At 53.1% G+C, this 115343-nt stretch carries 107 protein-coding genes and 1 riboswitch (1 of these 108 running past the window's edge); of the genes, 56 read left to right on the forward strand and 51 right to left on the reverse strand.

Going from position 1 to position 115343, the window contains the following annotated elements; genetic code table 11:
* Window positions 1-359: 359 nt before the first annotated feature.
* A complete protein-coding gene (murI, locus tag F3J37_RS20485) occupies window positions 360-1211 on the reverse strand; it encodes a glutamate racemase (protein ID WP_058960101.1) in 852 nt (283 codons plus the stop codon).
* Window positions 1156-3027: a TonB-dependent vitamin B12 receptor BtuB gene (gene btuB / locus F3J37_RS20490; protein ID WP_166935406.1), complete on the reverse strand. Its 1872-nt coding sequence runs from the start codon at window positions 3025-3027 to the stop codon at window positions 1156-1158. The genes murI and btuB overlap by 56 nt, the downstream gene beginning before the upstream one ends.
* A gap of 70 nt (window positions 3028-3097) precedes the next feature.
* Window positions 3098-3277, reverse strand: a riboswitch (cobalamin riboswitch).
* A gap of 112 nt (window positions 3278-3389) precedes the next feature.
* Here btuB and trmA point away from each other — a divergent pair.
* On the forward strand, window positions 3390-4493 hold the full coding sequence (gene trmA, locus F3J37_RS20495) for a tRNA (uridine(54)-C5)-methyltransferase TrmA (RefSeq protein ID WP_166935408.1): 1104 nt from the start codon (window positions 3390-3392) through the stop codon (window positions 4491-4493).
* Between the two features lie 36 nt (window positions 4494-4529).
* Here trmA and F3J37_RS20500 read toward each other — a convergent pair whose 3' ends face one another.
* Window positions 4530-4886 carry a YijD family membrane protein gene (locus F3J37_RS20500; RefSeq protein WP_034823705.1) on the reverse strand — a complete coding sequence of 119 codons (357 nt, stop codon included), beginning with the start codon at window positions 4884-4886 and terminating at the stop codon, window positions 4530-4532.
* Window positions 4887-4904: 18 nt separating this feature from the next.
* Window positions 4905-5549 carry an HTH-type transcriptional repressor FabR gene (gene fabR / locus F3J37_RS20505; RefSeq protein ID WP_034823706.1) on the reverse strand — a complete coding sequence of 215 codons (645 nt, stop codon included), beginning with the start codon at window positions 5547-5549 and terminating at the stop codon, window positions 4905-4907.
* Between the two features lie 194 nt (window positions 5550-5743).
* On the opposite strand from fabR, the gene sthA reads away from it, so the two are divergent.
* Window positions 5744-7144 (forward strand): Si-specific NAD(P)(+) transhydrogenase, encoded by a 1401-nt coding sequence (sthA, locus tag F3J37_RS20510; RefSeq protein ID WP_021506825.1) that lies wholly within the window; start codon window positions 5744-5746, stop codon window positions 7142-7144.
* On the opposite strand, the gene oxyR is transcribed toward sthA, so the two are convergent.
* The 5 genes from oxyR to argC all read right to left on the reverse strand — a co-directional run bounded on the left by oxyR (window position 7127) and on the right by argC (window position 12785).
* Window positions 7127-8044 carry a DNA-binding transcriptional regulator OxyR gene (gene oxyR / locus F3J37_RS20515; RefSeq protein WP_034823715.1) on the reverse strand — a complete coding sequence of 306 codons (918 nt, stop codon included), beginning with the start codon at window positions 8042-8044 and terminating at the stop codon, window positions 7127-7129. The genes sthA and oxyR overlap by 18 nt on opposite strands.
* Before the next feature lie 264 nt (window positions 8045-8308).
* Window positions 8309-9682 (reverse strand): argininosuccinate lyase, encoded by a 1374-nt coding sequence (gene argH, locus F3J37_RS20520; protein ID WP_058960104.1) that lies wholly within the window; start codon window positions 9680-9682, stop codon window positions 8309-8311.
* 76 nt (window positions 9683-9758) lie between these two features.
* Window positions 9759-10976 carry an argininosuccinate synthase gene (locus tag F3J37_RS20525; protein ID WP_166935410.1) on the reverse strand — a complete coding sequence of 406 codons (1218 nt, stop codon included), beginning with the start codon at window positions 10974-10976 and terminating at the stop codon, window positions 9759-9761.
* 15 nt (window positions 10977-10991) lie between these two features.
* Window positions 10992-11765 (reverse strand): acetylglutamate kinase, encoded by a 774-nt coding sequence (gene argB, locus F3J37_RS20530; RefSeq protein ID WP_058960105.1) that lies wholly within the window; start codon window positions 11763-11765, stop codon window positions 10992-10994.
* Between the two features lie 15 nt (window positions 11766-11780).
* On the reverse strand, window positions 11781-12785 hold the full coding sequence (gene argC, locus F3J37_RS20535; RefSeq protein ID WP_034823925.1) for an N-acetyl-gamma-glutamyl-phosphate reductase: 1005 nt from the start codon (window positions 12783-12785) through the stop codon (window positions 11781-11783).
* 169 nt (window positions 12786-12954) lie between these two features.
* Here argC and argE point away from each other — a divergent pair, with 169 nt between their 5' ends.
* Together argE and ppc are read left to right on the forward strand one after the other, a co-directional pair.
* Entirely contained in the window at window positions 12955-14103 is a 1149-nt protein-coding gene (gene argE / locus F3J37_RS20540) for an acetylornithine deacetylase (RefSeq protein ID WP_045815696.1), read from the forward strand.
* 246 nt (window positions 14104-14349) lie between these two features.
* On the forward strand, window positions 14350-17001 hold the full coding sequence (gene ppc, locus F3J37_RS20545) for a phosphoenolpyruvate carboxylase (protein WP_045833619.1): 2652 nt from the start codon (window positions 14350-14352) through the stop codon (window positions 16999-17001).
* Between the two features lie 231 nt (window positions 17002-17232).
* Here ppc and metF read toward each other — a convergent pair whose 3' ends face one another.
* The 3 genes from metF to metB all read right to left on the reverse strand — a co-directional run bounded on the left by metF (window position 17233) and on the right by metB (window position 21941).
* On the reverse strand, window positions 17233-18129 hold the full coding sequence (gene metF, locus F3J37_RS20550; RefSeq protein WP_166935412.1) for a methylenetetrahydrofolate reductase: 897 nt from the start codon (window positions 18127-18129) through the stop codon (window positions 17233-17235).
* A 216-nt stretch (window positions 18130-18345) separates the two neighbouring features.
* A complete protein-coding gene (locus tag F3J37_RS20555; protein WP_166935414.1) occupies window positions 18346-20778 on the reverse strand; it encodes a bifunctional aspartate kinase/homoserine dehydrogenase II in 2433 nt (810 codons plus the stop codon).
* 2 nt (window positions 20779-20780) lie between these two features.
* Window positions 20781-21941: a cystathionine gamma-synthase gene (gene metB, locus F3J37_RS20560; RefSeq protein ID WP_045815698.1), complete on the reverse strand. Its 1161-nt coding sequence runs from the start codon at window positions 21939-21941 to the stop codon at window positions 20781-20783.
* Window positions 21942-22218: 277 nt separating this feature from the next.
* On the opposite strand from metB, the gene metJ reads away from it, so the two are divergent.
* Window positions 22219-22536 (forward strand): met regulon transcriptional regulator MetJ, encoded by a 318-nt coding sequence (gene metJ / locus F3J37_RS20565; RefSeq protein ID WP_034823729.1) that lies wholly within the window; start codon window positions 22219-22221, stop codon window positions 22534-22536.
* Between the two features lie 76 nt (window positions 22537-22612).
* Here the strand turns inward: metJ and rpmE are convergent, their stop codons facing one another.
* A complete protein-coding gene (rpmE, locus tag F3J37_RS20570; RefSeq protein WP_021506837.1) occupies window positions 22613-22828 on the reverse strand; it encodes a 50S ribosomal protein L31 in 216 nt (71 codons plus the stop codon).
* A 355-nt stretch (window positions 22829-23183) separates the two neighbouring features.
* Between rpmE and priA the strand changes: the two genes are divergently transcribed.
* The 6 genes from priA to rraA all read left to right on the forward strand — a co-directional run bounded on the left by priA (window position 23184) and on the right by rraA (window position 30374).
* Entirely contained in the window at window positions 23184-25382 is a 2199-nt protein-coding gene (gene priA / locus F3J37_RS20575) for a primosomal protein N' (RefSeq protein WP_166935416.1), read from the forward strand.
* Between the two features lie 167 nt (window positions 25383-25549).
* Entirely contained in the window at window positions 25550-26593 is a 1044-nt protein-coding gene (gene cytR / locus F3J37_RS20580; protein WP_034823733.1) for a DNA-binding transcriptional regulator CytR, read from the forward strand.
* A 166-nt stretch (window positions 26594-26759) separates the two neighbouring features.
* Window positions 26760-27650, forward strand: a complete 891-nt coding sequence (gene ftsN / locus F3J37_RS20585; protein WP_166935418.1) for a cell division protein FtsN — start codon at window positions 26760-26762, stop codon at window positions 27648-27650.
* Between the two features lie 205 nt (window positions 27651-27855).
* The gene (gene hslV, locus F3J37_RS20590; RefSeq protein ID WP_071845580.1) at window positions 27856-28392 is read left to right on the forward strand and encodes an ATP-dependent protease subunit HslV; all 537 of its coding nucleotides are present in this window, start codon (window positions 27856-27858) and stop codon (window positions 28390-28392) included.
* Window positions 28393-28397: 5 nt separating this feature from the next.
* Window positions 28398-29735, forward strand: a complete 1338-nt coding sequence (gene hslU, locus F3J37_RS20595) for an ATP-dependent protease ATPase subunit HslU (RefSeq protein WP_166935420.1) — start codon at window positions 28398-28400, stop codon at window positions 29733-29735.
* A 153-nt stretch (window positions 29736-29888) separates the two neighbouring features.
* Entirely contained in the window at window positions 29889-30374 is a 486-nt protein-coding gene (rraA, locus tag F3J37_RS20600) for a ribonuclease E activity regulator RraA (protein WP_034823742.1), read from the forward strand.
* A 53-nt stretch (window positions 30375-30427) separates the two neighbouring features.
* On the opposite strand, the gene zapB is transcribed toward rraA, so the two are convergent.
* Complete coding sequence (gene zapB / locus F3J37_RS20605; protein ID WP_034823745.1) at window positions 30428-30667, reverse strand: cell division protein ZapB; 240 nt, start codon at window positions 30665-30667, stop codon at window positions 30428-30430.
* A gap of 421 nt (window positions 30668-31088) precedes the next feature.
* Here zapB and F3J37_RS20610 point away from each other — a divergent pair, with 421 nt between their 5' ends.
* The 3 genes from F3J37_RS20610 to glpX all read left to right on the forward strand — a co-directional run bounded on the left by F3J37_RS20610 (window position 31089) and on the right by glpX (window position 34585).
* Complete coding sequence (locus F3J37_RS20610) at window positions 31089-31937, forward strand: MIP/aquaporin family protein (RefSeq protein ID WP_034823747.1); 849 nt, start codon at window positions 31089-31091, stop codon at window positions 31935-31937.
* Between the two features lie 29 nt (window positions 31938-31966).
* Entirely contained in the window at window positions 31967-33478 is a 1512-nt protein-coding gene (glpK, locus tag F3J37_RS20615; protein ID WP_058960112.1) for a glycerol kinase GlpK, read from the forward strand.
* A 96-nt stretch (window positions 33479-33574) separates the two neighbouring features.
* Entirely contained in the window at window positions 33575-34585 is a 1011-nt protein-coding gene (gene glpX, locus F3J37_RS20620) for a class II fructose-bisphosphatase (protein ID WP_166935422.1), read from the forward strand.
* Here the strand turns inward: glpX and emrD are convergent.
* Window positions 34575-35771: a multidrug efflux MFS transporter EmrD gene (gene emrD, locus F3J37_RS20625; protein ID WP_034823753.1), complete on the reverse strand. Its 1197-nt coding sequence runs from the start codon at window positions 35769-35771 to the stop codon at window positions 34575-34577. The genes glpX and emrD overlap by 11 nt on opposite strands.
* Window positions 35772-36061: 290 nt before the next feature.
* On the opposite strand from emrD, the gene fpr reads away from it, so the two are divergent.
* The 3 genes from fpr to tpiA all read left to right on the forward strand — a co-directional run bounded on the left by fpr (window position 36062) and on the right by tpiA (window position 38393).
* Window positions 36062-36808, forward strand: coding sequence for a ferredoxin--NADP(+) reductase (fpr, locus tag F3J37_RS20630; protein WP_160868991.1), 747 nt, complete (start codon window positions 36062-36064; stop codon window positions 36806-36808).
* Between the two features lie 106 nt (window positions 36809-36914).
* Entirely contained in the window at window positions 36915-37505 is a 591-nt protein-coding gene (locus F3J37_RS20635) for a YiiQ family protein (RefSeq protein ID WP_034823757.1), read from the forward strand.
* A 120-nt stretch (window positions 37506-37625) separates the two neighbouring features.
* Window positions 37626-38393, forward strand: a complete 768-nt coding sequence (gene tpiA / locus F3J37_RS20640) for a triose-phosphate isomerase (protein WP_166935424.1) — start codon at window positions 37626-37628, stop codon at window positions 38391-38393.
* 163 nt (window positions 38394-38556) lie between these two features.
* Here tpiA and F3J37_RS20645 read toward each other — a convergent pair whose 3' ends face one another.
* From F3J37_RS20645 to cpxP, 5 genes are all read right to left on the reverse strand, one after another.
* Entirely contained in the window at window positions 38557-39315 is a 759-nt protein-coding gene (locus F3J37_RS20645; RefSeq protein WP_166935426.1) for a CDP-diacylglycerol diphosphatase, read from the reverse strand.
* Window positions 39316-39445: 130 nt separating this feature from the next.
* On the reverse strand, window positions 39446-40435 hold the full coding sequence (locus F3J37_RS20650) for a sulfate ABC transporter substrate-binding protein (protein ID WP_034823765.1): 990 nt from the start codon (window positions 40433-40435) through the stop codon (window positions 39446-39448).
* Between the two features lie 147 nt (window positions 40436-40582).
* Window positions 40583-41545: a 6-phosphofructokinase gene (gene pfkA / locus F3J37_RS20655; protein ID WP_034823768.1), complete on the reverse strand. Its 963-nt coding sequence runs from the start codon at window positions 41543-41545 to the stop codon at window positions 40583-40585.
* Window positions 41546-41752: 207 nt separating this feature from the next.
* Window positions 41753-42655 (reverse strand): CDF family cation-efflux transporter FieF, encoded by a 903-nt coding sequence (fieF, locus tag F3J37_RS20660; protein ID WP_034823770.1) that lies wholly within the window; start codon window positions 42653-42655, stop codon window positions 41753-41755.
* A gap of 200 nt (window positions 42656-42855) precedes the next feature.
* The gene (cpxP, locus tag F3J37_RS20665) at window positions 42856-43368 is read right to left on the reverse strand and encodes a cell-envelope stress modulator CpxP (RefSeq protein WP_034823772.1); all 513 of its coding nucleotides are present in this window, start codon (window positions 43366-43368) and stop codon (window positions 42856-42858) included.
* A 150-nt stretch (window positions 43369-43518) separates the two neighbouring features.
* Here cpxP and cpxR point away from each other — a divergent pair, with 150 nt between their 5' ends.
* The 3 genes from cpxR to trmL are packed head-to-tail and all read left to right on the forward strand — an operon-like array spanning window position 43519 to window position 46099.
* Window positions 43519-44217: an envelope stress response regulator transcription factor CpxR gene (cpxR, locus tag F3J37_RS20670; protein ID WP_034823774.1), complete on the forward strand. Its 699-nt coding sequence runs from the start codon at window positions 43519-43521 to the stop codon at window positions 44215-44217.
* The gene (cpxA, locus tag F3J37_RS20675; protein ID WP_034823776.1) at window positions 44214-45590 is read left to right on the forward strand and encodes an envelope stress sensor histidine kinase CpxA; all 1377 of its coding nucleotides are present in this window, start codon (window positions 44214-44216) and stop codon (window positions 45588-45590) included. The genes cpxR and cpxA overlap by 4 nt, the downstream gene beginning before the upstream one ends.
* Window positions 45591-45625: 35 nt before the next feature.
* Window positions 45626-46099, forward strand: a complete 474-nt coding sequence (gene trmL, locus F3J37_RS20680) for a tRNA (uridine(34)/cytosine(34)/5-carboxymethylaminomethyluridine(34)-2'-O)-methyltransferase TrmL (RefSeq protein ID WP_058960119.1) — start codon at window positions 45626-45628, stop codon at window positions 46097-46099.
* Here the strand turns inward: trmL and cysE are convergent.
* From cysE to F3J37_RS20705, 5 genes are all read right to left on the reverse strand, one after another.
* Window positions 46096-46911: a serine O-acetyltransferase gene (gene cysE / locus F3J37_RS20685; RefSeq protein ID WP_034823780.1), complete on the reverse strand. Its 816-nt coding sequence runs from the start codon at window positions 46909-46911 to the stop codon at window positions 46096-46098. The genes trmL and cysE overlap by 4 nt on opposite strands.
* Before the next feature lie 67 nt (window positions 46912-46978).
* Window positions 46979-47998 (reverse strand): NAD(P)H-dependent glycerol-3-phosphate dehydrogenase, encoded by a 1020-nt coding sequence (gpsA, locus tag F3J37_RS20690; RefSeq protein WP_166935427.1) that lies wholly within the window; start codon window positions 47996-47998, stop codon window positions 46979-46981.
* Complete coding sequence (gene secB / locus F3J37_RS20695) at window positions 47998-48462, reverse strand: protein-export chaperone SecB (RefSeq protein WP_034823785.1); 465 nt, start codon at window positions 48460-48462, stop codon at window positions 47998-48000. The genes gpsA and secB overlap by 1 nt, the downstream gene beginning before the upstream one ends.
* Window positions 48463-48501: 39 nt before the next feature.
* Window positions 48502-48756, reverse strand: a complete 255-nt coding sequence (gene grxC / locus F3J37_RS20700; protein WP_007885328.1) for a glutaredoxin 3 — start codon at window positions 48754-48756, stop codon at window positions 48502-48504.
* A gap of 17 nt (window positions 48757-48773) precedes the next feature.
* Window positions 48774-49205, reverse strand: coding sequence for a rhodanese-like domain-containing protein (locus tag F3J37_RS20705; protein ID WP_034823789.1), 432 nt, complete (start codon window positions 49203-49205; stop codon window positions 48774-48776).
* Between the two features lie 249 nt (window positions 49206-49454).
* On the opposite strand from F3J37_RS20705, the gene envC reads away from it, so the two are divergent.
* The 3 genes from envC to F3J37_RS20720 all read left to right on the forward strand — a co-directional run bounded on the left by envC (window position 49455) and on the right by F3J37_RS20720 (window position 52864).
* Entirely contained in the window at window positions 49455-50756 is a 1302-nt protein-coding gene (envC, locus tag F3J37_RS20710; protein WP_166935429.1) for a murein hydrolase activator EnvC, read from the forward strand.
* A 3-nt stretch (window positions 50757-50759) separates the two neighbouring features.
* The gene (locus F3J37_RS20715; RefSeq protein WP_166935487.1) at window positions 50760-51659 is read left to right on the forward strand and encodes a divergent polysaccharide deacetylase family protein; all 900 of its coding nucleotides are present in this window, start codon (window positions 50760-50762) and stop codon (window positions 51657-51659) included.
* Window positions 51660-51784: 125 nt separating this feature from the next.
* On the forward strand, window positions 51785-52864 hold the full coding sequence (locus F3J37_RS20720) for a glycosyltransferase family 9 protein (protein ID WP_166935431.1): 1080 nt from the start codon (window positions 51785-51787) through the stop codon (window positions 52862-52864).
* A 44-nt stretch (window positions 52865-52908) separates the two neighbouring features.
* Here the strand turns inward: F3J37_RS20720 and F3J37_RS20725 are convergent, their stop codons facing one another.
* From F3J37_RS20725 to rfaD, 5 genes are read right to left on the reverse strand one after another with little or no spacing between them, the layout of a single operon-like run.
* On the reverse strand, window positions 52909-54066 hold the full coding sequence (locus F3J37_RS20725; RefSeq protein WP_034823795.1) for an O-antigen ligase family protein: 1158 nt from the start codon (window positions 54064-54066) through the stop codon (window positions 52909-52911).
* A complete protein-coding gene (locus F3J37_RS20730; protein ID WP_166935433.1) occupies window positions 54044-54952 on the reverse strand; it encodes a WaaZ-like lipopolysaccharide core biosynthesis protein in 909 nt (302 codons plus the stop codon). Before F3J37_RS20730 ends, F3J37_RS20725 begins: the two co-directional genes overlap by 23 nt.
* Window positions 54953-55915 (reverse strand): lipopolysaccharide heptosyltransferase RfaC, encoded by a 963-nt coding sequence (rfaC, locus tag F3J37_RS20735; RefSeq protein ID WP_166935435.1) that lies wholly within the window; start codon window positions 55913-55915, stop codon window positions 54953-54955. It lies immediately after the preceding gene.
* 2 nt (window positions 55916-55917) lie between these two features.
* The gene (rfaF, locus tag F3J37_RS20740; protein WP_166935436.1) at window positions 55918-56961 is read right to left on the reverse strand and encodes an ADP-heptose--LPS heptosyltransferase RfaF; all 1044 of its coding nucleotides are present in this window, start codon (window positions 56959-56961) and stop codon (window positions 55918-55920) included.
* 17 nt (window positions 56962-56978) lie between these two features.
* Complete coding sequence (rfaD, locus tag F3J37_RS20745) at window positions 56979-57911, reverse strand: ADP-glyceromanno-heptose 6-epimerase (RefSeq protein WP_166935438.1); 933 nt, start codon at window positions 57909-57911, stop codon at window positions 56979-56981.
* Window positions 57912-58142: 231 nt separating this feature from the next.
* Between rfaD and F3J37_RS20750 the strand changes: the two genes are divergently transcribed.
* Together F3J37_RS20750 and tdh are read left to right on the forward strand one after the other, a co-directional pair.
* Window positions 58143-59351, forward strand: a complete 1209-nt coding sequence (locus F3J37_RS20750) for a glycine C-acetyltransferase (RefSeq protein WP_166935440.1) — start codon at window positions 58143-58145, stop codon at window positions 59349-59351.
* Window positions 59348-60376 (forward strand): L-threonine 3-dehydrogenase, encoded by a 1029-nt coding sequence (tdh, locus tag F3J37_RS20755; RefSeq protein ID WP_038644056.1) that lies wholly within the window; start codon window positions 59348-59350, stop codon window positions 60374-60376. The genes F3J37_RS20750 and tdh overlap by 4 nt, the downstream gene beginning before the upstream one ends.
* A gap of 35 nt (window positions 60377-60411) precedes the next feature.
* On the opposite strand, the gene F3J37_RS20760 is transcribed toward tdh, so the two are convergent.
* Window positions 60412-61494 (reverse strand): glycosyltransferase, encoded by a 1083-nt coding sequence (locus F3J37_RS20760; RefSeq protein ID WP_166935489.1) that lies wholly within the window; start codon window positions 61492-61494, stop codon window positions 60412-60414.
* Window positions 61495-61680: 186 nt separating this feature from the next.
* On the opposite strand from F3J37_RS20760, the gene F3J37_RS20765 reads away from it, so the two are divergent.
* From F3J37_RS20765 to coaD, 7 genes are all read left to right on the forward strand, one after another.
* On the forward strand, window positions 61681-62640 hold the full coding sequence (locus tag F3J37_RS20765; RefSeq protein ID WP_166935442.1) for a polysaccharide deacetylase family protein: 960 nt from the start codon (window positions 61681-61683) through the stop codon (window positions 62638-62640).
* Window positions 62641-62747: 107 nt separating this feature from the next.
* On the forward strand, window positions 62748-63740 hold the full coding sequence (locus tag F3J37_RS20770; protein WP_166935444.1) for a glycosyltransferase: 993 nt from the start codon (window positions 62748-62750) through the stop codon (window positions 63738-63740).
* A gap of 73 nt (window positions 63741-63813) precedes the next feature.
* A complete protein-coding gene (gene rfaQ, locus F3J37_RS20775; protein ID WP_166935446.1) occupies window positions 63814-64890 on the forward strand; it encodes a putative lipopolysaccharide heptosyltransferase III in 1077 nt (358 codons plus the stop codon).
* Window positions 64883-66016 carry a glycosyltransferase family 4 protein gene (locus F3J37_RS20780; protein WP_166935448.1) on the forward strand — a complete coding sequence of 378 codons (1134 nt, stop codon included), beginning with the start codon at window positions 64883-64885 and terminating at the stop codon, window positions 66014-66016. Before rfaQ ends, F3J37_RS20780 begins: the two co-directional genes overlap by 8 nt.
* Before the next feature lie 85 nt (window positions 66017-66101).
* Window positions 66102-67376 (forward strand): lipid IV(A) 3-deoxy-D-manno-octulosonic acid transferase, encoded by a 1275-nt coding sequence (gene waaA, locus F3J37_RS20785; protein WP_166935450.1) that lies wholly within the window; start codon window positions 66102-66104, stop codon window positions 67374-67376.
* Between the two features lie 3 nt (window positions 67377-67379).
* The gene (locus tag F3J37_RS20790; protein ID WP_166935451.1) at window positions 67380-68156 is read left to right on the forward strand and encodes a glycosyltransferase family 2 protein; all 777 of its coding nucleotides are present in this window, start codon (window positions 67380-67382) and stop codon (window positions 68154-68156) included.
* Window positions 68153-68638, forward strand: coding sequence for a pantetheine-phosphate adenylyltransferase (coaD, locus tag F3J37_RS20795; protein ID WP_097119655.1), 486 nt, complete (start codon window positions 68153-68155; stop codon window positions 68636-68638). The genes F3J37_RS20790 and coaD overlap by 4 nt, the downstream gene beginning before the upstream one ends.
* On the opposite strand, the gene mutM is transcribed toward coaD, so the two are convergent.
* The 4 genes from mutM to radC all read right to left on the reverse strand — a co-directional run bounded on the left by mutM (window position 68639) and on the right by radC (window position 70841).
* Complete coding sequence (gene mutM / locus F3J37_RS20800) at window positions 68639-69448, reverse strand: bifunctional DNA-formamidopyrimidine glycosylase/DNA-(apurinic or apyrimidinic site) lyase (protein WP_034823825.1); 810 nt, start codon at window positions 69446-69448, stop codon at window positions 68639-68641.
* 70 nt (window positions 69449-69518) lie between these two features.
* Window positions 69519-69686, reverse strand: a complete 168-nt coding sequence (gene rpmG, locus F3J37_RS20805) for a 50S ribosomal protein L33 (protein WP_001051798.1) — start codon at window positions 69684-69686, stop codon at window positions 69519-69521.
* An 18-nt stretch (window positions 69687-69704) separates the two neighbouring features.
* Complete coding sequence (rpmB, locus tag F3J37_RS20810; RefSeq protein WP_007885297.1) at window positions 69705-69941, reverse strand: 50S ribosomal protein L28; 237 nt, start codon at window positions 69939-69941, stop codon at window positions 69705-69707.
* A gap of 243 nt (window positions 69942-70184) precedes the next feature.
* Window positions 70185-70841, reverse strand: a complete 657-nt coding sequence (gene radC, locus F3J37_RS20815) for a RadC family protein (RefSeq protein ID WP_160834194.1) — start codon at window positions 70839-70841, stop codon at window positions 70185-70187.
* A 189-nt stretch (window positions 70842-71030) separates the two neighbouring features.
* Between radC and coaBC the strand changes: the two genes are divergently transcribed.
* From coaBC to slmA, 3 genes are all read left to right on the forward strand, one after another.
* Complete coding sequence (coaBC, locus tag F3J37_RS20820) at window positions 71031-72251, forward strand: bifunctional phosphopantothenoylcysteine decarboxylase/phosphopantothenate--cysteine ligase CoaBC (RefSeq protein WP_166935453.1); 1221 nt, start codon at window positions 71031-71033, stop codon at window positions 72249-72251.
* On the forward strand, window positions 72229-72687 hold the full coding sequence (gene dut, locus F3J37_RS20825) for a dUTP diphosphatase (protein ID WP_034823835.1): 459 nt from the start codon (window positions 72229-72231) through the stop codon (window positions 72685-72687). Before coaBC ends, dut begins: the two co-directional genes overlap by 23 nt.
* Before the next feature lie 115 nt (window positions 72688-72802).
* Window positions 72803-73399: a nucleoid occlusion factor SlmA gene (gene slmA, locus F3J37_RS20830; protein WP_097119650.1), complete on the forward strand. Its 597-nt coding sequence runs from the start codon at window positions 72803-72805 to the stop codon at window positions 73397-73399.
* A gap of 95 nt (window positions 73400-73494) precedes the next feature.
* Here slmA and pyrE read toward each other — a convergent pair whose 3' ends face one another.
* Window positions 73495-74136, reverse strand: a complete 642-nt coding sequence (pyrE, locus tag F3J37_RS20835) for an orotate phosphoribosyltransferase (protein WP_034823839.1) — start codon at window positions 74134-74136, stop codon at window positions 73495-73497.
* Window positions 74137-74185: 49 nt separating this feature from the next.
* Entirely contained in the window at window positions 74186-74902 is a 717-nt protein-coding gene (gene rph, locus F3J37_RS20840) for a ribonuclease PH (protein ID WP_034823841.1), read from the reverse strand.
* Between the two features lie 146 nt (window positions 74903-75048).
* On the opposite strand from rph, the gene F3J37_RS20845 reads away from it, so the two are divergent.
* Window positions 75049-76233: a NupC/NupG family nucleoside CNT transporter gene (locus F3J37_RS20845; RefSeq protein WP_166935455.1), complete on the forward strand. Its 1185-nt coding sequence runs from the start codon at window positions 75049-75051 to the stop codon at window positions 76231-76233.
* A gap of 67 nt (window positions 76234-76300) precedes the next feature.
* Here F3J37_RS20845 and F3J37_RS20850 read toward each other — a convergent pair whose 3' ends face one another.
* The gene (locus tag F3J37_RS20850) at window positions 76301-76744 is read right to left on the reverse strand and encodes a DUF3574 domain-containing protein (protein WP_038649786.1); all 444 of its coding nucleotides are present in this window, start codon (window positions 76742-76744) and stop codon (window positions 76301-76303) included.
* Window positions 76745-76918: 174 nt separating this feature from the next.
* Between F3J37_RS20850 and F3J37_RS20855 the strand changes: the two genes are divergently transcribed.
* The 8 genes from F3J37_RS20855 to F3J37_RS20890 all read left to right on the forward strand — a co-directional run bounded on the left by F3J37_RS20855 (window position 76919) and on the right by F3J37_RS20890 (window position 84917).
* Window positions 76919-77782: a YicC/YloC family endoribonuclease gene (locus tag F3J37_RS20855; RefSeq protein WP_166935457.1), complete on the forward strand. Its 864-nt coding sequence runs from the start codon at window positions 76919-76921 to the stop codon at window positions 77780-77782.
* A 425-nt stretch (window positions 77783-78207) separates the two neighbouring features.
* Window positions 78208-79131 (forward strand): kdo(2)-lipid IV(A) palmitoleoyltransferase, encoded by a 924-nt coding sequence (lpxP, locus tag F3J37_RS20860; protein ID WP_166935459.1) that lies wholly within the window; start codon window positions 78208-78210, stop codon window positions 79129-79131.
* A gap of 139 nt (window positions 79132-79270) precedes the next feature.
* The gene (locus tag F3J37_RS20865) at window positions 79271-80725 is read left to right on the forward strand and encodes an efflux transporter outer membrane subunit (protein ID WP_166935461.1); all 1455 of its coding nucleotides are present in this window, start codon (window positions 79271-79273) and stop codon (window positions 80723-80725) included.
* A gap of 72 nt (window positions 80726-80797) precedes the next feature.
* Window positions 80798-81940, forward strand: a complete 1143-nt coding sequence (locus F3J37_RS20870) for an alanine racemase (protein ID WP_370662136.1) — start codon at window positions 80798-80800, stop codon at window positions 81938-81940.
* 218 nt (window positions 81941-82158) lie between these two features.
* Window positions 82159-82554 (forward strand): polyketide cyclase, encoded by a 396-nt coding sequence (locus F3J37_RS20875; protein WP_097119647.1) that lies wholly within the window; start codon window positions 82159-82161, stop codon window positions 82552-82554.
* 436 nt (window positions 82555-82990) lie between these two features.
* Entirely contained in the window at window positions 82991-83257 is a 267-nt protein-coding gene (locus F3J37_RS20880) for a hypothetical protein (RefSeq protein WP_034823852.1), read from the forward strand.
* 74 nt (window positions 83258-83331) lie between these two features.
* Entirely contained in the window at window positions 83332-83976 is a 645-nt protein-coding gene (locus F3J37_RS20885) for an oligosaccharide flippase family protein (RefSeq protein WP_166935465.1), read from the forward strand.
* A 323-nt stretch (window positions 83977-84299) separates the two neighbouring features.
* Window positions 84300-84917, forward strand: a complete 618-nt coding sequence (locus F3J37_RS20890) for a trimeric intracellular cation channel family protein (RefSeq protein WP_034823853.1) — start codon at window positions 84300-84302, stop codon at window positions 84915-84917.
* Here the strand turns inward: F3J37_RS20890 and ligB are convergent.
* Window positions 84914-86599, reverse strand: a complete 1686-nt coding sequence (gene ligB / locus F3J37_RS20895; RefSeq protein WP_166935467.1) for an NAD-dependent DNA ligase LigB — start codon at window positions 86597-86599, stop codon at window positions 84914-84916. The two genes, F3J37_RS20890 and ligB, sit on opposite strands and share 4 nt — an antisense overlap.
* A gap of 239 nt (window positions 86600-86838) precedes the next feature.
* On the opposite strand from ligB, the gene gmk reads away from it, so the two are divergent.
* Genes gmk through recG form a run of 5 tightly spaced genes read left to right on the forward strand, consistent with a single transcriptional unit; the run spans window position 86839 to window position 92698 of the window.
* Window positions 86839-87462: a guanylate kinase gene (gene gmk / locus F3J37_RS20900; protein WP_034823854.1), complete on the forward strand. Its 624-nt coding sequence runs from the start codon at window positions 86839-86841 to the stop codon at window positions 87460-87462.
* Between the two features lie 57 nt (window positions 87463-87519).
* Complete coding sequence (gene rpoZ / locus F3J37_RS20905) at window positions 87520-87795, forward strand: DNA-directed RNA polymerase subunit omega (RefSeq protein WP_034823855.1); 276 nt, start codon at window positions 87520-87522, stop codon at window positions 87793-87795.
* A gap of 20 nt (window positions 87796-87815) precedes the next feature.
* Entirely contained in the window at window positions 87816-89924 is a 2109-nt protein-coding gene (gene spoT, locus F3J37_RS20910; protein ID WP_034823856.1) for a bifunctional GTP diphosphokinase/guanosine-3',5'-bis pyrophosphate 3'-pyrophosphohydrolase, read from the forward strand.
* A gap of 3 nt (window positions 89925-89927) precedes the next feature.
* On the forward strand, window positions 89928-90623 hold the full coding sequence (trmH, locus tag F3J37_RS20915; protein WP_034823857.1) for a tRNA (guanosine(18)-2'-O)-methyltransferase TrmH: 696 nt from the start codon (window positions 89928-89930) through the stop codon (window positions 90621-90623).
* Complete coding sequence (gene recG / locus F3J37_RS20920) at window positions 90620-92698, forward strand: ATP-dependent DNA helicase RecG (RefSeq protein ID WP_166935468.1); 2079 nt, start codon at window positions 90620-90622, stop codon at window positions 92696-92698. The genes trmH and recG overlap by 4 nt, the downstream gene beginning before the upstream one ends.
* Before the next feature lie 47 nt (window positions 92699-92745).
* On the opposite strand, the gene F3J37_RS20925 is transcribed toward recG, so the two are convergent.
* A complete protein-coding gene (locus tag F3J37_RS20925; protein WP_160834200.1) occupies window positions 92746-93222 on the reverse strand; it encodes a MarR family winged helix-turn-helix transcriptional regulator in 477 nt (158 codons plus the stop codon).
* Between the two features lie 70 nt (window positions 93223-93292).
* On the opposite strand from F3J37_RS20925, the gene F3J37_RS20930 reads away from it, so the two are divergent.
* The 3 genes from F3J37_RS20930 to F3J37_RS20940 all read left to right on the forward strand — a co-directional run bounded on the left by F3J37_RS20930 (window position 93293) and on the right by F3J37_RS20940 (window position 97499).
* Window positions 93293-94228, forward strand: coding sequence for a quinone oxidoreductase family protein (locus F3J37_RS20930; RefSeq protein WP_166935470.1), 936 nt, complete (start codon window positions 93293-93295; stop codon window positions 94226-94228).
* A 92-nt stretch (window positions 94229-94320) separates the two neighbouring features.
* Window positions 94321-95697: a nucleobase:cation symporter-2 family protein gene (locus F3J37_RS20935; protein ID WP_166935472.1), complete on the forward strand. Its 1377-nt coding sequence runs from the start codon at window positions 94321-94323 to the stop codon at window positions 95695-95697.
* A 122-nt stretch (window positions 95698-95819) separates the two neighbouring features.
* The gene (locus tag F3J37_RS20940; protein WP_166935474.1) at window positions 95820-97499 is read left to right on the forward strand and encodes an AsmA family protein; all 1680 of its coding nucleotides are present in this window, start codon (window positions 95820-95822) and stop codon (window positions 97497-97499) included.
* 130 nt (window positions 97500-97629) lie between these two features.
* On the opposite strand, the gene fabY is transcribed toward F3J37_RS20940, so the two are convergent.
* From fabY to typA, 5 genes are all read right to left on the reverse strand, one after another.
* Window positions 97630-98577 (reverse strand): fatty acid biosynthesis protein FabY, encoded by a 948-nt coding sequence (gene fabY / locus F3J37_RS20945; protein ID WP_058960147.1) that lies wholly within the window; start codon window positions 98575-98577, stop codon window positions 97630-97632.
* Window positions 98578-98636: 59 nt separating this feature from the next.
* Window positions 98637-99074, reverse strand: coding sequence for a D-aminoacyl-tRNA deacylase (dtd, locus tag F3J37_RS20950; RefSeq protein WP_166935476.1), 438 nt, complete (start codon window positions 99072-99074; stop codon window positions 98637-98639).
* Complete coding sequence (locus F3J37_RS20955; RefSeq protein ID WP_166935478.1) at window positions 99071-99943, reverse strand: virulence factor BrkB family protein; 873 nt, start codon at window positions 99941-99943, stop codon at window positions 99071-99073. The genes dtd and F3J37_RS20955 overlap by 4 nt, the downstream gene beginning before the upstream one ends.
* Entirely contained in the window at window positions 99944-100540 is a 597-nt protein-coding gene (gene yihX, locus F3J37_RS20960) for a glucose-1-phosphatase (protein ID WP_038644008.1), read from the reverse strand. It abuts the gene before it with no gap.
* A gap of 183 nt (window positions 100541-100723) precedes the next feature.
* On the reverse strand, window positions 100724-102544 hold the full coding sequence (gene typA, locus F3J37_RS20965; protein WP_166935480.1) for a ribosome-dependent GTPase TypA: 1821 nt from the start codon (window positions 102542-102544) through the stop codon (window positions 100724-100726).
* Between the two features lie 440 nt (window positions 102545-102984).
* On the opposite strand from typA, the gene glnA reads away from it, so the two are divergent.
* The 3 genes from glnA (at window position 102985) to glnG (ending at window position 107047) form a co-directional block, all read left to right on the forward strand.
* Window positions 102985-104394, forward strand: a complete 1410-nt coding sequence (gene glnA, locus F3J37_RS20970; RefSeq protein ID WP_097119640.1) for a glutamate--ammonia ligase — start codon at window positions 102985-102987, stop codon at window positions 104392-104394.
* A gap of 186 nt (window positions 104395-104580) precedes the next feature.
* On the forward strand, window positions 104581-105630 hold the full coding sequence (gene glnL / locus F3J37_RS20975; RefSeq protein WP_034823903.1) for a nitrogen regulation protein NR(II): 1050 nt from the start codon (window positions 104581-104583) through the stop codon (window positions 105628-105630).
* 7 nt (window positions 105631-105637) lie between these two features.
* On the forward strand, window positions 105638-107047 hold the full coding sequence (gene glnG, locus F3J37_RS20980; protein WP_034823905.1) for a nitrogen regulation protein NR(I): 1410 nt from the start codon (window positions 105638-105640) through the stop codon (window positions 107045-107047).
* A gap of 35 nt (window positions 107048-107082) precedes the next feature.
* Here the strand turns inward: glnG and hemN are convergent, their stop codons facing one another.
* Both hemN and yihI read right to left on the reverse strand, forming a co-directional pair.
* Window positions 107083-108456 (reverse strand): oxygen-independent coproporphyrinogen III oxidase, encoded by a 1374-nt coding sequence (gene hemN, locus F3J37_RS20985; RefSeq protein ID WP_166935481.1) that lies wholly within the window; start codon window positions 108454-108456, stop codon window positions 107083-107085.
* 235 nt (window positions 108457-108691) lie between these two features.
* Window positions 108692-109213, reverse strand: a complete 522-nt coding sequence (yihI, locus tag F3J37_RS20990; protein WP_034823909.1) for a Der GTPase-activating protein YihI — start codon at window positions 109211-109213, stop codon at window positions 108692-108694.
* A gap of 550 nt (window positions 109214-109763) precedes the next feature.
* Between yihI and yihA the strand changes: the two genes are divergently transcribed.
* A complete protein-coding gene (gene yihA, locus F3J37_RS20995; protein ID WP_058960150.1) occupies window positions 109764-110402 on the forward strand; it encodes a ribosome biogenesis GTP-binding protein YihA/YsxC in 639 nt (212 codons plus the stop codon).
* Between the two features lie 85 nt (window positions 110403-110487).
* Here yihA and spfP read toward each other — a convergent pair whose 3' ends face one another.
* The 4 genes from spfP to F3J37_RS21010 form a co-directional block, all read right to left on the reverse strand.
* Entirely contained in the window at window positions 110488-110535 is a 48-nt protein-coding gene (gene spfP / locus F3J37_RS28635; RefSeq protein ID WP_071892919.1) for a small protein SpfP, read from the reverse strand.
* Between the two features lie 274 nt (window positions 110536-110809).
* Window positions 110810-113599 (reverse strand): DNA polymerase I, encoded by a 2790-nt coding sequence (gene polA / locus F3J37_RS21000; protein ID WP_166935483.1) that lies wholly within the window; start codon window positions 113597-113599, stop codon window positions 110810-110812.
* Between the two features lie 367 nt (window positions 113600-113966).
* The gene (dsbA, locus tag F3J37_RS21005) at window positions 113967-114596 is read right to left on the reverse strand and encodes a thiol:disulfide interchange protein DsbA (protein WP_034823914.1); all 630 of its coding nucleotides are present in this window, start codon (window positions 114594-114596) and stop codon (window positions 113967-113969) included.
* A 26-nt stretch (window positions 114597-114622) separates the two neighbouring features.
* Window positions 114623-115343: the 3' portion of a serine/threonine protein kinase gene (locus F3J37_RS21010; protein ID WP_038643999.1), read on the reverse strand. Its footprint extends 266 nt past the window's final position; 721 of the gene's 987 nt are visible here — the last part of the coding sequence; its start codon lies beyond the right edge, outside the window; it ends in the stop codon at window positions 114623-114625.

Raw genomic sequence — 115343 nt, forward strand, 5'->3', positions numbered from 1 at the left:
TCTGTAAAACGTCATAATGAATTTCATTATGTGTTCACTCGTGAGACTTGATATTTTTTACGTCCGGAGACGCTGATATCAATCCTGCGAGTGCCCACACAGATTGTCTGATAAATTGTTAAAGAGCAGTGCCGCGACTTCTCAAGCGGCGCGGGATGCGTATATTACGCTTTCCGCATTCTCAGTCAAGCATTTATTTTTGCTTTTCTGAAGGTTGCCTTGAAGACCACCTCCTGAACACTTCGCTTCGTAAGCCGTTGTTCCGTGTCAGTGGAGGCGCAGTATAGGGATTTCTTTTTGGCTGACAAGCGCTAAATGCAAATTAAATTCTGAGTGCTGTTTTTTTCGTCGAAACCCCACTAAATCGCCAGTTTTTCCAGCAATGGAAAGCCATAACGCCGTAAAACCGGTGATAATTGCACCGCCTCCTCATCCATGAGCGTGCAGAACGCCATATTTTGACCAGAAGAAACGGCGTGCGGCGCTTCATGTTCTAATAACCATACTGTGCGGCGTGCAATGGCTGCACCGGAATCCACTAACCGCGTGCCTTCAGGCAGTACCATTTGCAGCTCGTCACGCAATAGAGGAAAGTGCGTACATCCCAGGACGACAGTGTCAGGTGGCTCTTTCATGCGAAGCCAGGGTTGCACAGCATGGCGCACATCAGAGAGTTCCACCCCTTCACCATGCAGTTTCGCTTCCGCCAGCTCTACCAGTTCAGCAGAACCCAACATTTCGATTTTGCACTCGCGCGCAAACTGCGCCACCAGCTCATGAGTATAAGGACGTTTTACCGTGCCGCGCGTTGCCAGTAATCCCACGACACCATTACGCGTGAGACGCGCAGCAGGTTTAATCGCCGGCACAACACCGACAACAGGAAACTCGAATCGCTCACGCAGTGCAGGTAAAGAAACGGTGCTAGCCGAGTTACAGGCAATGATGACTAATGCCAGCGGGAAGCGTTTTGTAATCGCCTCAACCACAGCAACCACACGCTCGACAATAAAGTCTTCGGTTTTTTCACCGTAAGGGAAACCTTCATTATCGAAGGCATATAAATAGTGAAGATCCGGCAATAACTGCCGGACCTCATCATAGACGGAGAGCCCACCGACGCCGGAGTCAAACACCAGCACGGTGGGACGCAGATCAGAAGCTGTAGCTGGCGCTGAGGTAATACTCCGTTCCTGGAGTTGGATAGCCATACACTGTCTCGTAGTCTTTATCGAACAGGTTGGCAATTCTACCACGAACGGTGAGTTGTGATGTGACCGGATACGAGACTGCGAGATCCCACAAGCTCACACCGCCCAATTTCACGCGCTGCGGCGTGTAAGAGTGGTTGTAATCGTTATCGTAACGATCGCCAAGATAGTGATAGGTCACAGACCAGTCAAAATCGTAGATTGTCCAGTCGAGTTGGTATTTCACCTGCTGCTTAGCACGGCGTACTAGCTGCTGATTAGTTTCTGCATCACGCGCATCAACATAATCGTATGAGATTCGATGGCTGAGCGGGCCAGTATCGAAGGATGCTGTTGCTTCCACCCCTTTGATGCGTGCTTTATCGATGTTGTAATAAACATACGTGCTTGGGTCGCTATCAATCAGATTGTCGATATCATTGCGGTAGCCGGATACACGCCAGTTTACCGGGCCCGTCAGCCCCTCAAAGCCCCCTTCCCACTGCTTGCTCTTTTCAGGCTTCAGATCCGGGTTACCATACGTCTGGCTGTAAAGCTGTCCTAAATTCGGCGATTTGAATGCCGTACCGTAAGAAGCGAAAACACGGTAGCCGTCAACAAACTCCCACGCGGCACTGCTCTGCCAGGTGTTATGCCAGCCAAACGCATCATTGTCGTCGCCACGTACTGCCCCTTCCAGCGTTACGCTACCGAATTGCTGCTGCGCAGTGGCATAAATACCGGTATTACGCTGCTCCTGTCCTTCAATGGTGGAGTTAGTACCCGGTTCCGAGGTCTGTTTCTGCCAGTCCACGCCACCACTAATGGCACCGTGCCCGACCTGAACAGTATTGCCCCACTGCAGGTTGTACTGCTGCACATCATTTAATGAGGCAGTCGCATCATACCTACCGAGTTGCGGGCTGTAGTTGTAATCTTTGGTGTGGCTGTAGCTGGCGATTAACTGGGATGAGTAGATACCCTGATTGAAGCGCAGACCGGTATCCCAGGTTTGGCTGTAAAGCTGGCGAGTATCGACAAAGGTGTTCGGCTCTACATAAGTAGGGTAACCATCGTAAGCCGTTCGGTTGTCGAAACCATAGCCACGCACGAAGCCGCTGAATTCATCGTTAAATTGATGCTCCAACGATCCATACAAGGTTTTGCTCATAAAGCCGTCACGGTCTTTCTGCGCGGGATCGCCGTAAACGTCAGGCAAGTTGGCCACCACGTCGTAACCCTTGGTGTAGGTATAATTACCCGCCATGGTGAGTTTGGTGGCATCGCCCAGCATTTGCTGCGTGGAACCATCATAACTTTGGTAGCCATTGGAACCGACACCCGCCGTCAACGTGGTACCTGCTTTATCGCGGCCGGTAATAATGTTCACCACCCCACCAATCGCATCCGAACCATAAACCGCTGAACGCGCGCCACGGATATATTCGATGCGCTGCACCAGTGACAACGGAATCTGGCTTAAATCAGACGAACCAGAAATACCCGCCTGATTGAGGCGAACGCCGTCAATTAATATCAGCACATGGCTGGAGTTAGTACCACGGATAAACATCGAGCTGGATTGACCAAGGCCACCATTCTGCGCGATATCCACGCCCGGTAAACGGCGCATCACATCCGTCAGGCTTTTCGCCTGCCAGCGATCGATCTCTTCACGGGTGACTACCGTTGTCGGTGCCAGCACCGATGAAACCGGTTGAGCGAAGCGGTTGGCGGTAACGATTTGGGTATCATCATCCTGAGCGTAGCCATATGCAGCCCAGAGTGAAAGCGCCGTTGCACTGAAGGCACACAGCGTAGTGTTGCTTTTATTCATTGTTGTAAGCATCCAAAAGACGAAGCAGGATGCCGCAGGCCTGCAACCGATAGCACGCGATGGTTGCAGTGATTGCGACGACACACCGGCAGGTCTTCGGGCTGAGAATCATAAATGGTGAAAAACTTCCCATCCCACAGGACAGTGTTTATCGATCGATCACCATGACATTCTTTTACCGCTGCGCGTCAGCTCCAGATTCACACTGGATTCCCTTTTAACTCAAGGAGGCCGGCAGTCGCAGTCTACGGTTAAGAAGGTCGGGAATCCAGACTGCCAGCCATCATCTTCTCACAGAACTGGACATCAGCAGGTGAATGCCTACAATCGCCCGGCAAGCTAGCTTATTACCAGGATTAAAGATGACACCCGAACAGCTCCCGATTGAACAATACGACGCGCAACTGGCGGAAAAAGTCAGCCGTTTACAGGCGATGATGGTGCCCTTTGCCGCGCCTGACGTGGAGGTGTTCCGCTCACCGGTCAGCCACTATCGTATGCGCGCCGAATTCCGCATCTGGCATGATGGCGACGATCTGTACCACATCATCTTTGATCAAGAGACCAAGCAGCGCATCCGTGTGGATCAATTCCCTGCTGCCAGCACGTTGATCAACCAGTTGATGCCAAAATTGATCGATGCGATCCGTGATAACAAAGCGCTGCGTTTCAAGCTGTTCCAAATCGATTACCTGTCGACGATGAGCAATCAGATTGTGATTTCGCTGTTGTATCACCGCAAGCTGGAAGCGGACTGGACGGAAGCCGCCACCGCGCTGCGCGACGCACTGCGTGCTGAAGGCATTGATGTACAGCTGATTGGTCGCGCGACCAAAACCAAAATCTGCCTTGATCGCGATTACGTCGATGAATGCCTGCCCGTAGCGGGCAAAGAGATGATTTATCGTCAGGTGGAGAACAGCTTCACCCAGCCTAATGCGGCGATGAATATTCAGATGCTGGAATGGGCGCTGGATGTCACTCAGGGCTCACGTGGTGATTTGCTGGAGCTGTACTGCGGCAACGGCAACTTCTCATTGGCGCTGGCGCGAAACTTCCATCGCGTACTGGCAACCGAGATCGCGAAACCTTCGGTGGCGTCGGCGCAGTACAATATTGCCGCCAACCATATCGATAACGTGCAGATTATCCGCATGGCGGCGGAAGAGTTTACCCAGGCGATGAATGGCGTGCGCAGCTTTAATCGTTTGGAAGACATCGACCTGAAGAGCTATCAGTGCGAGACCATCTTTGTCGATCCGCCACGTAGTGGATTAGATGAGGAAACGGTGAAGATGGTGCAGGCGTATCCGCGCATCCTGTATATCTCCTGCAACCCGCAAACCCTGTGCGACAATCTTGCCACGCTGAGTGAAACGCATGACGTGTCGCGGCTGGCGCTGTTCGACCAGTTCCCGTACACCCATCATATGGAATGCGGTGTCTGGCTCACGCGTAAAGCCTAAAACAAAACGGGAACCCTGCGGTTCCCGTTGTTGTATTTAGCTTTTGTTCCTGGCGCGGCGGAAGCGCGTGGCAATCCAGAACACCAGCGCCACCATCAAAATGGTCGGGATGAAGTTGGAACCGATATCCGGATATTCAGCACGCACCAGCGCGCTATAAACCAGAATACCCAACAGGAAAAACGCCGCGGCCAGTGAAGGCATGCCATCGGGCATATTGCGGTTAAGATAACGCTGATGCAGACACCAGGCTGCGAGGCCAAGGGCGATCAGCGGGAATATCGAAAAAGGCACAAACGTACTGAACAGCACCGAAAAGGAGCCGTTGATCGCTAAACCGGTGATAAAAGCCAGTAACAGGGTTCCTTTATCGCGTGGGTTTTGCTCAATCATTTCATTATCCTTATCACATTACTCTTCGGGTTTTTCCAGGGTCACCGCCAGACGTTCCTGCTCCCGGCGATACCAGTAATAAGCGCCTTTGGCGATCATGCGCAATTGCAGCACCAGGCGATCTTCCAGCTTGCGACGCTGTTCGATATCCACATCCAGCGCTTCCGCACCGGCACTGAACACGATGGTCACCATGGCTTCGGCTTGCGCTTCGGTAAAGCTGCGCGGCATCCGATTTTCCAGCTCAAGGTAATCCGCGAGCTCAGCAATAAAGTGCTGAATTTCTCGCGCAACTGCGGCACGGAACGCGGCCGATGTTCCGGAGCGCTCGCGTAGTAAGAGACGAAAAGCGTTGGGATTGTTCCCGATAAATTCCATAAATGTGGAAACGGAGGTCTTAATGATGCTGCCGCCCTTGGCAATGCGCTGACGTGCCTGGCGCATCAACTGGCGTAACATCAGGCCACTTTCGTCGACCATGGTCAAACCCAGTTCATCCACATCTTTAAAGTGACGATAAAACGAGGTAGGTGCAATCCCGGCTTCACGCGCAACTTCACGCAAACTCAGGCTGGCAAAACTCCTTTCTGCACTTAACTGACTGAAGGCTGCTTCAATCAGCGTACGTCTTGTACGTTCTTTCTGTTGCGCCCTGACGCCCATTTTCCCGGCCTTTTAAGTGATCTGGAAGGCACTATAACAAACTTTTCAGCGTACAGTGGCGCAAAGTTTGTGACCGCCTGTGTACCTCACGCTTTGTCAAAACTGGGGATTTTTCGCTGTTAGAATTCAGAAGTGCGCGGTGAGATGTTAGAATCTCGTTGTAAAAATGTGATAGAAAAATAGGACGTACTGGTATGCAAAAGTCTTACGATTACGATGCCATTGTGATTGGCTCAGGTCCAGGCGGCGAAGGTGCGGCAATGGGCCTGGTGAAGCAGGGAGCGCGCATTGCAGTGATCGAACGCTACCATAATATCGGCGGCGGTTGTACTCACTGGGGGACCATCCCCTCCAAAGCTTTACGTCACGCTGTCAGCCGTATTATCGAGTTCAATCAAAACCCTCTTTATAGCGATCACACCCGACTCCTGCGCTCCTCATTTGCTGACATTCTGAATCACACCGAAAACGTTATCAGTCAGCAAACGGCAATGCGTCAGGGATTTTATGAGCGCAACCGTTGTGAGCTTTATCAGGGCGATGCCCATTTTGTTGATGCCAACACCATCGAAGTTGAACAGCCCGATGGCACCCGCGAACGCTTAACCGCAGAAAAATTCGTGATTGCGTGCGGTTCACGTCCTTACCATCCTGCAGACGTCGACTTTACGCACCCACGCATTTACGACTCCGACTCCATCCTCAATCTGCATCATGAACCTGGCCATGTGATCATCTACGGTGCCGGTGTGATTGGTTGCGAATACGCATCTATTTTCCGTGGCCTGAACGTCAAGGTGGATTTGATTAACACCCGTGATCGTTTGCTGGCATTCCTCGATCAGGAAATGTCAGATTCGCTCTCCTATCACTTCTGGAACAGCGGCGTGGTGATTCGTCACAACGAAGAGTTCGAGAAGATTGAAGGTGTGAGTGATGGCGTGATCATGCACCTGAAGTCGGGCAAGAAAGTGAAAGCGGATTGCCTGCTGTATGCCAACGGCCGTACCGGTAACACCGATTCACTGGCGCTGGAAAATGTCGGGCTGGAAGCCGATGGTCGTGGCCTGTTGAAAGTGAACAGCATGTATCAGACTGCGCAGCCGCACATCTATGCAGTGGGCGACGTGATTGGTTATCCGAGTCTGGCTTCAGCCGCCTACGATCAGGGCCGTATTGCGGCACAGGCGATCATTAAAGGTGAAGCCACAGCTCATTTGATCGAAGATATTCCCACCGGGATTTATACCATTCCGGAGATCAGCTCAGTGGGTAAAACCGAACAGCAGCTGACTGCGATGAAAGTGCCTTACGAAGTGGGTCGTGCGCAGTTCAAACATCTGGCGCGTGCGCAGATTGTGGGGATGCACGTGGGTAGCCTGAAGATTCTGTTCCATCGTGAAACCAAAGAGATTTTAGGTATTCACTGCTTTGGCGAACGTGCGGCAGAAATTATTCACATCGGGCAAGCCATTATGGAGCAGAAGAACGGCGGCAACACGATCGAGTACTTCGTGAATACCACCTTCAACTATCCGACCATGGCCGAGGCCTATCGTGTCGCGGCGCTAAACGGCTTAAACCGCCTGTTTTAACGACGTGTCCAGATAACCCTGCATGTGGGTTTTGATTGCTTCTGCCAGCTGCTCATAGCGGCTGCGCAGAGGTGATCCTGGGCGATAAACCAAAGCAATCGTGCGCTGCGGAACCGGCTTATAGCAAGGCAGATAGCACACGCCATCACGCACTCGCTCATTCGGCACCGCCAGCGAAGGCAGCAAAGTAATGCCGCTTCCTGCCGCGACCATGTTGCGTAGCGTTTCCAGGCTGGTTGCGCGGAAATGGGTATCTTCATCCGCACCGGCTTCAAAGCAGAAGCCCATGGCTTGATCGCGCAAGCAGTGGCCATCTTCCAGCATCAGCAGCTTTTCACCCGCCAGATCAGACATCGGCACACGATCGCGATCGTGCCACGGATGATCCTTGTAGATCGCCAGCTTCATCGGCTCATCAAACAGCGGCACCTCAATAAAGGCTTCGCTCTCTTTCACCAGCGCCAGAATCGCGCAATCCAGTTTGCCACTGTCGAGTTGTGCCAGCAGTTGCTGCGTTTGCGCTTCGTGCAGGTACATTTCGAGTTTAGGGAAGGTTTGATGCAGCATGGGAATGATCTGCGGCAGCAAATACGGGCCAGTGGTTGGAATCAGACCAATATGCAGCGGTCCGGACATCGCTTCACCCTGTTGGCTCGCCATCTCCTTCAGCACTTTGACTTCGCGCAGCACAGTTCGCGCCTGATCCACCAGCAACAGTCCAGCCTGGGTAAATAACACCTTACGGCTGGTACGCTCCAGCAGCATCACACCGAGCTCATCTTCCAGCTTACGAATCTGACCGCTCAAGGTAGGTTGGCTGACATGACACGCATCAGCTGCACGCCGGAAATGGCGATGCTCCGCAAGCGAAACCAGATACTCCAGATCACGAATGTTCATTGATTTCCTCCAAACCACGATAGCCCGTGGCGATAGATAGAATAGCAATGAACGATTAGCCCTATCAAGCGATGAACAGGAATAATACCGGCCATAGCAAGCAATGTTGAAAAAGACGCTGAGATGACGTCGAGCATCACCTGCAATCAGCGGTAAAAATCAAAGTGTTGGCCGGGAGTGCCAGCCCTTGATGATGTGCCTATAACAATATGTATTTCTGAAGCTAGAGGTTGGCGGGCTACCGAAAAGGAGCCCGCTCTTTTTTTAGCCTAAACGCTTTTTCGCTTCAGCGATGGCAAATGCGACTTGCTGAGGCGACACCCCGCCCTGTGCATTACGCTTGTCGAGGCAGGATTGCAGCGACAGGATCGGATAAACGTCATCCTCAATCACCGCACTGAACTGCTTCAATTGCGCCAGGCTTAATGCTTCCAGCGCCACGCCCTGCTTGATCGCTTCAACCACGGTTTCACCAACAATGTGGTGCGCTTCACGGAACGGTACACCTTTGGCCACCAGATAATCCGCCAGTTCGGTGGAGTTGGCGTAACCCTGCTCGGCCGCTTCCTGACAACGTGGACGTTTCACCTGAATGCCATCCAGCACCAGTACCGACATATGCAGACAATCAACCCAGGTATCGAGCGCATCGAACAGGCCTTCTTTGTCTTCCTGCATGTCTTTGTTGTACGCCAGCGGCAAGCCTTTCAGCGTCATCATCATGCCGGTCAGTGCGCCCTGAACACGGCCACATTTGCCGCGAATCAGTTCTAATGCATCCGGGTTTTTCTTCTGTGGCATCAATGAAGAACCTGATGTCACTTTGTCAGACAGCTCAAGGAAGCCCGCTTCGCCAGTGTTGAAGAAAATCAGGTCCTCTGCGAAACGTGAAAGGTGAATCATGCCGATTGAGGCATCCGACAGCAGCTCCAGCACGTGGTCACGATCAGACACGGTATCAAGGCTGTTACGGGTAGCAGAGGCAAAGCCTAACCAGCCCGCCAGCTGCTGGCGATCGATTTCATATGCGGTGCCGGCCAGTGCGCCACAGCCCAGCGGGCTCACGTCTAGGCGCTTCAGCGTATCCTGCAGACGGCTTTCATCACGCGCCAGCATTTCTACATAGGCAAGGCACCAGTGCGCAAAGGTCACCGGCTGCGCACGCTGCAGGTGCGTATAGCCTGGCATCACCGCGTCCTGATTAGCTTCAGCGGTGGCAACGAGGGCTGATTGCAGTTCACGCGTGGCGTCCAGCAGCACTGCGACCTGCTCTTTGCACCACAGTTTCAGATCGGTGGCCACCTGGTCGTTACGGCTACGGCCAGTGTGCAGTTTTTTGCCCAGTGCGCCGACTTTGTCGATCAGCTTGCCTTCTACCCAGCTATGGATATCTTCGGCATCGCTTTGCAGAATCTGCTCTGGATTGGCGCGTACTTCTGCCAGCAGTTCATTCAGTGCGCCTTCCAGCTGCTGCTGCTCATCGCTGCTCAGCACATTCACGGTAACCAGCGCTTTAGACCACGCTACCGAACCGGTGATGTCCTGCTCCGCCAGACGATAGTCAAAACGCAGTGAATCGTTGAACTGTTTAAACCGTTGGTCTGCTGCCTGCGAAAAACGTCCGCCCCAAAGTGCCATCTGCTTTACTCCTGAATGCTGTTATAGAAAGGGCGGCCCGAAGCCGCCCTTGCAAAATGTGTTATCTGCCGCGGTATTACTTCTTCTGCTCGTTCAGTGCACGAATGCGTGAAGAGAGAGAGAACAGACGGATGAAGCCGCCCGCGTGGCTGTGGTCGTAAACTTCGTCTTCGCCGAAGGTCGCGAACTCTTCCGAGTACAGGCTGTTCGCCGAGGTTTTCTGAATCGCAGTAGCGTGACCTTTGTACAGCTGCAGTACCACTTCGCCGTTCACTTCTTCTGCCAGTGATTCGGCAGCGGCCTGGATGGATTTACGCAGCGGCGCAAACCAGCGACCGTCGTAAACCACGTAAGACATTTCATGGCCCAGCTGCTCACGCCATTTGAAGCTATCACGATCCAGTACCAGCTGCTCAACCGCACGCAGCGCGTTGACCATGATGGTGCCGCCAGGCGTTTCGTAGCAGCCACGAGATTTGATGCCGACCAGGCGGTTTTCCACGATGTCGATACGACCCACACCGTGTTTCGCGCCCAGCACGTTCAGTTTTTCCAGACACTGGAACGGGCTCAGCTTCTCGCCGTTTACCGCCACCACACGACCTTTCTCAACGGTCACGGTGACGTTCTCTGGCTGATCTGGCGCTTCCAGTGGATCAACGGTCCACACCCAGCAATCTTTGTTCGGTGCGTTGGCTGGGCTTTCCAGCACGCCGCCTTCGGTAGAGATGTGCCATGCGTTCTCATCACGGCTGTAGATTTTTTCCAGCGACGCGGTAGTCGGGATGTTGCGCTCTTTCAGGTAATCCAACAGTGCTTCACGTGAACGCAGATCCCACTCACGCCATGGCGCAACCACTTTCAGCTGTGGAGCCAGTGCGGTGTAGGTGGTTTCAAAACGCACCTGATCGTTGCCTTTACCGGTCGCACCGTGGCACAGCGCGTCTGCACCGACTTTCAGCGCCAGCTCAACCTGCGCTTTGGCGATGATTGGACGTGCCATTGAGGTGCCCAGCAGGTAAGTGCCTTCGTACAAAGCACCGGTTTGCAGCACGGGATACACGTATTCGCTGATGAATTCTTCACGCAGGTCAGCAACGTGGCACTCAGAAGCACCAGACTGCAGCGCCTTCTTCTCTACGCCTTCCAAATCGGCTGGGTCCTGACCAATGTTGGCCACGAATGCCACCACTTCACAGTCACCGTAGTTCTCTTTCAACCATGGAATGATGGCTGAAGTATCAAGACCGCCGGAGTAGGCCAGAACGATTTTTTTGATGTTTTGCGAGCTCATATCTTAAATCCTTGATTATGCGAGAATCCGGGTGCCAATCGACACGCCGTTGAAAAGGGTTGGCAACTGTTCAGCATGGCGCCAGCTGGCGATATCAACCGGACGACCTAGAGTACGTGCGGCATCGAGTGCCGCGTTCACTTTAACGATCATGCCATCAGTAATAATGCCCTGATCGATCAGCTGCTGTGCTTTATCGGCCGTCATCTCTTCGATACGTTGACCTTTGCCATCGAGAATACCGCTGACATCTGAAAGCAGGACTAAATCAGCACCAATGGTCGCTGCCAGCGCGGTCGCTGCCTGGTCAGCGTTGACGTTCATCAGATCGCCGCCGTCAGTAATACCGATGGAGCTGATCACCGGCATATAGCCCGCGCTCAGTAAGGTATTCACCAGCGCTGGATTACCTGGCGTCGCGTTGCCCACATGGCCAAGTTCCTCGTCGAACTGCGCCACGTTTACCAGGCCCGCATCACCGAGGCATAAGCCAACGGCACCAATGCCATATTTCTTCGCCCAGGCCAGCAAGGTCTTGTTCGCTGTACCCGCCAGGGCACCAGTAATAATGTCAATCTGATCGGCTGGCGTCACGCGCAAACCGTTCTTCTTTTTCACTGGCAGAGCGAGCTTCTTCATCAGCTCGTCAACCAGGCAGCCGCCGCCGTGCACAATGATCAGCGGACGCTGATGTTCATTGCGGTAGGCCAGCAGCGCATCAAACAAGCGGGCCAGCGCTTCTTCGCTATCCAGCAGTACGCCACCCAGCTTAATAATCAATGGATTCATTGCAGTTTCCGTCCGTTAAATCAGAGACAATGTTTCAGGGTAGCCGAAACGAATGTTTAAGCATTGAACCGCCTGCGAAGAGGCACCTTTCAGCAGGTTATCTTCGGCCGCCACCACAATCAGGTGCTCGCCCTGCATGGCAAAGCCAATATCGCAGAACGGCAAGCCGACCACGGCTTTCAGTGCCGGGACACCTTTGTCATACACACGCACCAGCGGTTTGTCGTGGTAAGCCTTGTGGAAGGCATCCGCCACGTCTTGCTGCGTCACGCCCGCTTTCAGGCGACAGGTGGTGGTCGAAAGAATACCGCGCGGGAAGCTACCCAGATGCGGGGTGAAAATCACAGGCGTACCGAGATGCGCCACGATTTCAGGATGATGACGATGATTGAACAAGCCATACGGCTGCAGGCTCACTTCACAGAAGCTGGTGCCGACGTTGGCTTTACGCCCTGCGCCGCTCACACCACTGGTGGCATTGATCACCGGCCATTGTGCATCGTTAAGCAAACCGGCTTCGACCAGCGGCTTCAATGACAATTGTGCAGCCGTTGGGTAGCAACCCGGCACAGCAACCAACTGTGCATCTTTGATTTTGTCATGCTGCCATTCGGCCAGGCCGTAAACGGCTTTATCCAGCCAATCCTGATGTTGATGGCTGAAACCATAATATTGAGTATAGAAAGCATCGTCGTTGACACGGAACGCACCGGAAAGGTCAAACACCACACAGCCTGCTTTGAGGAATTCGGGTGCCAGATCGTGGCTGACTTCATGCGCGGTCGCGAGGAACACCACATCGACTTTGTCTGCCCACTCGGAAGCCTCACTCAGCGGCTGCAGCGGCAAATCGACAATGCCTTTCAGCTGCGGATGCAGATCGGAGAGTAATTTTCCGGCGTCCGGGCTTTGCGCTGAAACCGCCAAAGCGGTTATGTTCATATGCGGATGGCGATTCAGGTAAGTGGCAAGCTCTACGCCAGCATAACCACTGGCACCAACGATCAGCGTATTCAACATCAGGCTGTAACCCTTTTTACAGTCACTCATTCCGGGTCGCGGCTTTGCCCCGTTGCCCACGATGCCGTTTGCAGATGATTTTACGCTTCACTTGCAAACGACGTTATTGTATTTTTATTCACTATTAATGCATGAATATTGATACATCCTAACCCAAGGACCGTCAACAGTGAAGACAAAATTACCACCTTTTATCGAACTCTACCGCCAGCTGATTGCCACACCATCGATCAGCGCCACTGACAGCGCGCTGGATCAGAGCAATGAAACTTTAATCAATTTGCTGGCGGGCTGGTTCCGCGATTTAGGCTTCAGTGTTGAAGTCCAGCCAGTCCCGGGTACGCGTCATAAATTCAATATGCTGGCACGCAGCGGTTTGGGTGCTGGCGGCCTGCTGCTGGCAGGCCATACCGATACCGTTCCGTATGATGATGGCCGCTGGACGCGCGATCCTTTCACCCTGACCGAGCACGACAACAAGCTATACGGTTTAGGTACGGCGGATATGAAAGGCTTCTTTGCTTTTATTCTGGATGCGCTGCGTGACGTTGACGTGACCAAACTGAGCAAGCCACTGTACATCCTCGCCACCGCCGATGAAGAGACCACCATGGCCGGTGCGAAGTACTTTTCCGAATCCACCCAGTTGCGTCCGGATTGCGCCATCATTGGTGAGCCGACCTCACTAAAGCCAGTGCGCGCGCACAAAGGTCATCTGTCGAACGTGATTCGTATTCAGGGTCAGTCAGGCCACTCCAGCGATCCTTCACGCGGTGTGAACGCCATTGAGCTGATGCATGAATCCATTACCCAGCTGATGCAACTGCGCAATACCCTGAAAAATCGCTATAACCACGATGGATTTGCGATTCCTTACCCGACCATGAACTTTGGTCACATTCACGGTGGCGATGCCGCGAACCGTATCTGCGCCTGCTGCGAATTGCACATGGATATTCGTCCGCTGCCGGGCTTAACTCTGAGCGATTTGGATGGCTTGCTGAATGAAGCATTGGCGCCAGTGAGCGAACGCTGGCCGGGGCGCTTAACGGTAGGTGAACTGCACCCGCCGATTCCTGGCTACGAATGTCCGGCCGATCATGAGCTGGTGAAAGTGGTAGAGAAACTGCTGGGTGTGCCGACTGAAGTGGTGAACTATTGCACCGAAGCGCCTTTTATCCAGCAATTGTGTCCAACGCTGGTTTTAGGTCCAGGATCGATCAATCAGGCGCACCAGCCAGATGAATTTATCGATACCGCATTTATTAAGCCAACTCATGCGCTTATCACGCAGGTTGTTCAGCATTTTTGTCACTGATTAACAATAGATGGGGCAATTCACTGTTAAAACAGTAAATTGCCCGGTCATTGTTCGGGATTTGATAATAAGAATAACTTATCTCGCTTCCCCCCAAGTTAATTCTATGAATTTCCGGTAGTTAGCAGCGAATTATCGTCAATTTAAGTCAATTGACGAACAGGAAGAACCGTGGCTAGATAAAAGACGATGTTATGCCCGTTGGGTGTAAGGGTACTTTCAAGACGATAAGGGTGTCAGGGTCAAATGAACGAACAATATTCCGCAATGCGAAGTAATGTCAGTATGCTCGGCAAACTGCTCGGGGATACGATAAAGGATGCACTGGGAGAGAACATCCTCGATCGGGTGGAAACCATCCGCAAACTCTCTAAGTCCTCCCGCGCAGGCAATGACACCGATCGTAAGGAACTGCTGAACACGCTGCAAAACCTGTCTAATGACGAGTTACTACCTGTTGCACGCGCGTTTAGCCAGTTCCTCAACCTGACCAACGTGGCAGAGCAGTATCAGACCATCTCCCGCAGCGGCGATGGCGCGAATAATCCGGAAATCCTGAAGAAGACCTTTGAGCGTCTGAAGCAGCAAAACGACATCAGCGAAAGTTCGATTCGCCAGGCGATCGAAGAACTGTCGCTGGAGCTGGTGCTGACCGCTCACCCAACGGAGATCACCCGACGTACGCTGATCCACATGCTGGGCGAAGTGAATAGCTGCCTGCAGCAACTCGACCACAGCGATCTCTCCGATTACGAGCGCACGCAAGTCATGCGTCGCCTGCGTCAGTTGGTCGCACAAGCCTGGCATACCGATGAAATCCGTAAGTATCGTCCAACACCGATTGATGAAGCCAAATGGGGCTTTGCCGTGGTCGAAAATAGCCTGTGGCAAGGCGTACCGGCATTCCTGCGCGAGCTGAACGAGCAGGTTGAAGAGACCTTTGGTATTAAGTTGCCCGTCGATTTCGTGCCGATTAAATTCACCTCGTGGATGGGCGGCGATCGCGACGGTAACCCGAACGTCACCGCACCTATCACACGCCATGCGATGCAGTTGAGCCGCTGGAAAGCCGCCGATCTGTTCCTGCGCGACGTGGGCGTGCTGATTTCTGAACTGTCGATGTCCGAATGCAGCGATGAAGTACGCGAGTTGTGCGGCGATCCAGAAGCGCTGGAACCGTACCGCATGATTCTGAAGCGCATCCGTGGCCAGCTGATGACCACGCAAGCTTATTTAGGCCGTCGTTTGAAAGGCGAGCGCCTGCCGCGCCCTGCCGATCTACTGGTCTCGAACGATCAACTGTGGCAACCGCTGTTCGCCATCTATCAATCTCTGCAACAGTGCGGCATGGGCATCATCGCCAATGGCCAGTTGCTGGATACGCTGCGCCGCGTGAAGTGCTTTGGCGTGCCGCTGGTGCGTATTGATATCCGCCAGGAGAGCACCCGTCACACCGAAGCGATTGCCGAAGTGACGCGCTATCTGGGGCTGGGTGACTACGAAAGCTGGTCAGAAGCCGACAAACAGGCGTTCCTGATCCGTGAACTGAACTCCAAACGTCCGCTGCTGCCGCATCAATGGGAGCCGGGCGACAACACCCGCGAAGTGCTGGATACCTGTAAAGTGGTGGCTGAAGCGCCGCAAGGTTCCATCGCCTCTTACGTGATTTCGATGGCGAAAACGCCGTCGGACGTGCTGGCGGTGCACTTGCTGTTAAAAGAAGCCGGTATTCCTTACGCGATGCCGGTAGCGCCACTGTTCGAAACCCTCGACGATTTGAACAACGCCAATGACGTCATGACGCAGTTGCTGAATATCGATTGGTATCGCGGTTTCATCAACGGCAAACAGATGGTGATGATTGGTTATTCCGATTCGGCGAAAGATGCCGGCGTGATGGCCGCCAGCTGGGCGCAGTACGAAGCACAGGATGCGTTGATCAAGACCTGTGAGAAAGCCGGCATCACGCTGACGCTGTTCCACGGACGCGGCGGTTCCATCGGCCGTGGCGGCGCACCGGCACACGCAGCACTGCTGTCGCAACCGCCGGGCAGCCTGAAAGGCGGCCTGCGTGTGACCGAACAAGGCGAGATGATTCGCTTCAAATATGGTTTGCCAGAAGTCACCATCGCCAGCCTGTCGCTGTATACCGGTGCGATTCTGGAAGCCAACCTGATGCCACCGCCCGAGCCTAAGCGCGAGTGGAAAGAGATCATGAACGGTTTGTCAGCCCATTCCTGCGCCATGTATCGCGGCTATGTGCGTGAAAACCCGGACTTCGTACCGTATTTCCGTTCGGCCACGCCAGAGCAAGAGCTGGGTAAACTGCCACTCGGTTCACGTCCGGCGAAGCGTCGTCCTACCGGCGGCGTGGAATCACTGCGTGCGATTCCGTGGATCTTCGCCTGGACGCAGAACCGTTTGATGCTGCCAGCCTGGCTCGGTGCCGGTGCGGCGCTGCAGAAGGCGATGGACGAAGGTCATCAGGATCAGCTGGAAGCGATGTGTAGCCAATGGCCGTTCTTCGCCACCCGTCTGGGCATGCTGGAGATGGTGTTCTCGAAAGCTGACCTGTGGCTGGCGGAGTATTACGATCAGCGTCTGGTTGATAAATCACTGTGGCCGCTGGGTCTGCAGTTGCGCGATCAGCTGGCTGCGGATATCAAAGCCGTGTTGACCATCGCCAACGATGCGCATTTGATGGCTGACCAGCCATGGATCGCCGAGTCTATCGCGCTGCGTAACGTTTACACCGATCCGCTCAACGTGTTGCAGGCTGAACTGCTGCATCGTGCACGTGCGCAGGAAGAGCGTGGTGATGAGCCGGATGCGCGTGTTGAACAAGCGCTGATGGTGACGATTGCGGGTGTGGCAGCGGGTATGCGTAATACCGGCTAATTGCGGTATGCGCTAATCATGAAGGGGCCAATGTGCCCCTTTTTTAATGGGCGGTGCGCGTCGCGGGAAGAAGCGGCAATTACGTAAAGCCGCTGTCTCGTCCCTGATCGCTCGGCGTGCGCCATCCATGGCGCCCAACGCTTTACTCCATTTGCCGCCTCTTCCCGCTGGGTAACATGGTGCCAATGAAAAGAGGGCACATTGGCCCCCTCATAATTCTATTTAATAAAATCAGTTCGTTAAGGTCGGACGCACACCCAGCGTGTGACAGATGGCGTAACTCAATTCTGCGCGGTTCAGCGTGTAGAAGTGGAAATCCTTCACCCCTTCGCGTGACAGGATTTTCACCATGTCCATGGCGATATTGGCGCCGACCATTTTGCGGGTTTCTGGATCGTCATCCAGTCCGGCAAACATCGCGTTCATCCAGCCCGGCACGCGCACGTTGGTCATGGTGGCAAAGCGCTGCAGCTGCTTAAAGTTCGATACCGGCAAAATGCCCGGCACAATTTCGACATCAATGCCTGCGGCGACACAGCGATCGCGAAAACGCAGGTAACTCTCAACATCAAAGAAGAATTGCGTGATGGCGCGATTGGCACCGTTATCGACTTTACGCTTCAGGTTAATCAAATCTGCCTGTGCACTTTTCGCTTCGGGATGCACTTCTGGATAAGCCGCCACGGAGATATCAAAATCGCCCACTTCTTTTAGTAATGCGACCAAATCAGCACCGTACATCTCAGGCTTGCCGCTGCCCGGAGGCAAATCGCCGCGCAGGGCCACGATGTGACGGATACCGTTATCCCAGTAATCGCGCGCGATGGTGCGTAACTCATCACGCGTGGCATCAATGCAGGTCAGATGAGGAGCCGCTTCCAGGCCGGTGCGCTCTTTAATGCCTTTAATGATGCTGTGCGTACGGTCGCGTTCGCCAGAGTTCGCACCGTAGGTGACAGAGAGGAATTTCGGTTTCAGGATGCTCAGTCGATCAATCGAACTCCACAAGGTTTCTTCCATTTCACTGGTGCGAGGCGGGAAAAATTCAAAAGAGACATTAATTTGCCCGTTCAGCTCAGCCAGGCTTTGGTTCAACGCTTCGCGCTGATTGGCGTGAAAGAAACTCATCCAGATTACCTCGTCGTCACATATCGATTAACTTGCGGCCTGCGAACATCCATACGTTTAGACGTCCAGATGCACAAAATGAACCATTAGCGCGTTAGCGTCAACTTAAAATTAATGTACAGGCGTGACAAATATTCAATCAAGTTGAAAGAGTTTCATGTTCGCGGAGAGGGTGAAAAGCGCAGACGGCGGGCACCGTCTGCGTTGCAAGGCAGACTACAGCAGTTGTGCGAGGCGATTGATATCCGATTGTAACGCACCAGCTGTCACATCACGGCCGGCGCCCGGCCCGCGGATCACCAGCGGATTATCACGATACCAGCGGCTTTCGATGGCAAACACGTTATCGCACGGCAGCAGTGAAGCCAGCGGGTGTTCCGGACGCACCGCTTCCACCCCCACACGGGCCTTTCCGTTGGCATCGAAACGTGCCACATAGCGCAGCACCAGGCCCATCTCCTGCGCCGCTTCAAAGCGTTGCAGCATTTGGTCATTCAACTCGTCGGCATTCTCGAAGAAGTGGTCAATCGATTCTTCTTCGCAATCCGACGGCACCAGCGATTCAACACGCACCTGATCCGGCTCGATGTCATAACCGGCTTCACGCGCCAGGATGACCAGCTTGCGCATCACATCCTGCCCCGACAGATCTACGCGCGGATCGGGTTCGGTGAGACCTTGCTGCCAGGCCTGATCCACCAGCTCACTGAACGGCACGGTGCCATCAAATTGCAGGAACAGCCAGGACAGCGTGCCGGAGAAAATACCACTGATGGCCAGAATGCTGTCGCCGCTTTCGCGCAGATCGCGCACCGTATGGTTCACCGGTAATCCTGCGCCTACCGTGGCGTTATATAGCCAGTGACGACCGGTTTTGGCGAACGCATCACGAATCTGCCGCCAACTCTGGCTGCTGGATGCGCCTGCGACTTTGTTCGCGCTAATGACATGGAAACCGTGGCTGGCAAAATCAAGATATTGCTGTGCCAGCGGTGCGCTGGCGGTGACGTCCAGCACCACTAAATCATCGAACGGATGGGCGCGCATCCACAGGAACAGCGACTCTTCATCGCGTTCTTCGGCTTCGTCATCAAAAAAGGCGAGCGCACGGCTGGCTTCCAGACCTTCGTAGCTCAGCAAACTACGACTGCTATCCGCCACGCCTGCCAGCACATACTCAAAGCCGGTACGCGCCGATAAGCCTTCCTGCTCGCGGGCAAACAACTCCAGCCAGCGTGAGCCGATATTGCCTTTACCAAACAGCATCAGACCGATGCGCTTTTCCGCGCGGAACAATGATTGGTGCAGCCCCTGAATCAGGTGCTGCGTCGGTCCTACGCGCAGTACGGCAACAATACTGATGTGATCTTCTGACTGCCAGACAAACTCAACCGGCTGGTCTTTGATCTGTTGCCAGAAACGATGGCTATGGAGCGGGTTACGCGTCACGCCTGCGCCGACCAACGCCACCAACGCTAAGCCATCGCGCAGTTGCAGATGACCCGGCAGCGCAGCGTCCTGCAACAAATTGAATGCGCTGTTCACCACTTCGGAGGTGTAGCAGAGTTGCAGCAAACGGCGATCGGGATGGACACCCATCGCCAGCGGACGCAGTTGCGCACGCTTCAGCAGCAGATCGATCTCTTTCTGCTGCGTTTTGAAATCGTGGTTTTCTGGGATGTGAATCTCTACCAGGCACACATCGTCGTGGCTGGTGACAATACGCGCGCCGGTACCGGAAGCCAGTACGCGCTCAATGCGCGTTGAGCCCTGCTCAGGTTGATAGCTGCAACGCAACTGCAGATCGATATCGCTATTCGACACGGGCTGCAGCGTACGTGTATGCAATACCGGTGCGGCCAGACGCGCCAGCTCGCTGGCCTCATCTAAGCGCAGTAAAGGCAGCAAGCAGGCGTCGGACACTTTACGCGGATCGGCGCTATAGACACCGGCCACATCGCTCCAGATGGTGACACGGTTTACGCCTGCCAGCGCACCGATCTGCGTGGCTGAGTAGTCCGAACCATTGCGACCCAGTAACACCGTTTCGCCGGCGTCGCTGCGGCTGATAAAGCCGGTTACCACCAAACGCTTATGAGGATGCTGAGCCAGCAGCGCCTGTAGCAATGGCCAGGACTTGCCTTCATCGACCTGTGGCTGCGCAGCACGTTCGGCACGCAGAAAGTCACGCGCGTCCAGCCATGCAGACTCGATATCACGCTGGCTCAGCACTGCCGCCATCAAGCGTGCCGACCAGATTTCACCGTGCCCCACCACTTCGGCATACACCGCATCGGTGATAGCGCCGTCAAGCAGTGCCGCCAGACGTTCTAAATCGCGAATAAAGGCAGCGGTCAGCGTTTCAGCAAATTCAACAGGCAACAGCGCAGCGATCAGTTCGCCGTGAAAACGGCGTAAAGCTTGTTGCACCTGATGGGCAGATAAGCGATCGCTCTGGCTCAGTTTAAGCCAGCTAATCAGCTGGTTGGTGGTGCTGCCTGCGGCAGAGACCACCATTAAATCGCCTGGCTGGCTGTAATCCGCCATGATGCTGGCGACACGTTGATAACAACGTGCATCCGCCAGGCTACTGCCACCAAATTTATGCAACTGCTTGTTCGGCGTTCCCGCGCCTGCTGAACTTGTCATGCTTACTCCTCGGCTGCGATCCGGAATGCATTATCCAGATCGGCGATTAAATCTTCGTGATCTTCAATTCCGACAGAAATACGCAGTAGCGTTTCTGAAATACCCGCTGCCGCGCGCGCTTCCGCAGACATGCCGGCATGCGTCATAGTCGCAGTATGCGAAATCAGGCTCTCCACGCCACCCAGGGATTCCGCCAGCGTGAATAACTGCAGCGCTTTCAGGAAGCGGCGCAGACGCGCTTCATCAGCGTCAAGTTCAAAGCTGAGCATCGCACCAAAGCCACGTTGTTGACGCACCGCGTACTCATGTCCGGCATTTTCCGGCAGAGACGGATGATACAGTTTTTTCACCAGCGGTTGTTGCTTCAGGTAATCAACAATCGCCAGCGCATTACGCTGCGCTGCCGCCATACGCGGCGCCAGCGTGCGCAGACCGCGCAACAGCAGGTAGCTATCAAACGCTGCGCCGGTTACACCAATATTATTCGCCCACCAGGCAAGATCCGTGGCCATCGCCGGATCTTTAGAAATCACCGCTCCGGCCACCACATCCGAGTGACCATTCAGGTATTTGGTGCAAGAGTGGATAACCAGATCGGCTCCCAGCGCCAGCGGATTTTGCAATGCCGGACTCAGGAAGGTGTTATCCACTACACTGATCGCACCCGCTGCACGCGCCGCCTGGCAAATGCCGGCGATATCTACCACGCGCAGCAGCGGATTGCTTGGGCTCTCCACCAACACGAGTTTGGGTTTCTCGGCCAGCGCGGCTGCCAGCGCGGCTTTGTCACCCTGATCGACAAATTTCACGCGATAAGCACCGCGTTTGCTCAGGCTGTCGAACAGGCGATAGCTGCCGCCGTAGCAGTCATGTGGGGCAACCAGCAGATCGCCCGGCTTCAGGAACACGGTGGTCACCAGATGAATCGCTGACATCCCGGTATTGGTTAATACCGCGCCCGCACCGCCTTCCAGTTCTGCCAGCGCGCGTTGTACCACATCACGCGTGGGGTTACCGCGACGTGAGTAGTCATGTGCACGCGGTTCATTAAAGTCGAGGAAGTTGTAGGTGCTGGAGAGGTGAATCGGTGGGACAACGCAGCCATATTGCTCGTCATCATTCAAACCGCTGCGTACTGCGATGGTTGCCTGTTTACGCGTCATGGTGCTTACTGTTCCTGAAGTGTAATAAGAAGTGGCAACAGGATAACATTCAGCGCATAGACGTCAATACATCTGGACATCTAAATGTCTTTGCGTATAGATTGAGCAAATCATCAATACCCGCTAAAATTACGCGTCATCGCCTGGTGTTCAGCGCGCTTTCCTGTGAAAAGCGATGCGTAAGCATAAAACCGGCAGTTTAAGCGGTCAGGCATCGAAAAATCGGGCATAATCAACGGATTTCCCCATATTCAACTTTTATTGATTAAGGTAACCCATGGCTGAATGGAACGGCGAATATATCAGCCCTTACGCTGAACACGGCAAGAAGAGCGAGCAGGTTAAGAAGATTACAGTTTCTATCCCGCTGAAAGTGCTGAAAATTTTAACGGATGAACGCACGCGCCGTCAGGTGAATAACCTGCGTCATGCCACAAATAGCGAATTGCTGTGCGAAGCCTTTTTGCATGCTTTCACCGGGCAGCCGCTGCCAAATGATGTCGATTTGCGCAAAGAACGTAGCGATGAGATTCCGGAAGAAGCTAAGCAGATTATGCGTGAGATGGGCATCGATCCCGACACCTGGGAATACTGAGTCCAGAAACAAAAAAACCCAGCCAAGGCTGGGTTTTTTCTTGCTGCCGAATCCGAAGATTCGATGGCAAATAATCTTATTTCTTGCTGCCTGGGATGCTGAAACGCTTGTTGAAGCGATCAACACGACCACCAGAATCAACAACACGCTGCTTACCAGTGTAGAACGGGTGGCATTTGCCGCACACGTCCAGGTTCAGGGTACCAGTCATGGTTGAACGGGTGTTGATCACGTTGCCGCAAGAGCAGGTGATGGTCACAGCTTCGTATTTCGGGTGAATACCTTGTTTCATGGGAGAACCTCATAAAAGGCCGTGTCGCTCTCCGTGCCAGGCGAACCTGCACAGCACCACACGCGGTTAATAATTAAGTGTATCTTTGACAAGTCATCTCATCAAAGGCGGCATAGTATACAGAAATTGACCGCACCAGGCAAATATCAGCTGTTTATTCTCTGAGCCACTGGGAGGCAGTGAACGTCCTCATTCCACTCCATCTGATGGAAAGAGCGTGCGCAGCCAATGTGTCTATGCGCTGTGGCGGTGGCGGTGGCGGTGGCGGTGGCGGTGGCGGTGGCGTGAAGTATGACGAGGGTTGCATCAGCGTGTACACTACTTCTCCTTATTACAGTACCGGATAGAGATCGACATGCCCGTAGTTCAGGTTGCCCTGCCCGTTCCGCTGCCTCGCCTGTTTGACTACCTTCTGCCCGCCGATGCGGCGCAGCCGGTGGTGGGCGCGCGCGTCAGCGTGCCGTTTGGCAATCGTAAAATGATCGGCATCGTGGTGGCTGTAAAGGAAACCAGCGACCTGCCTCTGACTCAGCTCAAACCGCTGGAGAGCGTGCTGGACGATCAAAGCCTGTTTTCACCGGCGCTGTGGCGCATCCTTAACTGGGCCGCCAGCTATTACCATTCGCCGCTCGGCGAGGTGCTCAACCATGCTCTACCTGTGCTGCTGCGTCAGGGCAAACCGGCGCAGGAAACGCCGTTGTGGCAGTGGGTGGTCAACGACGCCGGACGCGAAGTGGCCATGGAAAGCCTGAAGCGTGCACCCAAGCAGCAGCAAGCTTTAGCGGCACTGCGCCAGCAACCTCTCTATCGCCATCAGGTCAGTGAACAGGATCTGACTGACGCCGCGCTGCAATCATTGCGTGCCAAAGGTCTGTGCGATCTGCGTGAACACGCACCGCAGATGCACGACTGGCGCACCACCTTTGCAGTGAAGGGCGATCGCCTGCGTCTCAATACCGATCAGGCGATGGCCGTCGGCGCGATGCGCAGCGAAGATGATCATTATGCAGCGTGGTTGCTGGCAGGCATTACCGGTTCGGGCAAAACCGAAGTCTATCTCAGCGTGCTAGAGAATGTGCTGGCGCGCGGCAAACAGGCGCTGGTACTGGTGCCGGAAATCGGCCTGACACCGCAAACTATTGCACGCTTCCGTGAACGCTTCGATGCGCCGATCGATGTGCTGCACTCGGCACTCAATGACAGTGAGCGTCTTGCGGTATGGCTGCGTGCGCGCAGTGGCGAAACCGCGATTATCATCGGTACGCGTTCCGCGCTGTTCACACCGCTGGCGCGTCCGGGGGTAATCATTATTGATGAAGAACACGACAGTTCGTACAAGCAGCAGGAAGGCTGGCGCTATCAGGCGCGCGATCTGGCAGTGTTTCGCGCTCACGAAGAAGATATCCCGATTGTGATGGGTTCTGCCACACCGGCGCTGGAAACGCTGCACAATGTGCGCGTCGGCAAGTATCGACAGCTCAATCTTACCAAACGCGCGGGCAACGCCAAACCGGCACTGCAACAGCTAATCGACCTTAAAGGCCAGCAGCTTAAGGGTGGGCTCGCGCCCGCATTGCTGGGCAAAATGCGCCAGCACCTGCAGGCCGATAATCAGGTATTGCTGTTCCTCAACCGCCGCGGATTCTCGCCTGCATTGATGTGCCACGACTGCGGGTGGCTGGCAGAGTGTCAACGCTGCGACAGCTATTACACGCTGCATCAGCATCATCGTCAGCTGCGCTGCCACCACTGCGACAGCCAGCGCCCGCTGCCCAATCAATGTCCGGGTTGCGGTTCCACACACCTGATGCCGGTCGGCGTCGGTACAGAGCAGCTTGAGCAGCAGCTCAGCACACTCTTTCCCGGCGTACCGGTGTCGCGCATTGATCGCGATACCACCAGCCGCAAAGGTGCACTGGAGCAGCATCTGGCGGATGTGCATCGCGGCGGTGCCCGCATTCTGGTTGGCACACAGATGCTGGCAAAAGGGCACCATTTCCCCGACGTGACGCTGGTTTCCCTGCTGGATGTCGATGGCGCCTTATTCTCCGCCGATTTCCGCGCCGCCGAACGCTTTGCTCAACTCTATACCCAGGTGGCCGGGCGCGCCGGGCGCGCCGGTAAACAGGGTGAAGTACTGCTGCAGACGCACCATCCCGAGCATCCGCTGTTGCAAACGTTGCTGCATCGTGGCTATTTCGCCTTTGCCGAGGAAACCTTGCTGGAGCGCCAATCGGTTCAGCTGCCGCCGTGGACCAGCCACGCGCTGTTCCGCGCGGAAGACATGGACAATGCGCAGGCCGCGGAATTCCTCACACAGCTGCGCAATTTACTCGAAGCCAGCCCGCTGAAAGATGAGGCCATGTGGTTAATGGGGCCGGTTCCGGCACTGGCACCGAAACGTAGTGGGCGCTGGCGCTGGCAACTGTTGCTACAGCATCCTTCGCGTAAACGCCTGCAACAGCTGCTGAGCAGTTCGCTGCCGCTAATCTCCACCCTGCCCGCCGCGCGCAAAACCAAATGGACACTGGATATCGACCCCACCGAGAGTTAGGCCGCATCACATCTGCGAGCCAGATCGAAAAAAGTCGCACAAGTCACAATTTTTATGCAAATTAAGTAACAACCTCACCCGACGTTGGGTTATCAATAGTGCCCATCCCGGCTGAAGCCCGGCAATGTCTGAAAATCAATGCGCTGTACCGCGTCAGGAGTTATACGTTGGACCAGAAGCAACCTTCATCTGCTGCTACCATGAAAGATGTGGCCGAGAAAGCCGGCGTCTCTACCGCCACGGTTTCTCGCGCGCTGATGAACCCGGAAAAAGTCTCGGCTGCCACCCGGCAGAAAGTAGAACAAGCGGTGATTGATGTCGGCTATGCGCCACACGGGCTGGCGCGCAATGCCAAACGCGGCGAAACGCAAACCATATTGGTAATAGTGCCGGACATCTGCGATCCCTTCTTTAGTGAAATCATCCGTGGCGTCGAAGTCACCGCGGCGCAGGAAGGCTATCTGGTGTTGATTGGCGACTGCGCACATCAGGATCAGCAGGAAAAAACCTTCCTCAACCTGATGTTGACGCGCCAAATCGACGGCATGGTGCTGCTGGGTTCACAACTGCCGTTCGATGCAGGAATTGAAGATCAGCGTAACCTGCCGCCGATGGTGATGGGCAACGAATTCGCCCCGGAAATGGCTCTGCCTACCGTGCATATTGATAACCTGACGGCGGCATTTGAAGCTGTCAATCATCTGCTGCAACTCGGTCATCGCCAGATTGCCTGCATTACCGGGCCGGAACATATCCCGCTCAGCCAGTATCGTTTACAAGGCTACATTCAGGCTCTGCGCCGCAGCAGTATCGCCATTGATCCCACGATGATTGTGCACGGTGATTTCACCTTCGAAGCTGGTGCCAGTGCGCTGAAACAGTTGATGAGCTTACCGCAGCCGCCGAAAGCCATTTTCTGCCACAGCGACTTGATGGCATTGGGTGCAATGAATCAGGCACGAAAGCTGGGCATGCGCATTCCGCAGGATCTTTCCGTGGTGGGATTTGACGATATCGAACTGGCGCAGTATTACGATCCCCCACTCACCACCGTTGCACAGCCGCGATTTGCCATTGGTCGCGAAGCGATGCTGCTGCTGCTGGATGAACTGCAGGGCAAACGCGTCAACAACGGCTCACGTTTACTCGACGCGGAATTACGCGTGCGCGGAAGCACCGCACCCGCCACAAAAACGGGAAAAATGGTCTAGGCTTCACTGCATTTTCAGCGGATTCTGAAGGCAGACTCTGCTGGTCAAAGTTCCAGCCCTTGAGTAACATGACGCATTCGTTGCCGGGCAATTAACAGAACTTTTACACCCGTCTTAATTTAGGGTTTCGCCCATTGGCATTTTTTTGAAGGGTATCAGAACGAAAGTGGCACAGAGAGATTATGTAGGCCGCGGGCGTTCAACAGGGACGCGTCGCAAAAAACCCGCTGCAGGCCGCAGTAAGAAAAGCAAAGGCGGCTCCGGCACGTCAAAGTTGATGATCGTACTGGCCGTGGCCGTGCTGGTCACCTTTGCCGGTGGTTTATGGTTCATCTCTCATCATAAAAAAGAAGAGACTGAGGTCATTCCGAATCATAAAGCCAACGGCAACGGCCTTCCGCCAAAGCCGGAAGAGCGCTGGAAATACATCAAAGAGCTGGAAAATCGCCAAATCACCGTGCCGACGCCGACTGAACCGTCTGCTGGTGGTGGTGTGCAATCACAAACACAGCTGACGGATGAGCAGCGCCAATTGCTGGAACAGATGCAGGCTGATATGCGCCAGCAACCGACGCAGCTCAACGAAGTGCCGTGGAACGAACAAACTCCGGCACAGCGTCAGCAAACTCTGCAACGTCAGCAGCAGGTGCAAGTGCAGCAACAACAGATGCAGCGCCAGCAGCAACAGTTACAACAGCAACAGCGCCAACAGCAGTTGCAGCAACAGCAGGCGACGCGTCAACAACAACAGCCAGCGCCGATAACGCGTGAACCAGTGCAACAGCCGAAACCGCAGGAAACGGCAAAAGCGAAACCGGAAGAGAAAGCCGCTTCGCAGCGCTGGATGGTGCAGTGTGGCTCGTTCAAAGGCACTGACCAGGCGGAGTCAGTACGCGCAGGTCTGGCTTTTGAAGGTTTCGAGAGTCGTATCACCACCAGCGGTGGCTGGAATCGTGTGGTAATCGGGCCGTTTAAAGATCGCAGCAGCGCTGACAGCACGGTCAAACGCTTACACAGCTCCGGACACGGAAGCTGCATTCCTCTCGCTTTACCTTAAGTCATTCGCCTCGCGGTAAGTGCGTGAATCCCCTGAGCTTGCATCAGTAAGTTACAGGGGTGAACGCACCTCACTAATGCACTTGCCCTTTCAAGTAAGACAAATCTCGGGGTTGAAACCCTCCAAACCTACCCCATATCTGGTTGCATGATACTTCGCGCTCTGTGCGCGAAGTTACTTATCCACTGCAACAAGGGGTCTGCCCGTGACAACAATAGTAAGTGTACGACGCAACGGCCGAGTCGTGATTGGCGGTGATGGCCAGGCTACGCTCGGCAATACCGTGATGAAAGGCAACGTGAAGAAAGTGCGTCGTCTCTACAATGACAAAGTGATCGCTGGTTTTGCTGGCGGCACCGCAGATGCCTTCACCCTGTTTGAACTGTTCGAGCGCAAGCTGGAAATGCATCAAGGCCACCTGGTGAAAGCCGCGGTCGAACTGGCGAAAGACTGGCGTACCGATCGCATGCTGCGCCGTCTTGAAGCGCTGCTGGCGGTAGCTGATGAGAACTCCTCACTGATCATCAGCGGTAACGGAGACGTGATCCAGCCAGAAAATGATCTGATTGCTATCGGTTCTGGTGGGCCTTACGCCCAGGCAGCGGCTCGAGCCCTGCTGGAGAACACCGACATTGGTGCGCACGATATCGTTGAGAAGGCGCTGAACATCGCTGGCGATATCTGCATTTACACCAACCACAACATCAACTTTGAAGAATTACCGTCTAAGGCTAAGGACTAAACATCATGTCTGAGATGACTCCCCGCGAGATTGTCAGCGAGCTTAACCGCTTTATCATCGGCCAGGACGGCGCAAAGAAGGCCGTGGCAATTGCACTGCGTAACCGCTGGCGCCGCATGCAGCTCGACGAAGAGCTGCGTCATGAAGTGACGCCAAAAAACATCCTGATGATTGGCCCGACTGGTGTCGGTAAAACCGAAATCGCGCGTCGTCTGGCAAAACTCGCCAACGCGCCTTTCATCAAAGTCGAAGCCACGAAATTCACCGAAGTGGGTTACGTGGGGAAAGAAGTCGACTCGATTATTCGCGATCTGACCGACTCTGCCATCAAAATGGTGCGCAGCCAGGCCATCGAGAAAAACAAATACCGCGCCGAAGAGATGGCGGAAGAGCGCATTCTTGATGTGCTGATCCCACCAGCGAAAAATAACTGGGGCCAGGCTGAGCACACTGCCGAACCTTCTGCGGCCCGTCAGTCTTTCCGCAAGAAACTGCGTGAAGGCCAGCTGGATGATAAAGAGATTGAGATCAATCTGGCCGCATCCGCAGCCGGTGTTGAAATCATGGCGCCTCCAGGCATGGAAGAGATGACCAGCCAACTGCAGTCGATGTTCCAGAACCTTGGCGGCCAGAAGCAGAAAGCGCGCAAGCTGAAGATCAAAGAAGCCATGAAGCTGCTGATTGAAGAAGAAGCGGCAAAACTGGTGAATCCAGAAGAACTGAAGCAAGACGCTATCGAAGCCGTTGAGCAGCACGGTATCGTGTTCATTGATGAAATCGATAAGATCTGTAAGCGCGGCGGCCAGAATGCGGGCGGCCCGGATGTATCACGCGAAGGTGTACAGCGCGACCTGCTGCCACTGGTGGAAGGCTGCACCGTGTCCACCAAGCACGGCATGGTGAAAACTGATCACATTCTGTTTATCGCTTCAGGCGCGTTCCAGGTCGCCAGCCCGTCAGATCTGATTCCAGAACTGCAGGGTCGCTTGCCGATTCGTGTAGAGCTGCAGGCGCTGACCGTGAATGATTTCGAACGTATTCTGACGGAGCCAAACGCTTCTGTGACCGTACAGTACAAAGCGCTGATGGGCACTGAAGGCGTGAACGTTGATTTCACCGAAGACGGCATCCGTCGCATCGCCGAAGCCGCATGGCAGGTGAACGAAACGACTGAAAACATCGGTGCGCGTCGTCTGCACACCGTGCTTGAGCGTCTGATGGAAGACATTTCCTATGACGCCAGCGATCGCAACGGCGAATCCATCACCATCGATGCTGATTACGTTGGCAAACACCTGGACGAACTGGTGGCCGACGAAGATCTCAGCCGCTTTATTCTGTAAGGGTTACATCGTTATCCGCTGCCCGGCCACTGTGCCGGGCATTTTTTTACGCAGGATATTGATGCAGCGCTTTTTTTAGCGGGTGATGATTTTGCCAACAATCGTCAGATAGCGATATACTTACCGCTCCTGTGGCAAACAGACGATACCCTCATGAAATACGATACTTCCGAACTCTGTGACATCTACCATGAAGAAGTGAACGTGGTTGAACCGCTCTTTTCCAATTTTGGCGGACGCACCTCATTCGGTGGGCAAATTACCACAGTGAAATGTTTCGAAGACAACGGCCTGCTTTACGATCTGCTGGAAGAGAATGGCCGGGGTCGCGTGTTAGTGATTGATGGCGGCGGCTCGGTACGTCGTGCTCTGGTTGATGCGCAACTGGCGCGTCTGGCAGCGCAAAATGAGTGGGAAGGCCTTGTGATTTACGGCTCAGTGCGTCAGGTGGACGATCTGGAAGAGCTGGAAATTGGTATTCAGGCGATTGCCGCGATTCCGGTCGGTGCGGCGGGCGAAGGGATTGGCGAAAGTGACGTGCGCGTTAACTTTGGCGGCGTAACCTTCTTCTCTGGAGACCATCTTTATGCCGATAACACCGGCATCATTCTGTCGGAAGACGCCCTCGATATCGAGTAAGCCTCAACAAAAACGGGTGCCGCAGCACCCGTCATGGGTTTAAGCATAGACGCTTAAACCTCTTCCATTTTTCCCAACAGTGCACGCAGACGCTCCTGCCACACGTGCTGTTCTTCTTTCAGATGCTGGTTTTCACGCACCAGTGCATCCTGGTTGCCGGAAGCCTGGCTGGCTTCGTTACGCAGCGTATTATTCTGATCTTTCAGCTCTTCAATTTCCATCTGCAGCAGGGTGATGGTATCAATCGCCTGCTGTACTTTCGCTTCCAGTTTCTCGAACACTTCAAATGACATCTTTATGACCTCTCCTAAATCTCTTGCAAGGCGTTGATGGTGCTGGGACTGCCTTGTTATGGTGCGTCCAGCCACGATGTCCCGATTGTATGTAGCCACACCCCGCAAGTCCAGCGACACAAGGCCTGCACGGGCAGTCTGTAACACTTTTCAGTTAATGCTTAAAAAAACGCTCACGATCGCGCATTTTTGCGCGCGGTCACGATATTGGACTTAAGTAAAGCAGGGTTAATGGCCCTTAAAGAAAGGTAAAAGACGCGAAAACGCGCATTTTTATGACGGAGTACACATATTTCGATTTCGCTATTTCTCGTTTATGCTCGTTAACGATAAATTCACATCAGCCCTACATAAGAGCTGGGTGACTCATGGATTGAGAACAAAAACTGATAAAATTTAACCTCGCTTCAGGAATGCCATTATGAGTCAGACAACGAACACACTAAAAGGTCAATGCATCGCCGAGTTTCTCGGTACCGGTTTGATCATCTTTTTTGGTGCAGGCTGTGTTGCTGCATTAAAACTGGCTGGTGCCGCATTCGGTCAGTGGGAAATCTGTATTATCTGGGGTCTTGCTGTCTCCATGGCCGTGTATCTCAGTGCGGGCGTATCCGGCGCGCATTTAAATCCAGCGGTAACGGTCGCGCTGTGCCTGTTTGCTAACTTTGAAGGCCGCAAAGTGCTGCCTTACATCCTGGCGCAGGTTGCCGGTGCCTTCTGTGCGGCGGCGCTGGTTTATGGCCTCTACTACAATTTGTTCTTTGATTATGAAGCCAGCCATCAAATGGTGCGAGGCAGCGTGCAGAGCCTCGATCTGGCCGGTATCTTCTCAACCTACCCTAACCCGCACATCAGTGTCGGTCAGGCGTTCCTGGTTGAGATGGTGATTACGGCGGTACTGATGGCGGTGATCATGGCGCTGACTGATGACGGCAACGGCGTACCACGTGGTCCACTGGCTCCGCTGTTAATTGGTCTGCTGGTTGCCGTGATTGGTGGTTCAATGGGCCCGCTCACCGGCTTCGCACTTAACCCGGCGCGTGACTTCGGTCCTAAACTGTTCGCCTTCATCGCAGGTTGGGGTGATGTGGCCTTCACCGGCGGCAAAGATATTCCTTACTTCCTGGTTCCGATTTTTGGCCCACTGGTGGGTGCTTGCCTCGGAGCCTTCGGTTACCGTTCACTGATTGGCCGTAACCTGCCGGTCAACGTGGCGGAAGCCAGCAAAACAGAAAAACCGGTCGCACGCGCTGAGCAGCGTAAAGCGTAAGTTTCATCGTTAATCATCAGGAAAATAAAATGACTACGACTGATAAAAAATACATTCTCGCGCTCGATCAGGGCACGACCAGCTCGCGTGCCGTGGTACTCGATCATGACGCGAACATCGTCGCCGTCTCGCAGCGCGAATTCACCCAGATTTACCCGAAAGCGGGCTGGGTAGAACACGACCCAATGGACATCTGGGCGTCACAAAGCTCAACGCTGGTCGAAGTGCTGGCCCATGCCGACATCCGTTCTGATGAGATTGCCGCGATTGGTATCACCAACCAACGTGAAACTGCCATCGTGTGGGATAAAGAGACCGGTAAGCCGATCTATAACGCCATCGTCTGGCAGGATCCACGTACAGCGGACTACTGTAACAAGCTAAAGAAAGAGGGTCTGGAAGAGTACATCCAGCATACCACCGGTCTGGTGATTAACCCTTACTTCTCAGGCACCAAAGTGAAGTGGATCCTCGACAACGTTGAAGGTGCGCGCGAGCGTGCAAAACGTGGCGAGCTGCTGTTTGGTACCGTTGATACCTGGCTGGTATGGAAAATGACCCAGGGGCGTGTGCACATCACCGACCACACCAACGCCTCTCGTACCATGATGTACAACATCCACAAGCTGGAGTGGGATGAGCGTATGCTGGAGATCCTCGATATTCCGCGCGAAATGCTGCCGGAAGTGAAAGGCTCTTCTGAAATCTACGGCCAGACCAACATCGGGGGTAAAGGCGGTACGCGTATTCCAATCGCGGGTATTGCAGGTGACCAACAGGCAGCCCTGTACGGCCAACTGTGCGTACAACCGGGTATGGCGAAAAACACCTACGGTACCGGCTGCTTCATGTTGATGAACACCGGCACCGAAGCCGTGACTTCAACGCACGGTCTGCTGACTACCATTGCTTGCGGCCCGCGTGGTGAAGTGAACTACGCACTGGAAGGTGCGGTGTTCATCGGCGGTGCCTCCATTCAGTGGCTGCGTGATGAGATGAAGCTGATCAGTGATTCAACGGACTCTGAATACTTCGCGCTGAAAGTGAAGGACACCAACGGCGTCTACATGGTGCCTGCGTTTACCGGTCTGGGTGCGCCTTACTGGGATCCGTATGCCCGTGGCGCCATCTTCGGTCTGACCCGTGGTGCCAACGCAAATCACATCATCCGTGCAACGCTGGAATCGATTGCTTATCAGACACGTGACGTCCTGGAAGCGATGCAGAACGATGCGGGCACCCGTCTGCAATCTCTGCGCGTGGACGGTGGTGCGGTCGCCAACAACTTCCTGATGCAGTTCCAGTCAGACATTCTCGGTACGCGCGTTGAGCGTCCGGAAGTACGTGAAGTGACCGCGCTGGGTGCAGCTTACCTTGCTGGCCTGGCGGTGGGCTTCTGGAGCGATCTGGAGGAAGTACGTGCGAAAGCGGTCGTTGAACGTGAGTTCCGCCCAAGCATCGAAACCACCGAACGCAACGTGCGCTATGCAGGCTGGAAGAAAGCCGTGGCGCGTGCGCAAGCGTGGGAAGACGCTGAGTAATACCTTTGACCCGCGGCACCCTGCCGCGGGTTTTTCTCCCCGCCCTGCTTTCCCCTCCGTGTTACACTGCCTGCCTGTTTTTTATCAGGTGCAACCATGAAACGAGAACTCGCGATTGAATTTTCCCGTGTGACCGAAGCCGCTGCATTAGCGGGCTATCACTGGTTAGGACGCGGCGATAAAAATGCGGCCGACGGTGCAGCCGTCCACGCTATGCGCATTATGCTCAATACCATTGATATCGACGGTCAGATTGTGATTGGCGAAGGCGAAATCGACGAAGCGCCGATGCTCTATATCGGTGAAAAAGTCGGTACCGGCCTTGGGGATGCGGTGGATATCGCTGTCGATCCTATCGAAGGCACACGCATGACGGCGATGGGTCAGGCCAACGCACTGGCAGTATTAGCCGTGGGCGATAAAGGTAGCTTCCTGCACGCACCTGATATGTACATGGAAAAACTGATTGTCGGGCCCGGCGCGCGCGGTGCTATCGATCTCAACCTGCCGCTCGAAGCCAATCTGAAGAACATCGCCATCGCTCTGGATAAACCCCTCAGCCAGCTGACCGTGTCGATTCTGGCTAAGCCGCGCCATGACGCGGTGATCGCTCAGCTCCAGCAGCTCGGCGTGCGTGTGTTTGCCTTCCCGGATGGTGATGTTGCGGCCTCGATTTTGACCTGCATGCCTGACAGCGAAGTGGATGTGCTTTACGGTATCGGCGGTGCGCCAGAAGGTGTGGTGTCCGCTGCAGTGATCCGTGCAATGGATGGCGACATGCAGGCTCGCCTATTGGCGCGCCACGACGTCAAAGGCGACAGTGAAGAGAACCGTCGTTTGGGCGAGCAGGAGCTGCAACGTTGTGCTGAGATGGGCATTAAAGCCGGGGAAATCCTGAAGCTGGAAGAGATGGCGCGTAACGATAACGTGATTTTCGCCGCCACCGGCATCACCACCGGTGACCTGCTGAAAGGCATTACGCGCAAAGGCAACATCGCTACCAGCGAAACCCTGCTGGTGCGCGGTAAATCACGCACCATCCGCCGCATCCAGTCGATCCATTATCTGGATCGTAAAGACGCGGCGCTGCATCAGTTTATCCTGTAATCGCCTGCTTGCCGCTCTCCGGATGACGTGAGAGCGGCCACCAGCACAGTAGCATCACCAGCGACGTGACAAACATCAGCATCCCGAGGCTCGACTGATCGTGCTGCGGCAGTAGCGCCGACAGCCAGGCAATTACGCCAGAGCCCAAATTCTGTATGCCACCAATCAGCGCACCCGCACTTCCCGCTAACCATGCATACGGCTCCATTGCGCCGGACGTTGCCAATGGGAACAGCATCCCGGCCCCAAAGAAGAACAGCGCGGCAGGCACCAGCAGTGTCCAGATATTCATGATGCCGAACCATGCCGGAATCCACATCAGCAGACCCGCCAGCAAGCAACTGTTCACGCCGTACCACATCAGCGTATGCCAGGACTTCTGCTCGCGTCCGGCAAACCACGCACCAAAAAAAGCGGCCGGGATCGGCAGGATAAACAAGATGCTGACCGTGATGCCATCCAGACCGAGCACGCCACCCATCAACACGCCACAGCTGGCTTCAAACACTGCGATGCCTGCCAATGCGCCCACCAGCAGCAGCAGATAGCGGACAAAATTCCCGTCGCTAAGCAAGGTGGCATAACGGCGCAGAAATGGTGTGGCAGGCGTATCCACGGGACGCGTTTCGGGTAGCCAGCGCGCCATGGAAGCTGTGACGCCGACGCACAGCAACAGCAGAAAGGCAAAACAAGCGTGCCAGCCAAACAGGTGCGTCAGTAGCGCGCCAATCACCGGTGCCAGCAGCGGGCTCACCAGAATTCCCATATTCAGCAGACTATTGGCCTGGCGCAGGGCGATACCGGAATAGAGATCGCGCGGCATAGTGCGTGCCATCACCCCCGCGACGCCAGTACCCAACCCCTGCACCGCGCTGCCCAGCACCAAAATCTGCAGTGATGGCGCAAACATGGCGATCAATGCCCCCACGGCAAAGATCGTCATACCGATAAGGATCACCGGACGACGGCCAAAGCTGTCTGACAACGGACCATAGATCAGTTGTGATCCACCATAGGTCATCAAATAAGCGGCCATGACCTGCTGCATGCTGCCACTGCGTACGTTCAGGGCTTCGGCCATGTTCGCCATCGCCGGCACATAGATGGTTTGCGCCATCTGTCCGACCGCCACCAGCACGATCAGCATGAATAACAGGAAGCGGTTTTGTGTTTTATTCTTCAACATGGAACAAAATGTCTGCCTGAGAAACAAAATAAAAGCAGCACTAAAAAAGGCTGCTGGCGATTAATGGCGGCAAAAATATCAGGATTGCGTGACAAATCGAGAGGTGAGCGCAAAGCGACTGACGCCGTGGTGTCAAGATTACGTACCGGGTCGTAACCCGACCGCTACAGTTGATGTGGAGTGCGCATGATTTGTCGCTGAGAGCCCTTTACTCTCCGCCGGGCTGGAAATCTGTGAGAGGGCTGACGATGATAGTGACACGCCTGAATAATCAATAATAAGGAGCGATCATGGCAGAGTGGATCAATGCGGAAGTGAAAGAAGTGAAAAACTGGACCGATGCACTGTTCAGCCTGCGCGTTACCGCGCCGATTGATACCTTTACCGCCGGGCAGTTTGCCAAGCTGGCGCTGGAAATTGATGGTGAACGCGTGCAACGCGCCTATTCATATGTGAATGCACCGCGCGATCCCTTACTGGAGTTCTATCTGGTCACGGTGCCAGAGGGTAAGCTCAGTCCACGTTTGCAGGCATTGCAGCCTGGCGATCAGGTGATGGTGACCAAAGAAGCCGCCGGATTCTTTGTACTCAATGAAATTCCCGACTGCAGCACGCTTTGGATGCTGGCCACTGGCACGGCGATCGGTCCTTATTTATCGATTCTGCAACAGGGCGAAGATCTGGAACGCTTTGATAACATTGTGCTGGTGCATGCGGCACGTTTCGCCGATGACCTGAGCTTCCTGCCGTTGATGCAGCAGCTGCAACAGCGTTATCAGGGCAAATTGCATATTCAGACGGTGGTGAGTCGCGAAGAGATCGCCGGTTCACTGCACGGTCGTGTACCGCAGCTCATTGAGAGCGGTGAACTTGAACGTGCGGTGGGTTTGCCGATGACCGCTGACACCAGCCACGTGATGCTGTGTGGTAACCCGCAAATGGTGCGCGATACCCAGCAATTGCTGAAAGATACGCGTGAGATGCGTAAACATTTCAAACGCAAACCCGGCCATATGACCAGCGAGCATTACTGGTAATCCGTGTGGTGTGAAGAATGTCAGACTTTTCCCTGTGCGGGTTTTGACTTTGGTCGGTAAAAACCGTTCTAATCGTGGGCTAAGTGAATGATTTAGGGCCGAAGCAATGAAGAACCTGCCAGTCGCGCTGCTCTTGAGCGTCGCGCTGACATTTCCCGCCTGGGCGGAGGATGCGACACCGCAGGATCGAAGCGATCACCTGCCTGCCGCCCCTTATCTATTGGCAGGTGCCCCCACCTTCGATATGACCATCGCGCAGTTCCGCGAGAAGTACAACGCAACGAATCCGGACCTGCCGTTGCAGGAATATCGTGCGATTGATAATCGAGACGATAAAAGCAACCTGACGCGCGCCGCCAGCAAGATCAATGAAACACTCTATGCTTCTACCGCGCTGGAGCAGGGCACCGGAAAAATCAAAACGCTGCAAATTACCTGGCTACCGGTTCCCGGCCCGGATATGAAAGCCGCGCAGGCACGTGCGATGGATTACATGACAGCATTATTGCGATTTTTTGTCCCAGGTTTATCGCCTGCAGATGGACGCAAAAAGCTTGATGCACTGCTCAGCGCAGGCAAAGGCGCACGCTATTTTGCCAGTACTGAAGGCGCATTGCGTTTTGTGGTCGCGGATAACGGTGACAAGGGATTAACCTTCGCGGTTGAGCCAATAAAACTGGCACTCGCGACCCCTTGATCACCGCGGCAAAAATGACGAAAAGCAAAGCCAGCGACACGTTTGATCTCTATACTGTCTGGCAGACATCGCTGCCCGATGGCAGCGCTATTTCATGAATCGCGTTATGCGGAGGAAAGAATGCGACATCCACTGGTTATGGGTAACTGGAAACTGAATGGCAGCAAGCACATGGCAGGCGAGCTGATTGAAGGTCTGCGCAAAGAGCTGTCTGGTGTTGAAGGTTGTGGCGTAGCAATTGCTCCACCCACTCTCTATCTTGACCTGGCAAAACACGCCGTCTCCGGCAGCCACATTGCACTGGGTGCACAGAACGTTGACGTTAACCTGTCTGGCGCATTCACCGGTGAAACCTCCGCAGAAATGCTGAAAGATGTCGGCGCGAAATACATCATCATCGGCCACTCTGAGCGTCGTACTTACCACAAAGAAAGCGACGAGTTCATCGCGAAGAAATTTGCTGTGCTGAAAGCAGCCGGCCTGGTGCCAGTCCTGTGCATCGGTGAAACCGATGCAGAGAACGAAGCGGGCAAGACTGAAGAAGTGTGCGCACGTCAGATCGACGCCGTGCTGGAAACTCAGGGTGCGGCTGCGTTCGAAGGCGTGGTTATCGCTTATGAGCCAGTCTGGGCGATCGGTACCGGCAAATCCGCTACACCTGCGCAGGCCCAGGCCGTGCACAAATTCATTCGTGACCATATCGCGAAGAAAGATGCGGCGATTGCTCAGCAGGTTATCATTCAGTACGGCGGTTCTGTTAACGACAAAAATGCCGCAGAACTGTTCACCCAGCCAGATATCGATGGCGCGCTGGTTGGCGGTGCTTCACTGAAAGCCGATGCGTTCGCAGTGATCGTGAAAGCAGCTGCAGCAGCGAAAAACGCCTAAGTTTTTCGGTGTGGAACAAGGCGGCTGATGAGCCGCCTTTTTTATTGCCAGAGATTCGTACTGAGACATGTAACTCATACACTGAGGAAGATGTGATGAAACAGTTCTGGAACCCCCCAGCGTGCTTATACGTTTCATTGAAGCTTTATATTGGAAGCCATGGTTAATGGTTCAAAATCTGGCATTGGTGGTCCTGCAACTCCTCCGCAGAACCGCTGTTTAGCATTAACCAGTTACGTTCCAGCGCCAGCAACGCTAAGCGCCCATCCGGTAATTCCGCCAGTGCCATCCCATATTTTCCCATCTCGCTGCGCGCATTAGGCACTTCAGTCGCCAGACGAATAAAGACACTTTGCTGCGCCAGTTCAGCCGTCGACAGTGTGCGAATCAAATAGCGATGTTTACGCAGCGTGGCTGGCTGCCACTGCTCGTTGAGCTTAGGGCTTAACGCATCAAGCCGCTGACGCACATCAGGACGCAGACAGGAGATATGGATGTGCAGTTGATTCTGTGTACGGCCATACTGCGCATTAATCGCCAGCGACAGCGCGCTATCGTCAATCAGTGCACCGCGTTTTTTGGCCAACAGACTGCGCTGCAGCCAGGCGGCGGCAAACAGATTGGGCGTGGTGGGTTCGAGAATAATCGGGCTTTCCATGCCAGTGATTTTTTCAATCGGCATCAGTAAATACTGCAGTGGACCGTTGAGGTCTTTCAGCGTGACATAACCCTGTGCCGTATTCACTTGCTGACAAGGGGCGGGATTGCCACTCTTCGCCAGATTGGGCACGCACTTTTCACTGATGATCTGCCAGAGGGCATTGGAGTTTTTCTGGAAATGGAAGGCGCTGACGATCAGTCCGACAATCAGCACCAGCAGTAAAACGGTTAGCAACTTCAGGGTGCGACGACTTCCCTGCATGGCCGAATTCCTCTGTTCATCACCTGCCAGCATCCTCGCCTGCCGTCTGGGCAATGTCACGGACTTTTACTGCTGTGTAATGCAAAACGGCCAGCATCAGGCTGACCGTTTCAGTTTGATGCGATGACGATTACGGTTTCATGACCTGATCGTAACTGCCACCATCAGCGAAGTGCGCTTTCTGCGCTTGCGTCCAGCCACCGAACTTGCTGTCGATAGTGAACAGTTTCACCGGCGCAAAGGTGCTGGCAAACTTTTTCGCGACTTCAGGATCGCGTGGACGATAAAAGTTTTCCGCTGCGATGGTCTGGCCTTCTGGTGAGTAGAGATACTTCAGGTAATCTTCGGCCACTTTACGCGTGCCCTGCTCATCCACCACCTTATCGACCACCGAAACGGTTGGTTCTGCCAGAATCGATTCGCTTGGCGTGACGATTTCGAACTTGTCTTTACCCAGCTTGTTCACTGCCAGATACGCTTCGTTTTCCCAGGCAATCAGCACATCGCCTATGCCACGTTCTACGAAGGTGTTGGTCGCGCCACGTGCACCCGAATCCTGCACTTCTACGTTCTTGAACAGCGCCTTCACATACGCCAGCGCTTTGGCCTGGTCACCGTTGTTTTGATCCAGTGCCCAGCCCCATGCGGCCAGATAGTTCCAGCGTGCGCCACCTGAGGTTTTCGGGTTCGGGGTGATCACCGATACGCCGGGTTTAATTAAATCGTTCCAGTCATGAATGCCCTTCGGGTTGCCCTTACGGACCAGGAACACGATGGTGGAAGTATAAGGGGCGGAGTTGTCTGGCAGACGCTTAATCCAGTTCTTATCGATCCGACCACGGTCAGCAATAGCATCCACGTCAGACTGCAGCGCCAGGGTCACGACATCAGCACGAATGCCGTTGATCACAGAGGTCGCCTGCTTCCCTGAACCGCCATGAGACTGACGGATCACCACATTGTCGCCCGTTTCCTGCTTGTAGTGTGCGCTAAACGCTTTGTTGTACTGCTCATACAGCTCACGCGTTGGATCGTAAGAAACGTTTAACAGCTGGATATCCTTTGCCAAAACACTGGTGGAAGCCAGTAACAGGGTGACACCAATACTCCACTTGTTCATTGCTTGCTCTCCCGAGGTCGTTATAGAACAAGACTGACATAAACCAATTCAATGATTAAAGAATTAAAAATAAGTGGTTATAACTGTAGGGAATATAAGGGGGAATAAAAAAGGGCACGGTGGAGGCCGCGCCCTGATTTAGTTTGATTAGTAGAGTTTTTTCGCCGTATCCAGCCAGTCGCGCTTGAATGGGCGCTTCATGTTTTCAATCGCGTCAATGATGTCGTGATGCACCATCTTCTCATTCTGAATACCGACACAACGTCCGCCGTAGCCCTGTAACAGCAGTTCGATGGAGTAAGCACCCATACGTGACGCCAGGATACGGTCGTAAGCGCATGGCGCACCGCCACGCTGAATATGCCCAAGCACAGTTGCACGTGTTTCGCGTTTGGTTTCTGCTTCGATGTAATGCGCCAAATCGTCGATATCACAGATGTGTTCGGTAATGGCCACAATGGCGTGTTTTTTACCTTTGGCGATACCCGCTTTGATCTCTTCGACCAGTTCTTCACGGGTATAAGGAATTTCCGGCAGCACGATGAATTCACAACCGCCGGCGATGGAAGCAGCCAGAGTCAGATCGCCGCAGTAACGACCCATCACTTCAACAATGGAGATGCGCTGATGCGAAGAAGAGGTATCGCGCAGACGGTCAATCGCTTCAACCACGGTTTCCAGTGCAGTGAAGTAACCGATGGTGTAGTCGGTACCGGCAACGTCATTATCGATAGTGCCTGGCAGGCCAATACATGGGAAGCCCATTTCGGTCAGGCGCTTAGCGCCCATATAAGAACCATCACCGCCAATGACCACCAGCGCGTCAATGCCGCGCTTCTTCATGTTCTCAATGGCAACCTGACGAACTTCCTCATTACGGAAATCCGGGAAGCGCGCAGAACCGAGGAAAGTGCCGCCACGGTTGATCATGTCGGACACGCTGTAACGGTCGAGGTTGATCATACGGTCTTCATACAATCCCAGATAGCCGTCGTAGATACCAAAAACTTCAAGGCCTTCACTCAGCGCGGAACGGACAACTCCGCGGATGGCTGCGTTCATGCCTGGGGCGTCACCGCCGCTGGTCAGTACTCCGATTTTTTTGATCATGACAACCTCTGGATTGTTCAAAACTAAGGATTATTCCTGCCTGCCGACCGGTGTAAACCCGCTCACGATCGTGCGGCTTAATAGTTGCAGATAGTATATCAAAGGCTTGATGCTGAATTGATTCAGGTCAGACAAGTTTTCGCTATTTTTTTACAGAGTTGTTAGCGTTACGTCATTTTTATAACGCAACGCCATGATATTTAAACGCTAAAACTGGAAAAAGCCTTGCTGATTTTCAGGCACCACCGAACAGGGATCCTGATGGATGATAACATCCGAACCGGGAAACTTAAGCCGGAGTGCTTGCTCGATCTGATCCGCTACCTGATGCGCCTGCACCAGCGGCAGGTGGTCATCCATTTCCAGATGAAGCTGGATAAAACGGGTTGGCCCGGATTGACGCGTACGCAGTGCATGGGCACCGCGCACACCTGGCCAGTCGCTAACCAAATCGATAATCGCCTGCTTCTCTTCTTCCGGCAATGCGCGGTCCAGCAAAGATTGCACCGCTTCATAACCCATGCGCAAAGCGTTATAGAGGATGTACACCCCAATCCCCAGCGCAAAGAGCGCATCTGCCCGGACAAAACCATAGCTGCTTAACACCAAAGCCACCAGGATCGCGCCGTTCATCACCACGTCAGATTGATAGTGCAGCATATCCGCACGTATCGCCTGGCTGCGTGTCCGACGCACCACCCAGCGCTGGAAAGTCACCAGTAACAGGGTGGATAAAAGGGCGACCACAGTGACGACGATACCGACCAGCGGCGCACGTAATATATTGGGTGAGGCCAGATGCTGAATACCCGTGAGAAATAAAAACAGTGCCGAGCCGGAAATAAACATGCTTTGTGCCAGTGCGGCAAGCGACTCCGCTTTACCGTGGCCGAAGGTGTGATCAGCGTCCGCAGGCTGGAGTGAATAGCGCACCACCAGTAAATTTGTGAGCGATGCAGCGATATCCACCAGTGAATCGACAAGGGCGGCCAACATACTGACTGAGCCGGTCAACCACCAGGCAAAAATTTTTACGATCAACAGTAATGTCGCCAGCGTCGTTGCCGCCAGCGCCGCGCGGTTGACGAGTTTCGCGTAGGAGGGATCCATGCCATGCCTCATAGAAGCGTCTGCTCAGCGCAACGCCTTTAGTCACATAATGGCTCAAGTTTATCATCGGCAAGCGTAAGCTGCGTGAATTGAATATTAAGATGATGATGCAGCACAGGATTGGCAGATAAAAAAAACCCCCGCATCATGCGGGGGAAGACAGGGATGGTGTCTATGGCAAGGAAAACAGGGATACTATGTTACTGGTTACTGCTGGTACTACTCACTGCATGCAGCGGTGATGATGGCTGCAATCCGGAGAGCTGACGCATATCGTTAAGTCGCCGCTCATAATTCTTCTGCAATGTCGCTTGCTGTGCAGGCGTTAGCAGGTGATACATCTGGTTGCGAACCCGAGCCATCTCAACTTGCAGTTCTATCTGCGCGCGGGCTTGTTTCTCTGCCTGCTGTCGGATAGCCGATTCGTTAAATTTGTCTGCAATGACAAGGTCATGCATAGTTTCAATATCCTGAACGCTCATAGCCGGGCGCTCATGTCGTGCTTGCTGCATCAGGTCTCGCATCTGTTGCCGCTGTTGTTCAGTCAGCTCAATGCCATCGAACATGTGGCTTTGCGGATTTTGCGTCATACTGCCTGTCGTCAATCCGCCGTTATGATGCATCTCGTCAATCGTCGTCGTGTCTGCTGCTTCTGCGCTGGCGTGACTGAGAACCATCGCTGAGGCAATGACGACGGCGGTTAAGTAGCGCATCGTTTACTCCCAGTTCGTTCCGTTTTGCGATTCAACGAGAGCTAGTGTACGGCGATAGCTGCAAACATCCGTCAGGGGGTGTAAAACTACGTAAAGCGTTGGATTGCAAGTCAAGGAACACGGTATTTTGCCTGCGGAGGGCAACAAAAAATGAATAAAATCCTGTTGGTTGATGACGACCGCGAATTAACTTCGCTGCTTAAAGAACTGCTTGAGATGGAAGGTTTTGAGGTGATTGTCGCCAGCGATGGTGAGCAGGCGCTTAACCTGCTGGATAACAGCGTTGACTTGTTATTACTCGACGTCATGATGCCGAAGAAGAACGGTATTGATACGTTGAAAGAATTACGACAACAGCACCAAACTCCGGTCATTATGCTGACCGCTCGTGGTAGTGAGTTGGATCGTGTTCTTGGCCTTGAGCTGGGCGCGGATGACTATCTGCCAAAACCGTTTAATGACCGTGAACTGGTGGCGCGTATTCGGGCTATTTTGCGCCGTTCAAACTGGAGCGAACAACAACAGCAGCATGACAATAGTTCACCCACGCTGGAAGTGGATTGCCTGCGCCTCAACCCAGGCCGCCAGGAAGCCAGCTTCGATAGTGAAACGCTGGATCTGACGGGCACGGAATTCACTCTGCTCTATTTGCTGGCACAGCACTTAGGTCAGGTCGTGTCGCGTGAGCACCTCAGTCAGGAAGTGCTGGGTAAACGCCTGACGCCGTTTGACCGCGCGATTGATATGCACATTTCAAACCTGCGTCGTAAATTGCCGGAACGTCGTGATGGTCATCCGTGGTTTAAAACGCTACGCGGACGCGGCTATCTGATGGTTTCGGCATCATGATTGGAAGTTTGACCACCCGCATCTTCGCCATTTTCTGGCTCACCCTGGCGCTGGTGTTGATGCTGGTTTTGATGGTGCCCAAACTCGACTCACGCCAGATGACTGCACTGCTGGAAAGTGAGCAACGACAGGGCACCATGATTGAACAGCATGTTGAAGCTGAGTTATCGCAAGATCCCCCTAACGACCTGATGTGGTGGCGCAGGCTCTTTCGCGCCATCGACAAATGGGCCCCACCCGGCCAACGCTTGTTATTGGTGACCAGCGAAGGCCGGGTGATCGGGGCGCAGCATAATGAAATGCAGGTGATTCGTAACTTTATCGGCCAGTCTGATAATGCCGATCATCCGCAGAAGAAAAAGTATGGTCGTGTGGAAATGGTGGGCCCGTTCGCCGTGCAGGATGGTGAAGATAACTATCAGCTCTACCTGATCCGCCCCGCCACCAGTTCTCAACTGGACTTCGTCAATCTACTGTTTGACCGTCCGTTATTGCTGCTGATTGTCACCATGCTGATTAGCTCGCCACTGCTGTTATGGCTGGCGTGGAGCCTGGCGCGTCCAGCGCGCAAACTGAAACATGCTGCCGATGAAGTGGCGAGCGGAAACTTACGCCAGCATCCTGAACTGGAATCCGGTCCACAGGAATTCCTGGCAGCAGGTTCAAGTTTCAACCAAATGGTGAGCGCACTTGAACGCATGATGACCGCACAGCAGCGTTTGTTATCCGATATCAGTCATGAATTGCGCACGCCACTGACACGTTTGCAGTTGGCTACCGCCCTACTGCGCCGTCGCAATGGTGAAGGTAAAGAACTTCAGCGTATCGAAACGGAAGCCCAGCGGCTTGATGGCATGATTAACGATTTGCTGGTGCTCTCACGCACTCAGCATAAAAATGCCTTAGTCAGTGAAGCGATGAAGGCGAACCAGCTGTGGAACGGTGTACTGGAAGATGCCAAATTTGAAGCCGAGCAGATGGGTAAAACCATGGATGTGCCGTATCCGCCTGGTCCGTGGCCACTGTACGGCAACCCGCATGCCCTGGAGAGCGCACTGGAAAACATCGTGCGTAATGCGCTGCGTTATTCCCACACGCATATCAGCGTGAGTTTCTCGGTGGATATTCAGGGTATTACCGTTCACGTTGATGACGATGGCCCAGGCGTCAGCGCTGAAGATCGCGAGCAGATTTTCCGCCCCTTCTATCGCACTGATGAAGCACGCGACCGTGAATCTGGTGGCACCGGTCTCGGACTGGCGATTGTGGAAACAGCCGTGCAACAGCATCGCGGTTGGGTGAAAGCCGATGACAGCCCATTAGGGGGGCTGCGCCTTACACTCTGGTTGCCGCTGTACTCCGCTCGTCAATAATTTGCTATGCTTCGGCCCTCGTTTCCGGGGGCCTTATGCTGAACATCGTTTTATTTGAACCAGAAATTCCGCCAAATACGGGCAATATCATCCGCTTGTGTGCCAATACAGGCTTCCAATTGCATCTGATTGAGCCGCTGGGCTTTGCCTGGGATGACAAGCGCCTGCGCCGCGCCGGGCTCGATTATCACGAATACACCTCACTCAAAAAACACGCCAATTACACTGCGTTTATCGAGTCTGAAGCACCACAGCGTCTGTTTGCACTCACCACCAAAGGCACACCTGCCCACAGCGCTGTGAGCTATCAGAAAGGGGATTATTTATTGTTTGGACCTGAGAGCCGTGGTTTGCCGGCAGAGATACTGAACGCGCTGCCAGCAGAGCAGAAGATCCGCATCCCAATGATGGCTGAAAGTCGCAGTATGAATCTGTCGAATGCGGTATCTGTGGTGGTTTATGAAGCGTGGCGCCAGCTTGATTATGCTGGCGCACTGATCAAGAGCTAAATTCCGTCGCCGTACTCGAAGCCCGCGCCGTTGAAGAGTTGGTCCATATCCATCGAAGGTTTATCACTGGTGGGTTTGCCAACGATACGCGCAGGTACACCGGCTGCCGTGGTATGCGGCGGCACCGGTTGTAGTACCACCGAACCCGCACCAATTTTCGCGCCGCGCCCCACTTCAATGTTACCGAGAATCTTGGCACCGGCGCCAATCATCACACCTTCACGGATTTTCGGATGGCGATCGCCGCTGGTTTTTCCGGTACCGCCTAGCGTGACCGACTGCAAAATCGACACGTCATTTTCCACTACAGCGGTTTCACCAATCACGATACCGGTAGCATGATCGAGCATGATGCCGCGACCAATACGGGCTGCCGGGTGGATATCCACTGCAAAGGAGACGGAGATTTCGTTCTGCAAATAGACGGCTAACGCGCGGCGGCCCTCTTTCCAGAGCCAGTGGCCGATGCGATAAGCCTGTAATGCATGGAAGCCTTTCAGATACAGCAATGGCGTTGAATACTTATCAACGGCAGGATCGCGCTGGCGCACGGCTTGAATATCGTAAGCTGCAGAGACAATCATCTCTGGATCTTCGCGATACGCTTCCTCAACGATTTCGCGTACCGCAATGGCTGGCATGATCGGGTTGGCAAGTTTGTTCGCCAGCATGTAGCTTAGTGCGCTGCCAAGATTTTCGTGCTTGAGCAAAGTCGCGTGATAAAAGCTGGCCAGCATGGGTTCACAATCAGCCAGCGCTCTGGCTTCAGCTTTGATGTTGTTCCAGACCAGTTCTAACTCTTCTGACGACATTGCTCTGTGCTCCCGATAAAAAAAGCGCCTGAGAGGCGCTGCAGGTGATTTAGCTGAGCATCCTGCTTCAGCTTTGGCTGTTTTCGTCCTTCCTTGCACGGCCAAGTAAACTCAATGCTGCCTCTCGCGCCGATTTTTCGCAATACAGTACCTGATAAATCTGCTCGGTTATCGGCATTTCAACACCCATTCTCGCCGCCAATGCTTTGACTTCTTTGGTGTTTCGGTACCCTTCTACAACTTGTCCGATAATGCGCTGCGCCTCATCAACGCTCTCGCCTTGTCCCAGCATCATGCCAAAACGACGATTGCGGGATTGATTATCGGTACAGGTCAGCACTAAATCGCCCAGCCCCGCCATGCCCATAAAGGTAGTGGGATCGGCACCCAGTGCAGCACCGAGGCGGCTCATCTCCGTTAATCCACGTGTGATTAACGCGGTACGTGCGTTGGCACCAAAACCGATGCCATCAGAAATACCGGCACCAATCGCAATCACGTTTTTCACCGCGCCACCCAGTTGCACGCCGATGAAGTCTGGATTGTTGTACACGCGGAAGCTTTTACCGCAATGCAGTTTTTGCTGCAGATCCTCAGCGAACTGTGCGTCAGTGGCAGCCAGCGCTATCGCTGTAGGCAGGCCCGCAGCAAGCTCTTTCGCAAAAGTTGGGCCGGAAATCACGGCCAGCGGAATTTGATCGCCGAGGATTTCACGCGCAACATCCTGCAAAAGCCGGCCAGTTTCTTTTTCGAGGCCTTTGGTTGCCCAGACAATTCGGGAATCTGCACGGAGATGCGGCTTCAGTTGGGTGAGAACATCACCAAACACGTGGCTGGGCACCACCACCAACAGGTCACGACTGGCACTCACCACCGTTGCCAAATCGGCTTCAGGAACAAGATTGTCAGGGAAAGGTACATCAGGCAGGAAAGCGGCATTACATCGGTCAGCCTGGAGCTGTGCCACACTGTGCGGATTGTGGCCCCAAAGCAGAACCGGATGGCCGTTACGAGCCAACGTAATGGCCAATGCGGTGCCGTACGAGCCGGCACCGATGACGCTAATCGAAGCGTTGAGGGTAGTCATCAGGCATCCTGACGTGGCGCTTCGCCTTCACCTTGCTGCTGCAGATAGTTCATGAACAGGGCATCAAAGTTAACTGGCGCCAGATTGAGCTGCGGGAAAGTACCACGAGACACGAGGCTGGTGATGCATTCACGTGCATACGGGAACAGAATGTTCGGGCAGTATGCACCGAGGCAATGTGCCATCTGAGTGCCTTCGATACCGCCGATAGTGAAGATACCTGCCTGCTGAACTTCGCACAGGAATGCGGTGTCTTCGCCAACGGTTGCTGTCACGGTAACGCGCAGAACAACTTCATAGACTTCATCAGCCAGCTGAGATGAAGCGGTGTCCAGATCCAGTTTCACTTCCGGTTCCCACTCTTTCTGGAAAACCTGAGGCGCGTTTGGCGCTTCGTAAGAAACGTCTTTGGTATAAACACGTTGAATCTGGAACTGCATTTCGTTTGTGCTATGTTCTGACATGTTACTAAATCCTGTGAGTTAAATTGTCTGACCGAAAAATTATGCCTGGAGTAAGGGATCCAGTCCCTGACGCCCATCCAGCGCGTAAAGATCGTCACAGCCACCAATGTGCTGCGCATCAATAAAAATCTGTGGAACTGTCGTACGCCCGCTTCGCTGAATCATCTCTTCACGCTTCGCCGCGTTCCCATCAATAGGAATCTCCTGGAACGAAACGCCTTTCTGATCCAACAATGCTTTTGCCCGATGGCAATAAGGGCATGTGACTTTGGTGTAAATCTCAACATTAGCCATGCGGTTACCTCTGGGAATTATTTACCGCGTACCAGCGGCAGATTCTCACCACTCCAGCCGCTCACGCCATCTTTCAGCACGGAGACTTTTTCAAAACCTTCAGCGCTCAATTTAGCGGCTGACTCACCCGCGCTCTGACCAGTGGCACATACCACAATTATGGGTTGGGACTTGTGCTTTTCCAGTTCGGCAAAGCTCCCTTTTTTGATGTCAGCCGCTGCAATATTCACCGCACCTGAAATGTGCCCTTTGCGATAATCATCGCGCGAACGCACGTCTACAACCACCGCATCCTCTTTGTTGATCAGGTGGGTTGCTTCACCACGGCTGATGGTTTTTACCTTAGAGAACATTCCTTTAACGGTGGTCACAATCACCAGAACGAGTAAAACAACCCATGCCAGACTAAGGATGGTGTGATTGCTTGCAAACTGCATAATTTCTTGCATGAGGGGTAACGACTCCAGACCGGGCTAATAAGCTAAAACAAGGGTTCTGAGTATACCTGCGCCACTTAGCATGTACAGTCGCGAAGCGGGCAGAGTTACGATTTGTGCGTCATTTTCCAAAAAAAGTGTTCTAATCGCAAAATTGAGTCAAGGTTTATGCCGCTAAGCTCGGCACCGACATCTTTCGTAAAGCAAAACCCGCCCGGGATAACTGGTAAGCGGCTGTTCATCGTGGAATAATTATCGACTATGAAGGGAAAAGCGACCGTTACACACACAAGGACCTGTCACAACGGCCCAGCGCATCCGTTGTTATTTCGCTGGTCCGAAATCTCCCTGAGCTTGCTCTGCGCGGGCGCACTGTTATTGCCCGTTTACGCGCACAGTGCGGATGACAGTAAAACCCAGCTCAAGTCCATTCAGCAGGATATCGCTGACAAAGAGAAAAGCGTTAAAGCGCAGAAATTACAGCGCAGCAAACTTCTCGATCAACTGCAAAGTCAGGAAAAAGTGATTGCGCAAGCCAGCCGGCAGCTTAGGGAAACGCGCAATAGTTTGACCGCGCTCGACGGCGAAATCACACAAATTACCACCTCCATCTCTCGTCTGGAAAAACAGCAGGCTCAGCAGGAAAAACTGCTGGCTCAACAATTGGATGCGGCTTTCCGACAAGGCCAACACAATGGGTTACAGCTGCTGCTGGGTGGTGAAGAAGCACAACGCAGTGAACGCATACTTGCCTATTTCGGCTACCTTAATGCTGCACGCCAGAAAAACATCGACGATCTCAAACAAACTCAGCAACAGCTCTCCGAGCAGCGTCAGGCATTGCAAGGTAAGCAGGAACAACAAAAATCCCTGTTAGCCCAACAGCAGTCGCAGCAGGCCAAACTGGAAACCGCCAGTGCGGCACGTAAGAAAACCCTGACAGTATTGGAAAGCTCGCTGAAAAAAGATCAGGCCGATTTGGTTGAGATGCGAGAAAACGAAAGCCGTCTGCAGGATAAAATTGCCAAAGCCGAACGCGAAGCGCGTGAGCGTGCCGAACGTGAAGCACGCGAGGCAGAAAAAGTACGCCAGCGTCAGGCGCAGGCAAAAGCCAAGGGATCAAGTTATCAACCCACACAAAGCGAACGTGAGTTGATGGCGCGCACCGGTGGCCTCGGAAAGCCTGGTGGGCAGGCGGTATGGCCGGTGAATGGACGTATTGAACACCGCTTCGGTGAATCCATGCAGGGTGAACTGCGCTGGAAAGGTCTGGTGATTGATGCACCAGAAGGCACCGAAGTGAAAGCCATCGCCGATGGACGCGTACTGATGGCCGACTGGCTGCAAGGCTACGGCCTGGTTGTGGTATTGGAACATGGTAAAGGCGATATGAGTCTTTATGGCTACAACCAAAGTGCGCTGGTGAGCGTGGGTACTCAGGTGAAGGCAGGACAGCCTATCGCCCTCGTGGGTACCAGTGGCGGCCGCGGCACGCCTTCGCTCTACTTTGAAATCCGACGTCAGGGACAGGCCGTCAATCCACTACCGTGGTTAGGAAGATAAGTGTTGTTTCAGCCTCAAAAGCTCTCAATTGCGTTCTGCGCACTGTTTTTCACACTATCGGCTCAGGCAGGTAAACTCTCAATTGTGATTGATGACTTCGGTTATCGTCCGGTTGAAGAGAATAAAGTGCTGCAAATGCCCGCTGCGATTTCGGTCGCTGTACTGCCGAATGCACCTCATGCTCGTGAGATGGCGACAAAAGCACATCAGGGTGGTCATGAGGTGTTGATTCACTTGCCAATGGCACCGCTCAGTAAGCAGCCACTGGAAAAAGATACCTTAACCCCAGAGATGAGCAGCGAAGAGATCGCACGCATTGTTCGGGATGCCTCGGGTAAAGTGCCCTTCGCTGTGGGGCTGAACAACCATATGGGCAGCAAAATGACCTCCAGCCTGCCTGGCATGCAGAAAGTGATGCAGGTGCTAAATCAGTACAATTACTACTTTCTCGATAGCATGACGATTGGCAATAGCCAGTCTATTCCAGCGGCACAAGGTACGCATGTTAAGGTGCTGAAACGCCGGGTATTCCTTGACGATAGTCAGAATGAGGCATCGATTCGCGAACAGTTTACCCGTGCCGTAAAACTGGCACAGCGTGATGGCTATGCCATTGCGATTGGTCATCCGCATCCTACCACCGTTCGTGTGCTGCAACAGATGCTGCCATCACTGCCACCCGATATTACATTGGTACGCCCGAGTCAGTTGCTGAATGAACCTGTGCATCAGGGTAAAACACCAGTGATAACCGATAAATCTCCGGGACCTAAATTCCGTGCTCCAGGCGTGTGTAAGGTTAGTAAACCACTGACGCCAGTGCCGCAGAGCAAGGCCATCAATTTAGTCATTGAAAGCATTCTGGAAAGCTCTGTTGTCAGTAAGTTGAGAAGATATTTTTAAAACGTTTAACAGATATTGAGATAATAAAGCGGATCTTACAGAGGTCCGTTTTTTTTTGATATCATCACGAAATCATTCTGTACGCAAGGTGTCAAAACATCAGTTTCAAAAGGCAGATTATTGCAATGAAAAAGATTTGGAAAATAAAAGCCATCAATAAAGTGCTTAGTATCCATGCCAAGATGAGTCACATTGATAAAGATAAGACGCCGCTGAATTCAAACCAGGAGTTCTCACGCATTGTTATTTTTTCAACCACCGCTCTGGGTGATTTTTTATTCAATACGCCAGCCATTAAATCCATCAAACGACGTTTTCCCAACGCTAAGATCATGTTGGTATCCAGTAATAAAAATCGTGATTTAGTCCAGGAAAGTGAATGGTTTGATGAAATAGTCATATGGGATAACAAAATTGTGAATTCCCATCGCGTGATCGGTAGAATGAGAAAGTTTAAGCCTGAAATGACCGTATTGCTGCATTCAACTTTAGGCTATGACATCTTGTGCGCACGCCTGGCTGGTTCAAAATATATTATCAGAGATAATTTTAGAAATGACAACACTGTTTTTAATCACTGGATAGACCATTATTCATCGGAGACGGATGTTCACATTATTCAACGCAAACTTGACCTGATTAGTATTCTCGGATGTGATGCAACAGATACCAGGATGCAATTCCCTATTCCAGTTCACTCTACAGCGCGTGAAAAATATCGACCTGTAATTGGTTTTCAAATGGGAGCGTCCGGGAAAAACCGTTGCTGGCCAGTTGAGCATTTTACTGAATTAGCAGAGCGTATTTTAGATAATTATAAAGATGCAAAAATAATATTAACAGGCGCGGCTCAGGATGGGGACATTGAAAAATCGTTCTTCGAATTATTAAAAAACAAACACCATTCGCGAGTTACCACTTACATTGGAAAAACGCGTTTATATGAACTCTTGCAGATAATTAAAAACCTTGACGTGTTAATAACGGGTGATACCGGACCATTACATATTGCTATCGCTTCAGAAACGCCTACTGTGAGTCTTTATGTCAGCGCAAATCCAAGACATACGGGGCCTTATCAGGATTTGCACATTCATCAGACTATTAGAATTGAGCCCGAAACCAACGATGACCCACATTATCCCTTAAGAAAAATAAGCGTTGACAAGGTTTATGACACGATGGTGAAAAAAATTTCATTTTAAAATTACACCACCAGACACAAAAGTGTCTGGTGGTAGTGTTTCATCTAAGCCTTACGGGATGAAAAAACTATTGCTAATGGCAACCAGAATAATACCCAAGTTTCTCCAGGCCCGCCAATTACAAACATCCCTTGAGTAACAAAAAACATAAGGGAGAATAGATAAATTGAAGCTTCCAGCCCCATGCCTTGATGATATTTTTTATAGGCTTGATATAAGCCTGCCATGATAAGTGAAAACATGAATAATACACCCACCACCCCACCTTTTAAGAAAGCCGATACATAAATACTGTGGGTAGTGATAACATGTTGACCGATACTATTTACAAATCTCAGTTGCTTATCAAACCCCCAACCGAAATAGGGGTGAACAAGTGCTTCTGAAATCGCATGATGCCAAATTCCAAATCTGATAAAACTCTGTGCATAAGAGGAAATAATACGTTCGTAAAACTCACTGCCATAATCGGTAAAGTAAAAAAATAGAGAAATTACTGCAATTGAAATTAAAATATAAAAAACATGTCGAAGATGAACATGCTTATACTTAGCAAGCAAAACAACAAGAGAAACGAGTAAAGCTAATAACGGACCTCGACTTTGCGTCAAAACTAAGCCAATAAATAATAATGATGCAGGCAAATAAATCCAATGTCTGCCCGACTCACGGGCAATAATCAATGCGCTTAAAATCCCAAGAGCAAAGTACCCACCAAGATCGATGACATTCTTAGGTGCGCCAAAAAAACCGTTTTCAAGTCTATTAGTCAATATAGTATTCTTGTCTACTAACATAAATGTCAAAATAAGAACAACAAAACACCCTGAAAAAATAAAACTATAAACTTTTAATGATCCATAACGATTTATACAGAAATCAAACATGTACACAAAAAATAGTAGATAAACAGTGTGCTTTAGAGTCGACACAATATTTATCGGATCATTTGTCCATAAGTTTGTAACACTGTAATAAATGAGGAATAGTGCAACAACACTCATCGACTTCCAGGTATACGACTCGGGAAAACTGATTTTTTTTCGCTGAATAAACCAAAATATCATCATCGCTGTAATCGAAAGATGAAATAAGTTATTTACTTTTCCAACACCTGTAAATATGGTCATTAGAAATAGAAATGCCATAAAAGAAATAGATGCAATAGCTTCTAAACTTTCAGTTCTTTTTAAAAATGACATCTGGCGTCGCCTTCTCGAAAATTTCCTCAGTCAGTCCACTATTCATAGACAAATTGTAAACTTTTATCCCTGCATGATTAAGCTCGCTGCTGGCATTCAAGAATGCGGGCTTAATCACTTGAGTAAAGTTTTCCCCTAAAAAGCTTTTCTGCTTATTATTTTCATTTTCATAAAACCGTGGGGATGAAAAGTTATTCATATCAACCCCTGCTAACAGTATGCGATTTGAGCTGAGCCATACGGCTATTTGCAAAGCCCAATAGGCCACTGTTCCCGCATCAAAAATACCCTGTCGGATATCCCATGAAAAACCAGATAATGGATCAGTCGGATAAACGGACAATCCTTTATTATCATTGAAATTCAAAGCATACTCAGCAGGTACGACTGATTTTCGAAATATCTTATAACTCAGATCTTCAATAATAGCCAAACGACACTTTATCTTATCGACTCCAATGCAATTCAACATGTCATTGAGACAATGAACTGTTGTAAAGAGCGTCAACTCAGGGTCGTCCAGTACTTTTGCGACAATATCAAAACGGTTCTCAACAAAACCGCGATCGACAATAACATAATATGAAAATACGACTTTATCTCGTAGGTGATAAGCGCCATTAACACCAATAAATGTCGTTTCTGAAAGTAAATCAAAATCCAGATCATTAACTGACGGACCAGTTGCCAGTATCGTCATATCATTGGTAACAGTTTTACGTAATGAATCTAATGCTTCAATTTTTATTTCATTTTTTCGCCAAACTAGCCGTTCAATATGGTCTTCTGCCCCACGTTGAATCGTGATATGAGGCCAAAAATTTTCATTGTGCCGATAAGCTCGTTCATGGGTATAACGATAGATTTGTTTAAATATTGATCCCATTCAAAGCAATTCCCGCAATTTTTCGATTACGCTCACGGCGGATATAGCCTGCATTGTGCCACCTGCGCCGCGTAGCTCATGCTGATTCTTACCATATCCCCCAATCAGCCCCGGATCGGTTGGACCAAACAGCGTGATGTTCGGGCGGTCCAGCGCGGCGGTCAGGTGACTCAAACCCGTGTCGACCGAAACGACAGCGCGTGCCCCCGCCAATTGCTGTGCCACTTGCTCCAGCGCTAATTTTGGCAGCACCTCAACATGGTCAAAACCTTCCGCCATTCTTAATGCACGTTGATGCTCATGTTCAGCACCCCACGGCAGTTTCACCCGCAGACCCGTCGGCTGTACCAATTCAATCAGTTCGCGCCAGTGTGATTCAGGCCAATGCTTGTTATCACGGGTGGTGGCGTGTAGAAACACTAAATATTGATGCGCATCCTCGGGCAACGCGGAGAGGAAATGACCGGCAATTGCATAATCCCCCTGAGTGTCCGGTTTCTCATAACCCAGGCTTTTAGCAAACAGTTCGCGCGTGCGTTCTACCGCATGCTGCTGTTTGTTGATTTCATGGCGTTTGTCATACCACCAGCTGGCAAAGGGTTCCCGCGCGCTGCGGCTGTCTTGCCCATGCTTTACGCCTTTAGCCAGTCGCGTCACCAGCGCGGCGCTTTTGATCAACCCCTGGGCATCAATCACCACATCATACTGGCGCGATTGCAGGTCTCGCTTAAACAGAACGCGCTCTTCACGCTGCTGGCTGCCAAACCAATGTTTACGCCAGCGACGAATCGCCACCGGCAGCACTTTATCCACTGCCGGATGCCAACTGGGGATCTGTGCAAAATTCTCTTCGACAACCCAATCAAAACGGATGCCGGGAATAGCCTGCATCGCATCAGTGAGCGCCGGTAACGTGTGCAGCACGTCCCCCATTGAGGAGGTTTTTACAATCAAAACGTGCATGGCTACTCCTGCACCAAATGCAGCAGCGTGCTGAGTTCCTGATGAACTCGAGCCGGCTGAATATCAATAAGACTTTGGTGATAACCCTCTTCGGCATCACCTTTACGTACTTTGTGATAGCCGGAGATTAAACGAATAACGCGCGCCTGATGAGACAACGGTGGTGTGAAATCCGGGCTACTTGGACCATACAAGGCGACCAAAGGACGGTTCAGTGCGGCAGCAATGTGCATCAACCCGGAATCATTACTGACGATAGCCGCGCAATGTGCAATTAAGATAACCGCTTGTTCTAATTGCGTATCGCCGGCCAGATTTTTGCAGTGCGCTCGTGCTGATTCCGATAACGTCTGAACAATAGTGTCACCGGTTTCGCGATCTTTCGCCGACCCGAACAACACCACCTGGTACCCTTCGCCAATCAGTTGCTCGGCAAGCGCCGCGTAATGGTAGTGCGGCCAGCGCTTGGCTGGGCCAAATTCAGCGCCAGGGCAGAACCCTATAGCAGGACGATCGGCCGACAAAGAAAATTGCGCTGCTGTCATGCGCTTTTCATCTTCATCGACACGCAACTGCGGCCACAGTAAGGGCTGCGGCAACTGTTGTGCGGAGGCGATGGGTTTGTCGTAGCCCAGTGCAACATAGCGCTCCACCATCAGCGGAAACGCGGCTTTATCCAGCACACGCACATCGTTCAACACGCCATAGCGCATCTCACCACGCCAGCCGACACGGCGCTTAATACCTGCAAAGAACGGCACCAACGCTGATTTGAACGAATTCGGCAACACATAAGCACGATCATAACCGCTGACCTGAAGGGATTTGCCCAAACGCCGCCTTTCACCCAGTGCCAAAGCGCCATGGCCCAGTGGCATCGCCAGCGCCTGATTGACTTCCGGCATCCGTGACAGCAGTGGCCGGCACCAGGCCGGCGCCATCACATCAATAACCGCATCCGGGTGCTCAGCCTTGAGCGTGCGATAGAGACTTTGCGACATCATCATATCGCCGACCCAGGAAGGGCCAATGACCAGAATTTTCATCGCTGGTGCCGGTTTCCTTATGCTTTGCGGTTGAGCCAGGTCATGTATTCACCCACGCCCTGAGCAACGGTTTTAAATGGCTTGTCATAACCCGCTGCGCGCAGATTGGTCAGGTCCGCCTGAGTGAATGCCTGATAGCGGCCTTTCAGTTTCTCAGGGAACGGGATGTATTCAATCTGCCCTTGCTGATGGAACTTCAGTACTGCATCGGCGACTTCCTGGAAGGATTCCGCACGGCCAGTACCACAGTTGTAGATGCCAGATACCCCGTTTTCCCAGAACCACAGGTTTACTGCAACGACATCGTCAACATGGATGAAATCGCGGCGGAAGTCGTCGCTACCTTCAAACAGTTTTGGATTTTCACCGTTGCTGATCTGCGTGTTGAGGTGGAATGCCACGCTCGCCATACCGCCTTTGTGACCCTCGCGAGGGCCGTAGACGTTGAAGTAGCGGAAGCCACACACGGGAGAATCGGCTTCTGGCAGAATCTGACGCACGTAATGGTCGAACAGCATTTTTGAATAGCCATAGACGTTCAGCGGCTGCTCATACTGGCGCTCTTCAATAAAGTTTTCATTGCGGCCACCGTAAGTGGCCGCTGAAGAGGCGTAAAGGAAAGGAATTTCGCGTTCCAGGCAGAAATGCAGCAAGTCTTTCGAGTACTGATAGTTGTTATCCATCATGTACTTGCCGTCCCACTCGGTGGTCGCCGAGCAGGCACCTTCGTGGAACACCGCTTCGATTGGACCCAGATCTTCGCCGGACATGATGTAAGAAAGAAACTCTTCTTTGTCCATGTAATCCGCGATATCCAGATCTGCGAGGTTCACGAATTTGGTGCCATCTTTCAGATTATCCACCACCAGAATATCGGTAAGACCGCGATCGTTCAGCGCTTTAACAATGTTGCTGCCAATCATGCCAGCGCCACCGGTTACGATAATCATATGCTTTGCCTTTAAAGAGTTGGGGTGAAACAGGAGGTTTCACGCACGAATACCTAACATCATAACATTTCAGCCCGCGGCAGGCAGCCAGATGACTCCGTAACCGCTGCACAATTTGCATCCATCGCGTGAACTATGCTGCAAAACGAAGATTTCTCTGGCGGAAATGTCGGCACGATGCGTCTTGATCAGTAATATGTGCCAAAATTTTGCTATCTGAGGAGCAGAATCATGTCCAGTCAGTTTTATTCGCAAATCCTTCAACAGCTTGAGACAACACGTAGCGATGGATTGTTCAAACAAGAACGTACCATCACGTCGGCGCAGCAGGCTGAGATCAATGTCGCTAATAGTCCTTCGGTGATTAACTTCTGCGCCAACAACTATCTCGGTCTGGCGAATCACCCCGCGCTTATTCAGGCCGCCAAAGAAGGCATGGATTCCCACGGCTTCGGCATGGCATCCGTGCGCTTTATCTGCGGCACACAAGATATCCATCAGCAGTTGGAACAAAAGCTGGCGGCCTTTCTCGGCATGGAAGATGCCATCCTGTTCTCCTCTTGCTTCGATGCCAATGGCGGTCTGTTTGAAACGCTGCTCAGTGCGGAAGATGCCATCATCTCTGATGCACTCAATCATGCCTCAATTATCGATGGCGTACGCCTGTGTAAAGCCCAGCGCTATCGGTATGCCAACAACGATATGTCTGAGTTACGTGCTCGGTTAGAGGAAGCGCGTCATAAAGGTGCTCGCCATATTCTGATCGCCACAGACGGTGTGTTCTCGATGGATGGCGTGATTGCCAATCTGCAAGGCATTTGCGATTTGGCCGACGAATTTGACGCATTGGTGATGGTTGATGATTCCCATGCGGTCGGCTTTGTCGGTGCAACTGGGCGTGGCACCCATGAATACTGCGGCGTAATGGATCGCGTAGATATCCTGACTGGCACATTAGGCAAAGCGCTAGGTGGTGCTTCTGGTGGCTATGTAGCTGCGAAAAAAGAGGTGGTTGAATGGCTACGCCAGCGTTCACGCCCTTACCTATTTTCCAACTCCCTGGCACCTGCCATCGTCGCCGCCTCGCTGCGGGTGTTAGACCTGCTCAGTGAAGGCGATGGGTTACGCCAGCGCCTTTGGGATAACGCCCGATTCTTCCGCGAGAAGATGACCGCAGCCGGCTTTACGCTGGCGGGTGCTGACCACGCCATCATCCCGGTGATGCTTGGCGATGCAAAAGTGGCTCAGCAGTTTGCCAGCCTGCTGCAAAAAGAGGGGATCTATGTCACCGGCTTCTTTTATCCGGTTGTGCCGCAGGGTCAGGCGCGCATCCGCACTCAGATATCTGCAGGCCATACGCAGGCACAGTTGGAACATGCCGTTGCCGCCTTTACGCGCATTGGCCGACAGTTGGGCGTGATCGCAGGAGCAGAACGATGAAAGCATTGGCCAAACTCAAAGCCGAAGAAGGTATCTGGATGGTGAAGGATGCACCGATTCCGGAACCTGGTCACAACGACCTGCTGATTAAAATTCGTAAAACCGCAATTTGCGGCACCGATGTTCACATTTACAACTGGGATGATTGGTCGCGTAAAACCATTCCCGTTCCAATGATCACTGGCCATGAATATGTCGGCGAAGTCGTCGGTATGGGCGAAGAGGTAAGAGGCTTTGCCCTTGGCGATCGTGTGTCCGGCGAAGGTCATATCACCTGCGGTCACTGCCGAAATTGCCGCGCCGGTCGCACTCACTTGTGCCGCAATACCGTGGGTGTCGGCGTCAATCGTCAGGGCTGTTTCGCCGAGTACCTGGTCATCCCTGCATTTAACGCTTTCAAGATTCCCGACAATATCTCTGACGAGCTGGCAGCGATTTTCGATCCCTTTGGCAACGCCGTGCATACCGCGCTCTCGTTTGATCTGGTCGGCGAGGACGTGCTGATCTCTGGTGCTGGTCCTATTGGTATTATGGCTGCAGCGGTGTGCAAACATGTGGGCGCACGCAATGTGGTCATCACCGATATCAATGAATATCGCCTCGGCCTGGCACGCCAGATGGGCGTAACACGCGCCGTAAATGTGGCGCAGGAAAATCTGCGCGATGTGATGGCTGAGCTGGGTATGACCGAAGGTTTCGATGTCGGACTGGAGATGTCTGGCGCGCCTCCCGCGTTTCGCACCCTGCTGGAGGTGATGAACCATGGCGGGCGAATCGCCCTACTGGGCATTCCGCCGGGCGAGATGGCGATCGATTGGAATCTGGTGATCTTCAAAGGACTTTTCATCAAGGGCATCTATGGCCGCGAGATGTTTGAAACCTGGTACAAAATGGCCGCGTTGATTCAATCCGGCCTCGATTTAACGCCCATTATCACACATCGCTACCACATCGATGAATTCCAGCAGGGATTTGACGAGATGCGATCCGGGCGTTCAGGAAAAGTGGTATTGAGCTGGGATTAAGGATTCACAGGGAGGCTTTTGGGCCTCCCATGGCTTCACTTAATCAGCGCCAGATATTGCTGACAGATTGCCGCCGTATCAAATTCGGCAAAGGCATCCGCTGCTAACAACGGCGGGTGCTGATAAATGTCACACATTGCTGTTGCCAGCGATTCAGGATTGAGATCCGCCAGGCCGCGCGCTAAATCACCTTGCAACAGCCACATCGGGCCACCCGGACAACGCGTACTGACAACAGGCGTGCCACACAATACGGCTTCGATCAGCACATTACCAAAACCCTCGCTATCCGAACTGACGATCAGCATTGCCGCCCGGCTGATCCATGCATAAGGGTTTTGTGTAAAGCCATGGAAAATAACACGATTGGCAATCCCTAGCGCTTGTGCCTGGGCTTCTAAATCGGCTTTATGCTGTGCCGATCCCTGCCCCAATAACACCAACGGCAACTGAATATTGCTTAATGCGTAAGCCTTTAACAGGCGATCATGCCGTTTGGTTTCGTGGAAGCGCCCGACATGCACCAGAAAACCAGACTCAGGCACTTCGGCGGGCTCTGCTGCCAACTGCCGAATCAGTGCAATATCGAACGGATTGCCAATTACCGCTTCGCCTGTGAGCTTCACAGCAAAGGCCTCTTTCAAATCCTCCAGCACGGCGGGTGAAACGCCGACTACGTTACGCCCCTGATAAACCTGCTGGATTTTACGCGCCTTTAACCAGCGTGATAATCCGGTGCGATGCCCAAGATAGGAGGCTGAAAACACGCCATGCAGGCAGAACCAGGTTTTCTTCGCATCCAGCGCGCGACTTCGACGCACAATACGGTCGGTTTTGTGCAGATGAGACACCACAAGATCAAATTCACCTGCCGTTTTCTCCGCCTGTTGTACTGCTTCGTCCAGCAAACGGGCTCGACGACTCAGCTCGGTGAGTTTGCGCCAGGGTCGATGATTGGTGTCCAGAATGACCTGATAATCCACTCCCTGCGGCAAGGGGTACTCGCACACCTGTCGCAGGGAAAACAGTGACACACGGTGCCCCTGTGCCAGCATCCCGGTGACCAGCGTCAGAACCACTTTTTCAGCGCCGCCGCCCGGCAATCCATCTATCACCATGAGTATGCGTTTTGACAAAATATTCTACCTGTCTGAATGAAATAACATGTGATTGCCTGCAGTCCCGGCCAGGATAGTAGCGCAGATCCTTCGTGCTTTTCGCCTGTTTCCTGCCCGGGCAAATAGTTTTGCGTCACTGAATGGCTCAGCGTAACATTGCGATTTTATTGGCTTCAGGCGGCGAACATGACCCGGCACGCGTTCCTTATTACCATTGACACTGAAGGCGACAACCTTTGGCGCAATCACCGTTCAATCACCACCGAAAATACCGGCTATCTGCCACGTTTTCAGGACCTGTGCGAGCGTTATGGTTTTAAACCCACCTGGCTGACCAACTATGAAATGGCGATGGATCCTGCTTTCGTGGAATTCGGCAAAGATGTCATCGCGCGCAAACAAGGTGAGATTGGCATGCATCTGCATGCATGGAACAGTCCGCCAGAAGCTCCACTCACCGATGATGACTGGCGTTGGCAGCCTTTCCTGGTCGAATACCCGGATACCGTGCTGCGCGATAAAGTCGTTTATATGACTGATCTGTTGGAAGAAAAGTTCCAGACAAAAATGCTGAGCCATCGTGCAGGGCGCTGGGCATTTGATGAACGCTACGCCGCCATTCTCACCGAATTAGGCTATCAGGTGGATTGTTCCGTTACCCCGCGCGTGAACTGGTCCTACACACGCGGCGCACCACAGGGTAAAGGCGGCACAAACTATACAGATTTTCCGTTCAAACCTTATTTCATCGATCCGCAGGATATCTCACGCAGCGGCAACTCTTCACTGCTCGAAATTCCTATGAGTATTCAATACAAATACTCGCCTTTGATGAATACCTTCAAACAAAGTCTGTATCGGCTGCGCGGCAAGCAAAAAAGCCCCGCCGTACATTGGCTGCGGCCGTCCGGGGGTAATCTTGCTGATATGCAGCGAGTGGTCGAAATGTCGCTGGCAGAAGGGAACAATTACACGGAATTTATGTTGCATAGCTCAGAGTTTATGCCTGATGGTAGTCCTACATTTAAGAATGAGCGTGACATAGAAAAGCTCTATGAAGACCTGGAAGCACTCTTTAGCTGGCTAGCACCACGCTTTGAAGGCCAAACGCTGGCTGAGTATTACTGCAAATTTAACCAGCCTTAAGCAGTGCCTCAGTGATTCGATAAAGAAGAAACGCAGAGCCACTGGGGATTCCGGCGCGTGCTTCTTTATTACTTCTTCAATTAGACTGATTTTGAGCATTTCATTTTATGTATTCAACTCAACCGCCCCTGCTTAGCATTATCACCCCGATGTTCAATGCTGGCAGTATGTTCGATGATTTCATTCAGGCGCTCCTCGCACAAACGCTGACTCAGATGGAAATTATCATCGTTGATGATGGGTCTACGGATGAATCGGGTGAACGTGCAGATACATACGCACAGCAATACCCGCACATTCGGGTCATTCACCAGGCCAACGGCGGCGTGTCACGTGCGCGCAATGCCGGGCTCGCAATGGCGCGTGGGAAATACGTTACTTTCCCGGATGCCGATGACACCATGAACCCGGCGATGTATCAAACGCTGGTGGAGATGGCAGAACGAGATGATTTAGACGCCGCGCAGTGCAACGCGGAATGGTTTTTCAAAGCCAGCCAGACGACCAAGCCGTTGATTCCCCTGGATCGCTTAACCAGCACCGATGTATTGAGCGGCCCAGAATGGCTGAACACCGCACTGCAGACGCATCGATACATGCACGTGGTATGGCTGGGTATATATCGCCGTGAACTGATTGAACAAAACAATCTCACTTTCGAACCGGGGTTACATCATCAGGATATTCCCTGGACCACAGAGTTCATGTTCAACGCCAGACGCGTGCGCTACACCGATCAAATGCTCTACCGCTACTACCTGCACGATGCCTCCATCAGCAACCGCAAACGTACCGGCCAACGAAATGTCGAGTATCAACGCCATTACCTGAAAATCGCGCAGATGCTGGAAGAGATCAATGCACGCTATCGCGATAAAGTTAAAATCTATCCCGTATTCCATTATCAAATTACGCGTGAAGCGCTCAGCGTCTGCCATTCCATTCGCCGTGAACCGGAAGAAAGCGCACGGCAGGCGATGATTGCGGATCTGTTTGCCACGCAAACCCACAAACGGATGCTGCGTAATGCACGCGGCGCTCGGCAGTGGTATCAACTGCTGTTATGGCTGAGTCGGATTTATCGCTGGCGTAACAAATAAGCGTCGCGGCTGGCTTTCGCCCTATAGGGGTTTGCCCTACAATCAGCTCACTGAAATTTGAGATCATTTGAGTATGGCAAGCCCGATTCCAGCCCCATTTGCACCGAAAAACATTCTGCTGATCAAGCTGCGCCATCACGGCGATATGCTGCTAACCACGCCCGTTATCAATGCGCTGCGCCAGCGCTATCCGCAGGCCAACATTGACGTCCTATTGTACAAAGAGACGCGGCCGATGCTGGAAGCGCACCCCGCTATTCGCCAGTTGCACATCATTGACCGCAACTGGAAAAAAGAGGGCGGCTGGCAAAAGTTCCGCCACGAGATGGCGCTGCTTTCAGCTGTACGTACCTGCCATTATGACGTGGTCATTAACCTCGCCGATCAATGGCGCAGCGCGATTATCACACGTTTTTCAGCTGCGCCGGTGCGTATTGGTTTTGCCTACGCCAAGCGTGATCACGCCCTGTGGCGTTGGTGCCATAACTATCTGGTTTCGACAAAAAAACATAATCAATTGCACACCGTCGAGCAGAATATGGCGGCGCTTGAACCGCTAGGTATCAGCGCAGAAGGTGCAAAAGCCTCAATGCACTTTAGTGCGGCAGATAAACAGAAAGTGCAGGATGCATTGGTTCAGCAAAAGGTCAGCGGGCCGTTTATCGTGTTACAGCCAACATCGCGTTGGGTATTCAAATGCTGGGAAGATGAAAAGGTCGCGCAGCTGATTGATACGCTCGCCGCTGATGGCCATACCCTGGTTCTTACCGCTGCCCCAGACCAGAAAGAGCAAGCAATGATTGCCCACATTCAGTCGCTGTGCCACAGCCAGAATGTGGTTTCACTTGCCGGGCAGCTTTCATTGCCGCAACTGGCGGCATTGATTGATGCCGCGCAGCTGTTTATCGGTGTGGATTCTGCCCCCATGCACATGGCCGCCGCACTCGATACGCCCTGTCTTGCGATGTTTGGCCCCACCAAACTGCAACACTGGCGTCCGTGGGGTGAAAACAATCGCGTGATCTGGGCCGGTGATTATGCACCGTTGCCTTCGCCAGACGACATCGATACCAAAACAGAACAGCGCTATCTCTCAGCCATTCCGGTGGATGATGTGGTGGCCGCCGCCAGGAGTTTTTTGCATGACTAAGTTACGCCTGGCGATTGTCCGGCAGAAATATCGTCCGGATGGCGGTGCCGAGCGTTTCATCTCGCGGGCGCTGGAAGCACTGGACAGCGAGCAGCTCGATCTGAATATCATCACACGCAGCTGGCAGGGCACACCCAATCCAGCCTGGCATCTGCACATCTGCAATCCCGCCAAATTTGGACGCGTATCGCGCGAACGCGGTTTTGCCCACGCGGCACGTGCATGTTGGGAACGTGAGAAGTTCGATATCGTGCAGAGCCACGAACGCATTGCGGGCTGCGATATTTTCCGCGCCGGTGATGGCGTCCATCGCGTGTGGCTGGAACAACGTGCGCGTATCGTCTCACCCTGGCAGCGCTTGAGCGCCAGCCTGAGTCCTTATCATCGCTATGTTTTGCAGGCTGAAGCAGAGATGTTCAATGCAGCATCTTTAAAAGCAGTGATCTGTAATTCTGAGATGGTTAAGCAAGATATTTTGCGTCATTTCACGCTAGATGCCAGCAAAATCCATGTCATTCACAACGCCATCGATAGCCAACGTTTCCAGCCAGCAACTGATGCTCAGCGCTACGCCATACGCCAGCAATTGACGCTGCCACAGGATGCCACGGTGATGATCTACGTGGGTTCAGGCTTTGAGCGCAAAGGCTTGAAAGCCGCCATTGAAGCACTCGCCCACAGCGATCGCTATCTGGTTGTGGTTGGCCAGGACAAACAACTTTCACGCTATCAGCAGCTGGCTAACCAGCTTAATTGCCTTGATCGCTTGCGCTTTGTTGGCGTGCAGCAGGATGTGCAGCCCTATTATCACGCCGCTGACGCCTTACTGTTGCCCACGCTTTATGATCCTTTTCCGAATGTGGTGCTTGAAGCGATGGCCTGCGGTTTGGCCGTGATTACCAGCACCGGCTGTGGCGGCGCAGAATTTATTCAAGCCGGTCAGGAAGGCTTCGTTTGTGATGCATTGGATATCAAGGCATTAAATGACGCCATTGTCGCCACACCTGCACTTTCGCAGAATTCTGCCATGGGTGAAGCCGCACGCCGCAGAATCGAACCTTTTGGTCCACAGCGGCTGGCGCAGTCCCTGACTTCACTCTATCAGCAGGTGCTGAAGTCCAGCTGACGAAGTGGTATGAGCAGGCGGTCAGTTTCTGATAACATGCCGCCTTTCATGTGTTTTTTGACGCGAATCTGTCGTAACGATAACTATGACAACTCTATACACAGCCCTGCTCTATTTAATACAGCCACTGATCTGGCTGCGCCTGTGGCTGCGCGGTCGAAAAGCACCGGCCTATCGTAAACGCTGGTCGGAACGCTACGGCTACTGTGTGGGAAAAGTTGAACCGCACGGCATTGTGCTGCATTCGGTTTCTGTGGGTGAAACACTGGCCGCCGTGCCGCTGGTACGCGCATTGCGCCATCGCTATCCTACTCTGCCGATCACCGTGACTACCATGACGCCAACCGGTTCCGAACGCGCTCAGTCCGCGTTTGGTAAAGATGTGCATCATGTCTATCTGCCCTATGATTTGCCCGGTTCGATTAACCGTTTCCTCGATACCGTTGATCCTCGTCTGGTGATCATCATGGAGACCGAGTTGTGGCCGAACATCATCCGTATTCTGCATCAGCGCCAAATTCCGCTGGTCATTGCCAATGCCCGTCTGTCAGAGCGTTCGGCCAAAGGCTATAAAAAACTCGGTGGCTTTATGCGTGATTTGCTGCAGCGCATTACGCTGATAGCAGCGCAGAACAACGAGGATGCTGAGCGATTCCTCAGCCTCGGCCTTAAACGAACGCATCTCGCCGTCACCGGTAGCCTGAAATTTGATATCTCTGTAACGCCGGAATTGGCGGCCCGTGCGGTCACCTTGCGCCGTCAATGGGCATCGCGCCGCCCGGTGTGGATCGCGACCAGCACGCACGAAGGCGAAGAGACCATCATCCTCGATGCGCATCGTCGTCTGCTGCAACAGTTCCCCGATCTGATGCTGATTCTGGTGCCACGCCATCCTGAACGTTTCAAAGATGCCTGTGAACTGACGCAAAAGCGCGGTTTCAGTTTCACTCTGCGTAGCAGCGGTGAGATTCCGTCTGGCGCAACGCAGGTCGTGATTGGCGACACCATGGGTGAATTAATGCTGCTGTACGGCATCGCCGATATCGCCTTTGTTGGTGGCAGTTTGGTAGAACGCGGCGGTCATAATCCGCTGGAACCGGCTGCCCATGCCATTCCGGTGCTGATGGGGCCGCATATCTGGAACTTCAAAGATATCTGCGCCAAATTGCAGCAGGCAGAAGGCCTGATCACCGTCACGGACGTGGTTTCGCTGGAGAAACAGGTGGCCAACCTGCTGCAGGATGATGATTACCGCCGCTATTACGGCCGCCACGCAGTCGAAGTGCTGCATCAAAATCAGGGCGCATTGCAGCGTCTGCTACAGTTACTCGAACCACATTTGCCGCCACGAGCTCATTAACGCATGCCACAACGCCAACGTCTTTCCGTGGTGATGATCGCCAAAAACGAAGCTGAATTGCTGCCGGAGGCGCTGGCCTCAGTGAGCTGGGCAGATGAGATTGTGCTGCTGGATTCAGGCAGCCAGGATAACACCCTGGCAGTGGCCCGCGCGCACGGCGCGCAGGTGCATCAGGCTGAAGGCTGGGCGGGCTTCGGCAAGCAGCGCCAGCGTGCACAAGCCCATGCAAGCGGCGATATGATTCTGATGCTGGATGCTGATGAGCGTGTCACGCCCGAGTTACGCCGCGCGATTGAAAACGTACTGGAGCAACCACCCTCTGATACTGTTTATTGCCTGGGACGCAGCAATTTGTTCCTTGGCCGCTTTATGCGCCATAGTGGCTGGTATCCGGATCGCGTGATGCGCCTCTACCCTCGCGTACTCAATTACAATGACAATCTGGTGCACGAATCGCTGGAAACTCAGGGCGCACCGGTGGTGACGTTACCAGGCGATCTCCAGCATCTCACCTGCCGCGATTTGATTGCTTTCCAACGTAAACAGATGAATTATGCCGAAGCCTGGGCGCAAGAACGTTTTCAGCGAGGTAAGCGTTGTGGCATCTTCTCGATTTTCAGCCACACGTTAGGCGCATTCCTTAAGACGTTGCTGCTGCGCGCCGGATTCCTCGACGGCAAGCAGGGCTGGATTCTGGCCGTCGTCAACGCGCAATACACCTTTAACAAATACTCAGCGCTCTGGGCGCTGCATCACACCTCAACACAAGGTCGCGTATGAGCACCAAAGCGATTTATCCCGGCACGTTCGATCCCATCACGTTGGGCCATGTGGATATTGTGACGCGCGCGGCGCAGATGTTTGATCGCATCGTGGTTGCTATTGCCGCCAGCCCCAGCAAAAAGCCGCTGTTTACACTCGATGAGCGTGTGGATTTGGCACGGCAGGCAACTCAGCACTTAGCCAATGTTGAGGTGCTGGGTTTTAGCGATTTGATGGCGAACTTCGCCAAAGCGCAAAATGCCAATGTGCTGGTGCGAGGACTGCGTGCGGTGTCAGATTTCGAATATGAACTGCAGCTGGCACAGATGAACCGTCATTTGCTACCTACACTGGAGAGCGTGTTTCTGATGCCGTCCGAAGGATTCTCATTCGTGTCATCATCGCTGGTGAAGGAAGTGGCGCGTCATAAAGGTGATGTGCAGGCATTTCTGCCTGCCGTGGTGCATCAGGCATTGCTGACAAAACTGGCGCAGCCCTGATTAATGCTGGCAGCGAGGGCACCAGAAGGTGCTGCGCTGGCCATGTTTGCCGCTGACGATTGGCGTACCGCAGGCTCGGCAGGGTTCGCCCGCCCGACCGTACACCTGCAATTCCTGGGCAAAGTAGCCAGGCTTTCCATCGGTTTGCAGGAAATCACGTAGCGTGGTACCGCCCTGCTCAATCGAACGCAGTAATACGGCCTTGATTGTCGCCACCATCAACTCCGCTTCATCACGACTCAAACTCATCGCCGATCGATCGGGTAAGATCCCGGCGGTAAACAGTGATTCGCTGGCGTAAATGTTGCCAACGCCTACCACCACTTTGTTATCCATCAGCCACTGTTTAATGACCGTGCGCTTTCCACGTGACTTCTCAAACAGATAAGCACCATCGAATTCGCTGCTGAGCGGTTCAGGACCGAGATGTGCCAGTACGCTGCTGCCTTCAAGCTCAGAGGCCCACAGCCATGCACCAAAGCGACGTGGGTCGGTGTAACGCAGCACCTTGCCGTTACTCATCACCAAATCGACGTGGTCGTGCTTAGCCGCGGGTTGCTCACCCGGTAACATGCGTAAACTGCCAGACATGCCGAGGTGAATGATGATCCAGCCGTGGGGTAATTCCAGCAGCAGGTATTTTGCGCGCCGTTGCACGCTCAACACTGGTTGGTCGCTCAGCGCATGAATTTCGTGCGAGACCGGCCAGCGCAGGCGTGAATTACGCACAATCGCATGCAAAATCGTTGCGCCCACCATATGTGGTTCAATACCACGTCGGCTGGTTTCTACCTCTGGTAATTCAGGCATGTCATCTCCTCAACAAATCGCAGAAACAAAAAACCCGGCCGAAGCCGGGTTTTTCGCAAGAACACCAAAATTACTTAATTTTGGCTTCTTTGTAGATCACGTGCTGACGTACAACCGGATCGAACTTTTTCAGTTCCAGTTTCTCTGGTTTAGTACGTTTGTTCTTCGTGGTGGTATAGAAGTGACCTGTACCAGCAGAGGAAACCAGCTTGATCTTCTCACGAATACCTTTAGCCATGATTCAATTCCTTAGTACTTAGTACTTCTCACCACGGGCGCGGATTTCGGTCAGAACCGTATCAATGCCCTTTTTATCAATAACACGCATACCTTTAGCAGATACACGCAGAGTAACGAAGCGCTTTTCGCTCTCAACCCAGAAACGGTGAGAGTGCAGGTTCGGCAGGAAACGGCGTTTCGTCGCGTTCATTGCGTGGGAACGGTTGTTACCCGTTACCGGACGCTTTCCAGTTACCTGGCAGACTCGTGACATTTCTATTCTCCAAAAATCAAATCAGCTCGAGCTTTAAAAACTAGGTTTTGGCCGCCTCGTCAGGCCTTAGCCCGCCCAAGCGAGTTCCATGTGAACCCGCTAAGCTGGCCCAAACGCCAAACCCGAGATTCTCAAAGGTGGCGTAGTATACGCCGCTCAGCCCAAGTGCTCAAGTCCCGAACAAATAAAGATCCCGATGGATCGCGCGAAAATGCATCATTTCTGGGCAATCGGATGGTTATTTTACAGCCAACCGCGCTCAGCGAAGGAGGTATACTCGCCGTGACCGATCACCAAATGATCAAGTAAGCGAATATTCAGCAGCGCGCAAGCCTGCCCGACTTTACCGGTAATATCACGATCGGCGCGACTGGGCTCGGCTATGCCGGAAGGATGATTATGCGCCAAAATCACGGCGGCCGCGTTGAGTTTTAACGCTTCGCGCACAATTTCACGTGGATGCACTTCGACACTGGCAATACTGCCGGTAAACATCTTTTGCGCCTGCAAAACCCGATGCTGATTATCCAGGAATAGCGCCATAAAAACCTCTCGCTCCTGATGCGCCAGCACGCTTTGCAAGTAATGCCTTGTCACCTGTGGATTCTCCATCACATTTTCTCGCGCCAGCTGACTGGCGAAAAAGCGTCGCCCCAGTTCAGCCACTGCATGCAACTGGGTAATCTTGGCCGTACCTACACCTTTAATCACGCTCAGTTCTGTTTCATTTGCGGTCATGATGCGATATAGCGAGCCAAACTCGTTAAGCATTTGTCGCGCCAGCGCCATCACCGGAATACCGTGGCTGCCGGTGCGCAAAAAAATCGCTAACAGTTCTGCATCGCTCAATGATTCTGCGCCTGTGATGGCCAGTTTTTCTCGTGGGGCCAGTTCCGTCATGACATTCTCCTTCCTGGGTCAGGGCGATTGTGCGTATTTGCCAGGAGGCATACCAGCAAGCCGGTCGCGATTTCAGAGCCATCTCGCAAAGGGCGCAGGCCGTGAAAAGGCGGTCGCTGGATTTTGTGATAAAGTTGCCTGCATCTGCCGCATCACAGCGGCAATCCGTTTTGAGTTGAGGCAAAGAACATGACGGGATTAGCCGGAAAAAAAATTCTGCTCGGCGTCAGCGGCGGTATTGCTGCTTATAAAACTCCCGAGTTGGTTCGTCGTCTGCGCGATCGTGGCGCAGAGGTGCGTGTCATGATGACTGATGCAGCGAAAGCCTTTATCACTCCGCTCAGCTTACAAGCCGTTTCCGGATATCCGGTGCTGGATGATTTACTCGACCCTGCCGCTGAAGCCGCTATGGGCCATATCGAGCTGGCGAAATGGGCTGATCTGATTGTGCTGGCCCCCGCGACCGCCGATTTGATTGCACGCATCACGGCAGGGATGGCTAACGATTTGGTGACCACCGCCTGCCTCGCCAGCGCAGCACCTCTGGCGATCGTGCCGGCCATGAACCAACAGATGTACCGCGCGCCGATTACCCAGGAAAATCTTCAGCGTCTAAATCAGCGAGGCGTTCTGATTTGGGGGCCAGACAGCGGCAGCCAGGCCTGCGGCGATGTGGGCCCCGGCCGCATGCTTGATCCGCTGGCAATTGTCGCTCATGCGCTGGGGTGGGCCGCGCCCGTCAACGATCTGCAACATCTCAACATTATGATCACCGCCGGCCCAACCCGTGAGGCGCTGGACCCGGTTCGTTACATTAGCAATCACAGCTCCGGTAAAATGGGATTCGCCATTGCCGCCGCCGCCGCAAAACGTGGCGCAACGGTGACACTGGTGGCGGGCCCGGTCACACTGCCTACGCCCGCTGGCGTCACGCGCGTTGATGTGGGGAGTGCACTGGAAATGGAAGCGGCGGTGATGGCGCAAATCAGCCAACAACATATTTTCATTGCCAGCGCTGCCGTGGCAGACTACCGGGCGGCAAACATTGCCGCAGAGAAAATCAAAAAACAGGGTGGCGATGATAACGTCACGCTGCAGTTGGTGAAGAACCCGGATATTGTCGCAGGCGTAGCGGCATTACAGAAACATCGCCCTTATGTGGTGGGATTTGCTGCCGAAACCCAGAATGTGGAAGAATACGCGCGGCAAAAACGGGTGCGAAAAAATCTGGACCTGATCTGCGCGAACGATGTGGCGCAGGCAGGACAGGGATTCAATAGCGACACCAATGCTCTTCACCTTTTTTGGCAGGAAGGAGAGAAAGTCTTACCGCTCAGTGATAAGACGCTCCTTGGCCAACAATTAATAGACGAGATTGTCAGCCGTTATGATGAAAAAAATCGACGTTAAAATTCTGGATGCGCGCGTGGGTAACGAATTCCCACTGCCAACTTATGCCACCTCGGGTTCTGCGGGTCTCGATCTGCGTGCTTGCCTTGATGGTGCACTGGAGATCTCGCCAGGCATGACCACGCTGGTGCCAACTGGTCTGGCGATTCACATTGCTGACCCTGCGCTGGCCGCTGTGATTTTGCCCCGCTCAGGTCTGGGCCATAAGCATGGAATCGTGCTGGGCAACCTGGTGGGCTTAATCGACTCCGATTATCAGGGCCAACTGATGGTCTCCGTCTGGAACCGTGGTCAGGATAGCTTTACGCTGCAGCCTGGCGACCGTTTGGCACAACTGGTCTTTGTTCCGGTGGTACAAGCCGAATTCAACCTGGTGGAAGATTTTGACACCAGCGATCGCGGCGCCGGCGGTTTTGGCCACTCTGGTCGTCAGTAACACGCGACACTTTTCGCAAGCCATCTTTTTATCTCTCGTCGCTACGGGCCAAACTGCTTGTGGCTGACGAGGCAGTATTGCCTGTTTTTGGTGAATTTCAGGGGTCTTGAAGGTCATGGCAGAAAAAAAAGCCGCGAAACGGAATCGTCGCGAAGAGATTTTGCAGGCGCTAGCGCAAATGCTGGAGTCGGGCGATGGCAGTCAGCGAATCACCACCGCCAAGCTGGCAGCCAATGTAGGCGTTTCGGAAGCGGCACTCTACCGCCACTTCCCGAGCAAAACGCGTATGTTCGACAGCCTGATCGAGTTTATTGAAGACAGTCTGATTACCCGCATCAATCTAATCCTGAAAGATGAGAAAGAAACACTCGCGCGACTGCGTTTAATCGTGCAGCTGATTCTGGGATTTGGTGAGCGTAATCCGGGGCTGACGCGCATTTTGACCGGCCATGCGCTGATGTTTGAACAGGATCGTCTGCAAGGGCGCATCAACCAGTTGTTCGAACGCATCGAGGTGCAACTGCGTCAGGTGATGCGCGAGAAGAAAATGCGTGATGGTGAAGGTTTCCAGACCGATGAAACACTGCTGGCGAGCCAATTACTGGCGTTCTGTGAAGGATTGCTTTCCCGCTATGTGCGATCTGAATTCCGCTATCGCCCAACCACTGATTTTGACAGCCGCTGGCCACTGATTGCGGCACAGTTAGTGTAGCGATTCATCAGGCGCGCCCATGATTGGGCGCGCGATAAAATACCTTGGTTCATCATCCGGTCGCCAGCGATGGCGGCCGTGATAAAGCCGCGGTGTTAAATACCGTACTCTTTACGATACGCCCGCACTTTCGCCAGATGGTCTGCCATTTCCGGCTTCTCTTCCAGATAATCAATCAGTTCCGCGAGCGTAATGATCGCCGTGACCTTGCACTGATAGTCACGTTCCACTTCCTGAATGGCGGAGATATCACCACGGCCGCGCTCCTGGCGATCCAGCGAAATCATGACGCCCGCCAATGTGGCATTGTGCGCGCTGATGATGTCCATCGATTCACGAATAGCGGTACCCGCGGTGATCACATCATCCACCAGCATCACTTTGCCCTGCAGCGGGCTACCGACCAGCAAGCCGCCTTCACCGTGGTCTTTGGCTTCTTTACGATTGAAGCAGTAAGGCACATCGCGATCATGATGATCGGCCAGTGCGACGGCCGTAGTGGTGGCAATCGGAATCCCTTTGTAGGCCGGGCCAAACAGCAGATCAAAATCAACGCCGCCATCCACCAGCGCCTGCGCATAGAAACGTCCCAGCAGCGCTAAGTCACGGCCGGTATTGAATAAACCGGCATTAAAGAAGTATGGGCTTTTACGACCCGATTTCAGGGTGAACTCACCAAACTTCAGCACCCCTTTGTTTAGGGCGAATTCAATAAACTGACGCTGCCAGGCTTTCATTTCTCACTCCTCAAATAAAGAAAAGGCGACTCTCTGGTCGCCTGTTATATCAATTTGTTAGCGCTGCTTTTTGCGCCTGAATCAACTGCTCAATGCCGCCTCGCGCCAGCGCCAGCAGCTGCAGTAATTCCTCATGGCTGAACGGCTCGCCTTCGGCGGTGCCCTGCACTTCAATCATGCGGCCATCTTCAGTCATGACGACGTTCATATCGGTTTCAGCCGCAGAATCTTCCACGTACTCCAGATCGCACAGCGCTTCACCGCCAACGATACCGACCGAAATCGCCGCCACCATGCCTTTCAACGGGCTGGCTTTTAACTTGCCCGCCGCAACCAGCGCATTCAACGCATCGGCTAACGCGACGCATGCACCGGTAATCGATGCAGTACGCGTGCCACCGTCGGCCTGAATCACGTCGCAGTCCAGTGTGATGGTGAACTCGCCCAACGCATCCAAATCCACTGCGGCACGCAGCGAGCGAGCAATCAGACGTTGAATCTCCAGCGTACGGCCACCTTGCTTACCTTTGGCCGCTTCGCGCGCCATACGGCTGTGGGTGGAACGCGGCAACATGCCGTATTCCGCAGTGACCCAGCCCTGACCTTTGCCTTTGAGGAAACGTGGCACACCCTCTTCAACGGTGGCGGTGCACAGCACTTTGGTTTCACCGAACTCAACCAGCACGGATCCTTCTGCATGTTTGGTGTAGTGACGAGTGAGGGTGACGGGACGCACTTCAGATGCGTTACGGCCTGCTGGACGCATGGTTTCTCTCCGGCTTACTTAGGTTTGGCTGCGCATTATACGGACTTCGTGCGCGGCTGTCCTGCCTACATGCGGCACTTTTCCCGGATGAAATTTCGCCTCAGCTGTGGCTAAATGCGCCCTTTCCTCTCATAAAAAGACAAATGATGACAGCAATACTCCATTTCCTGCTGGCGCTGGTGGTGATCTTCGCCCTTGCGCTATTGGTCAGTCATGACCGCAAACTGATTCGCCTACGTTTTATTATTCAATTGCTGGTGGTTGAAGCGGCACTAGGTTGGTTCTTCCTGCATTCTGCGGGCGGCCAGTCTGTGGTGACCGCTGTCGGCGGCTTCTTCGAAACCTTATTGACCTTTGCTGCGCAAGGTACCGATTTTGTGTTCGGCAATATGGCGAAACAGGGACTGGCGTTTATTTTCCTCGGCGTGCTCTGTCCGATTGTGTTCATTTCCGCCCTGATCGGCATCTTGCAGCACTGGCGTATTCTGCCGTTGTTGATTCGTCTGGTCGGTACCCTGCTGTCGAAGGTGAACGGGATGGGCAAACTTGAATCATTCAATGCCGTGAGTACGCTGATTCTGGGTCAATCGGAGAACTTCATCGCCTATAAAGGTATCCTCGGCGATATCTCCGCACCGCGCATGTACACCATGGCCGCAACTGCGATGTCGACGGTGTCGCTATCGATTGTCGGTGCTTACATGTCGATGATTGATGCGAAATATGTGGTTGCCGCGCTGCTGCTGAATATGTTCAGTACCTTCATTATCCTGTCGATCATCAACCCGACACGCCCGGAAAATGAAGAACGCATTGCACTGGATAAGCTGCACGAAGACCAGAGCTTCTTTGAGATGCTGGGCGAATACATCCTGGCAGGTTTTAAAGTGGCGATGATTATTCTGGCGATGCTGATTGGATTTATCGCCCTGATCGCCGCCATTAACGCTCTGTTTACCGCGGTATTTGGCTACAGCTTCCAGCAACTGCTTGGCTATGTCTTCTATCCGTTTGCGTGGTTGATTGGCATTCCATCTGCCGATGCCCTGCAAGCGGCAAGCATCATGGCGACCAAACTGGTAGCCAATGAATTCGTGGCCATGATTGAGCTGAAGAAAGTCGCTGCGGGAATGTCACCGCGCGGTCTCGGCATTCTGTCCGTGTTTTTAGTGTCGTTTGCTAACTTTGCCTCAATTGGCATCGTGGCGGGAGCGATTAAAGGACTGAATGAGCGCCAGGGCAATGTGGTATCGCGCTTTGGCTGGAAGCTGGTTTATGGTTCCACGCTAGTGAGCCTGCTGTCAGCCGCGTTTGCAGGATTGTTCATTTAATCACAGCGGAGCGGCCAGCTGGCCGCTCTTGACAGGGCCGCGCCCATCAAAGCGGCCCTGTTCTGCTTTAGAACGCGACACACACCAGCGAATCGACACGCATCACCGACTCCTGATCGAAGCGCTTTTTATAAATGTCGCGCAGCGCATTGATGCTGTCAGAACTTGCACGATCCGGCTGATGTATCAGCATTAACGCTTTGCTGTTTTCACGCGCCAGCTTTCCACCCTCTCCCAGCCACTGACCTTTACCGTCATACACTGAAAGCCCATCTTTGAATCGTGGCGTGACATCATTATCAACAAATTGCTGCCATTCGCTGCTGCTGATGACGCCGCCTTTCGGCTTGTTCATCCCGAACCAAAGAGTGGTTTGCATCATGATGTCCCCTGAGCCGCACACAGCAACAGGAGCGGTATTCGGTGGGATCTGTTCAGGAGGTGCAGCGGTTGTCTGGCATCCGGCCAGAAAGAAGACGAACGCCAACGGCATCGCCAATTTATTCAGCATCATAGCCTCAGACTGTTTAGGTATCACACAGGACATCATAGGGTGTGAAAGGTGGATACGTCATCCTTTTCACCGAAAGTTGCGCGCGGCGTGAGCTCATTGCGCTTATGCCTATCATGGTTTGGCTGCCATCACTATAATGCGATGAACATTCCTGAAAATGAGTACAAGCTTATGATCCGCAGCATGACCGCTTACGCCCGCCGCGAAGCAAAAGGCCACTGGGGCAGCGCAGCCTGGGAAATCCGTTCGGTAAACCAACGCTATCTGGAAACCTACATCCGTCTGCCGGAACAATTTCGTAGCCTGGAGCCGGTGATTCGCGAGCGTATCCGTAATCGCCTGACGCGCGGTAAAATCGAGTGCAACCTGCGCTTTGATGCCGACCCCAGTGCGCAAGGTGAGCTGCAACTGAATGAGGCGTTGGCGAAACAGCTGGTGCGCTCCGCCAACTGGGTGAAGATGCAAACCGACGAAGGCGCAATTAATCCGCTGGATATTCTGCGCTGGCCTGGCGTGATGTCAGCTCAGGAACAGGATCTGGATGCTATCAATACCGAACTGCTGACCGCACTCGACGGCGCACTGGATGACTTCATCATTGCTCGTGAAAGCGAAGGCACTGCGCTCAAGACCTTGATTGAGCAGCGTTTAGAAGGCGTGTCGCAGGAAGTCAGCAAAGTGCGTGCGCAGATGCCGGAAGTGGTGAAGTGGCAGCGTGAACGTCTGGTCAGCAAACTGGAAGAAGCGGAAGTACAGCTGGAAAATACGCGCCTTGAGCAAGAACTCGTCATGATGGCGCAGCGCATTGATGTGGCGGAAGAGCTGGATCGTCTGGATGCGCACGTCAAAGAGACCTACAACATCCTGAAGAAGAAAGAAGCGGTTGGCCGCCGTCTCGACTTTATGATGCAAGAGTTCAATCGTGAGTCGAACACGCTAGCCTCTAAGTCGATCAATGCCGATATCACGGCGTCAGCTATCGAGCTGAAGGTGTTGATTGAGCAGATGCGCGAGCAGATTCAGAACATCGAATAACACCTCATTCGGCTGGTGTTAAAAAAAGCCCGGTGATCCGGGCTTTTTTTGCCCGCTCAGCATGCCCAGTACGTTTCGTTTATCCTGTAGACCAATTTGCAGACTTTGCAATGTAAAGATTGTGAAAGCTTTGATGATGATGCATGTCAATGGCTGACCAAACATGACTGTGAATCAACCTTATGGACTATCACAGTAAGAAATTATGTTGTTGTTTATCATCAATTATTTATTTTCATTCCATGAATCTTCCGTTGAAAATACGCTTCCTCAATGAAACCTCTCAATCCTAAAGATTGCAGAGATTACGTTTCTTTGAGGGCACTATTTGCTAATCTACTGGTCGTAATTAACACAGCCGTACCGCCAGGAATTCATGGACACCCTTCTTTGTGCGATACACCCACTCTTTCCCTGAAGGCGTTATGAAGAAAAACGGGCAGTTCAATTCTAAACTTTTGCATCCCCGCTACTGGTTTACCTGGTTTGGGCTGGGTGTGCTGTGGCTGCTGGTGCAGCTTCCCTATCCTATTTTAATTCGGCTTGGCGCCTCTGCCGGCAAGCTGTCGCGTCACTTTCTGAAGCGTCGTGAGCGCATTACCCGCCGCAATATTGAACTCTGCTTCCCGCATATCAATGAGGAAGATCAAGAGGTATTGATCGCCGGTAACTTTGAATCCCTTGGTATGGCGCTGGCAGAAACCGGTATTGCCTGGTTCTGGTCGGATGCGCGCGTCCGCCGTTATTTCCAGGTTGAAGGCCTGCACAACCTGCAAAATGCGCAGCAAAACCATCGCGGCGTGATGGCGATTGGTGTGCATTTCATGTCGCTTGAGCTGGGTGGCCGCATTACCGGACTGTGCCAGCCAATGATGGCGATGTATCGCCCTCACAATAATCAGGCAATGGAGTGGGCGCAGACAAAAGGTCGTATGCGATCGAATAAGGCGATGATTGATCGTCGCGATCTGCGCGGTATGGTGCAGGCATTGAAACAGGGCGAAGCCGTCTGGTTCGCGCCAGATCAGGATTACGGCCCGAAAGGCAGCGTGTTCGCTCCGCTGTTTGCTGTCGAAAAAGCGGCTACCACCAATGGCACCTTCGTATTATCGCGTCTGGCTAAACCGGCCATGCTAACGATAGTGCTGATCCGCAACAGCGATAAGAGCGGTTATCAGCTCATCATTCAACCGGAGTTGCAAAACTATCCGTATGAAGATGAAGCGGCTGCCGCGGCTTACATGAATAAAGTGATCGAGAAAGAGATCCTGCGCGCACCTGAGCAGTACTTATGGCTGCACCGCCGCTTTAAAACTCGCCCACCGGGTGAAGCGTCACTTTACGTCTAATCTGTTGATGCAGCAGGCCTTCGCCTGCTGCCCCTTCTGCACTGCTCACATTTACCAACCATTCTTAACGAAAAACAGGTTTGTCAAAGATTGCACAGACTCATGTAATGGTCTGCTCTCTTCTATTCTGACCAAAAACATGAACCTGCTACTTACCACCAAACCACGCGCGCTGCTGGCGCTTGCTGTGTCCAGCGCTCTGCTGACCGGTTGTGCCAATCCGCACGGCTTACATCCTCATAACTCACTGCTTGATGCCAACTCACTGCAAGCCAAAGCATCCCTTAGCGGCGCGCATTTCAGTGCAGCAAACTGGCCAAAAACCGAATGGTGGCACGGATTTAACGATCCGCAACTGAATCGGCTCATTGCCGATGCTATGACTTCAAGCCCGGATTTGCAGGTGGTGAACGCGCAGGCAGACAAAGCCAATGCTCAGGTCATTGCCGCCGAGGCTGAGCGCTATCCCGATGTGGATCTCAATGCCGGGATCACGCGTTCCCGTGTGGCAAAAGTCGACGACCCGCTTCTGCAAGGTAAAAGCTACAGCACGCTGCGCACGGCCAATATCGGTATGAGCTACACCTTTGATCTGTGGGGCGGTAAGAAAGATGCAGCAGAAGCCGCGCTAGGTCAGGCGCGCGCCAGTGAGTTGGATCGCCGGGCCAGCCAGTTAACGCTCGCCGTCAACGTGACGCGCGCCTGGAATAACCTCAACCTGGCCTGGTCGAACGCTGAACTGGCAAAACAGAATGCCGACCGTTCCAGTGGCATCGCCAAAATTCAGCAGCAGTATGTCAGCGCCGGTTTGACGTCCGACTATCAATACAAGCAGGCGCTATCGCAGCAAAAAACCGCTGAAGCGACTCTGACTGAAGCCAGACAGAATGTCACCGATGCCGGCATTCAACTCTCCACGTTGATCGGCAAAGGGCCCGATTACTGGCACCAACTGAAACCAGCGAAAATGAGTGTCCCCATTGCCGCCACGCTGCCGGGTAATATTCCAGCGGAGCTACTGGGTCGTCGCCCGGATGTGGTGGCAGCACGCTGGCGCGTAGAAGCAGCATCAAAACAAATTGCCGCAACGAAAACCGAGTTCTATCCTAACATCAACCTGGTGGCGGAAGCCGGTACGCGTTCACTGCTCGGCGATGCATTTTTCGGTGCACCCAGCCGATTCTTTAACGTGGGTCCAAGCCTGTCTCTGCCGATCTTCGATGCCGGCAAGCGCCGCGCCGATTTAGCGGAAAGTGACGCTAACTATGATCTGGCTGTCGCGCAGTACAACAAGCTGCTGATTGATTCCCTGGGGAATATCAGCGATACCATTACGCAGCTGCAATCAATTCAGGATCAGCTGGCGCAGCAGCAGAGCGCGAATCAACTCATTCATAGCGCCTGGGATGATTTAAACCGTGAATATACCGCAGGATTGCGTCCATACCTTGATGTGCTAACCATTCAGAACCAACTCATCGAGTCCGATCAGAAACTGGTGGCGTTACAAGCGCAGCAGATCAATCTGGCGGTGGTACTGATTGAAGACCTAGGGGGCGGATTCCAGAACACTGGCCCTTCAGTGAAGGGATAAGCTGACGGCTGGCATTCTGCCGCACATTGATGAATGATAGTCCGCACCTGGAATACTCTGCGGACTATCATGATGGAACAGAATGCCAATGCCGGCTGGTTACGCCCTCTTATCGCTGACCGACTGACGCCTTACCTCGAAATTGATGCGACGCGCCTGCAACGCAATCTGCAACACATGCAGCAAAAAGCCGATGCCGCAGGTGTCACGCTGCGTCCACATATCAAAACGCATAAAAGTGTCTGGATTGCCGAACAGCAACGCCAGTTAGGTGCGCGTGGTATTACCGTGTCAAAACCTAGTGAGGGTGTTGCCTTTATCCTCGGTGGGGAGCGCGATTTGTTGCTGGCTTATCCGGTTGTTCACGCCGATACGCTTACTGAACTACTGGCTGTTGCCGTGCAACATCAGGCGCGCGTCATCTTTATTGCCGACTGTGCTCTCGGCGTCACAGCCATCGCTCAAGCGCATCGCCAGCAGCCTGCCAGTGAGTTGTCCATTGCCATCAAAGTCGATGTGGGATTGCATCGCGTGGGAGTGGATCCACACAGCGGTGAAGCCGTGGCATTGGCGCAGCAGATTAAAGCAGCGGGGTTAACTTTTGCCGGGCTGATTTCACACGCCGGCCATGCTTACGGCGCAGGTCATGCCGTGGCTATCGCTGAAGTTGCACAGCAGGAAATCATCTTGATGCGTCAAGTTCAGCAGCAATTGATCGCTGCAGGCTTTGCGCGTTGCCCCATTTCCGTGGGCTCCACGCCTACAGCACTGGCCGCGCCGGTGGCTGAAGGCAGCGACGAAATTCGCCCGGGAAATTATGCGCTGCTGGATCTTACCGCCTGGCGCCTGGGGCTGTGCACGCCCGATGCACTGGCACTCAGCGTGGTAACGCGTGTAGTGGCGGTGAATCCGCATTTCGCGATTATTGATGCCGGCTCCAAGATGCTCAGCTCTGATAAGGGTCCGCACGGCACTAACGCCAGCGGTTTCGGTATCGCCGTTGATGAGCAGGGCAACCAATACGAAATTCTGAAACTTTCGGAAGAGCATGGCTTTCTGCAATACGGAGATCATGCTCCGGCGCTTGGGGCTCTGCTACGCATCTTCCCCAATCACAGCTGCGCGGTAGTGGCTCAATCTGACCGCTTCGTTTTACGCCATCAGGACGGTACAGCAGAGACGAAGGATATTCAGGGACGCGGCAAGTTTATCTGATAGCAGGATTTTTACTGGAAACCTCTGTTGCAGCACACTTCCACTATCCTGCCATTTGCAGCGGAATCCCCTTCAGTTAAGGTACTCTTTGCTGTAGGCAGTCTCATCATTCTGTAGGGTACGGCCTTAAGACCGCCATTTTACTGTGGCGGTCATCATTCATCTCCAGAAGCCACCCTTACGGATTCCCTGCCTTTCATTCGCCTAACGGAGGTTCCATGCTGCCATCTCAGACAGTCACGCTGACCATTCCCCGCAACTGGTTAGATTTATATGAAACCATCTGGAAACCTGAATGCTTTGCCAAATGGGCCAGTGGGCTAAGTGCCAGTACGCTCACGCAAGAGGGTAACTACTGGAAAGCCAAAGGACCTGAAGGTTCAGTGAAAATCCGCTTCACGCCACACAACCCCTTTGGCGTCATGGATCATTGGATCGATACCGGCAGCGGTAAGGAGATTTATATGCCGATGCGCGTGATTGCTAACGAAAAGGGAGCCGAAGTGGTGATGGTGGTTTATCGCCAACCCCTTATGTCTGATGAAAAATTTGCTCAGGACGTTGACTGGGTAAAACGCGACCTGGATCAACTTCTCCACCTGTTAACTCATTAGAATCAATGCATTATAAAAATCGTACTGCATTAACTTTCGCTGGAAGCAATCAATAAAAAAGTCATCTTTTTCTACGTAATAGCGTTTAACTGTTTAACGATAATACCTGTTGCTTTTCGTGCTAATCACCAGTCTGGCTAAAGTCTTCTCACCAGGAAAATTCCTGGTGAGAGCACGCCCCCTAAGTCTTAGCCCCTCTGATTTATCGGTGTTTTTTCTTACTTATTCAAATGACTTGTTTAATCGCCGATCAAAATGTCTAACAGGACTTATTAATCGCTCATCCGTCCCCTTATCTATTCTGATGCAAAGTCTGAAACCATTTATTTCTGAAGTTCATTTATAGGAGTTTTCTTATGGTGTTAATTTAATTAAAACACGGTATAACTCATTCACACACAGCAATACCCGATAATAACAACAGCAGGGAAATAACATGGATCGCTCAACCTATCCTTTGTTGTCTGAAAAAGAATTTGTTGAGATTGCCAGTAGGATACTGGCCGGGGAATATAATAATTCAAAGGGATTTTATAATGATCTTGCGGATTTCCTCCGAACAGGAGGAGATACCGCTGAGACAATGAAATATTTACGCGCCAGGGGCATCTCTTTAAATTCAGAACATCATTTAATTGAATGCATCTTTACGTGGCAAACTCTGAAAGGCATTTCAGGGCTGCGCCAGGACACGCTGCATTGATGTAATCTGTACTCTGGGCAGGCGCCCGGGTGAACCCTTAATTGCATTGGTACATGTACCATAACGAGCAGAACATGGCGATAAGAGAAAAAAGTTTGGCCAGCGCCAAATGGTCAATTTTGTCATCCATAAAAATCGTCGGCATTGGTGTTTTACAACTTTCACTTCTGGCACAAATACTTCAGGCAAACGAGTTAGATTTACTTGCGATTGCCATTGTGATGTTATTGATTATTGATACGCTTGCCGATCGTGGATTTGGAAATTCAGTTATCAGAAATATAAACCTTAATAACAGCGAACTTTCCATTCTCTACTGGGGAAATGTATTAAGTGGCATGATAATATTCGCCGTGCTGTTTATTGGTAGTGATTTATATAGCCGAATCATGAACCAACCGGAAATGGCGATTATGCTGGAAATGATTTCGGTGATTTTCATCATTATTCCACAAGGGCAACATTATCGCGCCATATTACAGCGTGAGAAACAATTCTCGCGTATCGCCTTCACAGAAACCTCATCGGTGCTGGTTGGTCTGGGTGTCACGCTGTTTACCGTATGGCTGACCCCTTCAGTGTTGTGCGCTATATGGGGCTACCTGGCCATGGTATCCATCAGAATGCTGGTCTACTGCTACTACGGTCGTTCCTGGTTCCAGCCAGAATACCGTTTTAGCCTGAAAAGTTTCGCTAACGTGCGAGCAAGAAACGGATAATAAAAACAAGTCTGTATGGTGGGCTCTGGGCATCTGAGAAGATGCGTTCGCGTGCTGGTCGCCAGCACGCTTTTTTCTTTTTTTGATACGTTTAACATCTCTTCTTCACCCGTCCTCTTACCCCTCGGACCTGCACGATCACACGGATCACATCACATTTTTTAATGCGAATGCGTAACACACTCCTGATTTATCAAGCGGGTTAAGCCTGTTAGCATGAGCGGCATCAAAACAGCTAATCCGATGACGTCTGCTTTAGAAATACTCAGTGGTCGATAGCTGAGGAAATCTTTAGGCTGGCCGCCGATCTTATGGAGTGCTCTATGTTATTAACCGTTCTCTACATTATTGGCATCACCGCCGAAGCCATGACCGGTGCGCTGGCCGCTGGTCGCCGCAAAATGGATCTGTTTGGCGTCATCATCATTGCGTCCGTCACTGCAATCGGAGGCGGCTCGGTGCGTGACATCCTGCTCGGGCACTATCCATTGAGCTGGGTTAAAAACCCGGAGTACATCATGATTGTGGCCGCCGCTGCAGTAGTGACCACTTTTGTTGCCCCTCTGATGAATCATCTGCGTAAAGTATTTCTGGTACTGGATGCGCTTGGCCTGGTGGTGTTCTCCATTATTGGCGCGCAGGTCGCGCTGGATTCTGGCCATGCCTCAATCATTGCCGCTATTGCCGCCGTGATCACCGGCGTATTTGGTGGCGTATTACGTGATATGTTCTGCAACCGCATTCCGTTGGTATTTCAAAAAGAGCTGTACGCCGGTATCGCGTTTGCCGCAGGCTGGCTCTACATTTTGTTGCTCAAAACGCCGCTTCCGCATGAAGCCGTGGTGATCATTACGCTGTTGGCTGGCTTTTTTGGCCGTTTATTAGCACTGCGCTTCCGCCTTGGCCTGCCGATCTTCAACTATCCCCATCCCGAACATTAAGGTGCATCAGGAATCTCCTGCAGCTGTAAAAAGCGGATCAGTTGCTGTAATTCCTCATCCTGCAGCATGCTAACAATCCGCTCTGCCAGTGTGCGCCCGATGCCGGGTAGCTGCTGCCACTCATCTGCCGAGCGAGCCAGCAACGCTGTCCAGTCGTTATCCGCTAAGGCCTGCAACGCGGTTCGGGGAAGCGGTAGACCTAATGCGCTCACCCAGCGACGAAAGGGTTGCTGACGTGTCTGTTGGAAACGTTGCCAAATCTCTCGTGCCCGCGCAGAGGACATCCCGCTGTCCTGCGCGATCTCTTCTGGCGTTAACGTCAGCCAGGAGAAAAGATGGGTGATGGCGCCACTGTTCAGTAACCGCTGCCAGCTACTACGTTGCACGCCAGGGATGTTCAGCACCGATTTCTGACTGAGCCAGGTGAGGCGTGATAAGAACTGCAGCCGACAATCATGGTTGAAGTGCAAACAAGACAGCGGATTAAATTCGCCCTGCTGTGGTGTTAAAGGATAATCTCGCCCTCTCACCCGCCAAATGACTCGCTCTAAGCGAGGAATACCCTGACCGGCTAACGTGACTATCACTTGATCACCTGCGATGACATCCAGCTCCCGCCATCGCCGCAGCGATCCAAGATTCACTCTGCGCACGGTTTTATCATCCAGCTGAACGGGAGTGAGGTTCAGCACCACGGCAATTTTCCCCGTGCGCCCAACGTTGAAATCCACGGACAGCACTTCACTGCTGACTTCAACCGGCTGATATTTCCACGCGGCGGACCAATGCCCCTGACCAGGCTGCCAGTCCCGCCCGGCACCGACGGGTGATTGATGGATCACGACGCCATCTGTGACGAACGGCAAAGATGCACGGAACCAGCGATCGCGCCACACCTCCGCCTCCTCTTCGTTCTTGATTGGGCGGCTCCAGTCCTGCGCCAGACCGAATCCCCAGCGTGATAACTGCGCCAGTCGAGCGGGCATATGGATTGGACCATCGGGCCATGCCCAGATAAAAATGCCGAAATCTACCAGCAGCGGAGAAGCTTCATGACGCATCATCGCACCCGCCACCTGCGCTCTGGCATTTCGCCCTCCGTCACGTGCTTGCTGATGATCGGTCATAAGCAGAAACAGCTCGCCTTGCAGCACCACCTCTTCACGATCGGTTTCAATGTGAGTAGGAATCGCCGGAATATGGCGGGCTTTGGTTATCCACTCTTCGCCACGCAAGCCATCGCCGCGACTCACCAGGGAAACCAATTGCCCGCGTCGATACACCAGCGTTACCGCCACGCCATCGACTTTCGGCTGTATCCACAGTGGCGATTTATCCTGCATCCAGTAAGCCACCGCCAACTTGTCACGCAGTTTCCGTACCCCTGTGTGTGCCACCGGGTGTCGGGTACTACCGTCCGTTGTGGGCTGCGCTTGATAAGCCCGTTGATCCGGCGCGAAGCAGCGCTGCCAATGCAGTAAGCGTTGCTGCAAGCTGTCATAGTCCCCATCGCTAACCAGACTCGTGCCCTTGCGATAGTAGGCATCATCCCAGTGCCGTAGCTGGCTATGTAATTGAACCATCTCTTGTTCGGCGCGCACCGGTGACCAGTTAGGGCACAGCGCTTCAGCCCCGCAAGCCGCGGTGAAAAACCAGCAACACAACCACCACCATCCTTTCATCGTTGCTCTCCTTTTTGTCTATTGGAGAGTGCGATGAGGGCAATGACCAGTACTGAAGGCGATAAAGAGCAAACGTATTCCCGGTTTTTTAAGCCGTTTGCAGCGGCTTACCGCGTTATCTGACGCGGGTTCACAGAAAAAGAATTACCTTAGCCCAACGGCAAACGCTGCGTGGCACCGTTAAGCCGTGTATACTGTGCAGGAAATCGACTCCGCTCTTTACTCAATTCAAGATAACCATGGCTCAAGGCACGCTTTATATTGTTTCCGCCCCCAGTGGCGCGGGTAAATCCAGTCTGATTCAGGCTTTATTGAAGACACAGCCGCTGTACGATACGCAGGTGTCTGTTTCCCATACCACTCGCGGCGTGCGTCCCGGTGAAGTTCATGGTGAACACTATTTCTTTGTCTCCAAGCCTGAATTTGAGACCATGATTGCCGCTGAAGACTTCCTCGAACATGCGGAAGTGTTTGGCAATTACTACGGTACCTCGCGCGCCGCGATTGAGCGCGTGCTGGCGACCGGTGTCGATGTATTTCTGGATATCGACTGGCAAGGTGCTCAGCAAATTCGCCAGAAAATGCCTGCCGCACGCAGCATTTTTGTGCTGCCGCCGTCGACTGAAGAGTTAGATCGTCGCCTGCGTGGCCGTGGTCAGGATAGCGAAGAGGTTATCGCCCGCCGTATGGCTCAGGCCGTGGCGGAAATGAGTCACTACGCTGAATACGATTATCTGATCGTGAATGATGATTTCGACCTGGCACTGACCGACCTGAAACACATTATTCGCGCAGAACGTCTGCGTATGAGTCGCCAAAAATCGCGACATGATGCTTTAATCAGCAAACTATTGGCAGTCTGAAGTCACTTTCAGTATTATGCCCAGTCATTTCTTCATCATCTGTGGAGTAGCACACCTATGGCACGCGTAACCGTTCAGGACGCAGTAGAGAAAATTGGTAACCGTTTTGACCTGGTGTTGGTCGCTGCACGTCGTGCACGTCAGATGCAGGTAGGCGGTAAAGATCCGCTGGTTCCGGAAGAGAACGATAAAGCCACCGTTATCGCCCTGCGCGAAATCGAAGAAGGCCTGATCACTACCCAGATTCTGGATGTGCGTGATCGTCAGGAGCAGCAAGAGCAGGAAGCCGCTGAGTTACAAGCCGTTACCGCTATCGCTGAAGGTCGTCGTTAACAGCACTTCGCAGGTCAACCTTGTATCTGTTTGAAAGCCTCAATCAACTGATTGAAAAATACTTGCCTGAGGAGCAAATCAAGCGCCTCAAGCAAGCTTATCTCGTCGCGCGTGATGCCCACGAGGGTCAGACACGCTCCAGCGGTGAACCTTACATCACCCATCCTGTTGCCGTTGCCTGCATTCTGGCCGAGATGAAACTCGACCATGAAACGCTGATGGCAGCGCTGCTGCATGACGTGATCGAAGATACACCCGCCACTTACCAGGATATGGAACAGCTGTTTGGCAAAAGCGTGGCCGAACTGGTGGAAGGCGTGTCGAAACTCGACAAGCTGAAGTTCCGCGACAAGAAAGAAGCGCAGGCTGAAAACTTCCGCAAAATGATCATGGCGATGGTGCAGGATATCCGCGTCATTCTGATCAAGCTGGCTGACCGCACGCACAACATGCGCACGCTCGGTGCGTTGCGACCGGATAAGAAACGTCGTATCGCACTGGAAACGCTGGAGATTTACAGTCCTCTGGCGCACCGACTTGGTATTCATCACCTGAAAACAGAGTTGGAAGAACTCGGCTTTGAAGCCCTCTATCCAAATCGTTTCCGCGTGATAAAAGAGGTGGTGAAAGCGGCACGCGGTAATCGTAAAGAGATGATTCAGAAGATCCTTTCTGAAATCGACGGGCGCTTACAGGAAGCAGGCATTCCCTGCCGCGTCAGTGGCCGCGAGAAGCATCTTTATTCGATCTACCGCAAAATGCACCTGAAAGAGCAGCGATTCCACTCAATCATGGATATTTATGCCTTTCGCGTTATCGTGAAAGACCTGGATACCTGTTATCGCGTGCTCGGTCAGATGCACAGCCTGTACAAACCGCGTCCTGGACGCGTCAAAGATTACATCGCTATTCCCAAGGCCAACGGCTATCAATCACTGCATACATCAATGATTGGCCCGCACGGCGTGCCCGTTGAAGTGCAAATCCGTACCGAAGATATGGATCAGATGGCGGAGATGGGGGTAGCGGCACACTGGGCTTATAAAGAGGCCGGTGAAAGCGGCACGACCGCACAGATTCGCGCCCAGCGCTGGCTGCAAAGCCTGCTGGAGCTGCAACAAAGCGCCGGTAGCTCGTTTGAATTTATCGAGAGCGTGAAATCCGATCTCTTCCCGGATGAGATCTACGTGTTCACGCCGGAAGGCCGTATCGTCGAACTGCCTGCTGGCGCCACACCGGTAGACTTCGCTTACGCCGTGCACACCGATATTGGCCATGCCTGTGTGGGCGCCCGCGTCGATCGCCAGCCTTATCCGCTGTCGCAATCGCTAACCAGCGGCCAAACCATCGAAATCATCACTGCGCCAGGTGCCCGTCCTAACGCGGCATGGCTCAACTTTGTGGTGAGCTCGAAAGCACGCGCCAAAATTCGTCAGCTACTAAAAAACCTGAAACGCGAAGACTCCGTCAACCTTGGCCGTCGTCTGTTGAGCCATGCGCTCGGCGGCAGCAAGAAGCTGGCAGAGATCCCGCCGGAAAATATTCAGCACGAGCTGGAGCGCATGAAGCTGACCAGCATTGACGATTTGCTGGCGGAGATCGGCCTCGGCAACGCCATGAGCGTGGTCGTGGCGAAAAACCTGCTGCAGTCGGGCGCTGAGCAGCCGCAAAGCAACAGCAAACGCAAAAAGCTGCCGATCAAAGGTGCTGATGGCGTATTGATTACCTTTGCCAAGTGCTGTCGTCCGATTCCTGGCGATCCGATCGTTGCGCACGTCAGCCCGGGCAAAGGTCTGGTGGTGCACCACGAATCCTGTCGTAACATCCGTGGCTATCAGAAAGAGCCCGAGAAGTTTATGCCGGTTGAGTGGGATAAAGTTATCGATCAGGAGTTCGTTGCGGAAATTAAGGTGGATATGTTCAACCATCAGGGCGCACTGGCGAACCTGACGGCAGCTATCAACACAGCGGGATCCAACATCCAAAGTCTTAACACGGAAGAGCGCGACGGCCGTGTTTACAGCGCTTTTATCCGCCTCACCGCGAACGATCGCGTCCATCTGGCCAACATTATGCGTAAAATCCGCGTAATGCCGGATGTGATTAAAGTTCACCGTAACCGTAATTAATGCATGAACGCTCAACGTTTTGCTCGTATCCAGGAAATGCTGGCCATGCGCCAGCACGACCTCACCGTGTGCATGGAGCAGGTCCATAAGCCGCATAATGTCTCGGCGGTGATTCGTACTGCTGACGCGGTCGGCATCCATGAAGTGCACGCCGTCTGGCCTAGCGTGCGCATGCGCACCATGGTATCTGCTTCAGCGGGCAGCAACAGTTGGGTGAAAGTGCAGACGCATCGTCATATCGCAGAAGCCGTGCGTCACTTAAAAGATCAGGGGATGCAGGTGCTGGCGACCAATCTGTCGGCCAATGCAGTGGATTTTCGCGAGATCGATTACACCAAACCGACCTGCATTCTGATGGGGCAGGAAAAAACCGGCATCACCGCTGAAGCGCTGGCGCTCGCCGATCAAGACATCATTGTGCCGATGGTGGGCATGGTGCAGTCGCTCAACGTTTCCGTCGCCTCCGCGCTGATTCTGTATGAAGCGCAGCGTCAACGGCAGAACGCCGGCATGTACAAACGTCAGCACAGCTTGCTTGATGCCGATGAACAGCAGCGTTTGCTGTTTGAAGGCGGTTATCCGGTGCTTGCACGCGTGGCGAAGCAAAAAGGTCTGCCTTATCCGCATATCAACGCCCAGGGCGAGGTGGAAGCCGATGCCGACTGGTGGGCCACCATGCAATCCACAGGTAAAAAATGAAAGGCCGTCTGCTGGATGCCATACCGCTCAGTACCCTGACCGGCGTCGGCGCCAGTCAGGCGGGAAAACTGGCTAAACTCAGCCTGTTCACTATTCAGGATTTGCTGCTGCATCTGCCGCTGCGCTACGAAGATCGCACCCAACTCTACAAGATTAATGACCTGCTGCCGGGCGTCTGGTCCACGGTGGAAGGTGAAGTGCTGCACAGTGAGATAACCTTTGGCCGCCGCCGTATGCTGGTGTGCCAGATCAGTGATGGCAGCGGCGTGCTGACCATGCGCTTCTTCAATTTCAATGCCGGGATGAAAAACAGTCTGGCGCCAGGCCGCCGCGTCACCGCTTATGGCGAAATCAAACGTGGTCAGCGCGGTGCTGAAATTATTCATCCCGAGTATCGCGTGCAGGGCGAACAGGGCGGCGTCGAGCTACAGGAAACCCTGACACCGGTCTATCCCACCACTGAAGGCATTCGTCAGGCCACGCTGCGCAATCTCACCGATCAAGCGCTGACGTTGCTGGAAAGCTGCCCGATTGCCGAGTTGCTGCCGTCAGAACTGAGCGGTGGCTTGATGAGTTTGCCGGATGCCCTGCGCACGCTGCATCGTCCGCCGCCCGATTTACGTCTGAGCGAGCTGGAAACCGGTCGCCATCCCGCACAAAAGCGCTTAATCCTTGAAGAGCTGCTGGCTCACAACCTCAGCATGCTGGCGGTTCGTGCCGGCGCTCAACGTCATCATGCGTTGCCGATGCCTGCTAAGCATAATCTGGTGAATCAATTGCTGGCCGCGCTGCCCTTCTCACCCACCGGCGCGCAAAAACGCGTGGTTGAGGAGATCGAGCGCGATTTAGCCAACGACTTCCCAATGATGCGTCTGGTGCAGGGCGATGTGGGATCGGGCAAAACGCTGGTCGCGGCGCTGGCGGCGCTGAATGTCATTGCGCATGGCAAACAGGTGGCGCTGATGGCGCCGACCGAGCTGCTGGCCGAGCAGCATGCCAACAATTTCCGCCAGTGGTTTGCGCCGCTGAGCATTGAAGTGGGTTGGCTGGCTGGCAAGCAAAAAGGCAAAGCACGTGAAGCCCAGCAGGAAGCGATTGCCAGCGGACAGGTAGCGATGGTGGTCGGCACGCATGCGCTGTTCCAGGAGCAGGTCAAATTCAACGGCATGGCGCTGGTGATCATTGATGAGCAACATCGCTTCGGCGTGCATCAACGTCTTGCGCTATGGGAAAAAGGTGAAGAGCAGGGTTTCCATCCGCATCAGCTGATCATGACCGCCACGCCGATTCCGCGTACCCTGGCGATGACCGCCTATGCCGACCTCGACACCTCCACCATCGACGAATTACCGCCTGGCCGCACACCGGTCACCACGGTGGCCATTCCTGACAGCCGTCGTGGCGATATTATTGAGCGTGTGAAAAACGCCTGCCATGAAGGTCGCCAGGCTTACTGGGTGTGTACGCTGATTGAAGAGTCAGATGTACTGGAAGCACAAGCGGCGGAAGCCACCTGGGAAGAGTTGAAACTCGCGCTGCCTGGCTTGCAGGTTGGGCTGGTGCACGGCCGCATGAAACCGGCAGAAAAACAGGCGGTCATGGCGGCCTTCAAAGCCAACGAGATTCAGTTACTGGTCGCGACAACGGTGATTGAAGTCGGGGTAGACGTGCCCAACGCCAGCCTGATGATCATCGAAAACCCGGAACGTTTGGGCCTGGCTCAGCTGCATCAGCTGCGCGGTCGCGTGGGCCGTGGCGCAGTCGCCTCGCATTGCGTGCTGCTGTACAAAGCGCCGCTCAGCAAAACCGCGCAGAAGCGTTTGCAGGTACTGCGCGACAGCAACGATGGCTTCGTCATCGCTCAGCACGACCTGGAAATTCGCGGTCCTGGTGAATTACTTGGTACGCGCCAGACCGGTAATGCGGAGTTTAAGGTTGCAGACTTACTGCGCGATCAGGGCATGATCCCGGAAGTGCAACGCGTGGCACGCCATATCCACCAGCACTATCCAGAACAGGCGCAGGCGTTGATTGAACGCTGGCTGCCAGAGACCGAGCGCTACAGCAACGCTTAAAAAAGGGCAAAAAACGGCGTGTTAAAGAGCCAACTCGACACCCTCCCTTACTCACTACGATCGATCGCCATAAAATCCCCGACAAATTTCTGCAACAGACGCGCCAGCTCGGTGCGCTCGCTATCCTGCCAGTTCTCAAACAGATGCTGATAAATCTGTGCCCGTGCGGCATCGATTTTATCCGTCATCGCTTTGCCAGTGGCGGTAATGACCGCTTCGTTTACGCGTTTGTCTTTGGCATTTTTCTGTCGTTGCGCTAACCCCAGCTCTTCCAGTTTCGCCACCTGACGGCTCACGGTGGTGTAATCGCGCCCGGCGCGCTCTGCCAGTTCCACCACGCCAATCGGTCCAAAGCGGCCAATCTGAATCAGCAGCGGAAATAGCGCACGATCGAGTTGAATATTGGACTCTTTTATTAGTAATTCATCACGTTGCGGGCGATTAAAAGTACCCACAATCATCAGCAGCGCATTATGCAGATCGTCGAACCCTGCACTATTATGTGTATTTTGCACACTTTTCATTGACGTTATCCCGAGGCAGAACTAATGTGTGCATATTACACATATCTTCCGATTATCTGAAGGAGAATGCATGAAAGCAGCTATCGTTTCCGCAGCGGGTGAACAGCCGGTTTACGCTGATTTCCCTGAACCGCAAGCCGATGAACAGCATGTGATAGTTAGCGTTAAAGCGGCTGCCGTCAGTCAACTGGCGAAAGCACGCGCGTCTGGCAAACACTACAGTGCCACCACACAATATCCTTTTATCACCGGCATTGACGGTACCGGTACACTCAGCAACGGCGATCCGGTCTATTTTCTCGCGTTTGATGCGCCCTGGGGCAGCATGGCGGAAAGAACCCTGGTTCCAGCCACTGCCATTGTGCCTCTGCCCGCCTCACTCGATCCGGTGCTGGCAGCCGCCATCGCCAATCCGGGCATGTCCTCCTGGGCAGCATTGACGCGCCGGGCGCAGTTGCAGCCGGGTGAAACGGTGCTGATCAATGGCGCCACCGGCACTTCAGGTGGATTAGCGGTGCGCATTGCACGACACCTCGGCGCAGGCAAAATTATCGCCACTGGTCGCAATCGTGAAGTACTGGATCAACTGCGTGCCCAGGGCGCGGACATCACCCTGACGCTGGATGAGTTGCCCGGCGCACTGCCCGCACTGATGAAAGAAGGCATCGATATCGTGCTGGATTACCTGTGGGGCCAGAGCGCGCTCGATATCATGCAGGCGGCTGTCGCGGGTGGAGAGAAAGCGGTGCGCTTCGTGCAAATTGGCTCGCTGAGTGGCCAGGAGATCACCCTGCACAGCAAGCTGTTGCGCTCATCCGGTCTGACATTAATGGGCAGCGGTCTGGGTAGCGTATCCGATGCGGATCTGATCGCCTGCATCAGCGAAATGTTGAATGCCGCGGCGGAGAGTGATTTTTCGGTCGCTTTCCAGATGCGCCCGTTGAGTGAAGTGACTCAGGCATGGCAGGAAGATGATAGCCGCAGCCGTACCGTGTTTACGCTTTAAATCAATGCAAGTGAAAAGGGGCATTGCAAACGATTGCTTTCACACTGCAACCGTTTAAAATCGCCCCTTTGTTGTCATTGAGAACGCGCACCATGTCCGTTAATACTGCTGAAACTCATCAGTCAGCCCGTCCCCAAAGTGAACTGATTTACCGCCTCGAAGATCGTCCACCGCTGCCACAAACGCTGTTTGCTGCCTGTCAGCATCTGCTGGCGATGTTTGTCGCGGTCATCACTCCTGCGCTGTTGATTTGCCAGGCGCTGGGTTTACCGGCTCAGGATACGCAGCACATTATCAGCATGTCGCTGTTTGCATCGGGTGTGGCTTCGATCCTGCAAATCAAAACCTGGGGACCGGTGGGTTCGGGTTTGCTCTCCATTCAGGGCACCAGCTTTAACTTTGTGACACCGCTGATTATGGGTGGCATGGCGCTGAAAAATGGCGGTGTCGATGTCCCGACCATGATGGCCGCGCTGTTCGGTACGTTGATGGTGGCGTCCTGTACCGAAATGGTGCTGTCACGCGTTCTGCATCTGGCGCGTCGTATTATTACCCCGCTGGTTTCCGGCATTGTGGTGATGATTATTGGCCTGTCACTGATTCAGGTCGGCCTGACCTCGATTGGCGGTGGCTTCGCGGCGATGAGCGATCACACTTTCGGCGCACCAAAGAACCTGCTGCTGGCTGGCGCGGTATTGGTGGTGATTATCCTGCTCAACCGTCAGCGCAATCCCTACCTGCGTGTGGCTTCACTGGTGATCGCGATGGCGGTCGGTTATGCGTTGGCATGGGCGCTGGATATGCTACCTGCCACCAGCGCGCCCACCGTTCAACCGCTGGTGGCGGTACCGACACCGCTTTATTACGGTCTCGGTTTTGACTGGAACCTGCTGATCCCGTTGATGCTGGTGTTTATGGTGACCTCGCTGGAAACCATCGGCGATATCACTGCCACCTCGGATGTGTCAGAGCAACCGGTGAGCGGCCCACTGTATATGAAGCGCTTAAAAGGCGGCGTGCTGGCTAATGGCCTCAACTCATTTGTATCCGCATTGTTCAATACGTTTCCGAACTCCTGCTTTGGGCAGAACAATGGCGTGATCCAATTGACCGGCGTTGCCAGCCGTTATGTGGGCTTTGTCGTGGCACTGATGCTGATCGTGCTTGGCCTGTTCCCGGCGGTGAGTGGTTTTGTGCAGCACATTCCTGAGCCAGTGCTGGGTGGTGCCACCATCGTGATGTTTGGCACGATTGCGGCATCGGGTGTACGCATCGTTTCGCGCGAGCCGCTGAACCGTCGCGCCATTATGATCATCGCACTGTCGCTGGCCGTTGGCCTGGGTGTTTCACAGCAACCACTGATTCTGCAATTCGCCCCGGACTGGCTGAAAACCCTGCTCTCCTCAGGCATTGCTGCCGGTGGTATCACCGCAATCGTGCTTAACCTCGTCTTTCCACAGGAAAAGTAACCCTTAAGGCAGGCTACGGCCTGCCTGTTATTTATCCGCTTTTACATCCAGGCTGTTGAGCTGTAACGGTAATTCAGGCATAACAACCTCTTACCGGATAAATATCGGGATGGATGGATGCGATGAAATTTTTAGGCAAGTTTTTCCTTACCTTACTGCTGCTGATTCTGCTGGGGCTGGTTGTCCTGTATGTCTTGCTGCAGACACAGTGGGGCGCAGGTTGGTTTAGCCGTTGGGTAAGTGATAAGACCGCCTGGCATCTTTCCCTCAGCAAGATAGAGCACAACTTCTCTTCTCCCTCGCACATCATGCTGGATGATTTCAGCTTTGGGCACGATGGTCAGCCAGCGGTGTTGGTGGCCAAGCGCGTCGATCTTGGACTGGCGCTGGTGCAATTCAGTGACTGGTTGCATTTTGATAGCATCGACGTGCGTGATGGCGAGATTAACCTCGCGAATCAGACGCCCGATACCACGCTGCCTATCCAGGCCAATCGCCTGCAACTGAACAACGTGCGCATTGATAGCCCGCACAGCATGCTGCCGATGATCGCTGAACGGGTTAATGGCGGAATTATCCCGTGGAAACCGACCCCGACGGATATGCTGGGCAGCGATGCACAGTTCCAGATGAGCGCAGGCAAGCTGACGCTGAATGGTGTTCCGGGCAACAATGTGCTGCTGCAGGGAAGTGTGAAGCAGCACCGCATGATATTCAGCAATATTGGGGCCGATCTCGCGCGTGGTTCGATGACCGGCAACGCCGAGCGCGACGCGCAGGGTAACTGGAAGATTGATCAGCTACGTCTTAACGATATCCGCCTGCAGACCCATCAAAATCTGAGTGATTTCCTCAATCCTCTGCGCGACGTGCCGTCAGTGAGCATCAATCGCCTGGATATGACTGATGCCCGACTGCAAGGGCCCGATTGGGCTGTCACCGACCTCGATTTAACCCTGAAGAACATCACGCTGCGTGGAGATGACTGGCAAAGCGATGATGGCTCACTGTCGATGAATGCCGGTAACTTCATTAATGGTGGCTTTGAGCTGAACGATCCGATTGTGAATGCCAACTTCTCGGCGCAGGGCATTGAATTGGCCCAGTTCAGTTCACGTTGGGCCAATGGCGTGATCCGTGCCAGCGGCAACTGGACGCGCAGCGATAAACGCCTGACGCTGAATGATTTAGCCATTGCCGGGCTGGAATATACCTTACCGCAGAACTGGCGCGACCGCTGGCAGCAAGCATTGCCATCATGGCTGGATAGCGTGCTGGTGACACACGCTACGGCCAATCGTAATCTGGTGATCGACATCAACCCTGCTTTCCCATTCCAGATGACCGCGCTGGATGGTAACGCCGATAACCTGCTACTGGCACGCCAGCATCAGTGGGGAATCTGGGGCGGTAAAGCGAGCTTTAACGCGGCGGAAGCAACGTTTAATCGCACCGATCTGCGCCATCCCTCCATTGCCTTTAATGCTAACGATCAGCAGATTCAGGTGACGGAAATGAGCGCCTTCAACGGTAACGGTTTGCTGGAAGGGACGGCGAGTGTTGGCCAGGATGCACAGCGTCCATTGACGCTGAATCTCAAAGGTCAGGCGGTGCCCGCCAATGTGTTGCAGAACTGGGGCTGGCCTGCGTTGCCTCTTAGCGGCAACAGTAATCTTTTGCTACAGGTGAAAGGTTCATTGAGTGCTGCCGCGCCATTGCGCCAAAGTGTTGGGGGTAATGTGTCCGTGACCACCGATACACAATCGGTGCAGCAGACGATGCATGCGGGTCAGGTTCAATAGATTTTCAGCAAACGGTAGCGATGCGAGGAATGCCGCGTATCAGTAGCGACACCCTGTCGCTCACCGATGCGCCATTCTTCGCGCTGCTACCGATTAAGGTTGAAGATGGCTACAACGTAATCTGCACGCATTAATTAATGCGTGCACCCGAGCCACCCTCTTCTAATGCACCCTCTGCATCGGCTGGCAGTACGATATATACCCCTTCAAACACCGCACCCAGCTCATCATCACCAAACAGTTCCACTTCCATCTGCACGCGTGCTTTACGACCACGCGCCAGACGGTCAAGGTCGCCACTCAGTGATCCCAGGTCGGCAATTGCACCCGGACGCCCACTAATGGGCTTACTGTAACGAATATGAGCATCGGCAAGGATGATAGTGCCGCCGAGATGCCGCTCGCGCAGTAATAGCCAAATCAGCCCCCAACCTGTGAGCGTAGCCAGTGAGAACAAACTGCCAGCGAATAACGTGTGGTGCGGGTTCTGGTTACCGGTTTCTGGCATGGTAGTAACGAATTTCTGCCCGGTATATTGCAGAATGCGCACGCCCATTTTCTCACTGAGCGGAATATGCTCGTACCAGGCCTGCTGCAACTGACCACACCAGTCAGCGCGGTGCAGAATGTCATCCAGTGTCACCACCGGTTTGATCATCAGGAAATGGCGCACCGGCGTGGTTTGTGGCGCGGTGATTTCTCCCTGATTGACATAACCCAGCTTGGCGAAGAACTCCACGGCGTCTTCACGTGCGCTACAGGTCACGCGCTTCGCCCCCTCCTGACGCGCAACGGATTCCAGCGTCATCGCCACCAGCGTCCCTAATCCTTTGCCCTGCACCGAAGGGTGTACGGCCAGGAAGCGGATGGCCGCTTCGTTTTCCGCATTGATATAGAGACGGCCAACCGCAACAGGAGCGCCCTGCTCATCGACCACCATCTGATGATGCGCCAGTGCATCCCAGGCATCACGCTCAGAACCCTGCGGCTGACGCAGTGGCTTACGTAACATTTCCCAGCGGAACTGATAATAGGTATCCAGTTCTTCCGCCGTTTGCGGCACACGAAGATGATACATAAAGTGATTCTCTCGTTCGGAGCTTGCGTGGCTGATCCCTGGCCGCTCGGCTGAAAACCTCACACCTGCAACCAGAAGGTCACTGGGCCATCATTCACCAGCGAAACCTGCATGTTGGCAGCAAAACGACCGTTCGTCGTGGTCACACCCTGTGCCCGGCAACAATCGCTGAAATAGTGATAGAGACGCTCGGCTTCCGCCGGTTCGGCACCACCCGAGAATGAGGGACGCATGCCTTTGTTGGTGTCGGCGGCAAGTGTGAATTGCGAAACCACCAGCACGCTGCCACCGGCCTGCTGTACGTTCAGGTTCATTTTGTCGTTCTCATCACCGAAGATGCGATAACCCAGCACGCGTTCAGATAAGCGCTGTGCCTTTTGCTCGTCATCGCCCTTCTCCACCCCTAATAACACCAGCAAACCGGCGCCAATCTCGCCCACCGTCGCGTCATCAACCACGACGCTGGCGCGACTGACGCGCTGAATCAAAGCAATCATGTTTCCTCTCGTTCTTTTTCGCGTTCCTGCTGTTTTAGCTGGCGATAGTCATCCAGGGTGACGGTGATTTCCGCGCCTAACAACACAATACACCAGGTCCAGTAAACCCATAAAAACAGAATCGGGATGACTGCCAGTACGCCGTAAATTAATTGATACGAAGGGAACATCGTAACATAGAGCGCAAACCCTTTTTTGCCCAGCTCAAACAACAGCCCGGCGACAATCGCACCAATTAGCGCATCACGTGTTGGCACACGGCGCGTCGGGACGATGCTGTAGAGCAACCAGAATGCGAGGATGGCGAGCACCAGAGGGAAGATGCGTAACACCTGATCGATAAGGCTGGTGACGCCGGTGACGTTGACCCAGCGTAGCGATAATAAGTAAGAACTGATGGCCAGACTGGCACCAGCCAGTATCGGGCCCAGCGTCAGGATCATCCAGTAGACGGCAAAGGAGTAAACCATTGGTCGTGGTTTAGTACTGCGCCAGATCGCGTTGAGTGCGCTGTCTACCGAGTGCATTAGCAACAGCGCAGTCACGATCAATCCGACAATCCCCACCGCTGTCATTTTATTGACGTTGGCCACAAACTGGTCGAGATAGCGCTGGATAACGTCACCGGCTGCCGGCATAAAGTTGCTGAAGATGAAATGCTTAAGCTGGACGCTGATCTCCGAAAACATCGGGAAAGCAGCAAAAAGCGCAAACACCACGGCGATCAGCGGCACCAAAGCCAGCAATGAGACGTAGGCCAGATTCCCGGCCTGCGTCGTCATGTTGTCTTCATCAACACGGCGCCAGAGCAGTTTAACCCACAGGAAAAACGCGTGTACCGAGTGACGCAAATGGTTACGTGTTACCACTCAGCGACGGCTCGCGAACCAGTCCGGCACGGTTTTCGCGTCTTCCACCAGCACGCTCTCTATACCTAGCGCGCGCGCGGCATCAATGTTGGCGCGATTATCATCAAAGAACACCGCTTGATCGGCGGTATAGCCTTCGTGCTCAAGCACATATTGATAGATACGCGCTTCTGGCTTACGCATGCCTATGTCTTGCGACATATAGACGTGATCGGCGGCCTGTTGCACTTCCGGATACTGCGTTGGCCAGAACTCAAAGTGCAACTGATTGGTGTTGGACAGGATTACCACGCGCTCACCGTTGGCGCGCAGTGTGTTCATGATCGCCAGCGTTTCCGGACGCACCCCGACAAACACCGCCTGCCAGCCCGCGGTGAATTGCGGATAGCTTAAGGCGATATCCAGTTGATCACAGATACGCGCCGCAAACTCGGGATCGCTGATCTCACCACGTTCGTGTTTCTCGAACGCCTCATCCATCTGGAAGCGACTTTGTAAGGTCGCCAGCGGCACACGTCCCAGGTCACTCCAGACGCCGAGCACGCGATTAAAATCGATATCAACAATCACATTGCCTAAATCAAAGATGTACAGCATGACGCCTCTCCTTCTATTCCCTGGATCATTCACTTTAGCGGCAAAAAGCATGACTGAACAGGTACGATGAGGGGGAAATAAGCGTTCTGGAATCGGGGACAACTTTCACAAAGCGAGCGTTGCAGCGGGTTGCAGGCACAAAAAAGCCCCGCGATGCGGGGCTTAAATATCAGACTGTTTCGCTTACTCTTTACCGCCGCGAGACGCACGCTTACGGTCGTTCTCGGTCAGGTGACGTTTACGAATACGGACTGACTGCGGAGTCACTTCTACCAGTTCGTCATCATCGATGAACTCGATAGCCTGCTCCAGCGTCATTTTCTGCGGTGGAACCAGAGTGGTCGCTTCATCAGTACCTGACGCACGCATGTTGGTCAGTTTCTTACCGGTCAGGCAGTTAACTGTCAGGTCGTTAGAACGGCTGTGAATACCGATGATCTGGCCTTCATAAACCTCAGCACCGTGACCCAGGAACAGCTTACCGCGATCCTGCAGGCTGAACAGTGCGAATGCGACTGCTTTACCCTGGCCGTTAGAGATCAGTACACCGTTCTGACGCTGGCCCACATCGCCTGGACGCACATCGTCGTAGTGGCTGAAGGTGGAGTACAGCAGGCCAGTACCTGAAGTCATGGTCATGAATTCGTTACGGAAGCCGATCAGGCCGCGGCTTGGGATCATGTAGTCGAGACGTACACGGCCTTTGCCATCTGGATCCATATTTTTCAGATCGCCTTTACGCTCACCCATCGCCTGCATCACAGAACCCTGGTGGGTTTCTTCGATGTCGAGGGTCACGTTTTCGAATGGCTCTTGTTTACGGCCTTCGAATTCGCGGAAGATAACTTTCGGACGGGATACCGCCAGTTCGAAACCTTCACGACGCATGTTCTCGATCAGAACAGACAAGTGCAGCTCACCACGACCAGACACACGGAATGCGTCTGAATCTTCGGTTTCTTCAACACGCAGTGCCACGTTGTGCACCAGCTCTTTGTTCAGACGCTCCAGGATCTGGCGCGAAGTCACATACTTACCTTCTTTACCGCAGAAAGGTGAAGTGTTGACGTTAAAGAACATGGTTACGGTTGGCTCATCAACGCTCAGGGCTGGCAGCGCTTCAACCTTCTGCGTGTCGCAGATGGTGTCAGAGATGTTCAGCTCGCCCAGACCGGTCACAGCGATGATATCGCCTGCTTCAGCCTCGGCACTCTCGATACGTTCCAGACCCAAGTGGCCCAGTACTTTACCGACTTTACCGTTACGGGTTTTGCCTTCGCTATCAATGATAGTGACTTGCTGGTTCGGCTTGATTTTACCGCGCTTGATGCGGCCAATGCCGATAACGCCCAGGTAGTTGTTGTAGTCCAGCTGCGAGATCTGCATCTGCAGTGGGGCTTCAACTTCAACCTGTGGTGGAGAAACACGATCCACAATCGCCTGGTACAGCGGGGTCATGTCGTCTGCCATGTCGTTGTGATCCAGACCGGCGATACCATTCAGCGCTGACGCATAAATGATAGGGAAGTCCAGCTGCTCGTCAGTCGCGTCGAGGTTAACGAACAGGTCAAACACCTGATCAACAACCCAATCAGGACGCGCGCCCGGACGGTCAACTTTGTTGATGACTACAATCGGCTTCAAACCATGAGCAAAGGCTTTTTTGGTTACGAAGCGGGTTTGCGGCATAGGGCCATCCATCGCATCTACAACCAGCAGCACCGAATCCACCATGGACATAACACGTTCCACTTCACCACCGAAGTCGGCGTGTCCTGGTGTATCAACGATGTTGATACGGTAGTCGTTCCATTTGATGGCGGTGTTTTTTGCGAGGATGGTAATCCCACGCTCTTTCTCCAAATCGTTGGAGTCCATTACGCGCTCAGTCGCTTCGGTACGAGCATCAAACGTACCAGACTGTTGTAACAGCTTGTCAACCAGGGTGGTCTTACCATGGTCAACGTGCGCGATGATGGCGATGTTACGCAAATTTTCGATCACAGCTTTGCCTCAGGCATTATAGAAATAACGCGGTATTGTACACGGATTAAGCGAAAGACTGAACATGATCACAGTATTCCCTTAAAGTTTATCTTAGTGCTGTTTTTTAGCACCAATAACGGTGCATTAATCTGCACTGCAATGGGGTTTTGCACCTTTTTGGGGCGAAAATTGATCTATGAAGCACCAAATTAGTGCGCATCATCCATACTGGTGCAGTGACCGACTCACGAAAGAGCGCGTCACAGCGCCATTTTTACCATTGTAATAAAGTTGGCACAGAATTCGCTTTATATCTTTCAAGCGAAAACGACAGTTATACAACGGTTGAAAAGAGCTTGCCGAGATCTTGGTTAGGGGTGGTCAGTAAGCGTGACACATTCCAGGCAACGAAGTTCTCTCACCATGACGATTATGACCATTTCCAGGAGAGTTTAAGTATGTCCGCTGAACACGTCCTCTCGATGATGAACGAGCACGAAGTTAAGTTTGTTGACCTGCGTTTTACCGATACCAAAGGTAAAGAACAGCACGTTACTATCCCTGCTCACCAGGTTAACGCTGACTTCTTCGAAGAAGGCAAAATGTTCGATGGCTCATCCATCGGTGGCTGGAAAGGCATTAACGAATCAGACATGGTGCTGATGCCGGATGCGACCACTGCAGTTATGGATCCTTTCTTCGAAGATCCAACGCTGATCATCCGTTGTGACATCCTCGAGCCAGGCACGCTGCAGGGCTACGACCGTGACCCACGCTCCATTGCTAAACGTGCAGAAGAGTTCCTGCGTTCTTCAGGCATCGCGGATACCGTGCTGTTTGGACCAGAGCCAGAGTTCTTCCTGTTCGATGACATCCGTTTCGGTTCTTCTACTTCAGGTTCACACGTGGCTATCGATGATATCGAAGCGGCATGGAACACCGGTAAAGAATACGAAGGCGGTAACAAAGGTCACCGTCCAGGTCTGAAAGGCGGTTACTTCCCGGTTCCACCAGTCGATTCATCTCAGGACATCCGTTCTGCTATGTGTCTGACCATGGAGCAGATGGGCCTGGTGGTTGAAGCTCACCACCACGAAGTTGCTACTGCTGGTCAGAACGAAGTGGCTACCCGCTTCAACACCATGACCAAAAAAGCTGACGAAATTCAGATCTACAAATACGTGGTGCACAACGTTGCTCACGCGTACGGCAAAACTGCAACCTTCATGCCTAAGCCAATGTTCGGCGATAACGGTTCTGGTATGCACTGCCACATGTCCCTGTCAAAAGGCGGCGTGAACCTGTTCTCTGGCGACAAGTACGGCGGCCTGTCTGAAACTGCTCTGTTCTACATCGGCGGTATCATCAAGCACGCTAAAGCGATCAACGCCCTGGCTAACCCAACCACCAACTCTTACAAGCGTCTGGTCCCGGGTTACGAAGCACCTGTTATGCTGGCTTACTCAGCACGTAACCGTTCAGCTTCAATTCGTATCCCAGTGGTTGCGAGCCCGAAAGCACGTCGTATCGAAGCACGCTTCCCGGATCCAGCGGCTAACCCATACCTGGCCTTCACCGCGCTGCTGATGGCGGGTCTTGATGGTGTTATCAACAAGATCCACCCTGGCGATGCGATGGACAAAAACCTGTATGACCTGCCACCGGAAGAAGAAGCTGAGATTCCAAAAGTTGCAGGTTCTCTGGAAGAAGCACTGAACGCACTGAACGAAGACCGCGAGTTCCTGACCCGTGGCGGCGTGTTCACTGATGACGCTATCGACGCGTATATCGAACTGCGTAAGCCAGAAGTTGACCGCGTGCGCATGACTCCGCACCCAGTTGAGTTCGAACTGTACTACAGCGTTTAATTTAAAAAATTTCAGCGCATTTCACGCCGCTGATTGGCGGCGTAAATAACCTGAACGTTTTTTTGTTGCCGTGGAAACTTTAGCCCATCTCCGGATGGGCTTTTTTCACCGCGAATTCATCGTTCGAATGATAGTTTTCAGTCCCAAAAGGCTATAATGCACTAAATTAGTGCAGAGGAACGCTGTATGGCAACTGGCACATTGCCCGACGCGGGGCAGATTCTTAACTCTCTAATCAACAGTATTTTGCTGGTCGATAACGATCTGGTTATCCATTATGCCAACCCGGCAGCGCAGCAATTACTGGCACAAAGCTCACGCAAATTGTTCGGCACGCCATTACCGGAATTAACCGGCTATTTTTCGCTGAATATTGAGGTGATGAGCGAGAGTCTTGGAGCAGGCCAGGGCTTTACCGACAGCGAAGTGACGTTAGTGGTCGATGGCCGCGCGCACATTATGTCGCTGACCGCACAGCGTCTACCCGATGGTCTTATCCTGCTGGAAATGGCGCCGATGGATAATCAACGCCGTCTCAGCCAGGAACAGCTGCAACATGCTCAGCAGGTCGCTGCACGTGATTTAGTGCGCGGACTGGCGCATGAAATTAAAAACCCGCTCGGAGGTTTACGCGGCGCCGCGCAGTTATTAACGCGTGCTCTGCCCGATCCTTCGCTGCATGAATATACCCGGATTATTATCGAACAGGCGGACCGCCTGCGTAATCTGGTTGATCGTTTACTGGGGCCCCAACAGCCCGGTATGCACGTCACACAAAGCATTCATCAGGTGGCGGAGCGCGTGGTGAATCTGGTCTCGATGGAGCTGCCGGACAATGTCTCGCTGGTGCGTGATTACGACCCGAGCCTGCCCGAGCTGCCACACGATCCCGATCAGATTGAGCAGGTGCTACTCAACGTAGTGCGTAATGCGTTGCAGGCGCTGGGTGACGAAGGTGGCACTATCGTGATCCGCACCCGTACCGCGTTCCAGCTGACGCTGCACGGCACCCGTTATCGCCTGGTGGCACGTATTGATATCGAAGATGATGGCCCTGGGATTCCTGCTCAGCTACAGGACACGCTGTTCTATCCGATGGTGAGTGGTCGAGAAGGAGGCACCGGTTTAGGTCTCTCCATCGCCCGCAGCCTGATCGATCAGCATTCAGGAAAAATAGAATTTAACAGTTGGCCAGGACATACCGAATTCTCGGTTTACCTGCCTATTCGCCAGTGAGGTTTCTATGCAACGAGGGATAGTCTGGATCGTCGATGACGATAGCTCCATCCGCTGGGTGCTTGAACGTGCGCTCACTGGAGCCGGTTTGAGCTGCGCGACATTTGACAGCGGCAATGAGGTGCTGGATGCACTCTCAAGTAAAACCCCAGATGTATTGTTATCGGATATTCGCATGCCGGGCATGGATGGACTGGCGCTGCTGAAACAAATTAAACAGCGTCACCCAATGCTACCGGTCATCATAATGACCGCGCATTCGGATCTTGATGCCGCCGTCAGCGCATATCAACAAGGCGCGTTCGATTATCTGCCCAAGCCGTTTGATATTGATGAAGCGGTCGCGCTGGTTGAACGTGCGATCAGTCACTATCAGGAACAGCAGCAGCCGCGTAATCAGCCGGTAAGCGGCCCGACAACCGACATCATTGGCGAAGCGCCAGCGATGCAGGATGTGTTCCGTATTATTGGCCGTTTGTCGCGCTCTTCCATCAGCGTGCTGATTAATGGTGAATCCGGTACCGGTAAAGAACTGGTGGCGCATGCGCTGCATCGTCACAGCCCGCGTGCCAAATCACCGTTTATCGCGCTGAATATGGCGGCAATCCCAAAAGACCTGATCGAATCCGAATTGTTCGGGCATGAGAAAGGGGCCTTTACCGGGGCGAATCAGATCCGTCAGGGCCGTTTTGAACAGGCCGATGGGGGCACGCTGTTTCTTGATGAAATAGGTGATATGCCGCTCGACGTGCAAACCCGCTTGCTGCGCGTGTTGGCCGATGGCCAGTTCTATCGCGTGGGCGGCTACGCACCGGTGAAAGTGGATGTGCGTATTATCGCGGCAACCCACCAAAACCTTGAGTTGCGCGTGCAGGAAGGCAAGTTCCGTGAGGATCTGTTCCATCGCCTGAACGTGATTCGCGTGCACTTACCGCCGCTGCGTGAGCGTCGTGAAGATATCCCACGTCTGGCGCGCTACTTCCTGCAAGTCGCCGCGCGTGAGTTGGGCGTCGAAGCGAAGATTCTGCATCCGGAAACCGAAACCGCGCTGACGCGCCTGCATTGGTCCGGTAACGTACGCCAGCTGGAAAATACCTGCCGCTGGTTAACCGTGATGGCTGCAGGCCAGGAAGTACTGATTCAGGATCTGCCGCCGGAGCTGTTTGAGTCGAGCACGCCGGACAATCCAGTGCAGTCTCTGCCGGATAGCTGGGCCACCTTGCTGGCACAATGGGCGGACCGCGCGCTGCGTTCCGGTCATCAAAACCTGCTCTCTGAAGCGCAGCCGGAGATGGAGCGCACGCTGCTCACCACCGCCCTGCGTCACACTCAGGGACACAAGCAGGAAGCCGCACGTTTATTGGGTTGGGGTCGTAATACCCTGACGCGTAAACTGAAAGAGCTCGGAATGGAATAAGTGAGAATCAGGGGAGCGCGATGCTCCCCTGATTTTTATATCACCCGCGAGAATTGCTGCATGCGAGCCTTTTGGCGCAGATAACGATCGAAGCACATGCAGATGTTACGAATCAGTAAACGCCCAATTCCTGTGACATGCAGACTACGCCCACGCCGTTCCAGCAAACCATCCGCCATCAAAGGCGCCAGTAAAGCTAAATCTTCCGCAAAATAGGTTTCGAAGGTGATCGGCCACTGCGCTTCAATCGCCGCGAAATCTAATGAGAAATGACAAATCAGCGTTTTGATGACATCACGGCGCAGACAGTCATCGTCGCTTAGTGTCAAACCACGCCATAGCGCGTTCCCGCTCTGCTCCACGCTGGCATAGTATTCTTTCAATTCTTTTTGGTTCTGAGCATAACTGTCTCCCAGCATACTGATCGCTGAGACGCCAAATCCCACCAGCTCAGTCTCGCCTTGCGTGGTGTACCCCTGAAAATTGCGGTGCAGTTCACCCGCACGTTGCGCAATGGCCAGCTCATCATCCGGTTTGGCAAAGTGATCCATCCCGATGAACCGATAGCCTGCATCCGTTAAGGTGCCAATGGTTTGCTGCAGGATTTGCAGCTTCTGTTCCGCACCGGGCAGCTCTTCATCTTTGATTTTGCGTTGTGCAGCAAACAGCGTCGGCATGTGCGCGTAATTGAATACGCTGAGACGATCGGGATTAAGCGCGATGACTCGCTGTAAGGTGAAGGCAAAGCTTTCGGGCGTCTGGAGCGGCAGGCCGTAAATCAGATCCAGGCTGACTGAGCGGAATCCTCGCGCACGCGCGCGCTCGACCAGCCCGAAGATAGTCTCTTCATCCTGCACGCGATTGACACGCTCCTGCACCGCCTTATTGAAGTCCTGCACACCCATACTCAGGCGATTAAAACCTTCAGCACGCAGATGATCGATCATCGCCAGCTCAATTTCGCGTGGATCGACTTCGATCGACATCTCAACGTCATCAGCAATCTCAAAATGGCCACGCAGCAGCGCCACCAGCCGGCTGACCTGAGCTTGGTTGAGAAAGGTTGGCGTACCACCGCCCCAGTGCAATTGCGTGACGCGGCGTCCGGCAAACAGCGGCGCACGCTGGCGGATTTCCTGCTCCAGCACATCCAGATAGCGATCGGCCTTGTGCAGCTGGCGCGTCACAATCTTATTACAGCCGCAGAAGTAGCAAAGGCGATGGCAGAACGGAATATGGACATACAGCGACAGAGAACGTTGAGGATAGCGTTCAACCGCAAACTGGAAGCTTGCCTCGCCAAAGTTCTCATTGAACTCCAGCGCAGTGGGGTATGAGGTGTAACGCGGACCCGCGTAATTGTATTTTTCAATCAGCCGCTGGTCCCATTCAATCTGCTGCGATGACATGCTCACTCCTTACGGTGACGTCGTTTGAGGGAGGGTCGCGTTGCAGAAGAGGAGAGATAGCGGTGAGCCGTACGCCGGCGTAAACGCGACTTCAGACGCGACAGGCGACGAAGTTTAAACAATAACCACAGGAGATAACATGTCAGCAGCAGCGCTAAAATTGATCCAGGCCAAAGCATCAGCGAATACCTGTTTAGCGCGGCATGCGCAAATGCGCATGCCGATCAAAAATGACTTAGTTGCCTTTTAACAAGCGCATCATATCGACTTCGGCTTGTTCATCTTCAGCACCGTCATCCAACGCGATACCGAGGGTTTCCATCAGTTCGTCAATGCGATCCAGCGTCTGATCGAGCCATGCCTGATCTTCAGCGCTGAGTGTCTCACCACTTTCCAGACGGTCCAGTAAGGTGTCGAGGCGTTCATCATTTTCCAGCTTCGCCAGCTCTTCTTCCGGTGTCAGACGAACCTTCTCCGCTTTCGGCCTGGCTTTCGCTACCGGCTTTTTCTCCGGTACGGTTTTACCATCGGCCACCAGCGCAACCGGTTTTTTGCTGCCAGTACGTGGATCGGCATTTTTCTGACCCTGGCCTTTGCCAGCGCCTTTGGTTTCCGGGTTAGCACGGCTGCCCGCTTTATGGCCGCTGTGCTTTTTATCGCGTTTACGATCGCGTGCTTCCTGGTTCAGTTCTTCACGCGATTTGCGTTTGGCTTTAGCAGCAGGTTTGCCACGCTGGGCTGGTGCAGGTTGCTTCATGGTGTCCGGTCTCGGCGATTTTTCTTCAGTATAGAATTGCGGCGAAATCTAGCAGAAAGATGACAAAGAAAAAAGGCGATAGCCTATGCTATCGCCTTATTTCGCACCTTCTACTGAAGGAATAACGGTATAAATCCTTTACAGCTCTCAACGTCCCGGTTGCTCCTTCGCCTCATCGCTCCTGCGAGTAATCCTTTTCCTTGTCCGACTCATACCTGAATCACATCCTGCCATGCTCCTGGTCATCCCCGACACTCCTGAGCGCATCATCCTGATGGGTGCTGCCGTGCACTGATACCAAATGTAGACCAATCAGTAAAATGAACAAGTGAGACATGTCTTTAATTTAGAGCGGTAATTTTCAATATCTATTTATCTTATTGAAAATATTACGCTATCCAACATATGAACATTCTATTAATCGGTAATGACTGGCAGTAATTATCGTCGATCTCTTACAAAATGGCGCGTTAAGACGCTATCGGGCACTTTTGCGCCATAACAGGTATAATCAGCCCAATTGAACGAATCACTTTGCTGGAGCTTTACTTTGTCTGCTTTGAATTATCACATGACCCACTTCGTGCTCAGCGCCCCGGATATTCGCCATTTACCGGCAGATGTGGGCATTGAGGTCGCGTTTGCCGGACGCTCTAACGCAGGCAAATCCAGCGCGCTGAATACCATCACCAACCAGAAAAGCCTGGCGCGTACCAGTAAAACGCCAGGTCGTACTCAGCTCATCAACCTGTTCCAGGTCGTCGAGGGGAAAACCCTGGTCGACTTGCCGGGTTATGGCTACGCCGAAGTCCCGGAAGAGATGAAACGTAAATGGCAGCGTGCGCTGTCTGAATATTTGCAGAAGCGCCAGGCACTGAAAGGCCTGGTGGTGCTGATGGATATTCGCCATCCGCTGAAAGACCTCGATCAGAATATGATTGAATGGGCAGTCCAGAGCGGCATCCCTGTACTGGTGCTGTTAACCAAAGCAGATAAGCTGGCATCAGGTGCACGTAAAGCGCAGCTCAAACTGGTGCGTGAGGCAGCATTAAGTTTTATGGGTGATGTGCAGGTAGAGATGTTTTCGTCACTCAAGAAGATCGGCGTTGATATCGTTCGCCAGAAACTGGATAGCTGGTTCAGTGAACTGGAACCGGCGCAGGAAGATGAAGAAGCCCCTTCTGCGTAATGTGAAGCGCGGGTTTACGACCCGCTTTTCAGAAAAAGCCCAATAAAAAACGCCCCAGTCATAAATGACTGGGGCGGCTAAATATTCAGCCAAATCCGATTACGTGAAGTAAAAGGTCTGAAAGATAGAACATCTTACCTCTGTACCCTACGCGATGAACTTTACCTGATTTTTCCTGACCAACAAAGGGTTTTTTGTTGTTAAGTTTCAGGATTCCACATCTTTTTTACCGGGTCCGTCACACTTTGGCTTAAGGCGTGTAGTTTAATTACTAAAAAAATGCTTAGCCGATAGGCAGTTACAAAATGCGCATTTAACAAGCGGCTTTACATCGTTGCTGAACCGATTAAGTAAACTTTTTTCTTATGACGATGTCAGCGGCATAGATATACCGCCGACAACGTTCCTTAGTGCGCCTGGTCCCAGTTATCGCCCGTTCCCACTTCAACCTGCAGCGGTACATCAAGTTTCATGCTGCTCTCCATCAGTTGGCGGATCGTCGCACTCGCACTCTCTACCGCGTCTTTGTGGATTTCAAACACCAGTTCATCGTGTACCTGCATGATCATCTTCACAGCGTCATCCTGCTGTTGCAGTAACCAGCCATCTACAGCGATCATCGCGCGTTTGATAATGTCCGCTGCGGTGCCCTGCATCGGGGCGTTAATCGCCGCGCGCTCTGCCGCCTTACGACGAATGGCGTTGCTGGAGCTGATGTCCGGAAGCCACAGGCGGCGACCATCCAGTGTCTCCACGTAGCCCTTCTCTGCCGCCTGAGTGCGAGTCTCTTCCATGTAACGCAGTACGCCCGGATAACGCTCAAAGTAGAGATCCATATACTTTTTCGCTTCGCCAGCACCGATATTCAACTGGCGCGACAGACCGAAGGCGCTCATGCCATAAATCAGGCCAAAGTTAATTGCCTTGGCACTGCGGCGTTGCTCACCTGAAACCTTGCTCAGCGCAACACCAAAGACTTCTGACGCTGTCGCGCGGTGAATGTCTTCACCCTGCGCAAACGCATCCAGCAGGCCTTTATCCTGCGACAGATGCGCCATGATGCGCAGTTCAATTTGCGAGTAGTCAGCCGCAACGATGCGATTATCTTTACCTGCGATAAAAGCCTGGCGAATACGACGGCCTTCATCGTTGCGCACTGGGATATTTTGCAGGTTGGGATCGGTAGATGAGAGACGTCCGGTGGCCGTGACCGCCTGATGATAAGAAGTATGCACGCGGCCGGTAACCGGATTGATCATCAAAGGCAATTTGTCGGTATAAGTCGACTTCAGCTTAGACAGGCCACGATGCTCCAGAATCACTTTGGGCAGCGGATAGTCCAGCGCCAGTTCAGCCAGCACTTCTTCGCTGGTTGACGGTGCGCCACCCGGCGTTTTTTTAGTGGGCTTGATGCCCTGCTTTTCAAACAGAATGGTTTGCAGCTGTTTGGTGGAGGAGAGATTAAACGGCTCGCCTGCCAGTTCGTGCGCTTTCAACTCCAGTTCCGCCAGACGTGCGGTCAGCTCCTGCGAATGTTTGGCCAGGATGTTTTGATCGATCAATACGCCGTTGCGTTCAATGCGTGAAATCACGGTCACCAGCGGCATCTCGATATCGGTGAAGACCTGCTTCGGACCCGCTTCCTGCTCCAGCTTCGGCCACATCTGCAGATGCAACTGCAGCGTGACATCTGCGTCTTCTGCAGCGTAATGAGCGGCCTGCTCGATAGCAATCTGGTTGAAGGTCAGCTGATTTTTTCCTTTACCGGCAATCTCTTCGAAGGTGACGGTTTTATGGTTCAGCCAGCGCGAAGCCAGGCTATCCATATCATGTTTGCCGCCGACGCTGCTCAGGCAATAAGATTCCAGCATGGTGTCGAATTTAATGCCGTTCAGCTCAATATCGTAGTTCTTCAGCACGCCACGATCGTATTTGAGGTTCTGACCGACTTTTGCAGATTTAGCGTCTTCCAGTAGCGGTTTTAGCTTTTTCAACACGTCGCTGCGGTCGAGTTGTTCTGGCGCATCAAGATAGTCATGGGCCACCGGAAGATAAGCGGCTTCACCGGGCGCAACCGCAAAGGAGAGGCCGACAATGTTGGCACTCCAGCTATCCAGAGAATCGGTTTCCAGATCGAAGGCAAAGAGTTCTGCTTTTTTCAGTTTTTGCAGCCACTCGTCGAAGGTTGCCTCATCCAAAATGGTGATATAGCCGTCAGATGACAACACGCTAGCAGTTTCCGCCACCGTAGCCACTGGTTCAGTCGCCAGCGATTTCTGCGCCTGCACATTGCTCTTTTTGCCCTGCAACCAGGTGCCGTCCTGTAAATCGGTGATCCAGCGTTTGAATTCATAGCGGCCGAAAAGATTTTGCAGCTTTTCAACGTCCGGTTCGTTAACGGTGAGTTGCTCACAACCCAGTTCCAGTTCTACATCCGTTTTGATGGTCGCCAGCTGATAGGACAGGAATGCGACTTCGCGATTCTGCTCCAGCTTCGCTGCCATGGTCTTCGCGCCACGGAACGAGAGATCCGCCACTTTATCCAGGTTGTCGTAAATCGACTGCATACCGCCCAGGCCCTGCAGCAGCGCCTGTGCCGTTTTCTCACCCACGCCAGGCACACCCGGAATGTTATCCGAGCTGTCACCCATCATGGCAAGGAAATCGATAATCAATGAAGGCGGCACACCGTATTTTTGCTCAACCTCTTCCGGGCCCAACACGGTGTTGGTCATGGTATTGATCAACGTAATGCCCGGCGTGACCAGCTGCGCCATATCCTTATCACCGGTACTGATCAGCACTGCACGGCCCTGCTTTTCTGCTTCCAGTGCCAGAGTACCAATCACGTCATCAGCCTCAACGCCGGTCACCGCTAGCAGCGGTAATCCCATCGCTTTGACCATCTCGTGCAGCGGCTCGATCTGTGCACGCAGATCGTCGGGCATTGGCGGACGATGCGATTTGTAGTGCTCGAATAATTCATCGCGGAAAGTTTTGCCTTTCGCATCGAAGACCACGGCCACATGGCTCGGCTGATACTGCATCAGCAAACTTTTCAGCATGTTGAGCACACCGTACATCGCGCCCGTGGGCTCGCCTGCACTGTTGGTCAGCGGCGGAAAGGCATGATACGCCCGGTAGAGATAAGAGGATCCGTCTACCAGAATCAGGGGATTTTCTGCAATTTGCGCCATAGGTTCGTTTTTTCTTCGTTGCGATAATGAGGGCTATAAGGATGCCACAACCAGAGAGGAATGTTGAATCAGAGCAAGGATGTCAGGATCTTTTTCGTCGTTACGCGGTGTGGATCGCAAGGATCAGACTGTGGATAACTTTGTGCGTAAAAATCATAACGTATTGTTATTTACGTTAATTGCAATCATTTTACTGATAAAAGTTATTATTTTTCAATTTGTTATTAACTTACCGTGATGAAGCTCGCCTTTTTGAAAAGGTGATCGTCCATGTGGATATTAAGCGGAGGGTTAACGGGGATGTCATGATTACGTCATGGGAAAGGGAGTAAAAACGCCGACATCGCCGGCGTTTATTTGCGCTTAATTACTTCTTCTCAACCAGGAATTTCACTACGTTGGCATAATCGGCAACGAAATTGTCCATAGAGCTGGTGTCCAGGCCGCCGTTGTTCACCATGTATTTGCCGTTAACGAAGATGGCTGGCACGCCCTGCAGATTAAGATCGGCTGCCGCTTTCTGCTGCTGGGCGACCAACGCTTTTACCGCAAAGCTATTCCAGGCTGCATCATAATCTTCTGATGAAATACCAGCCGCCTGGATGAAGGTGGCTTTCAGGCTCGCCGCATCGGTAATGGTTTGGGTTTTCTGAATACCATCAAAGATCGGTGCAGTGACCTTGCTTTCCACGCCCAGCGCCATCGCGACCGCCCAGGCCTGAGTCACAACAGGACCGAAGTCTCCACCGAGAAAATCAACGTGATATTTCGTCACTTTAGTATCTGCTGGCAGGTTCTTTTTCACGGCATCACTCACGTGATAGACGCGTTCGAACTGGTAGCAGTGCGGGCAGAAGAAGGAGAAGAACTCCAGTACCTGAGGCTCACCAGCAACCGGCTTTGGCAGCGTGACGAATTGTTTGCCGTCATTGAACTGTGCCGCTGAGGCGCCAAATGCCAGCATTAAACCTACCAGCGCAAACATAATCTTTTTCATCGTGAAAAAATCTCCTGAGTACTTCATTAAAATTGCGGGCTAAGCTGCAACGGGGGTTGATGTAACAGCCTCTCCTGCTCGATAAATAGTGCAATCTGTCGGCGCCAGAAATCCTCATCGGTCATCCAGGGAAAGGCGCGCGGAAAAGCCGGGTCCTGCCAGCGGCGTACCACCCAGGCCAAATAATAAACCATGCGCATAGCGCGTAAAGGCTCAATCAGTGACAATTCATGTAAATCAAAGTCACTGAATTCATTATAAGCTTCCAGCAGAATATCCCACTGAATCAGCTGTTCCTGACGATCGCCGTTTACCAGCATCCACAGATCCTGCACTGCAGGCCCGTTGCGTGCATCATCAAGATCGACAAACATCGGGCCATCGCGCCACAGGATATTACCTGGATGGCAGTCGCCATGCAGCCTGAGCGGCTGCCATTTATCATGCCAGCGCTGCTGTAAGGTGCCGATAAGTTTATCAACGGCGTTCAGCAGCGCATCCTTCAGGGCAGCCGGTACCAGCGTACTTTGCTCCAGCTCCTGGCGAGGTTGTAAGACATACTCTTCCAGGCCGAAGGTTGGACGCTGTTGAAACAAGCTCTGGCGACCTGTTTGATGGATGCGACCAAGAAAGCGGCCCACCCACTCCATCTGTTCTTCATTATCGGTTTCATACTGTCGCCCACCCAGGCTTGGGAAAACGGCAAACATAAAACCAGCATGGTGATTCAGCGTACTGCCCTGCAGT

This window comes from Candidatus Pantoea communis (genome assembly GCF_011752685.1).
GTDB lineage: Bacteria > Pseudomonadota > Gammaproteobacteria > Enterobacterales > Enterobacteriaceae > Pantoea > Pantoea communis.

What these genes read in the sequence shown, in the direction of transcription:
- murI (WP_058960101.1), bottom strand. Translation starts at nt 1,211, where the DNA reads ATGGCTATCCAACTCCAGGAACGGAGTATTACCTCAGCGCCAGCTACA.
- btuB (WP_166935406.1), bottom strand. Translation starts at nt 3,027, where the DNA reads ATGAATAAAAGCAACACTACGCTGTGTGCCTTCAGTGCAACGGCGCTT.
- trmA (WP_166935408.1), top strand. Translation starts at nt 3,390, where the DNA reads ATGACACCCGAACAGCTCCCGATTGAACAATACGACGCGCAACTGGCG.
- F3J37_RS20500 (WP_034823705.1), bottom strand. Translation starts at nt 4,886, where the DNA reads ATGATTGAGCAAAACCCACGCGATAAAGGAACCCTGTTACTGGCTTTT.
- fabR (WP_034823706.1), bottom strand. Translation starts at nt 5,549, where the DNA reads ATGGGCGTCAGGGCGCAACAGAAAGAACGTACAAGACGTACGCTGATT.
- sthA (WP_021506825.1), top strand. Translation starts at nt 5,744, where the DNA reads ATGCAAAAGTCTTACGATTACGATGCCATTGTGATTGGCTCAGGTCCA.
- oxyR (WP_034823715.1), bottom strand. Translation starts at nt 8,044, where the DNA reads ATGAACATTCGTGATCTGGAGTATCTGGTTTCGCTTGCGGAGCATCGC.
- argH (WP_058960104.1), bottom strand. Translation starts at nt 9,682, where the DNA reads ATGGCACTTTGGGGCGGACGTTTTTCGCAGGCAGCAGACCAACGGTTT.
- F3J37_RS20525 (WP_166935410.1), bottom strand. Translation starts at nt 10,976, where the DNA reads ATGAGCTCGCAAAACATCAAAAAAATCGTTCTGGCCTACTCCGGCGGT.
- argB (WP_058960105.1), bottom strand. Translation starts at nt 11,765, where the DNA reads ATGAATCCATTGATTATTAAGCTGGGTGGCGTACTGCTGGATAGCGAA.
- argC (WP_034823925.1), bottom strand. Translation starts at nt 12,785, where the DNA reads ATGTTGAATACGCTGATCGTTGGTGCCAGTGGTTATGCTGGCGTAGAG.
- ppc (WP_045833619.1), top strand. Translation starts at nt 14,350, where the DNA reads ATGAACGAACAATATTCCGCAATGCGAAGTAATGTCAGTATGCTCGGC.
- metF (WP_166935412.1), bottom strand. Translation starts at nt 18,129, where the DNA reads ATGAGTTTCTTTCACGCCAATCAGCGCGAAGCGTTGAACCAAAGCCTG.
- F3J37_RS20555 (WP_166935414.1), bottom strand. Translation starts at nt 20,778, where the DNA reads ATGACAAGTTCAGCAGGCGCGGGAACGCCGAACAAGCAGTTGCATAAA.
- metB (WP_045815698.1), bottom strand. Translation starts at nt 21,941, where the DNA reads ATGACGCGTAAACAGGCAACCATCGCAGTACGCAGCGGTTTGAATGAT.
- metJ (WP_034823729.1), top strand. Translation starts at nt 22,219, where the DNA reads ATGGCTGAATGGAACGGCGAATATATCAGCCCTTACGCTGAACACGGC.
- rpmE (WP_021506837.1), bottom strand. Translation starts at nt 22,828, where the DNA reads ATGAAACAAGGTATTCACCCGAAATACGAAGCTGTGACCATCACCTGC.
- priA (WP_166935416.1), top strand. Translation starts at nt 23,184, where the DNA reads ATGCCCGTAGTTCAGGTTGCCCTGCCCGTTCCGCTGCCTCGCCTGTTT.
- hslU (WP_166935420.1), top strand. Translation starts at nt 28,398, where the DNA reads ATGTCTGAGATGACTCCCCGCGAGATTGTCAGCGAGCTTAACCGCTTT.
- rraA (WP_034823742.1), top strand. Translation starts at nt 29,889, where the DNA reads ATGAAATACGATACTTCCGAACTCTGTGACATCTACCATGAAGAAGTG.
- zapB (WP_034823745.1), bottom strand. Translation starts at nt 30,667, where the DNA reads ATGTCATTTGAAGTGTTCGAGAAACTGGAAGCGAAAGTACAGCAGGCG.
- F3J37_RS20610 (WP_034823747.1), top strand. Translation starts at nt 31,089, where the DNA reads ATGAGTCAGACAACGAACACACTAAAAGGTCAATGCATCGCCGAGTTT.
- glpK (WP_058960112.1), top strand. Translation starts at nt 31,967, where the DNA reads ATGACTACGACTGATAAAAAATACATTCTCGCGCTCGATCAGGGCACG.
- glpX (WP_166935422.1), top strand. Translation starts at nt 33,575, where the DNA reads ATGAAACGAGAACTCGCGATTGAATTTTCCCGTGTGACCGAAGCCGCT.
- emrD (WP_034823753.1), bottom strand. Translation starts at nt 35,771, where the DNA reads ATGTTGAAGAATAAAACACAAAACCGCTTCCTGTTATTCATGCTGATC.
- fpr (WP_160868991.1), top strand. Translation starts at nt 36,062, where the DNA reads ATGGCAGAGTGGATCAATGCGGAAGTGAAAGAAGTGAAAAACTGGACC.
- F3J37_RS20635 (WP_034823757.1), top strand. Translation starts at nt 36,915, where the DNA reads ATGAAGAACCTGCCAGTCGCGCTGCTCTTGAGCGTCGCGCTGACATTT.
- tpiA (WP_166935424.1), top strand. Translation starts at nt 37,626, where the DNA reads ATGCGACATCCACTGGTTATGGGTAACTGGAAACTGAATGGCAGCAAG.
- F3J37_RS20645 (WP_166935426.1), bottom strand. Translation starts at nt 39,315, where the DNA reads ATGCAGGGAAGTCGTCGCACCCTGAAGTTGCTAACCGTTTTACTGCTG.
- F3J37_RS20650 (WP_034823765.1), bottom strand. Translation starts at nt 40,435, where the DNA reads ATGAACAAGTGGAGTATTGGTGTCACCCTGTTACTGGCTTCCACCAGT.
- pfkA (WP_034823768.1), bottom strand. Translation starts at nt 41,545, where the DNA reads ATGATCAAAAAAATCGGAGTACTGACCAGCGGCGGTGACGCCCCAGGC.
- fieF (WP_034823770.1), bottom strand. Translation starts at nt 42,655, where the DNA reads ATGGATCCCTCCTACGCGAAACTCGTCAACCGCGCGGCGCTGGCGGCA.
- cpxP (WP_034823772.1), bottom strand. Translation starts at nt 43,368, where the DNA reads ATGCGCTACTTAACCGCCGTCGTCATTGCCTCAGCGATGGTTCTCAGT.
- cpxR (WP_034823774.1), top strand. Translation starts at nt 43,519, where the DNA reads ATGAATAAAATCCTGTTGGTTGATGACGACCGCGAATTAACTTCGCTG.
- cpxA (WP_034823776.1), top strand. Translation starts at nt 44,214, where the DNA reads ATGATTGGAAGTTTGACCACCCGCATCTTCGCCATTTTCTGGCTCACC.
- trmL (WP_058960119.1), top strand. Translation starts at nt 45,626, where the DNA reads ATGCTGAACATCGTTTTATTTGAACCAGAAATTCCGCCAAATACGGGC.
- cysE (WP_034823780.1), bottom strand. Translation starts at nt 46,911, where the DNA reads ATGTCGTCAGAAGAGTTAGAACTGGTCTGGAACAACATCAAAGCTGAA.
- gpsA (WP_166935427.1), bottom strand. Translation starts at nt 47,998, where the DNA reads ATGACTACCCTCAACGCTTCGATTAGCGTCATCGGTGCCGGCTCGTAC.
- secB (WP_034823785.1), bottom strand. Translation starts at nt 48,462, where the DNA reads ATGTCAGAACATAGCACAAACGAAATGCAGTTCCAGATTCAACGTGTT.
- grxC (WP_007885328.1), bottom strand. Translation starts at nt 48,756, where the DNA reads ATGGCTAATGTTGAGATTTACACCAAAGTCACATGCCCTTATTGCCAT.
- F3J37_RS20705 (WP_034823789.1), bottom strand. Translation starts at nt 49,205, where the DNA reads ATGCAAGAAATTATGCAGTTTGCAAGCAATCACACCATCCTTAGTCTG.
- envC (WP_166935429.1), top strand. Translation starts at nt 49,455, where the DNA reads ATGAAGGGAAAAGCGACCGTTACACACACAAGGACCTGTCACAACGGC.
- F3J37_RS20720 (WP_166935431.1), top strand. Translation starts at nt 51,785, where the DNA reads ATGAAAAAGATTTGGAAAATAAAAGCCATCAATAAAGTGCTTAGTATC.
- F3J37_RS20725 (WP_034823795.1), bottom strand. Translation starts at nt 54,066, where the DNA reads ATGTCATTTTTAAAAAGAACTGAAAGTTTAGAAGCTATTGCATCTATT.
- F3J37_RS20730 (WP_166935433.1), bottom strand. Translation starts at nt 54,952, where the DNA reads ATGGGATCAATATTTAAACAAATCTATCGTTATACCCATGAACGAGCT.
- rfaC (WP_166935435.1), bottom strand. Translation starts at nt 55,915, where the DNA reads ATGCACGTTTTGATTGTAAAAACCTCCTCAATGGGGGACGTGCTGCAC.
- rfaF (WP_166935436.1), bottom strand. Translation starts at nt 56,961, where the DNA reads ATGAAAATTCTGGTCATTGGCCCTTCCTGGGTCGGCGATATGATGATG.
- rfaD (WP_166935438.1), bottom strand. Translation starts at nt 57,911, where the DNA reads ATGATTATCGTAACCGGTGGCGCTGGCATGATTGGCAGCAACATTGTT.
- F3J37_RS20750 (WP_166935440.1), top strand. Translation starts at nt 58,143, where the DNA reads ATGTCCAGTCAGTTTTATTCGCAAATCCTTCAACAGCTTGAGACAACA.
- tdh (WP_038644056.1), top strand. Translation starts at nt 59,348, where the DNA reads ATGAAAGCATTGGCCAAACTCAAAGCCGAAGAAGGTATCTGGATGGTG.
- F3J37_RS20760 (WP_166935489.1), bottom strand. Translation starts at nt 61,494, where the DNA reads ATGGTGATAGATGGATTGCCGGGCGGCGGCGCTGAAAAAGTGGTTCTG.
- F3J37_RS20765 (WP_166935442.1), top strand. Translation starts at nt 61,681, where the DNA reads ATGACCCGGCACGCGTTCCTTATTACCATTGACACTGAAGGCGACAAC.
- F3J37_RS20770 (WP_166935444.1), top strand. Translation starts at nt 62,748, where the DNA reads ATGTATTCAACTCAACCGCCCCTGCTTAGCATTATCACCCCGATGTTC.
- rfaQ (WP_166935446.1), top strand. Translation starts at nt 63,814, where the DNA reads ATGGCAAGCCCGATTCCAGCCCCATTTGCACCGAAAAACATTCTGCTG.
- F3J37_RS20780 (WP_166935448.1), top strand. Translation starts at nt 64,883, where the DNA reads ATGACTAAGTTACGCCTGGCGATTGTCCGGCAGAAATATCGTCCGGAT.
- waaA (WP_166935450.1), top strand. Translation starts at nt 66,102, where the DNA reads ATGACAACTCTATACACAGCCCTGCTCTATTTAATACAGCCACTGATC.
- F3J37_RS20790 (WP_166935451.1), top strand. Translation starts at nt 67,380, where the DNA reads ATGCCACAACGCCAACGTCTTTCCGTGGTGATGATCGCCAAAAACGAA.
- coaD (WP_097119655.1), top strand. Translation starts at nt 68,153, where the DNA reads ATGAGCACCAAAGCGATTTATCCCGGCACGTTCGATCCCATCACGTTG.
- mutM (WP_034823825.1), bottom strand. Translation starts at nt 69,448, where the DNA reads ATGCCTGAATTACCAGAGGTAGAAACCAGCCGACGTGGTATTGAACCA.
- rpmG (WP_001051798.1), bottom strand. Translation starts at nt 69,686, where the DNA reads ATGGCTAAAGGTATTCGTGAGAAGATCAAGCTGGTTTCCTCTGCTGGT.
- rpmB (WP_007885297.1), bottom strand. Translation starts at nt 69,941, where the DNA reads ATGTCACGAGTCTGCCAGGTAACTGGAAAGCGTCCGGTAACGGGTAAC.
- radC (WP_160834194.1), bottom strand. Translation starts at nt 70,841, where the DNA reads ATGACGGAACTGGCCCCACGAGAAAAACTGGCCATCACAGGCGCAGAA.
- coaBC (WP_166935453.1), top strand. Translation starts at nt 71,031, where the DNA reads ATGACGGGATTAGCCGGAAAAAAAATTCTGCTCGGCGTCAGCGGCGGT.
- dut (WP_034823835.1), top strand. Translation starts at nt 72,229, where the DNA reads ATGATGAAAAAAATCGACGTTAAAATTCTGGATGCGCGCGTGGGTAAC.
- slmA (WP_097119650.1), top strand. Translation starts at nt 72,803, where the DNA reads ATGGCAGAAAAAAAAGCCGCGAAACGGAATCGTCGCGAAGAGATTTTG.
- pyrE (WP_034823839.1), bottom strand. Translation starts at nt 74,136, where the DNA reads ATGAAAGCCTGGCAGCGTCAGTTTATTGAATTCGCCCTAAACAAAGGG.
- rph (WP_034823841.1), bottom strand. Translation starts at nt 74,902, where the DNA reads ATGCGTCCAGCAGGCCGTAACGCATCTGAAGTGCGTCCCGTCACCCTC.
- F3J37_RS20845 (WP_166935455.1), top strand. Translation starts at nt 75,049, where the DNA reads ATGACAGCAATACTCCATTTCCTGCTGGCGCTGGTGGTGATCTTCGCC.
- F3J37_RS20850 (WP_038649786.1), bottom strand. Translation starts at nt 76,744, where the DNA reads ATGCTGAATAAATTGGCGATGCCGTTGGCGTTCGTCTTCTTTCTGGCC.
- F3J37_RS20855 (WP_166935457.1), top strand. Translation starts at nt 76,919, where the DNA reads ATGATCCGCAGCATGACCGCTTACGCCCGCCGCGAAGCAAAAGGCCAC.
- lpxP (WP_166935459.1), top strand. Translation starts at nt 78,208, where the DNA reads ATGAAGAAAAACGGGCAGTTCAATTCTAAACTTTTGCATCCCCGCTAC.
- F3J37_RS20865 (WP_166935461.1), top strand. Translation starts at nt 79,271, where the DNA reads ATGAACCTGCTACTTACCACCAAACCACGCGCGCTGCTGGCGCTTGCT.
- F3J37_RS20870 (WP_370662136.1), top strand. Translation starts at nt 80,798, where the DNA reads ATGGAACAGAATGCCAATGCCGGCTGGTTACGCCCTCTTATCGCTGAC.
- F3J37_RS20875 (WP_097119647.1), top strand. Translation starts at nt 82,159, where the DNA reads ATGCTGCCATCTCAGACAGTCACGCTGACCATTCCCCGCAACTGGTTA.
- F3J37_RS20880 (WP_034823852.1), top strand. Translation starts at nt 82,991, where the DNA reads ATGGATCGCTCAACCTATCCTTTGTTGTCTGAAAAAGAATTTGTTGAG.
- F3J37_RS20885 (WP_166935465.1), top strand. Translation starts at nt 83,332, where the DNA reads ATGGCGATAAGAGAAAAAAGTTTGGCCAGCGCCAAATGGTCAATTTTG.
- F3J37_RS20890 (WP_034823853.1), top strand. Translation starts at nt 84,300, where the DNA reads ATGTTATTAACCGTTCTCTACATTATTGGCATCACCGCCGAAGCCATG.
- ligB (WP_166935467.1), bottom strand. Translation starts at nt 86,599, where the DNA reads ATGAAAGGATGGTGGTGGTTGTGTTGCTGGTTTTTCACCGCGGCTTGC.
- gmk (WP_034823854.1), top strand. Translation starts at nt 86,839, where the DNA reads ATGGCTCAAGGCACGCTTTATATTGTTTCCGCCCCCAGTGGCGCGGGT.
- rpoZ (WP_034823855.1), top strand. Translation starts at nt 87,520, where the DNA reads ATGGCACGCGTAACCGTTCAGGACGCAGTAGAGAAAATTGGTAACCGT.
- trmH (WP_034823857.1), top strand. Translation starts at nt 89,928, where the DNA reads ATGAACGCTCAACGTTTTGCTCGTATCCAGGAAATGCTGGCCATGCGC.
- recG (WP_166935468.1), top strand. Translation starts at nt 90,620, where the DNA reads ATGAAAGGCCGTCTGCTGGATGCCATACCGCTCAGTACCCTGACCGGC.
- F3J37_RS20925 (WP_160834200.1), bottom strand. Translation starts at nt 93,222, where the DNA reads ATGAAAAGTGTGCAAAATACACATAATAGTGCAGGGTTCGACGATCTG.
- F3J37_RS20930 (WP_166935470.1), top strand. Translation starts at nt 93,293, where the DNA reads ATGAAAGCAGCTATCGTTTCCGCAGCGGGTGAACAGCCGGTTTACGCT.
- F3J37_RS20935 (WP_166935472.1), top strand. Translation starts at nt 94,321, where the DNA reads ATGTCCGTTAATACTGCTGAAACTCATCAGTCAGCCCGTCCCCAAAGT.
- F3J37_RS20940 (WP_166935474.1), top strand. Translation starts at nt 95,820, where the DNA reads ATGAAATTTTTAGGCAAGTTTTTCCTTACCTTACTGCTGCTGATTCTG.
- fabY (WP_058960147.1), bottom strand. Translation starts at nt 98,577, where the DNA reads ATGTATCATCTTCGTGTGCCGCAAACGGCGGAAGAACTGGATACCTAT.
- dtd (WP_166935476.1), bottom strand. Translation starts at nt 99,074, where the DNA reads ATGATTGCTTTGATTCAGCGCGTCAGTCGCGCCAGCGTCGTGGTTGAT.
- yihX (WP_038644008.1), bottom strand. Translation starts at nt 100,540, where the DNA reads ATGCTGTACATCTTTGATTTAGGCAATGTGATTGTTGATATCGATTTT.
- glnA (WP_097119640.1), top strand. Translation starts at nt 102,985, where the DNA reads ATGTCCGCTGAACACGTCCTCTCGATGATGAACGAGCACGAAGTTAAG.
- glnL (WP_034823903.1), top strand. Translation starts at nt 104,581, where the DNA reads ATGGCAACTGGCACATTGCCCGACGCGGGGCAGATTCTTAACTCTCTA.
- glnG (WP_034823905.1), top strand. Translation starts at nt 105,638, where the DNA reads ATGCAACGAGGGATAGTCTGGATCGTCGATGACGATAGCTCCATCCGC.
- hemN (WP_166935481.1), bottom strand. Translation starts at nt 108,456, where the DNA reads ATGTCATCGCAGCAGATTGAATGGGACCAGCGGCTGATTGAAAAATAC.
- yihI (WP_034823909.1), bottom strand. Translation starts at nt 109,213, where the DNA reads ATGAAGCAACCTGCACCAGCCCAGCGTGGCAAACCTGCTGCTAAAGCC.
- polA (WP_166935483.1), bottom strand. Translation starts at nt 113,599, where the DNA reads ATGGCGCAAATTGCAGAAAATCCCCTGATTCTGGTAGACGGATCCTCT.
- dsbA (WP_034823914.1), bottom strand. Translation starts at nt 114,596, where the DNA reads ATGAAAAAGATTATGTTTGCGCTGGTAGGTTTAATGCTGGCATTTGGC.